The sequence below is a fragment of the Aquimarina discodermiae genome, assembly GCF_040786235.1.
Taxonomy (GTDB): Bacteria; Bacteroidota; Bacteroidia; order Flavobacteriales; family Flavobacteriaceae; genus Aquimarina.
The window spans coordinates 1-115,343 of record NZ_JBFMKP010000012.1 but is presented as its reverse complement, the minus strand read 5'-3'; the positions used below and the strand labels follow the sequence as shown (position 1 = coordinate 115,343).

General features: G+C 34.1%; 99 protein-coding genes and 2 pseudogenes (1 of these 101 running past the window's edge). 50 read left to right on the top strand and 51 right to left on the bottom strand.

What is annotated here, in order from left to right; genetic code table 11:
- From ABW636_RS09545 to ABW636_RS09515, 7 genes are all read right to left on the bottom strand, one after another.
- A protein-coding gene (locus tag ABW636_RS09545; protein WP_367589746.1) for an RHS repeat domain-containing protein crosses the window boundary here: on the bottom strand, positions 1-1,030 show its 5' portion. It extends 2,234 nt beyond the left edge of the window; the window shows 1,030 of its 3,264 coding nt (coding positions 1-1,030); its start codon is at positions 1,028-1,030; its stop codon lies off the left edge, out of view.
- Positions 1,031-1,379: 349 nt separating this feature from the next.
- On the bottom strand, positions 1,380-1,856 hold the full coding sequence (locus ABW636_RS09540) for a hypothetical protein (protein WP_367589745.1): 477 nt from the start codon (positions 1,854-1,856) through the stop codon (positions 1,380-1,382).
- A 109-nt stretch (positions 1,857-1,965) separates the two neighbouring features.
- Complete coding sequence (locus ABW636_RS09535; RefSeq protein WP_367589744.1) at positions 1,966-2,223, bottom strand: hypothetical protein; 258 nt, start codon at positions 2,221-2,223, stop codon at positions 1,966-1,968.
- 19 nt (positions 2,224-2,242) lie between these two features.
- On the bottom strand, positions 2,243-2,521 hold the full coding sequence (locus tag ABW636_RS09530; protein ID WP_367589743.1) for a hypothetical protein: 279 nt from the start codon (positions 2,519-2,521) through the stop codon (positions 2,243-2,245).
- Positions 2,522-2,834: 313 nt separating this feature from the next.
- Positions 2,835-3,314 (bottom strand): hypothetical protein, encoded by a 480-nt coding sequence (locus ABW636_RS09525; protein ID WP_367589742.1) that lies wholly within the window; start codon positions 3,312-3,314, stop codon positions 2,835-2,837.
- Positions 3,315-3,353: 39 nt separating this feature from the next.
- The gene (locus ABW636_RS09520) at positions 3,354-3,599 is read right to left on the bottom strand and encodes a hypothetical protein (RefSeq protein ID WP_367589741.1); all 246 of its coding nucleotides are present in this window, start codon (positions 3,597-3,599) and stop codon (positions 3,354-3,356) included.
- A 1,729-nt stretch (positions 3,600-5,328) separates the two neighbouring features.
- The gene (locus tag ABW636_RS09515; RefSeq protein WP_367589740.1) at positions 5,329-7,131 is read right to left on the bottom strand and encodes a helix-turn-helix domain-containing protein; all 1,803 of its coding nucleotides are present in this window, start codon (positions 7,129-7,131) and stop codon (positions 5,329-5,331) included.
- 1,933 nt (positions 7,132-9,064) lie between these two features.
- On the opposite strand from ABW636_RS09515, the gene ABW636_RS09510 reads away from it, so the two are divergent.
- Entirely contained in the window at positions 9,065-9,394 is a 330-nt protein-coding gene (locus tag ABW636_RS09510) for a GIY-YIG nuclease family protein (RefSeq protein ID WP_367589739.1), read from the top strand.
- A gap of 749 nt (positions 9,395-10,143) precedes the next feature.
- Here ABW636_RS09510 and ABW636_RS09505 read toward each other — a convergent pair.
- From ABW636_RS09505 to ABW636_RS09495, 3 genes are all read right to left on the bottom strand, one after another.
- On the bottom strand, positions 10,144-10,812 hold the full coding sequence (locus tag ABW636_RS09505) for a response regulator transcription factor (protein ID WP_367589738.1): 669 nt from the start codon (positions 10,810-10,812) through the stop codon (positions 10,144-10,146).
- A 16-nt stretch (positions 10,813-10,828) separates the two neighbouring features.
- Entirely contained in the window at positions 10,829-12,784 is a 1,956-nt protein-coding gene (locus tag ABW636_RS09500; protein ID WP_367589737.1) for an ATP-binding protein, read from the bottom strand.
- A gap of 99 nt (positions 12,785-12,883) precedes the next feature.
- Entirely contained in the window at positions 12,884-13,042 is a 159-nt protein-coding gene (locus ABW636_RS09495) for a hypothetical protein (protein ID WP_367589736.1), read from the bottom strand.
- A gap of 352 nt (positions 13,043-13,394) precedes the next feature.
- Between ABW636_RS09495 and ABW636_RS09490 the strand changes: the two genes are divergently transcribed.
- Positions 13,395-13,952, top strand: a complete 558-nt coding sequence (locus tag ABW636_RS09490; RefSeq protein ID WP_367589735.1) for a hypothetical protein — start codon at positions 13,395-13,397, stop codon at positions 13,950-13,952.
- A gap of 572 nt (positions 13,953-14,524) precedes the next feature.
- On the opposite strand, the gene ABW636_RS09485 is transcribed toward ABW636_RS09490, so the two are convergent.
- From ABW636_RS09485 to ABW636_RS09470, 4 genes are all read right to left on the bottom strand, one after another.
- On the bottom strand, positions 14,525-15,217 hold the full coding sequence (locus ABW636_RS09485; RefSeq protein ID WP_367589734.1) for a zinc metallopeptidase: 693 nt from the start codon (positions 15,215-15,217) through the stop codon (positions 14,525-14,527).
- Positions 15,218-16,194: 977 nt separating this feature from the next.
- A complete protein-coding gene (ald, locus tag ABW636_RS09480; RefSeq protein ID WP_367589733.1) occupies positions 16,195-17,322 on the bottom strand; it encodes an alanine dehydrogenase in 1,128 nt (375 codons plus the stop codon).
- A gap of 427 nt (positions 17,323-17,749) precedes the next feature.
- A complete protein-coding gene (leuS, locus tag ABW636_RS09475; protein WP_367589732.1) occupies positions 17,750-20,563 on the bottom strand; it encodes a leucine--tRNA ligase in 2,814 nt (937 codons plus the stop codon).
- A gap of 70 nt (positions 20,564-20,633) precedes the next feature.
- The gene (locus ABW636_RS09470; protein ID WP_367589731.1) at positions 20,634-21,581 is read right to left on the bottom strand and encodes a ketopantoate reductase family protein; all 948 of its coding nucleotides are present in this window, start codon (positions 21,579-21,581) and stop codon (positions 20,634-20,636) included.
- A gap of 116 nt (positions 21,582-21,697) precedes the next feature.
- On the opposite strand from ABW636_RS09470, the gene ABW636_RS09465 reads away from it, so the two are divergent.
- Complete coding sequence (locus tag ABW636_RS09465; RefSeq protein WP_367589730.1) at positions 21,698-22,576, top strand: cell division protein FtsX; 879 nt, start codon at positions 21,698-21,700, stop codon at positions 22,574-22,576.
- A gap of 870 nt (positions 22,577-23,446) precedes the next feature.
- On the opposite strand, the gene ABW636_RS09460 is transcribed toward ABW636_RS09465, so the two are convergent.
- The gene (locus ABW636_RS09460; protein WP_367589729.1) at positions 23,447-24,805 is read right to left on the bottom strand and encodes a CAP domain-containing protein; all 1,359 of its coding nucleotides are present in this window, start codon (positions 24,803-24,805) and stop codon (positions 23,447-23,449) included.
- A gap of 261 nt (positions 24,806-25,066) precedes the next feature.
- Between ABW636_RS09460 and ABW636_RS09455 the strand changes: the two genes are divergently transcribed.
- The 5 genes from ABW636_RS09455 to ABW636_RS09435 all read left to right on the top strand — a co-directional run bounded on the left by ABW636_RS09455 (position 25,067) and on the right by ABW636_RS09435 (position 28,006).
- Positions 25,067-25,393 carry a hypothetical protein gene (locus ABW636_RS09455; protein ID WP_367589728.1) on the top strand — a complete coding sequence of 109 codons (327 nt, stop codon included), beginning with the start codon at positions 25,067-25,069 and terminating at the stop codon, positions 25,391-25,393.
- Positions 25,394-25,431: 38 nt separating this feature from the next.
- Entirely contained in the window at positions 25,432-25,698 is a 267-nt protein-coding gene (locus ABW636_RS09450; protein ID WP_367589727.1) for a DUF3098 domain-containing protein, read from the top strand.
- A gap of 84 nt (positions 25,699-25,782) precedes the next feature.
- Complete coding sequence (locus tag ABW636_RS09445) at positions 25,783-26,577, top strand: undecaprenyl-diphosphate phosphatase (RefSeq protein ID WP_367589726.1); 795 nt, start codon at positions 25,783-25,785, stop codon at positions 26,575-26,577.
- Positions 26,578-26,586: 9 nt separating this feature from the next.
- Positions 26,587-27,294 (top strand): tRNA pseudouridine(55) synthase TruB, encoded by a 708-nt coding sequence (gene truB, locus ABW636_RS09440; protein WP_367589725.1) that lies wholly within the window; start codon positions 26,587-26,589, stop codon positions 27,292-27,294.
- A 34-nt stretch (positions 27,295-27,328) separates the two neighbouring features.
- The gene (locus ABW636_RS09435; protein ID WP_367589724.1) at positions 27,329-28,006 is read left to right on the top strand and encodes an energy transducer TonB family protein; all 678 of its coding nucleotides are present in this window, start codon (positions 27,329-27,331) and stop codon (positions 28,004-28,006) included.
- A 133-nt stretch (positions 28,007-28,139) separates the two neighbouring features.
- Here ABW636_RS09435 and ABW636_RS09430 read toward each other — a convergent pair whose 3' ends face one another.
- Positions 28,140-28,760 carry a thioredoxin family protein gene (locus ABW636_RS09430; protein WP_367589723.1) on the bottom strand — a complete coding sequence of 207 codons (621 nt, stop codon included), beginning with the start codon at positions 28,758-28,760 and terminating at the stop codon, positions 28,140-28,142.
- A gap of 205 nt (positions 28,761-28,965) precedes the next feature.
- On the opposite strand from ABW636_RS09430, the gene ABW636_RS09425 reads away from it, so the two are divergent.
- From ABW636_RS09425 to ABW636_RS09415, 3 genes are all read left to right on the top strand, one after another.
- Positions 28,966-29,529 carry a DNA-3-methyladenine glycosylase I gene (locus tag ABW636_RS09425; RefSeq protein ID WP_367589722.1) on the top strand — a complete coding sequence of 188 codons (564 nt, stop codon included), beginning with the start codon at positions 28,966-28,968 and terminating at the stop codon, positions 29,527-29,529.
- A gap of 37 nt (positions 29,530-29,566) precedes the next feature.
- A complete protein-coding gene (locus tag ABW636_RS09420; protein ID WP_367589721.1) occupies positions 29,567-30,403 on the top strand; it encodes a helix-turn-helix domain-containing protein in 837 nt (278 codons plus the stop codon).
- A gap of 82 nt (positions 30,404-30,485) precedes the next feature.
- Complete coding sequence (locus tag ABW636_RS09415) at positions 30,486-31,025, top strand: YbhB/YbcL family Raf kinase inhibitor-like protein (protein WP_367589720.1); 540 nt, start codon at positions 30,486-30,488, stop codon at positions 31,023-31,025.
- 28 nt (positions 31,026-31,053) lie between these two features.
- On the opposite strand, the gene upp is transcribed toward ABW636_RS09415, so the two are convergent.
- The 4 genes from upp to ABW636_RS09395 all read right to left on the bottom strand — a co-directional run bounded on the left by upp (position 31,054) and on the right by ABW636_RS09395 (position 33,885).
- On the bottom strand, positions 31,054-31,707 hold the full coding sequence (gene upp / locus ABW636_RS09410; protein WP_367589719.1) for a uracil phosphoribosyltransferase: 654 nt from the start codon (positions 31,705-31,707) through the stop codon (positions 31,054-31,056).
- A 23-nt stretch (positions 31,708-31,730) separates the two neighbouring features.
- Complete coding sequence (gene aat, locus ABW636_RS09405; RefSeq protein ID WP_367589718.1) at positions 31,731-32,366, bottom strand: leucyl/phenylalanyl-tRNA--protein transferase; 636 nt, start codon at positions 32,364-32,366, stop codon at positions 31,731-31,733.
- Between the two features lie 256 nt (positions 32,367-32,622).
- A complete protein-coding gene (locus ABW636_RS09400) occupies positions 32,623-33,000 on the bottom strand; it encodes a DUF3127 domain-containing protein (RefSeq protein ID WP_367589717.1) in 378 nt (125 codons plus the stop codon).
- 12 nt (positions 33,001-33,012) lie between these two features.
- Positions 33,013-33,885 carry a flavin reductase family protein gene (locus ABW636_RS09395; RefSeq protein WP_367589716.1) on the bottom strand — a complete coding sequence of 291 codons (873 nt, stop codon included), beginning with the start codon at positions 33,883-33,885 and terminating at the stop codon, positions 33,013-33,015.
- A 135-nt stretch (positions 33,886-34,020) separates the two neighbouring features.
- On the opposite strand from ABW636_RS09395, the gene ABW636_RS09390 reads away from it, so the two are divergent.
- From ABW636_RS09390 to ABW636_RS09375, 4 genes and pseudogenes are all read left to right on the top strand, one after another.
- The gene (locus tag ABW636_RS09390; protein WP_367589715.1) at positions 34,021-35,193 is read left to right on the top strand and encodes a sensor histidine kinase; all 1,173 of its coding nucleotides are present in this window, start codon (positions 34,021-34,023) and stop codon (positions 35,191-35,193) included.
- Positions 35,194-35,345: 152 nt separating this feature from the next.
- Positions 35,346-36,290, top strand: a pseudogene (locus ABW636_RS09385) (sulfatase-like hydrolase/transferase).
- A gap of 141 nt (positions 36,291-36,431) precedes the next feature.
- Complete coding sequence (locus ABW636_RS09380) at positions 36,432-36,881, top strand: sulfatase/phosphatase domain-containing protein (protein ID WP_367589766.1); 450 nt, start codon at positions 36,432-36,434, stop codon at positions 36,879-36,881.
- 138 nt (positions 36,882-37,019) lie between these two features.
- Entirely contained in the window at positions 37,020-37,364 is a 345-nt protein-coding gene (locus tag ABW636_RS09375; RefSeq protein ID WP_367589714.1) for a hypothetical protein, read from the top strand.
- A 4-nt stretch (positions 37,365-37,368) separates the two neighbouring features.
- Here ABW636_RS09375 and ABW636_RS09370 read toward each other — a convergent pair whose 3' ends face one another.
- The 10 genes from ABW636_RS09370 to ABW636_RS09325 form a co-directional block, all read right to left on the bottom strand.
- On the bottom strand, positions 37,369-37,779 hold the full coding sequence (locus ABW636_RS09370; RefSeq protein ID WP_367589713.1) for an acyl-CoA thioesterase: 411 nt from the start codon (positions 37,777-37,779) through the stop codon (positions 37,369-37,371).
- Positions 37,779-38,168, bottom strand: coding sequence for an HIT family protein (locus ABW636_RS09365; RefSeq protein WP_367589712.1), 390 nt, complete (start codon positions 38,166-38,168; stop codon positions 37,779-37,781). Before ABW636_RS09365 ends, ABW636_RS09370 begins: the two co-directional genes overlap by 1 nt.
- A 194-nt stretch (positions 38,169-38,362) precedes the next feature.
- Complete coding sequence (moaA, locus tag ABW636_RS09360; protein WP_367589711.1) at positions 38,363-39,406, bottom strand: GTP 3',8-cyclase MoaA; 1,044 nt, start codon at positions 39,404-39,406, stop codon at positions 38,363-38,365.
- Complete coding sequence (gene moaCB, locus ABW636_RS09355) at positions 39,399-40,310, bottom strand: bifunctional molybdenum cofactor biosynthesis protein MoaC/MoaB (RefSeq protein WP_367589710.1); 912 nt, start codon at positions 40,308-40,310, stop codon at positions 39,399-39,401. Before moaCB ends, moaA begins: the two co-directional genes overlap by 8 nt.
- A gap of 73 nt (positions 40,311-40,383) precedes the next feature.
- Positions 40,384-40,851, bottom strand: a complete 468-nt coding sequence (locus tag ABW636_RS09350; protein WP_367589709.1) for a molybdenum cofactor biosynthesis protein MoaE — start codon at positions 40,849-40,851, stop codon at positions 40,384-40,386.
- Complete coding sequence (moeB, locus tag ABW636_RS09345) at positions 40,829-41,932, bottom strand: molybdopterin-synthase adenylyltransferase MoeB (RefSeq protein WP_367589708.1); 1,104 nt, start codon at positions 41,930-41,932, stop codon at positions 40,829-40,831. The genes ABW636_RS09350 and moeB overlap by 23 nt, the downstream gene beginning before the upstream one ends.
- Before the next feature lie 17 nt (positions 41,933-41,949).
- Positions 41,950-42,186 (bottom strand): MoaD/ThiS family protein, encoded by a 237-nt coding sequence (locus ABW636_RS09340; RefSeq protein WP_367589707.1) that lies wholly within the window; start codon positions 42,184-42,186, stop codon positions 41,950-41,952.
- Positions 42,170-42,754, bottom strand: a complete 585-nt coding sequence (locus ABW636_RS09335; RefSeq protein WP_367589706.1) for a molybdenum cofactor guanylyltransferase — start codon at positions 42,752-42,754, stop codon at positions 42,170-42,172. Before ABW636_RS09335 ends, ABW636_RS09340 begins: the two co-directional genes overlap by 17 nt.
- 12 nt (positions 42,755-42,766) lie before the next feature.
- Positions 42,767-43,102: a winged helix-turn-helix domain-containing protein gene (locus ABW636_RS09330; RefSeq protein ID WP_367589705.1), complete on the bottom strand. Its 336-nt coding sequence runs from the start codon at positions 43,100-43,102 to the stop codon at positions 42,767-42,769.
- 95 nt (positions 43,103-43,197) lie between these two features.
- Complete coding sequence (locus ABW636_RS09325) at positions 43,198-44,376, bottom strand: molybdopterin molybdotransferase MoeA (protein ID WP_367589704.1); 1,179 nt, start codon at positions 44,374-44,376, stop codon at positions 43,198-43,200.
- Positions 44,377-44,573: 197 nt separating this feature from the next.
- Here ABW636_RS09325 and ABW636_RS09320 point away from each other — a divergent pair, with 197 nt between their 5' ends.
- Positions 44,574-47,333: a TonB-dependent receptor gene (locus ABW636_RS09320; protein WP_367589703.1), complete on the top strand. Its 2,760-nt coding sequence runs from the start codon at positions 44,574-44,576 to the stop codon at positions 47,331-47,333.
- A gap of 30 nt (positions 47,334-47,363) precedes the next feature.
- Positions 47,364-48,968 (top strand): SGNH/GDSL hydrolase family protein, encoded by a 1,605-nt coding sequence (locus ABW636_RS09315; protein ID WP_367589702.1) that lies wholly within the window; start codon positions 47,364-47,366, stop codon positions 48,966-48,968.
- A 246-nt stretch (positions 48,969-49,214) separates the two neighbouring features.
- Here the strand turns inward: ABW636_RS09315 and ABW636_RS09310 are convergent, their stop codons facing one another.
- Positions 49,215-49,379: a transposase gene (locus tag ABW636_RS09310; protein WP_367589765.1), complete on the bottom strand. Its 165-nt coding sequence runs from the start codon at positions 49,377-49,379 to the stop codon at positions 49,215-49,217.
- Between the two features lie 470 nt (positions 49,380-49,849).
- Between ABW636_RS09310 and atpD the strand changes: the two genes are divergently transcribed.
- Positions 49,850-51,358 (top strand): F0F1 ATP synthase subunit beta, encoded by a 1,509-nt coding sequence (atpD, locus tag ABW636_RS09305; RefSeq protein ID WP_367589701.1) that lies wholly within the window; start codon positions 49,850-49,852, stop codon positions 51,356-51,358.
- Between the two features lie 58 nt (positions 51,359-51,416).
- Entirely contained in the window at positions 51,417-51,695 is a 279-nt protein-coding gene (locus ABW636_RS09300) for a F0F1 ATP synthase subunit delta/epsilon (RefSeq protein WP_367589700.1), read from the top strand.
- Positions 51,696-51,755: 60 nt separating this feature from the next.
- On the opposite strand, the gene ABW636_RS09295 is transcribed toward ABW636_RS09300, so the two are convergent.
- From ABW636_RS09295 to ABW636_RS09280, 4 genes are all read right to left on the bottom strand, one after another.
- Positions 51,756-52,256 carry a GNAT family N-acetyltransferase gene (locus ABW636_RS09295; protein ID WP_367589699.1) on the bottom strand — a complete coding sequence of 167 codons (501 nt, stop codon included), beginning with the start codon at positions 52,254-52,256 and terminating at the stop codon, positions 51,756-51,758.
- 95 nt (positions 52,257-52,351) lie between these two features.
- The gene (locus tag ABW636_RS09290; RefSeq protein WP_367589698.1) at positions 52,352-53,665 is read right to left on the bottom strand and encodes a metallophosphoesterase; all 1,314 of its coding nucleotides are present in this window, start codon (positions 53,663-53,665) and stop codon (positions 52,352-52,354) included.
- Between the two features lie 135 nt (positions 53,666-53,800).
- A complete protein-coding gene (locus tag ABW636_RS09285) occupies positions 53,801-54,007 on the bottom strand; it encodes a helix-turn-helix domain-containing protein (RefSeq protein WP_367589697.1) in 207 nt (68 codons plus the stop codon).
- Between the two features lie 2 nt (positions 54,008-54,009).
- Positions 54,010-54,528 (bottom strand): DUF2975 domain-containing protein, encoded by a 519-nt coding sequence (locus ABW636_RS09280; RefSeq protein WP_367589696.1) that lies wholly within the window; start codon positions 54,526-54,528, stop codon positions 54,010-54,012.
- A gap of 252 nt (positions 54,529-54,780) precedes the next feature.
- On the opposite strand from ABW636_RS09280, the gene ABW636_RS09275 reads away from it, so the two are divergent.
- The 3 genes from ABW636_RS09275 to bioA all read left to right on the top strand — a co-directional run bounded on the left by ABW636_RS09275 (position 54,781) and on the right by bioA (position 57,952).
- Positions 54,781-55,968, top strand: a complete 1,188-nt coding sequence (locus tag ABW636_RS09275) for an aminotransferase class I/II-fold pyridoxal phosphate-dependent enzyme (RefSeq protein ID WP_367589695.1) — start codon at positions 54,781-54,783, stop codon at positions 55,966-55,968.
- On the top strand, positions 55,965-56,588 hold the full coding sequence (bioD, locus tag ABW636_RS09270) for a dethiobiotin synthase (RefSeq protein ID WP_367589694.1): 624 nt from the start codon (positions 55,965-55,967) through the stop codon (positions 56,586-56,588). Before ABW636_RS09275 ends, bioD begins: the two co-directional genes overlap by 4 nt.
- A gap of 98 nt (positions 56,589-56,686) precedes the next feature.
- The gene (bioA, locus tag ABW636_RS09265) at positions 56,687-57,952 is read left to right on the top strand and encodes an adenosylmethionine--8-amino-7-oxononanoate transaminase (protein ID WP_367589693.1); all 1,266 of its coding nucleotides are present in this window, start codon (positions 56,687-56,689) and stop codon (positions 57,950-57,952) included.
- Between the two features lie 50 nt (positions 57,953-58,002).
- Here the strand turns inward: bioA and ABW636_RS09260 are convergent, their stop codons facing one another.
- The 3 genes from ABW636_RS09260 to ABW636_RS09250 all read right to left on the bottom strand — a co-directional run bounded on the left by ABW636_RS09260 (position 58,003) and on the right by ABW636_RS09250 (position 59,863).
- On the bottom strand, positions 58,003-58,275 hold the full coding sequence (locus tag ABW636_RS09260) for a hypothetical protein (protein WP_367589692.1): 273 nt from the start codon (positions 58,273-58,275) through the stop codon (positions 58,003-58,005).
- A gap of 147 nt (positions 58,276-58,422) precedes the next feature.
- On the bottom strand, positions 58,423-59,433 hold the full coding sequence (locus ABW636_RS09255) for a hypothetical protein (protein WP_367589691.1): 1,011 nt from the start codon (positions 59,431-59,433) through the stop codon (positions 58,423-58,425).
- Positions 59,411-59,863, bottom strand: a complete 453-nt coding sequence (locus tag ABW636_RS09250; protein WP_367589690.1) for a cytochrome c oxidase assembly factor Coa1 family protein — start codon at positions 59,861-59,863, stop codon at positions 59,411-59,413. The genes ABW636_RS09255 and ABW636_RS09250 overlap by 23 nt, the downstream gene beginning before the upstream one ends.
- A gap of 122 nt (positions 59,864-59,985) precedes the next feature.
- On the opposite strand from ABW636_RS09250, the gene ABW636_RS09245 reads away from it, so the two are divergent.
- From ABW636_RS09245 to ABW636_RS09230, 4 genes are all read left to right on the top strand, one after another.
- Positions 59,986-61,149, top strand: coding sequence for a beta-ketoacyl synthase N-terminal-like domain-containing protein (locus ABW636_RS09245; RefSeq protein WP_367589689.1), 1,164 nt, complete (start codon positions 59,986-59,988; stop codon positions 61,147-61,149).
- A 109-nt stretch (positions 61,150-61,258) separates the two neighbouring features.
- Positions 61,259-62,362, top strand: coding sequence for a biotin synthase BioB (gene bioB, locus ABW636_RS09240; RefSeq protein WP_367589688.1), 1,104 nt, complete (start codon positions 61,259-61,261; stop codon positions 62,360-62,362).
- 78 nt (positions 62,363-62,440) lie between these two features.
- On the top strand, positions 62,441-63,310 hold the full coding sequence (locus ABW636_RS09235; protein ID WP_367589687.1) for a cupin-like domain-containing protein: 870 nt from the start codon (positions 62,441-62,443) through the stop codon (positions 63,308-63,310).
- A 278-nt stretch (positions 63,311-63,588) separates the two neighbouring features.
- Positions 63,589-64,914, top strand: coding sequence for a S41 family peptidase (locus tag ABW636_RS09230; protein WP_367589686.1), 1,326 nt, complete (start codon positions 63,589-63,591; stop codon positions 64,912-64,914).
- 61 nt (positions 64,915-64,975) lie between these two features.
- On the opposite strand, the gene ABW636_RS09225 is transcribed toward ABW636_RS09230, so the two are convergent.
- From ABW636_RS09225 to ABW636_RS09200, 6 genes are all read right to left on the bottom strand, one after another.
- The gene (locus ABW636_RS09225) at positions 64,976-65,458 is read right to left on the bottom strand and encodes a regulatory protein RecX (RefSeq protein WP_367589685.1); all 483 of its coding nucleotides are present in this window, start codon (positions 65,456-65,458) and stop codon (positions 64,976-64,978) included.
- A gap of 41 nt (positions 65,459-65,499) precedes the next feature.
- Positions 65,500-68,466, bottom strand: a complete 2,967-nt coding sequence (locus tag ABW636_RS09220; RefSeq protein ID WP_367589684.1) for a DNA polymerase III subunit alpha — start codon at positions 68,464-68,466, stop codon at positions 65,500-65,502.
- Between the two features lie 165 nt (positions 68,467-68,631).
- Entirely contained in the window at positions 68,632-69,846 is a 1,215-nt protein-coding gene (gene dinB, locus ABW636_RS09215) for a DNA polymerase IV (protein WP_367589683.1), read from the bottom strand.
- 277 nt (positions 69,847-70,123) lie between these two features.
- Positions 70,124-70,582, bottom strand: a complete 459-nt coding sequence (locus ABW636_RS09210; RefSeq protein ID WP_367589682.1) for a 3-oxoacyl-ACP synthase — start codon at positions 70,580-70,582, stop codon at positions 70,124-70,126.
- A gap of 222 nt (positions 70,583-70,804) precedes the next feature.
- Positions 70,805-71,482: a monofunctional biosynthetic peptidoglycan transglycosylase gene (mtgA, locus tag ABW636_RS09205; RefSeq protein ID WP_367589681.1), complete on the bottom strand. Its 678-nt coding sequence runs from the start codon at positions 71,480-71,482 to the stop codon at positions 70,805-70,807.
- Between the two features lie 10 nt (positions 71,483-71,492).
- Positions 71,493-72,608 (bottom strand): NAD(P)/FAD-dependent oxidoreductase, encoded by a 1,116-nt coding sequence (locus ABW636_RS09200; protein WP_367589680.1) that lies wholly within the window; start codon positions 72,606-72,608, stop codon positions 71,493-71,495.
- A gap of 342 nt (positions 72,609-72,950) precedes the next feature.
- Here ABW636_RS09200 and ABW636_RS09195 point away from each other — a divergent pair, with 342 nt between their 5' ends.
- The gene (locus tag ABW636_RS09195) at positions 72,951-73,106 is read left to right on the top strand and encodes a hypothetical protein (protein WP_367589679.1); all 156 of its coding nucleotides are present in this window, start codon (positions 72,951-72,953) and stop codon (positions 73,104-73,106) included.
- A gap of 4 nt (positions 73,107-73,110) precedes the next feature.
- Here the strand turns inward: ABW636_RS09195 and ABW636_RS09190 are convergent, their stop codons facing one another.
- On the bottom strand, positions 73,111-73,710 hold the full coding sequence (locus tag ABW636_RS09190; RefSeq protein WP_367589678.1) for a riboflavin synthase: 600 nt from the start codon (positions 73,708-73,710) through the stop codon (positions 73,111-73,113).
- A gap of 88 nt (positions 73,711-73,798) precedes the next feature.
- Between ABW636_RS09190 and pdxA the strand changes: the two genes are divergently transcribed.
- The 6 genes from pdxA (at position 73,799) to accC (ending at position 78,961) form a co-directional block, all read left to right on the top strand.
- Positions 73,799-74,869, top strand: a complete 1,071-nt coding sequence (gene pdxA / locus ABW636_RS09185; protein ID WP_367589677.1) for a 4-hydroxythreonine-4-phosphate dehydrogenase PdxA — start codon at positions 73,799-73,801, stop codon at positions 74,867-74,869.
- 206 nt (positions 74,870-75,075) lie between these two features.
- Positions 75,076-75,615, top strand: a complete 540-nt coding sequence (locus tag ABW636_RS09180) for a YceD family protein (protein ID WP_367589676.1) — start codon at positions 75,076-75,078, stop codon at positions 75,613-75,615.
- Positions 75,616-75,625: 10 nt separating this feature from the next.
- Positions 75,626-75,823 (top strand): 50S ribosomal protein L32, encoded by a 198-nt coding sequence (gene rpmF, locus ABW636_RS09175; protein ID WP_024768393.1) that lies wholly within the window; start codon positions 75,626-75,628, stop codon positions 75,821-75,823.
- 171 nt (positions 75,824-75,994) lie between these two features.
- Positions 75,995-76,990 (top strand): beta-ketoacyl-ACP synthase III, encoded by a 996-nt coding sequence (locus ABW636_RS09170; protein ID WP_367589675.1) that lies wholly within the window; start codon positions 75,995-75,997, stop codon positions 76,988-76,990.
- Between the two features lie 29 nt (positions 76,991-77,019).
- A complete protein-coding gene (accB, locus tag ABW636_RS09165) occupies positions 77,020-77,526 on the top strand; it encodes an acetyl-CoA carboxylase biotin carboxyl carrier protein (RefSeq protein WP_367589674.1) in 507 nt (168 codons plus the stop codon).
- Between the two features lie 94 nt (positions 77,527-77,620).
- A complete protein-coding gene (gene accC, locus ABW636_RS09160; protein ID WP_367589673.1) occupies positions 77,621-78,961 on the top strand; it encodes an acetyl-CoA carboxylase biotin carboxylase subunit in 1,341 nt (446 codons plus the stop codon).
- Between the two features lie 119 nt (positions 78,962-79,080).
- Here the strand turns inward: accC and ABW636_RS09155 are convergent, their stop codons facing one another.
- Entirely contained in the window at positions 79,081-80,619 is a 1,539-nt protein-coding gene (locus ABW636_RS09155; RefSeq protein ID WP_367589672.1) for an Rne/Rng family ribonuclease, read from the bottom strand.
- 276 nt (positions 80,620-80,895) lie between these two features.
- Positions 80,896-81,186 (bottom strand): HU family DNA-binding protein, encoded by a 291-nt coding sequence (locus tag ABW636_RS09150; RefSeq protein ID WP_024768281.1) that lies wholly within the window; start codon positions 81,184-81,186, stop codon positions 80,896-80,898.
- A 131-nt stretch (positions 81,187-81,317) separates the two neighbouring features.
- On the opposite strand from ABW636_RS09150, the gene mutY reads away from it, so the two are divergent.
- The 6 genes from mutY (at position 81,318) to ABW636_RS09120 (ending at position 91,482) form a co-directional block, all read left to right on the top strand.
- Positions 81,318-82,367 (top strand): A/G-specific adenine glycosylase, encoded by a 1,050-nt coding sequence (mutY, locus tag ABW636_RS09145; RefSeq protein ID WP_367589671.1) that lies wholly within the window; start codon positions 81,318-81,320, stop codon positions 82,365-82,367.
- Between the two features lie 257 nt (positions 82,368-82,624).
- Positions 82,625-83,095: a single-stranded DNA-binding protein gene (locus tag ABW636_RS09140; RefSeq protein ID WP_367589670.1), complete on the top strand. Its 471-nt coding sequence runs from the start codon at positions 82,625-82,627 to the stop codon at positions 83,093-83,095.
- Positions 83,096-83,119: 24 nt separating this feature from the next.
- Entirely contained in the window at positions 83,120-84,439 is a 1,320-nt protein-coding gene (locus tag ABW636_RS09135; RefSeq protein ID WP_367589669.1) for a gliding motility-associated protein GldE, read from the top strand.
- Positions 84,439-85,011, top strand: a complete 573-nt coding sequence (gene gldD, locus ABW636_RS09130) for a gliding motility lipoprotein GldD (protein ID WP_367589668.1) — start codon at positions 84,439-84,441, stop codon at positions 85,009-85,011. Before ABW636_RS09135 ends, gldD begins: the two co-directional genes overlap by 1 nt.
- 76 nt (positions 85,012-85,087) lie before the next feature.
- Positions 85,088-85,963: a DMT family transporter gene (locus ABW636_RS09125; RefSeq protein WP_367589667.1), complete on the top strand. Its 876-nt coding sequence runs from the start codon at positions 85,088-85,090 to the stop codon at positions 85,961-85,963.
- Between the two features lie 794 nt (positions 85,964-86,757).
- Positions 86,758-91,482 (top strand): fibronectin type III domain-containing protein, encoded by a 4,725-nt coding sequence (locus ABW636_RS09120; protein WP_367589666.1) that lies wholly within the window; start codon positions 86,758-86,760, stop codon positions 91,480-91,482.
- Positions 91,483-91,560: 78 nt separating this feature from the next.
- Here the strand turns inward: ABW636_RS09120 and ABW636_RS09115 are convergent.
- The 3 genes and pseudogenes from ABW636_RS09115 to ABW636_RS09105 all read right to left on the bottom strand — a co-directional run.
- Positions 91,561-91,722, bottom strand: a pseudogene (locus ABW636_RS09115) (ATP-binding cassette domain-containing protein); the annotation flags it as partial.
- 100 nt (positions 91,723-91,822) lie between these two features.
- On the bottom strand, positions 91,823-93,889 hold the full coding sequence (locus tag ABW636_RS09110) for an insulinase family protein (RefSeq protein WP_367589665.1): 2,067 nt from the start codon (positions 93,887-93,889) through the stop codon (positions 91,823-91,825).
- A 191-nt stretch (positions 93,890-94,080) separates the two neighbouring features.
- Positions 94,081-95,406 carry a M16 family metallopeptidase gene (locus ABW636_RS09105; protein WP_367589664.1) on the bottom strand — a complete coding sequence of 442 codons (1,326 nt, stop codon included), beginning with the start codon at positions 95,404-95,406 and terminating at the stop codon, positions 94,081-94,083.
- A 189-nt stretch (positions 95,407-95,595) separates the two neighbouring features.
- Between ABW636_RS09105 and ABW636_RS09100 the strand changes: the two genes are divergently transcribed.
- The 8 genes from ABW636_RS09100 (at position 95,596) to ABW636_RS09065 (ending at position 105,223) form a co-directional block, all read left to right on the top strand.
- Positions 95,596-96,069 (top strand): DUF4199 domain-containing protein, encoded by a 474-nt coding sequence (locus ABW636_RS09100; protein ID WP_367589663.1) that lies wholly within the window; start codon positions 95,596-95,598, stop codon positions 96,067-96,069.
- Between the two features lie 98 nt (positions 96,070-96,167).
- On the top strand, positions 96,168-96,824 hold the full coding sequence (rplU, locus tag ABW636_RS09095; RefSeq protein WP_367589662.1) for a 50S ribosomal protein L21: 657 nt from the start codon (positions 96,168-96,170) through the stop codon (positions 96,822-96,824).
- A 43-nt stretch (positions 96,825-96,867) separates the two neighbouring features.
- Positions 96,868-97,128 (top strand): 50S ribosomal protein L27, encoded by a 261-nt coding sequence (rpmA, locus tag ABW636_RS09090; protein WP_367589661.1) that lies wholly within the window; start codon positions 96,868-96,870, stop codon positions 97,126-97,128.
- A 220-nt stretch (positions 97,129-97,348) separates the two neighbouring features.
- Positions 97,349-97,930: a DUF3332 domain-containing protein gene (locus ABW636_RS09085; RefSeq protein WP_367589660.1), complete on the top strand. Its 582-nt coding sequence runs from the start codon at positions 97,349-97,351 to the stop codon at positions 97,928-97,930.
- Between the two features lie 159 nt (positions 97,931-98,089).
- The gene (locus ABW636_RS09080; RefSeq protein WP_367589659.1) at positions 98,090-99,673 is read left to right on the top strand and encodes a tetratricopeptide repeat protein; all 1,584 of its coding nucleotides are present in this window, start codon (positions 98,090-98,092) and stop codon (positions 99,671-99,673) included.
- A gap of 182 nt (positions 99,674-99,855) precedes the next feature.
- Entirely contained in the window at positions 99,856-102,726 is a 2,871-nt protein-coding gene (locus tag ABW636_RS09075) for a TonB-dependent receptor (protein WP_367589658.1), read from the top strand.
- A gap of 137 nt (positions 102,727-102,863) precedes the next feature.
- On the top strand, positions 102,864-103,871 hold the full coding sequence (locus ABW636_RS09070) for a phytase (protein ID WP_367589657.1): 1,008 nt from the start codon (positions 102,864-102,866) through the stop codon (positions 103,869-103,871).
- A 635-nt stretch (positions 103,872-104,506) separates the two neighbouring features.
- Complete coding sequence (locus ABW636_RS09065; RefSeq protein WP_367589656.1) at positions 104,507-105,223, top strand: hypothetical protein; 717 nt, start codon at positions 104,507-104,509, stop codon at positions 105,221-105,223.
- 117 nt (positions 105,224-105,340) lie between these two features.
- On the opposite strand, the gene ahcY is transcribed toward ABW636_RS09065, so the two are convergent.
- The gene (gene ahcY / locus ABW636_RS09060; RefSeq protein WP_367589655.1) at positions 105,341-106,657 is read right to left on the bottom strand and encodes an adenosylhomocysteinase; all 1,317 of its coding nucleotides are present in this window, start codon (positions 106,655-106,657) and stop codon (positions 105,341-105,343) included.
- Positions 106,658-106,839: 182 nt separating this feature from the next.
- On the opposite strand from ahcY, the gene ABW636_RS09055 reads away from it, so the two are divergent.
- The 3 genes from ABW636_RS09055 to ABW636_RS09045 all read left to right on the top strand — a co-directional run bounded on the left by ABW636_RS09055 (position 106,840) and on the right by ABW636_RS09045 (position 115,115).
- A complete protein-coding gene (locus tag ABW636_RS09055) occupies positions 106,840-107,445 on the top strand; it encodes a 4'-phosphopantetheinyl transferase family protein (RefSeq protein ID WP_367589654.1) in 606 nt (201 codons plus the stop codon).
- Positions 107,446-108,165: 720 nt separating this feature from the next.
- Positions 108,166-111,087 carry a CUB domain-containing protein gene (locus ABW636_RS09050; RefSeq protein WP_367589653.1) on the top strand — a complete coding sequence of 974 codons (2,922 nt, stop codon included), beginning with the start codon at positions 108,166-108,168 and terminating at the stop codon, positions 111,085-111,087.
- 35 nt (positions 111,088-111,122) lie between these two features.
- Positions 111,123-115,115, top strand: a complete 3,993-nt coding sequence (locus tag ABW636_RS09045; protein WP_367589652.1) for a GEVED domain-containing protein — start codon at positions 111,123-111,125, stop codon at positions 115,113-115,115.
- Positions 115,116-115,343 lie beyond the last annotated feature (228 nt).

Here is a 115,343-nt window from a genome sequence, read left to right as displayed (position 1 = left end):
AGTTAAAGTCATAATGTTCTACAGGAGTGTTTAGGTCGAAAGTAGCGTATACTTTTACTGCATCTAGTTTTTTACCTCCATAAATCATATCTTGTTTAGAAGAGTATGAAAAGTTAACACGGGCATTACTTGCTTTTATAGTGGTTAACAATTGTGTTTGTGATCCTATCAGGTTAGGGCAAGATATTTTGGCAGGTAAAGGAATTTCGTTATCTGAAGCAGAAATAATATTTCTAGTTTCACGGGTTCCCGCATAAAAATCTTGCTGGTTAGCTTCATATTCAAAACTGATACGATCTTTTTGATAAGAAGTCATCGAAGTCAGCATCCAACCCGTGGTAAAAGAACTAGAAGGAGGGGCTGAATCACAAGAAGGTTCTGAATAATTGATTTCTTTTTTGTCGTTTTCACCAAAAGCATATCGGGTTCCATCCTCTGTTATAATTTGCCAATAATCGGGGTTTCCTGCTTTAAAATCTCTGGGAGGGATTATTTTTATATTTCGATAAGGTACGGGTATTGCCTGTCCTTCTTTATTGATATAAAACTTGCCCGATTGACCATTAAAATTGTAAAAGAACAAATCTGATTCGGTATCAATCTCTCTTTTAAAAAGCTGCACATAATCTGCATTGGTAAACTCTTCAAAGGGTTTTACATGTAGGATACCTTTTTTATCAGGTTGGTTATATTCATCGGCAATACCGTTAATCTGCCGGGTAATTACTCCTCCAGCGTTAAGCGACCAATTCATCCCTACATTAGAAGAAATCTCTTCTACTTTAACACCTTCTGATCTATAAGACAAAGAAATAGTAAGTGATAATGCCCCTTCGGTTAGCTGATAGATAGGAACGCTTATGTTTGGGGTTCCATATTGGTATCCTATAGGAATCTCACCATACTTACCCAATGATGCTACATCGGGTGATGGGGGAACAATACTAGGAAGCTCACCTTCTGATTGATTGGGTTGCCCAACTGTAATGGCACACACCATCAACAACATATAAAAAATGTGATTTTTCATAAATAATTAATTACTGAATTTTGATTTTTAAATTTTCCCGACCGCAAATGTAAGTCGCATTTACCTGTAAAATGTACTGACACTATTGCAAAAATAGTTTTTGATCAATGACATTAAACCACCGATAAACAACTCAAAATGTGACACTTTTAATGATATTTTTGTTTTCCTGAGACAAGAGTACAAAAAGACAGTATCAGATTCTGACACTCAGTTATTTTTTTCGAAAAAAATAACTCTGTATATCTTTCTAAACTTGTCTTTTGTATGATTAGCTACTTTGTGAATCCCCTTCTAAACCTTATCAACAAACACATAACGGGTACGTATTCCCAAAACAAGAGGACAATCATTCTGGATCGATCTGATCAAATAGTTCTAAAAGCAGTAATCGTTTTGTCTTTGGGTTTCTTTTTTTGGCAGTATGATGGTTCAAAAAATTACAAACAATAATTTTTATATGCGTGGTATCAAATGCTTTTCGTACTTCTTTATCGGTATAAGGGATCAATCTGTATTGCTCTCTGGTGGTAAAAAACAATCCCGAACCACCTAAGAACGTAGGGAATACAGATTTGATCCGATATACGCTTATAAAATGACAATGGTCTTCTAAATAACAATACCCACCTTTATTAATCGCTACAATGTTATTTTTGGTTTGAGTTATTTCTAATTTTTTTTTGATCGAATTATAGGCTATGGGAGAACCTAGATCTGCCAATACAATTTCTATCTTATGCAAGATATCATAGGCATCAATCTTGTGCATCCCATCAAAACGTTTAAGTACATCTAGTATTATTTTATCTTCGTAGGTGATCATTAGTGTTACTTTTGTTCTTATATACCTCTTATTCTTATATATCAGTTAGTGTTTGTTTCTTGTTTTCTTAGGAAATCGAATCTTTATATTTACTAGCAATTATTATTCTTCATCCCTTAATTTTTAGGTTTTTATACCGCTCTAGATTTGCTTTTCTGATCTGCTCTTTGATACGATCCAACGTTCCTCTACCTATGATAATCCTCTTTTTGTTTTTTTCTATTTCGAGTATCGGGTCGATTTTTTCTAATACAGTAACCACTATTTCGAGATGATCACCCATACTTGTATATTCCCCTATTTTTTGCAACACTCTATGTTTATCTTCTATCGTAAACGTACTGTATCTAGAATCAGGATGTAACATAAAATAAAAGAGTTGTTTTTTATCTTAGAAAAAATGTCGAACTGTTATCGAGTTTATTTTGGGTATCAAAACCAAAATTAAACCGCACATTGCTCTTGGTATATACAAAGCTTTGCAATGCAATATCGTATACAACAGGAGCTTCTAATTTTTTCATTAGTCGTATCATACGGTATAGTTTGGGTTTCGAAATGCCTAATCGACGTGCAAAATCCTCGGGGGCTCCTGTGGCTTGTAATTTGATAAGCCGATCCATACGCTCTATCATCGCTATTTGTTTAAAAATAATTTCCATCATTTGTTTTTTTTGGATTACTATGCAATTATGACACGACCAGGGGTTTATTAGAAATTAGGAGTACTGGTCCAGTGATAAAAGCCCTACAATTGGCCTATCTTACATTGCAACGGGTCATTTTTACCTTCTTATCGGGTGGGGATACACAATTTTTGGCAATCTTTTCTCAATTTTTGAAGTATCGGGTTAAAATTCTTGTTGGTTTTCCTAAAATTTTAACCCGAGACGCCAAAAATTATGTGTCATCGATTCAAAACTTTGCCTCTATGACCAAATGATACGTCTTTGTGATCGATAAGAAGGTATTTGGGTGTTATTCCTGGGGTTCTTCTGTTTTGGGCTCTCTTTTGGTACGTGCAAAAAATTGTTTTAACTCGGCTACTTTTTCTGTATACCCTGGTTTTCCTGCTCCTTTGCTATATTGAGAATAGGCATAATCATTTAACGAATCCTGGTAATTATCATAATCATGCATGATTTTGGTGCTTTCTAAGCGATAGGCAAGACTGGTGATACGTCCCAAAAGGTTTTCTGCAAATACCCGTGCTTTATAATCGTTTTCGAACTCTTGCCAGTCTACATCTGGAGAACTAAGATGGCTGCTATGCCTGCGATAATCCCACACCTTATTTACAAACAGTTTGTTTTTTTCGTTAATTGCCTTATAGTCCTGGCGTTGTTTTTCTGTTAGGGCAGATAGCTTGTCTATAAATATGGTTTCTAATTGGCTAATCAGGTTTTCTGCTTTTGTTTTTTCTTCTTGGGTCAATTGATCTTCTATGATATTTCTCATAAGTATATATATATATTGATTATTATTTTGGGAGTAGCCCTATTTAGAGTAATTGCAAAAAGCGTTAGGGCTAAACAATAGTATATTACGCGCCTTGTAGATAAGCTGTATGGCATCCTCGCTGGTCGTACCTTTTTTATAAAGTTTATTGATCCAGAGAAACAGCATCATTTCGTAGCGACTATGTTGTGCCAATTGCACTACAAAAGTATCTGTGGTAAGATGTAATGCCTGTAGCACTTCTGCTATGAATTTGCTTTTATCGGGATTTGGGCAAGACGTCATAATTTACATTTTTACTGATGCCAAATGTACCGTATACTATGCCTGGTATACAAGCATTATAAGTCGTGATTTATAAAAACAAGGGTGGTAATTTATATATAAAGACTAACAAAAAATCTTCTGAAAGGCTTGATATGATTGGTGTTTGTGATATCAGTAGTGTTATAGCCTATTTTTTTAAGAAAGTGCAAAGTATGGTCGGAAGACCGAGGTCAGAGGACGGAAGTTTTTTTTGTCCACGTGTTAAACATCTCCCTAAATCCCCCCTTCGACAGAGCCTGTCTTGAGCTTGCCGAAAGGCTCCGCATGACATTTGTCTCTACAGTGTCTGTCCTGAGTTTATCGAAGGGTTCGGTAAGACAACGTTTTGTTTTGTCATATAGTATTTTACTGTCACCCTGAGATGTCACACTGAGCCTGTCGAAGTGCGATCGAAGGGTAGGATTATTAGCAAATATACTATCAACCATAACTAATTAGTGTCGGAAGACCGAAGTCTGAGGACAGAGGTTGGAAGTACGATGTATGAAGTCCGAAGTTGGATGTTGCTTTTTGTTTCTATTTTGTATTTATAATTTCTAAGATATGCTTCGACAGGCTCAGCATGACATTTGCTTCGACAGTGCCCGTCTTGAGCTTGTGCGATCGAAGGGTGAGATTACTAGCAAATATACTATCAACCAAAACCTATTGACCATTCTTAACACCTAACTTCTAATCGTTCTCGATACAATCTGCTATCGCAGATCACTCGAACCGACGGGTAGAATTTATACTCGTGGTGTTCCCCTTTGAGGGGTTGTTTTTGAAAGTACAAAGTATTATACCTTATGTAAAAAGTTATTTTTCTATCAACTAACAACCATCAACCATTAACTAATTAGTGTCGGAAGACCGAAGCCTGAGGTCAGGGATTCTCTTGAAAGTATTAAATATTAAACCCGATATTATTTTTCTATCAACCAAAAAACATCAACCATTAACTAATTAGGGTCGGAAGACGGAAGTCTGAGGTCGGGGATTCTCTTGAAAGTATTAAATATTAAACCCGATATTATTTTTCTATCAACCAAAAACCATCAACCATTAACTAATTAGTGTCGGAAGACCGAAGTCTGAGGTCGGGGATTCTCTTGAAAGTATTAAATATTAAACCCGATATTATTTTTCTATCAACCAAAAAACATCAACCATTAACTAATTAGTGTCGGAAGACGGAGGTCTGAGGTCGGGGATTCTCTTGAAAGTATTAAATATTAAACCCGATATTATTTTTCTATCAACCAAAAACCATCAACCATTAACTAATTAGGGTCGGAAGACCGAAGTCTGAGGTCGGGGATTCTCTTGAAAGTATTAAATATTAAACCCGATATTATTTTTCTATCAACCAAAAACCATCAACCATTAACTAATTAGGGTCGGAAGACGGAAGTCTGAGGTCGGGGATTCTCTTGAAAGTATTAAATATTAAACCCGATATTATTCTTCTATCAACCAAAAAACATCAACCATTAACTAATTAGGGTCGGAAGACGGAAGTCTGAGGTCGGGGATTCTCTTGAAAGTATTAAATATTAAACCCGATATTATTTTTCTATCAACTAACAACCATCAACCATTAACTAATTAGGGTCGGAAGACCGAAGCCTAAGGTCGGAAGTGTTTTGTTAAGTACAAAATACGCTGTCAGATGTTTTACCATCAACCAACAACTATCGACCATTAACTACACATCTGCCTCTAGCTTTTTGATAAAATACGACGGATAGATTCCTGTTTTTTTATAGAATTTTTTAGAGAAACTCTCTGCCGATTTAAATCCTGCTTCTTTAGAGATCGCTTTGACCGTATATTTTCTAAAGGTAGGATCTGATTGTAATTTCTCTATAGCGTATGCAATACGTAGGTCATTAATATATTGGCTTATGCTTTTTTGTTTATAGGTATTTACCACCATCGATAAGTAACTGGTATTCGAACCAAAGCTTTTGGCCAGGTCTTTGGCATTGGTAGCAGGGTCGAGAAACCCCAGTTGCTGCTCAAAATTTTCTAATTGCACTAATAACTGATCTGCAATATCTTTATTGATGGTGATGGTTTTTTCTTTGGCAGCTGGTATGGGTACAGGTTTATGGTCTAACAATTGTAAAAAACGTTTTTTATATAACTGCTGGCGGTAATAATAGTATCCTATCCCTAGCAGGCTTAGTACTAACAATAGTGCAATTGCCCGAATCCATTGTATCCCTTTATCTTTTTCTTTTTGTAATACTTTATTTTTATAAGTAAGCTGCTCGTTTTCATACCGGCTGGTGGCATAAATATCTCTATTACGTTGGTTAATACTATCTAATTTTAGATGTGATTCTTTATATTCTCTAGCTTCTTTGTGAATATTCTCTTTTAAATCGATTATAAGTCCAAGTGATTGAAGAATTAAAGTTAAACTTCTATATTTTTTAGAATACGTATATGCTTCATTTGCATGAATTAATGCTAATTTCTTATTTTTAGTAAAATAATACCTAGTTAAGTATATATTATTATGTATTATTCCTTTGATATCATTCACTTCTTTTTGTATTGTTAGTGAATTATATATAAAAGTTATAGATTCCTCATTTTTTTTATTTTCAAGCCATTTTACATACCCTAAATTTCCTAATACTCTTGCATATTCTCTTTGATCCTGTTTTAACTTGGCATTACCTAATAATTCTTTTAATATAGCAATTGCTTTTTTATATTTTTTTTGATTGGCATAGATAAGCGCCTGGGTATTTTTAAATATGAAAATGTTTTTAACGCTTATTTTTTGTTTAGATATACTGTCTTTACCCAAACTTAATGCTTTTGAATTGTATTTTAAAGCTTCTGAATAATTTTCCTGATGTCGATTCACTACTGATATAATATGATACAAACCCGAAAGTATTCTTAAGTCATTTGTTTTTTCTATACTTCGTACTCCATCAATCGCTGTGATTTTACTTCCTGAATAATCTCCTAAAGAAGTTTGAATATTTGCCATTTGCAACAAATTCTTACCTATCCCTAAAGTGTCTTTATTAAATCTCGCCCATTTAAGAGCTTTTACAAAAAAAAGAAAGGCTTTTGAATTTTGATCATTCCATTTATTATACAGGGCAAACTTTCTATAAGCTTTTTGTATATATAGAGTATCCCTATTCTTTTTTGCCAAATCGTATAATTGATGCGTATAGGCAATGGCGCTATCATATTGTTTTATTTGACCTAATAATCGGGTTTTTCTCATCAAACCAATAAAAACCATAGAATCTTGTTTATAGTAAGATGCTTCTTTTAAAAACAATGTAACATTATATAAGCGCTCTTGTACCGTTAATGAATCTGTTTTGCTTAACCTATAATATTGTAAAACCCTAGTTTTCCTTTCTTTTGACCAAACTTGATCTTGTTTTTCCTGCGCAAAACCACTGCTATGGGTATACAAAAGAAATATCCCGAATATGAGTATCAATAGATTATAGGTGGTGTAGTGCTTCATCGGGTTGGTATTTGTTTCTTTTTCTTTTTACTAAACTACTAAAATATGATGAGTCTTGTGTGGTATGTGAGTGTGAAGTAAGTACAAAGTATGAAGTATTAAGTATGGAGTACAAAGTATGAAGTACAAAGTATGAAGTACAAAGTATGAAGTACAAAGTATGAAGTACAAAGTATGAAGTACAAAGTATGAAGTACAAAGTATGGAGTACAAAGTATGGAGTACAAAGTATGGAGTACAAAGTATGAAGTACAAAGTATGAAGTACAAAGTATGAAGTACAAAGTATGAAGTACAAAGTATGAAGTACAAAGTATGAAGTACAAAGTATGAAGTACAAAGTATGAAGTACAAAGTATAAAGTACAAAGTATGAAGTACAAAGTATGAAGTACAAAGTATGAAGTACAAAGTATGAAGTACAAAGTATGAAGTACAAAGTATGAAGTACAAAGTATGAAGTACAAAGTATGAAGTACAAAGTATGGAGTACAAAGTATGGAGTACAATGTCTAAAGTACTACGTCTAGAGTCGTTTTTCTGTTAACTTATTTGAGTCGGAAGACGGAGGTCAGAGGACAGAGGTTGGAAGTACGATGTATGAAGTCCGAAGTTGAATGTTAGCTTTTTGTTTCTATTTTGTATTTATAATTTCTAAGATATGCTTCGACAGGCTCAGCATGACATTTGCTTCGACAGTGCCCGTCTTGAGCTTGTGCGATCGAAGGGTGAGATTACTAGCAAATATACTATCAACCAAAACCTATTGACCATTCTTAACACCTAACTTCTAATCGTTCTCGATACAATCTGCTATCGCAGATCACGAACCGACGGGTAGAATTTATACTCGTGGTGCTCCCCTTTGAGGGGGTTGTTTTTGAAAGTACAAAGTATTATACCTTGTGTACAAAGCTATTTTTCTATCAACTAACAACCATCAACTATTTTTATCAAATCCGGGCTATAGACAAACTCATTTTATAAGGTAAAACTTATGCTATTTCATCCATTTTTACCCTATGTTTATCCCTTATTTTTATAAAGGTATTCGGATACTATATACTTTTAAAGTTTTATTACTACAGCTAGATAGAGCACTTTGTAAGTTTGACCTTACAATCTGGTTTTTAAGTACTTATAAATCAACAAAATACCCATTTACATAAAATTAACGTTAAAAAAGACACTCTTAAAAAAATCAAAAAAAAAGAAAAATAACTTACGGAAAACCGTAACTAATTAAAAGCTTCTTACTATATTGTGCCTGTAGGAATACATAACACCCTCTTAAGATTGATACCAAAAAGACATCATTCACAAATGTAATATTTATGAATGATGTTTCTTAACATACATAATGGTTGGTTAATAATCAATCGTTATTCAGACCCTGCTTTTGTTGGCTCGCCAAAGTTTTACAATTGTGGGGTTGTTTTTTAATAACCTCCATCTTATGTATGTATGACTTTATGGTTAGCCAAGATGCTTTGCATAAAATAATGCCTAAAATTACAAACACTTTCAATTATTTACTTACGGGTTTCCATAAGAAAAAGACTTCATTTTTATTTTTGGATTTATAACTTTCTAAATGAAGAAGTTAAAAAAATATTTGGTTCGTTAAAAAAGTGTCAAAGTTGTTTTTGTGGTGGTGTGAGGTATAGATTCTGGATCAAGTCCAGAATGACATAGGTTTTTTTATCATTCCTGCCCTTTGGTAAAGTGTCATTCCAGTGTAGACTGGAATCTATTATAATTACGGAATGAAAAGATTCTGGATCAAGTCCAGAATGACATGCGTTTCAATTTGTCATTCCAGTGTAGACTGGAATCTATTATAATTACGGAATGAAAAGATTCTGGATCAAGTCCAGAATGACAGTTTTTATAAAAATTGTAATTTTATCGAGTTAGTATCTTTAACAAAACAATATGCTCAAACCCGAACATCAATATGCAGTATACATTCTTACGAATAAAAAGAATGGAACACTATACATTGGGATGACTAATAATCTGGAAAGAAGGATATTTGAACATAAAAATAAATTAGTAGATGGTTTTACTAAAAAATACAACCTGAACAAATTAGTATATTTTGAAGTATATCAATTTGTAGAAGATGCTATTCGTAGAGAGAAAAGACTGAAATCATGGAAAAGACAATGGAAAATTAATCTTATCGAAGAAAATAACCATGACTGGAAAGATTTGGCTTACGATTGGTACAACCAAAATGGATTCCGGCCTACGCCGGAATGACACTCATTTTTAGGTTTTTGTCATTGAAACAGAACTTAGATTCTGGATCAAGTCCAGAATGACATAGGTTTCAATTTGTCATTCCAACCCTTTGGTAAAGTGTCATTCCTGCGTAGGCAGGAATCTATTATAATTACGGAATGAAAAGATTCCGGATCAAGTCCAGAATGACATAGGTTTCAATTTGTCATTCCTGCGTAGGCAGGAATCTATTATAATTACGGAACGAAAAGATTCTGGATCAAGTCCAGAATGACATACGTTTCTTTGTCATTCCTGCGTAGGCAGGAATCCATAACAATTAGAACAGAACTTAGATTCTGGATCAAGTCCGGAATGACATGTATTTTTTGTTTTGTCATTCCAGTGTAGACTGGAATCTATTATAATTGCAGAATGAAAAGATTCTGGATCAAGTCCAGAATGACATGTGTTTCTAAAGTATGCTATAAAAAAAATCAGAAGGAATAATAATAAGGACAGGCTTGTCGAAAAGTCGATACATCTTTTCTTGGTTTCGATAAGAAACATCATTTGATATAGCAGATTTTATGATAAAAAGCCCGTATCAAACTTGCGTTAATATATACAAGCCTATCCTATTTTCACTATGCTAAATCAGTTTATAATGTCATCCCAAACTAGATTTGGGATCTCATACTTCTTGGCTATTTGCACATTAAGTAAGATGCCGAATCAAGTTCTGCATGACAAACAATATAGATTTAGCTCTATTTCGAGGAAACACTTTACAAAAGTCCGAGGTCTTTGGTCATGGCAACCAAATGGATTGCATTTTTGGCTTTGAAGTTGAATTTGAGTTTATTCAGCCTTTTTTCGATAGAACTGGTACTGTTAGGAGAGATCTGATGTTGCTTAAAATAGACTCCTATTTGTTCTTGGGTAAGACCATTTGACAAGTGTTTTAGCAAAAGGATATCATAATCCTTAAGCTCGAAAATATTATTTTTATTCATTGCGCTTTCTAGTTGGGGTGACACATAGGTTTTGTTATTCGATACTTCATTAACAGATTGCACCAATTCATTAAGGCCATGTCTTCCTTTGCATACGTATCCATCGATACCTTGCTCTGCAAAAAAGGTCTTAATCTTACCGGGGCGATCCTCCATAGAGTATACAATCACTTTGATACGGGGATCTATCATTTTGATTGCGTCTATTAATTGTGTACCAGAAACTAATTTTCTTTCGCGATGACTCTCTTTGAACGAAAGGTCTGTAATCAAGAGATCATAAGGCATTTCATCTCGATGCGCTCTTCTAAATTTTAAGTATGCATCGTCACAATATTGTGCCTGTTGTATCTCATGAATACCCGTTCTTTCATGAAGAATCTGTGCGATACCATGGTTAATACTACCAAGATCTTCTGTTACTAAAACTTTACTAAACATAATCGCTTTCTTATTATTAACTAGGAAAATGCATTTTAGCTTTAAATCCTTTTCCTTTATCTGTGTCAAAGATAAATGATCCCCCAATTGTTTTTATACGGTTTTCCGTATTCTTAAGTCCGTTACAATAAATTATATCGTCTTCTGACACCCCTATACCATTATCGGCATAGGTAATTAGTACTTTTTTGGCTTCCTTTTTAAAAGTGATGGCCACCAAGCCTGCTTCACTGTGTTTTTTCATATTTACCATCAACTCTTGCAGGGCGCGATGTACGATAATTTTTTTCTCTGGGGTAATAGCCTGCCAATTGATCTCATCGATATCTTTGATAATAATCTGGGTATCCCAGCTACCAAAACTACTTAGCATCGCACTAAGCTCTTGTGCAAAATTAGGGCCAATATCAAAACTGTTGTTCTCTCTGGATATATCACGAGTTCTGTTATAAATATGTTCTAATTTATCTAGTACCTCCTGGCTATTTTGGTGGTTTTGCACCTGGTTCATGACATGATATACATCATTGGCCAACTCGTCGTGTAATCGTTTAGAAATACGGGCCTCTGCATTATAGACCTCACGTATTTTTTCTCGTTTATGACGTTGTCTTAGCAAATAAAACACCACCCCAGTACCCAATATAACAAACAACGAGGTAAAAAGATAGATAATCTGTTGGCGTTCTTTTTTGGCTTTTTCTGCTTTTAAGACCAGATTTTCTGTAGAGAGCTTATCATTTTCGTATTTTGTTGCCGCATAGATTTCTCTATTACTCTGGTTTACTTCTTGCAGTTTATTATATATCTTCTTAAACTCTTTGGCTTCAATATTTGTGTTCTCTTTTAATTCAATTATAAAACCAAGAGATTCCATCATAGTTTTAAGCCCATTATACTTTTTTGCGTTTTTATATGCACCTTTTGCATGTGTTAAAGCTTTTTGTTTATCAATTCTAAAATAATACTCGGCCAAATGAATATTACTTGCTGACAAACCTTCAACATCTTTTATTTCTTCTCGAACTTTTAAAGCCCTAAGTAACATGGATTCAGAAATAGCGTTTTGCTCGTTTTCTAACCATAATATATATCCTAAATTATTTAATACCCTTGCATATTCACTTGCGTCCTGTTTTACAACAGGGTTAACAGATAACTTCTTTAATATTGGCAACGCTTTTGTGTAATCCGTTTTATCAGCCAATATGTTTGCTTCAGTACACTTAAAAATTAGAATATTTTTCAATCCAATTTTTTTCATTGATATACTATCGTTTCCCAAAGACTGAGCTTTCTTATTAAACAATAAAGCTTCTTTATAGTTTTTCTGATATCGGTTAGCCAATGAAATAATATGATAAAGTCCAGAAAGACTTCTTAAATCAGAGGTTCCCTCGAAATATTTAATCCCATTTACTGCTGTAATCTTACTCCCAGAATAGTCTCCTAAAGAAGCCTGAATATTAGCCATTTGCAACAAACTCTTCCCTGCTCTTAAACTATCCATAGACTTCCTCGCAACTTTAAAGGATTCATTATAATAATGAAATGCCTCTGCAAACTGATCGTTTCTAGCATAATAGATTCCTAGTTTAACCAAAGCACTTTTAATATAAGGCGTATCTTTATTCTTTTTTGCTAGAAGATATAATTTATTGGAAAATGATATAGCACTATTAAAATTTTTAGACTTACCCAACAACCATGTTTTTCTAACCAACCCTATATAGATCAAAGAATCATTTTTAGACCTTGAAGCGGTCTTCATAAAGGAATCAATATAATTTAATCTTGTTTCTAAAGTAAGAGAATCAGCCATGCTCAATTCATAATATTGAAAAGCATCGTCCAGCTCTTTTTGAGGCAACTTAGTTTTAAGTTTTATTTGCCCAAAAGCAGGAATTACTACCCATAAAAATAATCCCCCTATTACAATTAAAAAGGGGAAATTGACACGCCAAAGTTTCATGCCCCTAAAATACTAAATTAAATTCGGTGTAAAGAATAGAAAAAAGCCTACTCTTTACACCGAATTTAAAATAATTATATAGTAAAATTATTTTGGATATTATCCTGCCGTATCTTCTTCTTCGACTTTTCCATCATCTCCAGGTGTACCAGCTTCTTCTTCAAAAGTAGGTTCATTCTCTGCGATACTATCGGAGGTACAAGCGGTAAAACTAACAGTCATAAATAGGGCGATTAATATATAGTATATAGTTCTCATAATTTAAAAATTTTAATATTAAACAATAGGGATGCTTCTCGGCGCTTTGCCGAAGTTTTTGGTCAATTTTAAACCATTTTGTAAGGGAGTACTCCTACTCGTAACTTTTATTGGAAAGTAAAATCCGACATAATGATGTTTAGCCACTCTCCTGTTGAGCTTTAACCATTACGCTTTACGGATTTCCGTAAGAACTGGATCGATACATTTAGTATGTTAGCACTATGAAACCATACCCAGTTTTTTAATTCAGTATAAATTTATAATAAACCTATGCCTATGCTAATAAACAATTCCACGGATTCCAAAGATTCCTAAAAAATCCTAAAGATTCCACATAACCCAAATATCTATGAAAACAAAAACGAGCGTTACCTACAAGAATGAGATTCTTGCTAAGTACAACAGGGAAAAAGGCGGAGAGATGATTAATTACCTTTTAAAGCCTACCCGCAAACAAATTAAAGAGGCATGCCTATGGCTGTTAAACAGAAGAAAAGAAAAATACGATGATAGTATTCTAAATCGTTTTTTTAAATTTAAAGAAGGGGAAAACAAGATGCAGGCTATCGAGAACACCGATGGGGATCGATTTAAGCCCATTATTAATTTTCTAACAGGAGCTACAAAATCGACCAAACCTGCTAACCTAGAGTTGATAAGCTGGTTAATCGATTTTAAACCTCGACCTTTATCTGTTTATCTAAACTCTAATTTTAATTCACCAAAATATGAAACAAAACTACTTGAACGATTTTCTAAGGAAGAAACAACCTTGTCCAGTATGCATCATCAAATAGAAAAGATGCCTATTCCCGAGACCAAGGTGATCGAAAAAACAGATAAGAGTATTACCATTATCTCGCAGATCAATCCTTCTCTTAGAATTACCACGATAGTATCTTTGTAATTTCTTGTGTATAGTACACCCTATCCAATAATTCGAGTCTGACACCCCACACACAGGGCTACAAAAATGAAAAAATACTCGAATCATTAGCTATACTACCAATTCTGATTTGAATGTACCTCAGATGATTTTGAGATGAATTAACTAAATGGCTAGAAAATCACTTGTTTTCGATAGTTCTGCTAAACAATGTCGAAGTGCATTTTTGCTAATGCAAAAACACTCAAACCGACGTAATTTTCTTGTCATTTAAAGCATCCAGAAGAAAACACGTTTTAATCAGCAAATCTAAGTTAATAGTGTAGAAAGGAGGATGACACACCCAAAAGTGCCACAGGCTTGTACCCTGAACGCGTACAAGCCTGTGAATTTTTTATGTAAAATTTTCTGAAGATCTTTTTTATTTCTTTTATGATTATCCGTTTTGTAAACTATGTTATTTTTAATGTCATTCCGAATTTATTTCGGAATCTTATTACACTCATATGCAATAACTCATCATTATCAACCTGAAACAAGTTCAGGCTGACAATGATGAATTCGTATACGTTTCAGACATTCAAAACTTCTTTTTAATCTCTTCTGCTTAAAAAAATCGAAATAAAATATAATAAGGTAGCCAGAGACCCCAAAGCGGCAACTACATAGGTTCTTGCTGCCCATTTTAGAGCATCCTTTGCTCCTGCATGTTCTTGTGATGTAAGCATATTATTACTTTCTAGCCACACCAATGCTCTTTTACTGGCATCGTATTCTACAGGTAATGTAATAAATGCAAACAAGGTGGTAGCAGCAAACAATAAGATACCGATCAAAAATACGGTCGTACCAAATACCATTCCCGAAGCCGATAATGCCAATCCTGCCATGATCGCAAGGTTAGAAAACTTACTTGCAATTCCTACTGCGGGTACAATTTTAGACCTCATCGTTAACCAGCTATATGCTGTTGCATGTTGTACAGCATGCCCACATTCATGTGCTGCCACCGCTGCTGCTGCTGCATTGCGTTGGTTATACACCCCCTCGCTTAGGTTTACAGTTTTGTTTAAAGGATTGTAATGATCTGTTAACATACCTGGTGTAGAAATCACCTTTACATCTGTAATCCCACTATCCTGAAGCATTTTGGTAGCAATCTCTGCCCCACTCATGCCATTTTGTAAACTAACTCTAGAGTACTTTTTAAATTTGCTTTTAAGTTTGTTACTCACAAACGTACTTACCAAAAAAATAACCCCGGCAAGTATATAATATCCCATCATATTATTTGTGTTTTAATAAATTATAACTATTCTATTACAAAATGTAATTAGAACCCCTTTCTCAATTACATAAACTTGTTTTTGAGCTAAAGAGTCTTGTGTTAAATTTAAGATATAATACCATTTCTACCTTAAAACTATCTATTAAAATTTGCTCTTTTTCGTTTATCTACAAAAATAAAGCTTGACTGTAACATCTGTTTTGTATAAATTTTTCGATAGGCAGAAAGAAATAATCTCTAAAATTATTATCTGATATGACTCAGACTCTAATCTTATACTGAATAACTAATAATAAAAATGATGTAGCTCCTCTCCCTTTGGAAGAGGATTAAGGTGAGGATAGCTCTAACAGAAAACCCTTATCCTAGCCTTCTCCCAAAAGGAGAAGCAACTAATTAAGTTCTTAAAAATATAGTTATGGATAAACTTTAAGTCGAACTCACGTTAATGACCATGGTAAGCTTTATAAACAAAGGCGTTAACAACAAATCCCAAAAAACCTGTGTTCTATGAGTCAACTACCTCGGAGCAAGCTCACGAGGCATCCAGCGGATAATAAATTTTAACATTTCGAGGCAAGCCTCGGAGAATTAAACTCCACAATGTGGATTAAATTAATATATAGTGTCATCCCAAACTAGATTTGGGATCTCATATTTCTAGGTTATATACATATTAATAAGATGCTGAATCAAGTTCAGCATGACAAATAATTTATAATTGTACAAGTGCTAAAAAGTAATACTAAAATTAAGCATAAATACAGTTAAAAAATGCATTGTCCCCTGAGCCCTTCGTCAGGCTTAGGACAAGCACTGTCGAAGGGTATGAAACTAGTAAAAAACATGCTTCAAGCTCAGCGTGACATTATATATAAATTTGGCTATACTGTTGAATTCTAAGAGAGAAATAGTATCAAAAGCAAAAACCCCGCTATACTAGCGAGGTTTTTATTTTATAAGTATGCTTCAATATTATTGAGCTAACTCTCCTAAATATTCTTCAACATCTTTTAATGGTAGATCGAATGCTTCTGAAATTGCAGGATATACTACATCTCCACCAATTACATTTAATCCTTTTTTAAGCGGCTCATTTTCTGCACAAGCTCTTTTCCACCCTTTGTTTGCCAATTGTATAGCATATGGTAATGTTACATTGGTTAATGCCAAAGTAGATGTATAAGGCACAGCTCCTGGCATATTAGCCACAGAGTAATGTACAACATCATCAATTATATAGATAGGGTCCTCATGCGTTGTTGGTTTTGTCGTTTCAAAACAACCACCTTGATCTACAGCAACATCTACCAATACGGTTCCTGGTCGCATATCCTTTAGCATATCTCTTGTAATTAGCTTTGGAGCTTTTGCACCTGGTATTAACACCCCACCAATGATTAGATCGGTAGATCCTATATGTTTACGAATATTATATTCGTTAGAAAATTCTGTATTTACATTCGCTGGCATTACATCATCCAGGTAACGTAATCTTTTCATGCTGATATCAAGAATCGTCACATCGGCTCCCATTCCTGCTGCCATTTTTGCTGCCTGAGTTCCTACAACACCTCCACCAAGTACTAATACTTTGGCAGGAGCTACTCCTGGTACACCTCCTAATAAAATACCAATACCTTTTAATGGTTTTTCAAGATATTTAGCTCCTTGTTGTATAGACATACGTCCTGCAACTTCGCTCATAGGAGTTAATAGAGGTAAACTTCTATCTGCTTCTTCTACTGTTTCATAAGAAACACAAACAGAACCACTAGCGATCATAGCGTTAGTTAATGGCTCACTAGATGCAAAATGAAAATAGGTAAATAACAACTGATCTTTTTTGATCAAAGCGTATTCTGGCTCGATAGGCTCTTTTACCTTAATGATCATCTCTGCAGTTTGATACACATCTTCTATAGTAGATAAAATCTTTGCACCCGCTCCGATGTAATCTTCATCACTAAATCCACTATTAATACCAGCTGTATGTTGAACATATACCGTATGTCCATTTTTAACAAGCTCCATAGTCCCAGCAGGAGTTAATCCCACTCGGTTTTCGTTATTTTTTATTTCCTTAGGAACACCTATTATCATATCGTTAATTTTTTTGCCGAAAATATAAGTTTTCGGCAAATTTAGCAATAAAAAGTCCTTAAAAATGCGGTTCTTGCAATTTTATACTATTCTTAATTTTTGCCTTAAAAATGAGTCAAAAATTATATATTTAAAAAAATTACCCCCTCTAAATTAAGATTAATTAAAATTCTGAAAAGATGTACTATATCGTTTTCGTAACTACATTATAAAAAACATCTTTAAAAACATCTAAATACATCACTATCTTATTGATAGAACTGATCTTGAGTAGTTCTTTGGCCTGCAAAATTCGCATTTTGCACCCTAATTTTGTTAATTTTTGTAACCGTTGCTATTACTACGCTAAAAAAAAACTTCATTATAGTACAAAAGCCAAACTTTTCGGCTTAAAACCACTACTCAAGGTGAGTTCATAATCTAATCATTATCCTACCAGATTCACAATTTTACCTGGTACGATAATCACTTTTTTAGGAGTTCTTCCTGCTAGTTGTTGTTGTGTTTTTTCATGTGCCATTACAGCGGCTTCTATTTCATCTTTACTTAGGTCTAATGACAACTCCATAGTAAAGCGCATTTTACCATTAAAAGAAATAGGGTACTGCTTGGTACTTTCTACCAAATGTTTTTCTTCAAATACCGGAAAACCTGCAGTTGCAACAGATTCGTTATTTCCTAACTTTTGCCATAACTCTTCTGCTATGTGTGGTGCATAAGGCGAAATAAGCACTGCCAACGGTTCTAGTATTGCTCTGGCTGTACATTTTTGAGCGGTTAACTCATTTACAGCGATCATAAACGTACTTACCGAGGTATTAAACGAGAAGTTTTCGATATCTTCTTCTACCTTTTTTATGGTTTTATGCAATGTTTTTAAATTCTCTTTTGTAGGCTCGGTATAGGTTACTGCAAACTCCTCATTAGTATGATATAATTTCCATAGTTTTTTAAGGAAAGAATGTACTCCTGTGATTCCTGCAGTATTCCAGGGTTTTGCTTGCTCCAGAGGGCCTAAAAACATTTCATACAAACGTAAGGTATCTGCCCCATAATCATTACAGATATCATCTGGATTGACTACATTATACCAACGTTTAGACATCTTCTCTACTTCTCTACCTACAATGTATTTTCTGTCCTCCAATTCAAAATTGGCATCTTTAAACTGTGGTTGCCATTTTTTAAGTCCTTCTATATCCAACTCATCAGCACTATTGATCAAGCTCACATCTACACGAAGTTCTTCTGTTTCATAGCTATCTTTTAAACCTTTTGAAACATAATTATCGGTTCCGCTAACCCTGTATACAATGGCACTGGTACCTAAGATCATTCCTTGGTTGATCAACTTTTTAAAAGGTTCATCTACCGGAAGGTTTCCTTTATCATGTAAAAATTTGGTCCAGAATCTAGCATACAATAAATGTCCTGTTGCATGCTCGCTTCCTCCTATATACAAGTCTACATTTTGCCAGTACTGCAATGCTTCTTCAGAAGCAAAAGCCTCTTCATTACCAGCATCCATATACCTAAATAAATACCAAGAGCTTCCTGCCCATCCTGGCATGGTATTTAGTTCTAACGGGAAAATGGTTGCATCATCAATCTTATCATTAGGGACCACTTTATTGTTTACAGCATCCCAAGCCCAAACATCGGCACGTCCCAAAGGTGGCTCTCCCGTTTCTGTAGGTAGATACTTTTCTACTTCGGGTAACTCAACTGGCAAATGGGTTGCATCGATCATTTGTGGCATCCCATCTACATAATATACAGGAAATGGTTCTCCCCAATAACGCTGACGGCTAAATACCGCATCACGTAATCTGTAATTGGTTTTTCCTTGTCCCTGACCTAATTTTTCTAGCTCATAAATCGCGGTTTTGGTCGCTTTTTTATAGTTTAAACCATTTAAAAAATCAGAATTAGCAATGACTGTTTTCTCCTTATCGGCAAAAGCTTCTTCTGAAATATCAATCCCTTCAAAAATATTTTTGATAGGAATATCAAAATGTTTTGCAAAGTCATAGTCACGTTGATCCCCGCATGGTACTGCCATTACCGCTCCTGTACCATATCCTGCCAACACATAATCACCAATCCAAATCGGGACTGGCTCTTTGGTAAATGGATGCTCGGCATATGCCCCTGTAAATACCCCACTAATGGTTTTTACATCTGCCATACGCTCACGTTCACTTCGCTTTGCCGTAGCTTCTACATAGGTATCTACCGCTTCTTTTTGCTCTGCAGTAGTGATCTTGGCTACCAAATCATGTTCTGGTGCCAGAGTCATAAAGGTAGCTCCAAAAATGGTATCAGGTCGGGTAGTGAACACTTCAATCTTATCATTATATCCCTTTATATCAAAGGTTACACTGGCCCCTACAGATTTACCGATCCAATTGCGTTGTGATTCTTTTAAAGAATCTGTCCAATCGATGGTTTCTAACCCTTGTAGCAAGCGTTCTGCATAGGCAGAGATTCGCATACTCCACTGGGTCATTTTTTTTCGAATCACAGGATATCCTCCTCGTTCAGAAACTCCGTTTACAATTTCATCGTTGGCTAATACGGTTCCTAATTGTGGACACCAATTAACCTCGGTTTCTGCCAAATAAGTTAATCGATACTTTAACAACTCTTGTTGTTGTTCTTTTGATGAAAATCCATTCCAATCTGCTGCAGAGAATTCTTTTACATCTTCATCGCAAACCGCATTAATAGTAGCGTTTCCTTCTGAAGTAAAAATAGCTTCTAACTCTTTAATACCTCTCGCTTTGTCAGCATCGATATCATACCATGAGTTAAACAACTGGATAAAAATCCACTGTGTCCATTTATAATATCCCGGATCACTTGTACGTACTTCTTTACTCCAATCAAAAGAAAATCCAATTTTATCTAATTGCTCACGATATCGTGCAATATTATCTTTGGTAGTAATAGCAGGGTGTTGCCCTGTCTGGATCGCATATTGCTCGGCAGGTAATCCAAAAGAATCATACCCTTGTGGATGCAATACATTAAATCCTTTATGACGTTTATATCGCGCATAGATATCACTGGCAATATACCCTAATGGGTGCCCAACGTGTAAACCTGCTCCAGAAGGATAGGGAAACATATCCAATACATAATACTTTTCTTTTTTGCTGTTACTATCAGCTTTGAAAGTTTCATTTTTGGCCCAGTAGGCTTGCCATTTTTTCTCTATAGCGTTATAATCGTAGCTCATCGATCTAAATTTAAGACCGCAAATTTACGATTTTATGTCACACGTTCAAGGTTTTTGAACTCTTAAAGTACTAGAGCGAAACTTGAGATGGCAAAAGCCCTCTGGCTTTTTTTTCCATAGGCAATAAACAACTATGGATAAAGGTATTTGTTGGAGTAGGCACCCCTAATTTTTCTCCTTCTTTTACTATAAATCCATTAAAGTTTTCAAGCTCTGAAGGACGCCCTGCGATGATATCTCTTTGTGTAGAAGCTGTAGAAGTATAGGGTTGTTTGCTAATAAAATCCATAATACGATCTACCATAACTTCTGGCAATGCTACTCCTTTGGCAACGCCCACTTTATAAATCTCGATAGCTGTTTGCTCTAAAATAGTTCGGGTAGCAGCACTTTCATAAAGCTCTCCTATCGTAGCTCTTGTCAATGCTCCCAATCCACTTACTGTAGCAATAAACATAAATTTACCCCAGATATCAATAGAGATATCATTAGAAATAGTACCTATAAAACCTGCCTTATCAAACACCTGTTTTATGCTAAGCAATCTTTCTGTTTTACTTTTATCAAGTTCTCCAAAAATAATTTCTGGTGGATGCCCAAAATGTGAAATCACTCCAGGGGATTCTATTTTACTATATATTTTACACAATCCTCCTAAAACATATTTTTTATCAACTACAGAAAGCACTTTTTCTGCATTATCTGCTCCATTTTGTAATGGAATAACCACCGTATCATCTTTTAAAATGGGTATAACTGATTTTGCAGTTTCTGTTACTTGCCAGGATTTTGTGCATATTAAAACGATATCTGCCTTTTCTACCTGAGCAATTGTATCTGTAACCAAATATGGGTGTGTCACAAAATCGCCATCAATACTTTTTACTTGCAATCCTTTTTGCTGTATGTTTTCAAGATGTTTTCCTCTTACAACAAAAGTTACTTTTTGTCCAGAGTTAGAGATTTTTCCTCCAAAAAAACCTCCTACTCCTCCTGCTCCTATGATTACTGTATGCATATTACTATAAAAAAGACTTAAAACCACATGATACTAAAATGTGTTTCTCAAGAATACGTTATTTGTATATCAAAGTTAGTTAACTTTATTATTTTTACAGGCAAATCAATTTATTTATGAGCTCATCTTTTGAAAAATATCAAAAACGACGACTAATTTCTTCTTATTTCTCTGTTGTAATTAGTATTTCTCTTGTATTATTTTTACTAGGGTTACTTGGTTTGCTTGTATTGAATACAAAAAAGGTTGCCGATCATTTTAAGGAAAAGATTGCCCTTACTATCTTTCTTAAAGACACTGCCAAAGAGGTTGAAATAAAACGACTAGAAAAAACATTGGCACTAGCAGAGTATACTAAATCTACTACCTATATCTCTAAAGAAGCTGCAGCAGAAGCTCACAGTAAAGACATTGGAGAGAATTTTATGGATTTTCTGGGGTACAACCCATTACAAAACTCGATCGATGTATATCTCAAAGCTGATTTTGTGGATCAAGCCAAAATAGAATCTATTACTGCTACTATTGTAAAAAAAGATTTTGTCGATGAAGTTATTTATGACCAACCGCTCATCTCTCTTTTAAACGACAATATAAAACGTATTAGTTTTTGGGTATTACTCATTAGCGGAATTTTCACTTTTATTGCAGTATTACTAATCAATAGTTCTATTCGCTTATCGGTTTACTCTAAACGTTTTATTATTAAAACAATGCAAATGGTGGGTGCTACAAAAAAGTTTATTCGACAACCTTTTGTATGGAAAAGTGTTCGATTAGGAATGATCGGAGCTATTGTAGCTTTAATTGGCGTTGGTATTGTTTTATTTTATCTAGACAAAGCTTTTCCCGAGCTGGCCTTACTAGACGATAAAATATTACTCATCATATTATTTGTGGGAGTTTTTGGCATAGGTGTTTTGATTACCTGGATTAGCACATTTTTTGCTACTCAGCGTTTTTTAAACCTAAGAACTGACGAATTATATTATTAGTTTATTCACAGAGGTTATAGCATAAGGGTATTCATTCAGAAATAGTCAAGACTCTATAGAGGCATTTCTTATAAACATTATAGAATCCATTTTGTTGTAGGCATTACATTGCCATACGTATTTATATAATAGAAAAGTTTCCTTACAAAAATCATCATATATCTAATCGTTATTGCCTATTTTGAGCTTGTTGAAGGTCTCATCACAGGTGCTATACTTGATTTTTCTTCTTCACTGAAGCAAAAAAACTCTAATTTTCCTCACCAACCTGAGCACCATTACACCTCTACATATCAATCAACTACACAATCACTATCAGATCGAGCACAGTCGAAATCTAATAACCCGAATTCGATTAATATCAAGTATTCTATAAAAGCGTCAATGGTAGTGATTTTTCATAGTGAAGCGGAGAAAAATTGTATCGGTCTTTCGGTAAGCTCAAGATGACAAAGTTTTCAGAACAAAAAACCTAGTCACCCTGAGCCTATCGAAGGGCAAAACTCTTAACAGAATTTCACTCAAATAGACGCATTTCAGATTAATCGAATTCAGGTTAATAAATTGAAGTCAACTACTTCTGGGCAAGTTCACAAGGTATCTAGCGGAAAAACATTTTTTACATTACGAGGCAAGCCTCGGAGAATTAAATTCCACAATGTGGATTAAAAAAACACCTCTCGACTGCGCGGAGGCAGAAGAAATAGACTCACTTATGACACGCTAAAAAAAATCGTTTAACAGTCTAACTCAGGTTACTAAGAAATACAATTGAATAAGAAAAACATTTCAATTGATCAAAAAATCATCATTTTTCGCATGAATCAAAAAAGTTAAAACGAATTCTTATCATACAATTTAATTATATACTTATTTCACAAATAATCTTTTGACCACGATCTCTGCCTCTTTTACAATGTTAATCAAATATATTCCAGCAGATAATTGAGGTACCGAAACCTTATTATTAATAATTTCTCCTTGCCCCATTAGACGTCCAGAAATATTAAATATTTTATAATTAGCACGCTTACCATATCCCTTTATAAATACATCTCTTTGGTCATTCGATAATACTGTTGGGTATATTGTTATTTTATTTTCTCCTGATTTAGCACTAAAGGGTGCATTAAAAGATCTTCCAAATACCTGAACCCAATAATTTTTGACTCTTGCCATACCAATCTCTGTAAAGTTCGCACTCAATATATTTTTCTTATGTCCGCTACTATTCATCCATCCATTATGCACTTGATTTACAGAACTATAACCGTTGGCTATATTTTCTCCATAACTGTTCCATGAATATCCCTGATCGGTAATTCGTTCTCCTACACTTGATCCATTAGATCCCGTATGTGAGAAAAAATTATTATCATTCATATCATTTGCATGAAACAATGCAGCAGCAACAAGCTTGGCATTCATTTTTAAAGGTTGTTTACCATTATTTGCTCTTGCTATATTTACTAAAGCCAAAAGATCTAACATTTCCTGAGGGAAATCTCCTACGGTATTTTTGAGTGTAGTTACATTTATTTTATTAGAAAATGCAGATGCTTCTCCGTTACTATTTTTGGCTCTTACCGAAAAATTATATGTAGTCTCTGGCTTTAACCTTGTTAACGTGATAGTTTTAGCTCCTTTTACATTATCTATTATTTGATCATCATTATAGATTTCAAACATTGTGGTATTCACCAAGGCTCCATCAATACCCCAACTAAGTACTACAGAATTGCTAGTGATGTTTGACGGCTTTAAATTGATTGGTGTTGGAAGTGGTGATATTCTTCCTATAGTAAACGATTTGGTTTCTTTAGATGTAAATGTAGCTCCAGAAACGAGCGTAGTACCATTCAAATTTAGCTCATATTTCCCTTCTCCGTATTTACAACAAAGGCCATCTCCAAAAGAGTCATCAATAACAAAGTTATAAGCACCATCCTCTAGACATATTTTTTCAGATACATTAGCACTACCATGCTTATAATCTTTCCCCGACAAGATTACTTTCCCTGATTGATTTTCAATTCTCCAGCTAATATCTATTGGCCAATTATCAAAAATAACTATTACTTCTACTTCTGAACAAGCTATTCCTGATAGATTAGCATCATTATTTGTTTTTTCTTGAGTTATAGATGGGTTATCTTTAAAGAGTCTTACTGCACTATGCGCATTAAGAAATGTTGCACACAATAGTAAAAATAGCATGAGTTTTTTCATGATTTTAATGTTAAGTTAGTTTATATTTGTGATCAAAATTAAGGTATAACTCCCTAAAACAGAGTTAATCTTACCATAATAAATATTTAAAAAAAACAAACTTTATTCATCTCGGTTTTTAGAAAAAAATATTCCTTAGAATAAAAAAATTTTATTTTTTTGTTCGTCCTAAAAAGTTAAAATGAATTAGTTATTAAATTGAAGATGGGTAAAATAGGTAAAATCTGGTTTTTTAGTGTTCTAGTAATTTTCATCGCTTTTATGGCAGTAATGATTCAAACATTTCGCCCAGTTAGAAATGTACAACCAGATGATGTAATGAAGATTGATGGATTGGTAACAGATATTAAAGAAGGTCCTGGTTTTGATGTTATTATCAGTCTTAATGAGGATCACCATCATTATTATATAAACCGTGGTTTACAACACAATCTAACTATACAACAATTGCAAGAACAACTACTTAACCAATCCGTTACTTTGTATGTTGTAAAAAGATGGACTATATTTACTCGCGATAAAAATATGGGTCATATATCCAAATTGGTATTTAATAATGATATCCTGTTTAATGAAATAAGTAATTAGAAATCTAAAAACAATAGATTTTAATACGATACACATACATGAAAAAACAATCTACAAACAATACTTCTAATAAATCCAATTTTGTTTTTGGAAAGAAAAACTATATCGTCATGGCTATAGGAATTGCAGTGATAGCCCTTGGTTTTATACTAATGGCAGGAGGAGGAAGTGACGATCCTAATGTTTTTAATCCAGATATTTATAATTTTAGAAGGATTAGATTGGCTCCAACAATTGTTTTGATTGGTTTTGGAATTGAAGTTTATGCGATTTTACTTAACCCTAATAAAAAGAAAAAAGAGTAATTCGCTATTTTCTTTTACTACAAATCCCGACCATAGCAGGTATAATTATATATTTGCATCGAATTAAGAAAATCCTGTGTTTTTATGGAAATTATCGATGCAATCATTTTGGGAGTCATACAAGGGCTTACCGAGTTTTTACCTGTCTCTTCTAGCGGTCATTTAGAACTTGGCAAAGCTATATTAGGTGATCAGAGTGTTCCCGAAGAGTCTTTACTTTTTACAGTAGTATTGCATTTTGCAACAGCACTTAGTACCATTGTAGTTTTTAGAAAAGATATTATAGAAATCATAAAAGGATTGTTCGCTTTTAAAAAAAACGAAGAAACCCTCTTTTCTTTCAAAATACTCCTATCTATGATTCCTGCAGTATTTATAGGATTGTTTTTTGAAGAGCAGCTAGAGAAACTCTTTGGAGGTAATATTCTGTTTGTAGGATATATGCTTCTTATTACAGCCGTTTTGCTTTGGTTTGCAGATAAAGCAAAAAGCACCCGCAAACCTGTTAGTACGTCGAATGCATTTGTTATTGGTATTGCGCAAGCTATTGCAATGTTACCTGGTATTTCGAGAAGTGGAGCCACCATATCTACCTCTGTCTTACTTGGTAATGATAAAACCAAAGCTGCTCGTTTTTCATTTTTGATGGTAATCCCTCTCATCTTTGGTAAAATTGCAAAAGACATTGTAAGTGGAGAGCTTTCTTTTTCGGGAGAAAATAATCTGTCTATAGGACTTGGGTTTGTTGCAGCCTTTATTTCTGGGCTTTTTGCATGTACATGGATGATTTCTCTAGTAAAAAAGAGTAAATTAACTTATTTTGCCGTATATTGTGTAGTTGTTGGCTTATTAGCCATCGGCTTTGGTATTATCAAATAGCCCCTCATAATGATTACCGAACAAGATTATAAAGATGGTCAAATTATTTTGATCGACAAACCCTTACAATGGACTTCTTTTCAGGTTGTAAACAAACTTCGTTGGTTAATTCGAAAGAGTTTTAACATCAAAAAAATAAAAGTAGGCCATGCAGGAACATTAGACCCTCTTGCATCTGGATTACTCGTAATCTGTACTGGTAAATTTACCAAACGCATTCAAGAGTTTCAAGGACAGACCAAAGAATATACCGGGACCATCACCTTGGGAGCTACCACTCCATCTTATGATCTGGAAACAGAAATTGACAAAACTTTTCCTATTGATGATATTTCTGATGAAATGATTCTAAATGCAACCTCACATTTTTTGGGAGAAATAGAACAATATCCCCCTATTTTCTCTGCATTAAAAAAGGATGGAAAACGATTGTATGAATATGCAAGAGAAGGAGAAAAAGTAGCTATCAACTCAAGAAAAATCATCATTAACGAATTCGAGATTACAAGAATAAATTTACCAGAGGTAGATTTTAGAGTCGTTTGCGGAAAAGGAACTTATATTCGTTCATTGGCACACGATTTTGGAAAACATCTAAATAATGGAGGGCACCTAACGGCTTTAAGAAGAACAAAAATTGGTTCGTTTTTGGTAGAAAATGCAACCACTATCGAATCTTTTGAAAGCCAGTTACAATCAAAAATGGAAACCACGTAAAATATTGTTGTATAAATGTAGTTATTAAATACCTATGGAGTTTATAGAAAAACATAAAGCCCTGATTATCACATCCATGCTAATGAGTATTGTTGTTCTTAGCTTATATAATATTACCATGTTTAATAAGCAAAAAGAACAATCTGAAATCCTTATGGAAATCCCCGAAGAATTTCTAGTAGAAGAAGAACCAGAACCAGAAGAAGAGCTTATAGCACAAGAAGACAGGCAACTGGATCCATCCAGCAGAACACATGCTGCTTATAATGAAGATTTTGAAGATCATGATGAGATTGAGCAGCGAATTAAGTCTTTGACAGAAGCAGATCAAACAGAACAAGCCCCAGAAGAAGCCTCAGAAGAAACCGATGAAAGTGAAATCCCCCTAGAGGAAGAAAAAAAACCCGCTCCAGAAGAAGAAGAGACTAATAATAGAAATAGCTCTCTTACATACAATCTTAAAGACAGAAAGTCTGTAGACCTTCCTAATCCTGTTTATACTTGTAACGGAAGTGGTAGAGTAGTCGTAAAAATTGAAGTCAACCAAAATGGTTATGTTACCAACACCAAGGTAGATAAAAAACGATCTTCTACCAGAAACGAATGTTTGTTTGACAATGCGATGGAATATGCTAGAAAAGCTTTATTCTCGTCTTCTGATATCGAAAAACAAGAAGGAAGCATTACTTATTATTTTAACTACAGCAATTAGAGACTATAGCTGAATCAGTATATAATGTTATCCAAACTAGATTTGGTATCTCATATTTCGAGGTTATTTGATATTAACAAGATGCTGAATCAAGTTCAGCATGAAAAATAATATAGACTTACCATAGTATCTTTTATTGTAATAACTTGGCAATATCGTCTGCTATATTTTTACCTTTATCTGCATTGTACCATACTTGCAAATCTTGCTTAAATTTGGCATCTAATTGACCATGCTCCTCTTTGTAATCATTAACCATTTGAGTAGCTATAGAAGGCCTGGGACCCCATGTATCGATTACCTCTTTGGTATTGCGGTCATACATAATTAATTTGGGAATAGATTTCCCTCCATTTGTTAAGAAATTACTCATCAAATCATCATGGTCATCTCGCAAAACTATTTTCAAATCTATACCTTCATTTAATGCTGCTATTTTATTAATTATCGGTAAGGATTGCGCTGCGTCACCACACCACCCTTCTGATAGGACTAACAAACCAACATTTAAGGATTTATTGGCAACAGCCTCTTTTATCTCTTCATCAATTTTGATAGTCTTATCCAATCGCTTCATTCTTCTATCATTAAGCATACTATAATTTGTCAATGCTTCTGTTTGCGTATGTCCAGTAGACTTATCTTCAGATAATAAATCACTCACTAAACTTCTATACTCTTCATAAGTATAAGAATCTGCTATCCCTTCTTCTATCAATCTCATTAGTGTTATATTTTCTGTGGTATATTTCATAATTTATCCTTTACTAATCACTAGACGATTATTATTCATAAAACTTACAGTATAACTTATAGTAATACTCTTTTTTTCGCCGCAAAGTTACTACAATACCTCTTCTATAAATCACAATAAAACTAAAAAATCTTATATTTTTCTTATGACTAATTTAAAATCATTGCTCACATAATATCCTATATTTATCCTTAAAAAAATGGAAATGGAAAAACACAGATGTGGGTGGTGTGTTGGAGACCCCTTATATGAAGCCTATCATGATAATGAATGGGGAGTACCACTTCATGATGAGCAATTATTATTTGAATTTTTGATATTAGAAACTTTTCAGGCAGGACTAAGCTGGATTACCATTTTACGGAAACGCGAAAATTTTAGAGAAGCGTTTGACAATTTTGACTATCATCGTATCGCTACTTATACCGATAAAAAAAAAGAAGCATTATTACAAAACCCTGGAATTATACGAAATAAACTAAAAGTAAAATCTGCTATTACAAATGCTCAAAACTTTATTAAAATTCAGGAAGAGTTTGGAAGTTTTGATTCGTATATCTGGAGTTTTGTTAAAAACAAGCCTATCCAAAATGAGTGGAAACATTATAAAGATTCTCCTGCTACCACTGCTATTTCTGACGCTATAAGCAAAGACCTAAAAAAACGGGGTTTCAAATTTGTAGGATCTACAATTGTATATGCTTTTATGCAGGCTATTGGCATGGTAAACGATCATGAAATAAATTGTTTTAGATACAAAAAAGTATAACTCTTTTCTTCGAACTTTCTCTTCTGTAAAATACTACATGAATACGATTTCCCTTCCATATGATTTAATAAATGACGAATTGCACGACGTCTGCTTTTATAATTATAGTAGTAAAGGCACTAAATTGAATCATAGTGTTAATTTTGGATATCATGTGATTAATTTTCTTATCGAAGGAACCAAAGGAATTGTATCACCAGAAAAAAAAGACATAATAGGTCATAACCATATAATTCTTATACGATCAGGAAATTGCTTAATGACAGAAACCGCATCATCCAATGGAAACTATTTAAGTTATCTTTTGTTTTTTAACGATTTGGCAATTAGTAATTTTAAAAATAGATTTAACCTCTCTTCTACTTCAAAAACCAGAGCAACACCAACTTCTTTTCTTACTATCCAAAAAGATGAGTTTATTGCAAATTTTATCACTTCGTTAAGATTTTTATCCGAATCAAAAGCCATATGGCAAGTCAAATTTGAAGAATTTATGCTTTATCTCATAGAACAACAAGGAATACATCTATTAGATTTTTTTAATCCTAGCACTCAAAACACAACAATAAATACCGTTATTGAGAATAACTTAATGAATGATATTTCGCTACAAGAATTGGCTTTTTTATGTAATATGAGTTTATCATCTTTTAAGAGAAGGTTTTATGAGACCTATAATGACACCCCTTTTAACTGGATACAAAATAGACGGTTGGATCTGGTCAAACAACAACTGCAAATAGATAATATTCGTCCATCAGACATCTATTTAGAATACGGTTTTAGCAATCAATCTAGTTTTACACAAGCTTTCAAAAAACGATTTGGTATTACTCCTAAGCAATATCAAAATACTTCAAAATTGAACTTTTAAGAACATTTTTTGAACTTCTTAGAGCAACTCTTATTATTTTCAAATTCTATTTTTGTTACTATCAATAAAAACAAATTATGACATGAAAAAAATAACCTTTTTACTATTTAGCCTATGTTTCTCTTTCGGTTTTTCTCAAACCTTTACCCTAAAGAGCACCGAACTAAGTGGGCAAGCTACCGTTGATCAATTATTTAATGGCTTTGGTTGTACTGGAAAAAATATATCGCCACAGCTTAGCTGGGAAAATGCTCCTAAAGAAACCAAAAGCTTTGCTATTACTATTCATGATCCTGATGCGCCTACAGGAAGTGGGTGGTGGCATTGGATTGTTTTTAATATCCCAAACACCATTACAGAACTACCATCAGATGCTGGAAATGTATCCAAAAACTTACTTTCAAAAGAAAGTATTCAAAGTAAAACAGACTTTGGTACATATGGATATGGTGGACCTTGTCCTCCAGAAGGACATGGTATACATCAGTATATTATTACTATACATGCGCTCAAAACAGAAAAGCTTGAGCTTGATAAAGATGCCAGTCCTGCCCTGGTTGGTTATTATCTAAATTTTAATACTATCAAAAAATCTTCTTTAATATTTTACCACAACAGATAATCTGAACATAAAATAGATGAGCGGAGATTTATAGTTTTACACCAAAAGCTAGATCTCCGGCATCTCCTAACCCGGGAACAATATAACTCTTATCATTAAGTTTCTCATCTACCGCTGCTATCCATAAATGCGTGTTCTCTGGAAATATACCTTTAATATATTCAATTCCTTGCTCAGAACCAATTACAGAAATAATATGAATCTGTTCTGGTATACCACGCTCTTTTAAAGCTGAAAATGTAGTTTCTAACGTTTTTCCTGTTGCTAACATCGGATCTGCCAAGATCAAAACCTTATTCTCTAAAGAAGGAGAAGCCAAATATTTGACAACGATTTCGAATTCCTCTTCGCTAATCGAATGATCTCTATACGCAGAAATAAATGCATTTTCTGCTGTATCAAAATAATTCAATACTCCTTGATGCAAAGGCAATCCAGCTCTAAGTATCGCACATATCACAAGGTTATTAATAGGCACATGCATTTCTTTTGTTCCTAACGGAGTTGTGATGGTTTTAGAAGTATGCTCAAGAGTTTTACTTAGCTCATATCCTATGATTTCACCTATTCGCTCTATATTTCTTCTAAAACGCATTGTATCCTTTTGAACATGCACATCTCTAAGCTCGGCAATGAACTGATTTAAAACAGATTGGGTTACTCCTAAATTATGAATAGTCATAGGTTATTGTTAAATCGTGAGTATTATAAATAACTTAAAAAATTATCTCTTTCTATTTCTCTAGCTCCTAAACTTGCCAAGTGTTCTGTATACACTTGACAATCGATTAGTTTAACTCCTTTATCTTTAAGCATGTTTACTAGCATGATAAAACCATATTTTGAAGCATTGCTCATTTTAGAAAACATACTTTCACCACAAAATACTTTCTTATCTTCTAACCAAACCCCATAAAGCCCTCCTACCAGTTCTTCTCCTAACCAGACTTCTGTAGAAATAGCATACCCCTGTTCATTTAGTTTTATAAAAACTTTCTGTAAATCTTGTGTAATCCAAGTACCATCCTGATCCACTCGCCGAATTGTAGCACAATTAAAAATTACCTCTTTAAAACTCTTATTAAAAGTAACTTCAAATTTATTTTTTTTAATCAATTGCCGCATGCTTTTACTTACCTTAAGTTCTAAAGGAAATAATACCATTCTTGGGTTTGGGCTATACCATAAAATCGGTTGATCTTCATTATACCAAGGAAAAATACCTTGATGGTATGCTTCTAATAATCTCTCTAAAGAAAGATCACCTCCTAAGGCCAATAATCCATCTTCATTGGCATAAGATACAGGAGGAAACTTTATTATATCGGTTAGAATATACATCTACACAAATGCTTATACAACGTTAAATACTATGTAGTTGTTTGAATTAAGCAAAAAAATCGCAATATTTGTTAAGATCTTTTAAGACATATTTTGTTCATCATTGCTTTTTTGAATTCAGTTAAAAGATCATTTTATAATTATAATGAAAAGTCCGATATTTTTGTATCGGACTTTTTTATTTTCAATAATCATTTTATTGACCTAGTATCATTATAGTATTTCTCTACTTTAAAAAAAGATGATATCATCTTTTTTAGAAAGGCAAATCATCTTGCTCTTCATTAGAGAAATCTGTCGCTGGCTCAAATGCATCTGCTGGTGGCGTTGGAGGAACCGATGGATTCTGTCCTGCTGGCTGTAAGCTCTCAATTCTCCACCCCTGAATAGAGTTAAAATATTTAGTTTCACCTTGAGGGTTTACCCATTCGCGACCTCTTAAATTAATACTGATTTTTACATCCTGTCCTACTTGAAAAGCATTTAACAAGTCACATTTGTCCTGAACAAACTCAACCATAATTTGTTGTGGGTATTGCTCTTCGGTTGTAACTACAATTTCTCTCTTTCTAAAACCGTTGCTCCCAAAGCTTTGGGTCTCACCTATCATTTTAACTTTACCTTGTACTTCCATTCTATTGTATTATTATTTTGCTGCTAAAATATTCCATGCTGTATCTATATCATCTTGATCAAGATACTGCTTTGCAAATTTATGAATTTCTATCTGGTTAACCTCTCGAATTTTATCCTTAATATCACTATGGTTATTAACAAATTCTATCGCGTCACTTTTTTCTGGAATAACACTTACATTACCTAACTTACCCAAATCATTTCCTGTAAAAATCGAACTTTGCTTTATTTCGGCAGGTAACGAATCTACTCCTACTCCAATAGCACTTAAAGGCTTAGGCACCTCGAACATTGCTTGGTTTGCACGAGTATACCAATTTCCTCCCATGCGTGCTACCTGATCTATTTTATGTTGATCAATCCCGCCGCTACTGTCCATAACTTCTTCATTGATATGCATCAATAGGACTTCACAAATAATTAAATTACCTGCACCACCCTCTTTTCCTAAAGCTACAACTTCATTTACCTTACACTCGAACTGAACGGGAGACTCACCAACTCGATATGGACTCACTTTTTCTGATGGCACCATGGTAAGACCCGATTTTATAAATTCATTTACGCCGTTAGGATATTCGGTACTAGATAACGACATCTGTTGTACTATATCATAATTTACAATATTGATCACAACTTCTTTGGTTGCATTTGCATTATCCAAAGTATGTTTGGTCGTATTGTTTCTTACCCTTCTGGCCGGTGAAAAAATTAAAATCGGAGGATTTGCACTAAATACGTTAAAAAAACTAAATGGAGATAGATTGGCTACACCATCTTCATCTATAGTACTGGCAAAAGCAATCGGCCTTGGCCCCACTGCTCCTAGCAACAATCCTTGTAATCTTCCTGTTGCTACTTCTTTAGGATCTATTTTTATCATAATTATACTATCTTAACACAAAGATAATCAAACTTATCTCTTAGAATTACTTATCAACGGTTTTCGTAATCTACCTATAAGCGCAATAAAATTAGTTTAAAACGTTTATATTTAAGGTTTAATTAACCGGTCTATATGAATTTCTCTGACGAGCGTAATTTTTCCAGCTATTTCATCATTATAGCTGTTTTGGTAATCACTGGCCTTGTTTTATGGAACACCTCTTTATTCATGAGACGTCTTAAAGATGATGAGCGTACTAAAGTTCAGATCTGGATACAAGCACAAAAAGCATTTGACAGTGAACAATTTGACGATTATATAGATTTATCACAGCTTATTAGCGCAACTAATAACTCTAACCCTATTGTAATAACAAATGCCAATAAAGATTTTTTTAGAGATTCTGTTGGGGCTATTATGAGACAGGGAAGGATTCAAAATATACCTCAAAATCTAAGTGAGTCTGAATTAATCGATTTTCTAAACAAGTTAAAGTCTGAAAATGAACCTATCGAGTTAGACTTAAAAAACACTGTACAATATATCTATTACGGCAACTCTGATATTTTAAACAAATTAAAATACTACCCAATTGCTATAGTCATTATCATACTCTTACTCATTGGTGTAATCTATTTCTTTTTTACAACTTCAAATGTTAGTAAACAAAATAAATTATGGGCTGGTATGGCCAAAGAAACTGCGCATCAGATAGGAACTCCTTTGTCCTCTCTGGTTGGATGGAATGAAATTCTAAAAGTAGAAAATGTTAACCCAGAATATATCGTAGAAATAGACAAAGACATTCAACGACTAAAAGTTATTACCGAGCGTTTTTCTAAAATTGGTTCTGTACCTAATTTTGAAGAGGTAGATATTGTAGTAGAAACAAAGAATGCCTATCGATATTTACAATCCAGGAGCTCTAAACTCATTAATTTTTCGATTAACCTCCCCGACAAACCTATTTATGTCTCATTAAATCCTCAATTATACAGTTGGACCATAGAGAATTTGGTTAAAAATGCTATTGACGCGATGCGAGGAAAAGGTGATTTAAACATCGATCTTATAGATGATTCTAAACGGGTATACATAAGAGTTATAGATACAGGTAAGGGAATTCCTAAAAGTAAATTTACCAAGATTTTTGAGCCCGGTTATACTTCAAAAAGTAGAGGTTGGGGATTAGGATTATCACTTGTAAAAAGAATCATAGAAGAATATCATTTGGGAAAAATAAAAGTTCTTTCTTCTGAAATTGGTAAAGGAACTACTTTTCAGATCACACTTCGCAAGTCATAACTAATCTGACTTTTGATAGCAAATACGCCGTGTTATATTTTAGAAAATATGGCTAATTTTCAATAACAAAAAGCATACGATGTCTTATATTATATAAAATAAAATCCCTGGCCGGATTAAAAATATTTATTTTCATTATAGGACTTCTATTCTTGTTATGTAAAAGCTCTTGTACTTCTACGAAAAAAGAAAGTAATCTTCCAAACATAATTGTATTTCTGGTAGACGATATGGGGTTAATGGATACCTCTGTTCCTTTTTTGGTGGATATGAATGGTAATTTAATCAACTATCCATTAAATGATTATTACAAAACTCCCAATATGGAAAAACTAGCAGCACAGGGTATTCGGTTTACAAATTTTTATGCCCATTCGGCCTGCTCACCAACGCGTGCCTCAATTCTTAACGGCCAAAACTCTGCACGTCATGGAGTGACTAATTGGATTCGATCAGAAAACAATAACCGAACAGAATTTGACCCATCAAACTGGAATTGGAAAGGGCTATCAAAAAAAACAGTAAAATTACCCTGAGTTTTGAAGAAAAAAGGTTACAAAACTATTCATGTCGGCAAAGCTCATTTTTGCCCATTTAACAGTGAGGGAGAAAACCCATTTAACCTGGGGTTCGATGTAAATATTGCTGGTAGTTCTATAGGAGAGCCTGGGAGTTACTATGGTACAAATGGTTTTGGACATATTAACGGAAATAAATCAAGAGCTGTTTTGAATTTAGACAAATATCACGGGCAGAATATTTTTCTCACAGAAGCATTAACCCTTGAAGCTAATATTGCAATATCAAAAGCCAAAGAAGAAGAAAAACCCTTTTTTCTTTATATGTCTCATTATGCTGTACATGACCCTTTTCATTCTGACCCTCGTTTCGAAAATAACTACAAAACCTCTGGAAAACCAAAACCAGCTCAGGCATACGCTACCCTGGTAGAAGGTATCGATAAATCATTAGGGGATATTATACTACATGTCAAAAAACTGGGAATAGGAGAAAATACATTAATTCTATTTATAGGTGATAATGGATCAGACGCTCCTCTACCTGCTAAAAACAACTATAGTAGCTCTTCTCCTTAAAAAGGCAAAAAGAGTAATCATTGGGAAGGAGGTATGCGAGTACCATTTATTGCATCATGGATTTCACCTAACCCCAAAAAAAATTGTCAAAAAAACACACCTATCATTCACAATGCTGTGTAACAACAACTAGGATCTGTCATAGACATTTTCCCCACTATATGTAAAATAGCAAATATACATTCTCCCAACGAACACATTATAGATGATTTTAATCTGCAACATCAGTTAAATGGCCATAAAAACAAGAACCGTAATGACCTTTTTCTAAATCATTTCACACATGGAAAACAGCGCACAAATTATTTTACAAGCTTAGTAAAATCAGACTGGAAAGTCATCTATCATTATCAAATAGAAGCCCCTCCTGTTTATGAATTATTCAATCTTAAAGATGATCCTTTTGAAACTAATAATCTGGCAGTTAAAAACCCAAAACAACTTAAGGTTATGATGAAAGTATTATCTGATGAAATGAAAAATAAAAAAGCCCTTTTTCCTGAAAAAGAAGGGACCCCATTGAAATTAATTTTACCTAAACCTTTAGAAAGCATGCTTCAGCTACTATTAAACAACTATATCCCAGAATAACATCTATCATAAAACCCTAAATTATTCAACCCAGTTTAAGAAAATTTCATTTTTGTAATTTTCGATATTCTAAAAAAAGTATAACAATATTTTCTTCAGAACGTTATATGATTTTATCATACTCCAAATATCAATACTGTGAAAACCGAATATATTGTCTTAAAAGAAGCTGTTCTGACCAATAATTGCCCCGAATGTTACTCTACAGAAGGAATGGTATTATCCTTTAAACAGCAACGAGTAAAAACCAAACTACTTACAAAAACCAAAGCAAATATTATAGAAAGTATTAACTGTAATAAATGTGAAAGTCAGATTTTTCCAGGACAATGGACTGTCGATATCGAAAGAGTATACAACTATCATAAAAAAACAATTACACGTATTTCGAGTTCGATACGTTTTAGCCCTCTATTCTATGGGATACTGATTTTTTTTACTCTGCTAGTTGTTACCGGAGTTTATATATTTTTAAATAAATAAACCCTTAGAATTTTTTCATTATTTGCCTAAGATCTTCTGTAATAAGAAAAGTTTGGTTCTTGTTAAAATCAAAACAAACAGCTACATCGTGTCCTTCTGCACACAATACTCCATCATCATTATATAATTGATGATACAAACCAAAACTTGAATTTTTGATAAACTCGACTTTGGTTTTTATCAGCACATTACCAGGAAAAAACAATGGGTTTTTAAAATCACATTTTGTAGACACCAGCATGGGGCCTTTTTTGGTCTCTTCATATAATTTTGCCAGGCCAGTAACTTCCCAAAACTGAACTCGGGCACTTTGCATGTATTTCATAAAATTTACATTATTTACATGCTGATAGGTATCCATTTCGCTCCAATCTATCCTAAGCTGAAGTGATAACTTAAAATCTGAGTCTGACATTAGAAATGGGATTGAATTTGCGCTGCAAGAGATTCAAAGTCTGACTTCGACATTGTAACCTTGTGCTGAAATGTCATTTCTTTCATTTCATTTAACGGAATCAGGTGCACATGTACATGGGGTACTTCTAGTCCCACAACAGCAATACCTACTCGTTCGCAGTCCACTGTTTTTTCTATTGCTATAGCAACTTTTCTAGAAAAACGCATAAGCCCCAGGTAAGTTTCTTCATCCAGATCAAAAATTTTATTTTCTTCTTTTTTGGGCACACACAATGTATGTCCTTTTGCATTAGGATTAATATCTAAAAAAGCATAAAAATTCTCATCTTCGGCAATTTTATACGACGGAATTTCTCCGTTAATAATTTTAGTAAATAGGGTAGGCATTAATTAATTTATTAGTTGGTTTACAATTTTGAAATATAGTTTATTTAATAATCACACCCAAGGACGAAATACAAAAAATAACTGTTACCAAAAAGTAAAAAATCAATCAAAACTCTTCTAATTTTGCATTACTCCAATCCTAAAAACAAAAAAACCTGATTTTATGAACGGTATACATCATAAGATTAGATTTTTTATCCTCCAATGGTAATCATACTTCTATTTTTAAGATGTTGATCAGGCTTATTAAATGCTTCAAGAGTATCCATCCCGTTACGTATTTTTCGTTTTGATCGAATTGATTTTTTTATAATATTAGTGATCGATTCACCCGATCTTAACGGAGTTAACAAGTCTGATTCTTCTGATGAAAACAAACAGTTTTTTATACGTCCGTTAGCCGTTAATCGTATTCTATTACACCCGTCACAAAAAGGATTAGTTACAGAGCTTATAATGGCAAAAGTCCCTTTATACCCTTTAATTCTATAGCTTTTGGTGGTATCATTAAAAGCATCTGCTTCCTTTATGACATCAGATTCTTTATAATATTCATTTACTTTTGACAAAACCTCTTCTAAAGAAACCAACTTTTTCATATTCCATTTATTACCATCAAATGGCATAAACTCAATAAAACGAACTTGTATTGGCAACTCTTTACTAAGTTTGATAAAACTGATGATTTCATCATCATTAACTCCTTTCATCAAAACACAGTTAACCTTTACATTAACTCCTTCGTTAACCAATAAAATAATGTTTTGATAGACTTTCTCAAAATAGGATCTTCGCGTAATTACTTTATTTTTTGTAGCATCCAAGGAATCCAAACTTACATTAAGTGTTTTGATGCCGTATTTTTTAAAGTCTTTAATAAATTGATCTGCAATGACACCATTGGTAGTCATTGTTAATTGCACAGGCAACGATGCTAGTTTTTCTAAAATAAGCGAGACATCTTTACGAATCAAAGGCTCACCCCCCGTTAATCTAATTTTGGTAACACCATGTTTCACAAACTCTTTGGCAATACTATAAATCTCTTCATACGTCATAATATGAGATTTGGGAGATAACTGAACCCCATCTGCCGGCATACAATATGTACATCTTAAATTACATCTTTCAGTAAGCGATATACGCAAATAGCTATGTGCTCTACCAAAGGTATCTTTAAGCACATCGCTTATGCCGGGTTTTATAGAATTTACCAAGTTTGTTTTTAGTTTAGTCATGTCGTGCTCCTTTTAGGACTCTAAATACATGTAATACTTCGGGGAAAATAGCATCCATCGACTCTTTAGCTCCATTTGTTGATCCAGGTAATGCCAATACTAATGTATTACTAATGGTTCCTGCAATACTGCGAGATAACATTGCATAAGGCATACGATCTTGCCCATATTTACGTATTGCTTCTTCAATACCTGGTATGGTTCTGTCTAAAAGAGGTGATAATGCATCGGGAGTTACATCTCGTCTGGACAATCCTGTACCTCCTGTATAAATAATAAGGTCTACGCCCTCTTTTTGATAATGTATTGCTTTTTCTTGTATGATTTTAGATTCATCAGGAATAATTATATAGTCCAAAATATCCACTTCACATTTTTCTAATTTAGACACAATTGCTTTACCCGCCCTATCTTCTTTTTTTCCTTGCGAAATAGTATCAGAACAAACAATAACCGCAGCTCTAAGATCATTTCTAAATTTATCTTTATAATCAGACTTACCTCCTTTTTTTTCTAACAGTTTTATTTGATAAATTTCTATTCCTTTATCAATAGGTTTCAGCATATCATACATGTTTAATGCTACTATACTTGCCCCATGCATCGCTTCTACTTCGACTCCTGTTTTATAGATAGTTTTTATGGTTACTTTTACAACGATTTCTAATCCCTGGATTTCATACTCAATACCTGTATATTCTATAGGTAAGGGGTGGCAGTCTGGTAATAATTCTGGTGTTTTTTTTACTCCTAATAATCCGGCCGCTTTACTCATAGCAAACACATCTCCTTTGGGCACTGTACCATTTTCTATAGCCCTTATTGTTTCAGTTTTACTAACTTTTACAATTGCTTGTGCTACTGCTACTCGTAGCGTAGTTGCTTTATGAGTGATATCTACCATACTGCTTAATTAAAAATCAGAAATTTGGGCATACAATTTCCACACTGACTTTATTCAATATTATTTTATTTTTCTAATTATTCTCTTTCCATTGATAAGAATCATCTTCAAACATTTCTTTTCCAAAAACTGGCACATCTGCCTTAATAGCCTCTACAATATACTCTAATGCTTCGAAAACCACTTTTCTTCTGGCAGAAGAAACAAATACAAACAGACACACTTCTCCCGCATATACTTTTCCTATACTGTGATAGATATGCATACAGGTAAGATCAAACTTTTCAAAAGCTTGTTCTCTTATTTCATAGAATTTTTGGTTTGCCATTTCCTGATAAGCGGTATATTCTATTGCAGCAACTCGTTTTCCATCTATATCATCTGTACGAACCTGTCCCAAAAAAATATTATGAGCGCCTATTGTTGTTTTTATTTGATGTTTTGCAATAGATGTCCCAATAAAATCTGGAGAAATAGCACCTTCTACAAAAATATTCTTTAACTTCTTTTTTTCTGTATTATCTTTTATGATCTGTGACATTTGGTTTATTATTATATAAAGCTATTGCTCCACCGTTAATATGCGATACATTCTTAAAATCATGTTGAAGTAACATCTCTAATGCTTTCTTACTTCGAATCCCCGATTGGCAAAAAACAACAAGTTCTTTATCCTTCGGTATTGTATCAATTTTTTCTTCAAGTTCTCCCAGAGGTATATATATTGGATTTAAATTGTCGATTTTAGGTTGTTCATGCTCTTCTCGTACATCAATAAAACATGCATTTTTGATCAAAAACGCATCTTTTGCAGTAATGTCTACTCCTTTTTTGATTCCACAAAAAAGATCATAATCTGTCGTTTCAAAACTTGTTGCCATATCTAGTACTTTAATCACTTGTGACTCTACTCGCGGAACGCCAAAAGCCAAGGATTGATTGGTTAGACAATCATATGTAAATAATTTACCACTTAAAACATCTCCTAGTTCTAAAACAATCTTCAACACCTCATTTGCCTGCATACTACCTATGATACCAGGCAATACTCCCAGAACTCCGATTTCTGCACAAGAAGGAACGCTTCCCGCTGCTGGTGGTTCTGGAAATAAACATCGATAGGTAGGTCCGTTTTTATAATTAAAAACAGCTACTTGTCCTTCATACTTAAAAATAGCTCCATATACTAACGGTTTTTGAGATAGTACGCAGGCATCGTTTACCAAATAGCGCGTAGAAAAGTTATCCGTACCGTCTACTACAATATCATATTCAGAAAAAAGAACTATTGCATTTTTGGTTGTTAATTTTTCTGGATATGCTACAATATCGATATCTGGATTGAGATCTGTAAGCCTATTTTTTGCTGCTATAGCCTTATTAACTCCTACAGAGCTTTTGCCGTATAGAATTTGTCTATGTAAATTAGAGATATCTACGATATCAAAATCAACAATTCCTATTTTACCTATTCCTGCCGCAACCAGATATTGTAATATTGGGCACCCTAACCCTCCTGCTCCTATCACCAACACTTTAGCTGCAGCTATTTTTTCTTGTCCTGCTACTCCTATTTCGGGTAGAATAATTTGTCTGTGATATCTTAAATTAAAAGAATCCATTATTTATTTTTAATATACTACCCCCCTGCAAAAGGAGGTAAAAGTGCAATTTCTGCCTCATTGTTAATCAAATAATCATCTGAAACCAGTTGATGGTTTACAGCTACTTTAAAATCTTTGTATTTTAATTCGGGATATTGATTTTTTAGTTTTTCTACCAATTCTAACACAGAACATGTATTGGTATGCATACGTTCTTCTGTATGCTTTGTTGCTTCAGTCAACATCCCAAAATATTTAATGGTTAATTGCATTTTCAATTATTTTTAACTCTCCCATCGTATTAATATTAGACACGTAAAAAGACTCTTTTTCAGAAATCTTAATCGTCTTTGTTTTTAAGCTAAGAATTAATCTACGCAAACGTCTTTCATTATCAGAAAGCAATGCTGCACACTTTGCTTCGCATCGTTTTTTGTAAAGCGCAATTAGTGGTATCGTTTTTCCCTTAGCTTCAAATTGAACCACATCATAATCCTCATCCTTATATGCTAGCAATTTTTTCAAAACGTCTGTTGTAACCATAGGAACATCACAACTTAGCACTATATTATTTTCTGTTTCAGAATATCGAAGCCCTGTTAAAAGTCCTGCTACGGGCCCTGCATTTGGCACACTATCTTCTATTCGTTTTCTTGTATAGTCATCATAACAGGTATTACTACTTACTATAACAATCTCTTTTACCAAAGGTTTTACAGCATTTATAATATGATTTATAAAAGGTTTCTCTTTTAATAAAACCAATCCTTTTTCACTTCCCATTCTGCTGCTTTTACCTCCTGCCAGCACTATAGCGGTAATATCTTTTTTTATATTCATATACCTGCAGATTTAAAAGGAAGTTTGTTTTAATTCATCATCCAGAAAACTCCAACATTTTTGATTGATAGAATCAAAAGTTGCTATCATTTGTTTTCCGTAAGCTGTTATTTGTGCTCCTCCGCCTCCTTTTCCTCCTATCGAGGTCACCACAATAGGTTGTTGAGCAGTCTTATTCATACTATCCAAAAGTTTCCATGCCTTTTTATAAGACATCTCTATTTCCTCTGCAGCCTTTCGTAATGAATTTGTTTTCTGAATAGCTTTTAACAATTTAACCCTTCCTTCTCCCAAAAAAACTCCGTCATCTGATTCTATCCAGATCCTACTTTTTATACGGTAATTCATTTTATAAATCGTTAGGTTTTCAAAGATACAACGGGTGTTCTAATAAAATCATGACATTTATCATCATTTTAACAGATTTGCCAGCAATATACTGATTAAGAAGGCAGAAGAATTACTTGTACCTCATCTTGAGGTTGCACCTCAATTGTTTCTTCAGAAAGATAGATCAATGCATTTGCCAAAGCAAAAGATCGTAACATCGATGAAGCCTGCCCATCTAATAAAGTTACTTTTCCCCCTTTTACGATAGCTTTTAAAAATTCTGCTCTTTGTCCTTTCTTTTTATAATAAAAATCAGCAATAGCAACTTCTCTTTTCAGATGATATTCTGGGTTTCCAGACATCTTAAATAATGTAGGTAATGCGTATAAATAAAAACAGCTTAAGGACGATGCTGGATTGCCTGGCAATGCAAATATGGTTGCATTAGCTTTTTTAGCAAAAAAAAGTGGCTTTCCAGGTTTTTGCTTTACTTTATAAAAGATTTCATCAACATCTAGTGCCTTAAGTGCTTTTCCTACAAAGTCATAATCTCCAACAGAAATTCCACCAGAAATCAAGACCATATCATAGTGTTCAATTGTATTTTGTAAAAGATCATATGTCAAATCATAATCGTCTTCTACTTTAAAACAGGACACATCGGGATACCCAGATGCTTCAAGAGCAGTCAAAAGCATCACCGAATTACTCTCATAAATTTGCCCATGTTTTAATTTTTGACCCGGAGGCACTAACTCATTTCCTGTGGTTATTAATGCAATTGAAGGTTTTTGGAACACATCGATATGCGTAACTCCTATTGAAGCTAAGTAACCGATTCCTGCTGGTGTAAGTAATGTTTTGGCAGCAAGAGCTATATCTCCTTTTTTTACTTGCTCTCCTACGGGACGTATATTACTATCTACTTTTGCTTGTTCTTCTAAAACAAGCTTACCATCGAGCACCTTTGTTTTTTCTTGCATGATAACTGCCATAGCGGTAGAAGGTACGGGAGCTCCTGTAAAAATTCTTGTTGCAACACCTCGCTCTAGTTTAGGGTTTTTATGATCCCCAGCCTGTATTTCTCCAATAAGTTCAAAAGAATTTTCTTCTATAGACCCCAAAGCATACCCATCCATAGCCGATTGTCGAAAAGGAGGCATATCTATCATAGACATAACATCTTTTGCCAATATACAACCTTGTGCCTTGGATATAGGCAAACTGATTATCTTATCTGTATTTTGTACGTTTTTATCTATTAATCGCAATGCTTCTTCTACAGCTATCATAAATATTTAATTTCATCTATCTAATACCAACAAAACTATTAAATTAGAGTTATATAACATCTTCTTTCAACATTTTCTTATTACAATACTTATAGTAACAACACCAATAAAACCTACTGTAAACAGATCAAACACCGTTTCAAAAACCAATAAAAAAACGTACCTTGTTCTTAATAACTCTTAAAAACATTTGGGGCATGAAAAAAATCACATTACTACTACTATTGATCAGTAGTAGTATTATCGCACAAACAACTATTAAAGGAAAAGTTTTGGACGACAGTAATCAACCAATTCCCGGGGCAAATATCACCCTAAAAGGATTGTCTGGAGGAACGGTCTCTGATTTTGATGGACTATTCACTTTAACAGTTGATGAAACACCACCTCTTACGCTTATTGTAAGTGCTATTGGATTCGAAAGTTCTTCTACCGATATTTCTGATCAAAATACTGATGTCAACATCATTCTAAAAGCGGGAACAGAACTTGATGAAGTTGTTATCTCTGCATCCAGAACTCCTGAACGCATCTTCGAATCCCCTGTAAGTATAGAACGTTATGACAGCAAGGAAATCAAAAATACGGCATCTGCAGATTTTTATGGCGGATTAGAAAACTTAAAAGGAGTAGACATCAACACCAACAGTTTAACCTTTAAATCTATAAACACAAGAGGTTTTGCAGATTTTGCCAATAATCGATTTGTACAACTGGTAGATGGTATGGATAATACCGCACCTGCATTAAACTTTGTATTAGGAAACTTATTAGGAATGACAGAACTTGATGTTAACAGTATAGAACTGTTACCAGGAGCTTCTTCTGCGCTATATGGGGCCAACGCTTTTAACGGTATCCTGTTTATGACCAGTAAAAATCCTTTTGATCATCATGGGATTAGTGCTTATTTCAAAGGAGGGATCACCTCGCAAGAAGCTGCAGGAGACAATGAATTTTATGATTATGGCATACGTGTTGCTCACAAATTTTCAGACAAATTTGCTGCGAAAGCTAACTTTTCTTATCTGCGCGGAACCGATTGGTTCGCTACCAATACAACAAATGTTTTAAACCCTGCAACCGATCGATCAGATCCTAATTATGATGGTGCCAATATTTATGGTGACGAGGTAAGTACTAATATTAGAGGAGTAGGAGAACTATTGGTAGATAAAGGAATCTTACCTGCTGGTGCAGAAAACCTTTTACCGGATCAAAGCGTGAGTAGAACCGGGTATGCAGAACAAGACTTAAACACCTATCAAGCAGAAAGCATTAAGTTTGACACTTCCTTGCATTATAGACCTTTTGCAGATGACCTGGAAATCATTTATAACGGAAAAATTGGCAAAGGAACTACCATTTATCAAGGAGGAAATAGATATGCAATACGCAACTTCTTTTTACAACAACACAAATTAGAAGTTAAGAATGACAATTTTTTTGTTAGAGGATATTTAACCGACGAAGATGCAGGAGACTCTTATGACACACGTTTTACCGCAATCAATATCAATCAAAGCTGGAAAGATAATGAAACCTGGTTTGGAGAATATGCAGGCACATTTGTACAAGAAACACTTGCCGGGGTTCTACCAGAGCAAGCACATGCCACTGCCCGACAAGTAGCCGATACCGGAAGATTACTTCCAGGTACTCCAGAATTTAACCAGGCCTTTGAAAAAGTTACGGCAGATCCTAATTTAGATACAGGATCAAAATTTCAAGATGCCACCCAGCTTAGACATGTAGATGCAAATTATAATTTAACCCATATGATTGGGGATTTTGCAGATATTCAAATAGGAGGGTCTTTTAGAGAATATAAACTAAATTCATCAGGTACTATCTTTACCGATTTTGATGGCCCCATTCGATATTCTGAGTATGGTATCTATTCACAAATTGTAAAGAAATTTGCTGATGAAAGAGCAAAAGTAACGGCTTCTGTTCGTTATGATAAATCAAAACTATTTGATGGCAATTTATCCCCTAGGCTATCTGTGGGGTATACCTTGGGCGTAGAAAGAGATCACAATCTTAGAGCCTCTGTACAAACTGGTTTTAGAAATCCAACTACCCAAAATTTATATATTGGATTAGATATTGGACGTGCTATATTGGTGGGGTCTGCAAAAGACAATTTGGATAGAGATGTTAGAACATTTGATGATTTAAGTAATTCTGGCGAAGGTATCGTAGGTTCTGATGAAGTAACTATTGTAGGTAGGCAAGCCTATGAAAACTCATTTTCATTAGCTTCTGTACAAAGCGGAAATCCAGAAAATTCTAATGCAGAAATCGTAAAACCTGAAAAAATTACTGCTTTTGAAGTTGGTTATCGAGGTAAGGTTCATTCTTTTATTATTGATATCAGCGGGTACTTTAACCAATATAAAGATTTTATCTCTACAGAAAGTGTCATTGTTCCATATTATGGCCAAGTTGGAGATAATACCTTATCACTTGCTGCAATACAAAATGAGGACTTCCAAATTTACCAAACTTATACAAACACAAGTGCAACCATAAAATCCTTGGGAGCTACGGTTGGAGTAAATACAAGGTTACCAGGTAATTTTGATGTTGGCGTTAATTATACCTTTGCAGAACAAGGCTTCAACAAAGACGAAGATCCTGATTTCCTTACTAATTTCAACACTCCAAAACATAAGGTAAAAGCTTCTTTGGGTAATGAAAATTTATTTAAGAATTTTGGCTTCAACACTAGTTACAGATGGAGTGACAGTTATTTCTGGGAAGCTACTTTTGGTAACGGTGATGTACCTTCTTTCTCTGTTATTGACGCACAGATTAGCTACAAAATCCCAAAATTAAAAGCCATTTTGAAAGCAGGAGCCACCAATATAGGAGGTGATGAATACTTTACCGCATTTGGTACTGGTTTTATAGGATCACAATACTATATTGGTCTATCACTAAATAATCTATAACAACTTTTAATCATTGTAAAGAAATTAGATATGAATACTCAATATAAATGGCTACTACTCTTCTTAATTTTTGGATGTATAGCCTGCGAATCTGATGATAATACGACCGATACTTCAGAAGAAATTGCAATTACTTCTGGAAATGCTGATTTCTCTAAATATGTTGCTGTAGGAAACTCTCTAACCGCAGGGTTTACCGATGGTGCGTTATTTATTGCGGGTCAAGAAAACTCTTTACCCAATATTTTAGCAAAACAGTTTGCTTTGGCCGGAGGAGGAGAGTTTACACAACCTTTGATGAGCGATAATACTGGAGGATTTCTTTTTGGAGGAATCCCAATGAATGATGGTAGTTTTGGGCCTAGATTATATTTTTATAGTGATCCTAACCCAGATGATGATTTTGACTCTGGCCCTTATCCGTTGGGTGTTGTTCCCGATAAGTTAGAATTCTCACCAAAATTACCAGGAACTGAAGCTACTACAAATATCGGCTCTAACTTTAATAACATGGGGATTCCAGGAGCCAAAAGCTTTCATTTACTAGCAGAAGGATATGGTAATGCAGCAGGTTTAGCTGTAGAGCCTCCGCTCGCGAATCCTTATTTTGTTCGTATGGCTTCATCACCTACTGCTTCTGTAATTGGTGACGCCACGAATCAAAATCCTACTTTTTTCTCTTTATGGATTGGTAATAATGATGTACTTGGATATGCTACAACGGGGGGAGATGACACAGATCCTATAACCGATGAAGCAACATTCACACTATCTTATAATAGTATTGTTGCTTCTTTAATTTCTGAAGGAGCCAAAGGAGTAGCTTTTAATATTCCTGATGTTACCTCGATACCGCATTTTACTACAGTACCCTATGCGCCTCTGGATCCTACGAACCCAAGTTTTGGCCCACAAATCCCTACATTAAACGAAAATTTTGCAGGATTAAATCTCGTTTTTGCAGCGTTAAATGTTCCTGAGAGATCGATCACATTTGCTACTGATGCCGCAAGTCCTGTCGTTATTAAGGATGAATCACTAACAGACTTATCAGGTGATATAACAACAACACTTATCAACATTGGGGTTGATCCGGGGCAAGCTACTATCACAGGGATTTTATATGGGCAAGCACGACCTGCTAACGAAAATGATTTATTAGTATTACCAAGCTCTTCTATTATTGGAGAGGTTAATCCCGATGCAATTACCATGTTAACAGGGCTTGGACTATCACCAGAAGAAGCAGGCTTATTGTCGGTAAATGGTGTTACTTATCCATTAGAAGACAAATGGGTATTGATTCCTTCTGAACAAGAAGAAATTGCTAATGCCACTACTTCTTTTAACACTATTATAGATGCAGCTGTAAAAGAAGCCGGATTAGCTTTTGTTGATGCCAACGCTATTCTGAAAGAAGCTTCTGAAAATGGCGCTCAATTTGATGAGTTTTTATTACAGGATGACCTTGTTTTTGGAGGTGCATTTTCTTTGGACGGAATCCATCTTACAGCAAGAGGGTATGCTTTTATTGCTAACAAAGCAATCGACGAAATTAATAACACCTATGGTTCTAATATCCCTTTGGTTAAAGCTGCAGACTACTCTGTTTTTTATCCAATTGCATTTCCGTAAAAAAGCTTATTTATTATACTAAATCACCCTGCACTTTAAGTGCAGGGGTTTATTTTACCAGAGACTAAAGTCCCTAAACCTATTCTAATATAAAATTAGAATTATCATTCTTAATCATGACGATTGTGATCCAAATATTGATTCACCATCTCCTATGTAATATTACATATACTCCATAACCTGTTGCTCAAAAATGATTACCCCAGTACCCCCTCTTTTAAAAAAAGACATCCTTGTTGTAACTCACTAGAAAAAAAAACTATTAAATCTATTTACCAATGAACTCAAGCTAACTTTTGGGGGATATTCAATATGAATATGATCTACACTAACTACTCCTTTCAGGACAACTATATTTTCTGACACACAAATCTGAATCAGAAGCTCTCTACAACGATTTTTAAAAATCAATATACAGGCATAAATGTGCCGAAGTTTTATCAAAACATATTGTTTTTCTGGTTCAAAAAATCTGTTTCAATAAAAAACTGCAAGACTATTTCCTTAAATGGGTTCATACAAAACTACAACCTCTTAAGAAGTATTTTAGCACAAAAACAACTTACAACGTAGTAAAGTTACGTTTAAAGTTACACAGAACATGTCATGATTGATCATCATTACTGGCTATATTAAAAAGAATCATTGATCCAATGAATTATTTGTAAACAATTAAAAAGCAGCACAAAACCTCTAAAATACGGGGATTAGACATGTAAAAAAAAGTAGTAAAACGACCTTCAAAAAAAACTAAATAAAATGAGTTATTTTTTTCATTTTAAAAGACTATATTTGCAGCCTGAAAAAAGCTAGTATTCAGGATAATTGAGTACTTCATTTTTTTAAACATAGTTAAATACTAAACATTAAATAGTTATATAATGTCTAAAGTTACGGGTAAAGTATCTCAAATTGTAGGTCCGGTTATCGATGTAGAATTCGCAGCTGGTGCTGAATTACCAAAAATTTATGATTCGTTAGAAATTAACAAAACAGACGGTAGCAAGCTAGTGCTAGAGGTTCAGTCTCACATTGGTGAGGATACTGTACGTACCATTGCCATGGACTCTAGTGATGGATTGAGTAGAGGAATCGAAGTTGTTGCAACTGGAGCTCCAATCCAAATGCCAATAGGAGGTGATGTATATGGGCGTCTATTTAATGTTATTGGAGATGCAATTGATGGATTAGGAGACCTTCCTAAAGCAGGAGAAAAAGGACTTCCAATTCACCGTCAAGCTCCTAAGTTTGAAGATTTATCAACTTCTACAGAAGTATTATTTACAGGTATTAAAGTAATCGATCTTATTGAGCCTTATGCAAAAGGAGGTAAAATTGGATTATTTGGTGGTGCCGGTGTAGGTAAAACAGTACTTATTCAGGAGTTAATTAACAATATTGCAAAAGGACATGGTGGTCTTTCTGTATTTGCCGGTGTAGGAGAGAGAACACGTGAAGGTAATGACCTTTTACGTGAAATGCTTGAATCAGGAATTATTAAATATGGAGATGACTTCATGCACTCTATGGAAGAAGGAGGATGGGATCTTTCTAAAGTAGACAAAAATGTAATGAAAGAATCTAAAGCTACGTTCGTATTTGGACAGATGAATGAGCCACCAGGTGCTCGTGCTCGTGTAGCATTATCAGGTCTTACAATTGCAGAATATTTCCGTGACGGAGCTGGAGATGGACAAGGAAAAGATGTACTTTTCTTCGTAGATAACATCTTCCGTTTTACACAAGCAGGATCTGAGGTATCTGCACTTCTTGGACGTATGCCATCTGCAGTAGGATACCAACCAACACTTGCAACAGAGATGGGTGTGATGCAGGAACGTATTACATCGACTAAAAAAGGATCTATTACTTCTGTACAGGCAGTATATGTACCTGCAGATGATTTAACAGATCCAGCACCAGCAACAACGTTTGCCCACTTGGATGCAACAACAGTATTATCTCGTAAAATTGCAGAGCTTGGTATCTATCCAGCGGTAGACCCATTAGATTCTACTTCTAGAATTCTTACAGCTGATATCTTAGGAGATGAGCACTATAACTGTGCACAACGAGTAAAAGAGTTATTACAGCGTTATAAAGAATTACAAGATATTATTGCTATTCTTGGTATGGAAGAATTATCTGAAGAAGATAAACTAGCGGTAGGACGTGCACGTCGTGTACAACGTTTCTTATCTCAGCCATTCCATGTAGCAGAACAGTTTACAGGTATCCCAGGTTGTTTAGTAGATATCAAAGATACTATCAAAGGATTTAACATGATTATGGATGGTGAATTAGACCACCTACCAGAAGCAGCATTTAACCTTAAAGGTACTATCGAAGAATCTATCGAAGCTGGAGAGAAAATGTTAGCCGAAGCATAGTCATAATTCGGAATACAGAATGCAGAATTCTTAATTCTTAATTCAAAATTGAAAAAACATGTATTTAGAAATAGTAACTCCAGAAGCTGTCTTGTTTAGCGGTGAAGTAACTTCGGTTGCTGTACCAGGTGCAGACGGAGAGTTTCAGATGTTAGACAATCACGCTCCTATTCTTTCTTCTCTTGTAAAAGGAAGTATCAAAGTATATGGCGATATCAACCCAGAAGAAGAAGTTGCTAACAAGTTCTCTAAAGGAGATAATGGTGCTACACTTGTCTCTATCGACTCTGGAGTGATTGAAATGAAAGACAATAAAATAATTATTCTAGCAGACTAGACTTATTATTTTACAAATTTTATACAAAAACACCTTCTATTTTGAAGGTGTTTTTTTCTTTTAAGCCCAATCCCAGCACACAACTTGCCACGTCGCTCCACTTGCTTCATAAGTAGTTAATTTTTCAAACCCCACAGCATAATGCGCCTGTAAAGAACGTAAATTATCAGCATCTACTTCTGTAATCAAAAGATCGTACTTACCTTTTAGTTGTTCTTTCATTTTTTGATATAACCCTCTAAAAACTCCTTGTCGCCTATACTCTTTATCAACACAAATTTGTCCCATGGTTATATACGATGTTGACACATCTATAACATTATCGACTTGTACAAACATTGGCTCTAAAACAGGGATATCGTTTTTAAAATCTTTTGTCATACATAGTGCATATCCTATTACCTTATCTTCATTTTTAGCAATAATATGCTGCTGTACACTATTCATTTTTGCCAAAATAGTAAGATCATGTTTTACAGTAAGAAAACCTTCTTTTTGTTTTTCTGATTCAGAAATTGAAACAGGTAAGTTACTTTGCTGAAGGTGGAGAATTTGCTTCAATTCATTATAAGTTAAAGAGACCGTATATGTAATATTTCTCATTATATAAATATACGGCCATTCTTTACTCTTATTATCATAAGTTCCTTAATTTTTTAATACGGATGAGGTATCGAGGAAAGTTTAATGATATTACCAATTGTTGAAGAAATCATTTTAAGATCGTTTTTTTTGAATAATGAGAAATCTCTTGCCGATAATTTAGTAGACACATCTTTCTTTACAATTCCAACATCAATGATTTTAGTATTCTCGCCCTCTAAGACAAGAGCTTGCGGGCATGTTTCTATGGCATTAATATCATATACTTTACCATCAAATAGAGGTGTTATAGCCCCTACATTGGTATGACCCACTATAATTCTTGAGGCATTGTATGTTTTTAGAACCTGATCAACTTCTTTGTTCGTAGCCTTTTTTATTTCATCGTTTGGCCTAATATATCCCCTATACTGTGTTATACCTGTTTTTCCCAATATAATTTCTTTCAAATCATCTTCAACACTTTTCTCATCCCAATAGTCCCACATGGCTTGATTTATCTGTTGAACAGTATATTTTTTTTCAGCAGTTTGAGGGCTTACCCCTCCATGAGCAATCAATGTATTTCCAATTTTTAAGATAACCGGCCTGGTTCTTAGCCATTTTCCAATATATGTCTGTTTTGAATACGCTTTTTCAAAAGGCATCATTTGCTGAATCGCATAAAGATTTTTAGGATTTACTCTACTGAAATTCCCTTTTAAAATATATTGTTCGTGATTTCCTATAAGATAATGCACCATACCCCCTACTTTTTTTGCCTGTTCCGAGAGTTGCACAATTGCCCAGAGCACCTTATCAACTTCAGTACCTCTATCTACCATATCACCAACAATCACCAAATGGTTATCTTCAAAATCCCAATTACCCATAGAGTCGATTACTTTTAAGTTTTTGAGTACTGTGATCATATATTGATAATCTCCATGAACATCACTGAAAAATCCAATTTTATTAGGTGAAGTTGCAATCTCGGTTAGAGGTATGTCAATTTTGGGCAGGATAAAATCTTGGGTGCTATACTTAGTATTTATAGAAAAGTTTTCAATATCTGAGCCATAGTTTTTCTGATGTGTTATCCCCTCACTAAACCAATCTATAGAGATTGTTTTGTCTTTTTGATACGTAACAATTGGGCCTTCTACGAAATCTTTTTCGAATATTGGCTTATCTGCTATTCCTGCAAGATATACGTTTATATCAACAAATTTATCTTTGACAGGGACTTGTAATCTTTGATAAATCCCATTTTCGGTTAATATAACCGTACTTTGATTTAATTTATACGTTATGAAAATTATAACTATTAAACATAAAGTCAGTAAAGGATAAAGAAGAAATAACTTCCATTTTTTTATTTTTTTCATTTTTAAAATTGATTAAAATTGGACAATAGTATATTAGTACAATGATTTTTTAAGTCATTGTATGCTAAAGGTTTTCTAAAAAAGGACTAGAAGAAGTTCTGCAAGAATAGAAATCTTCTTAGGGGTTGAAAAAATTTATTCTTTGATATATTCTAAGATATCTGATGGTTGACAATTTAAGGCTTCACAAATAGATTCTAATGTAGAAAAACGAATCGCCTTTGCTTTACCTGATTTTAGAATCGAAAGATTGGCCGTAGTAATTCCTATTTTTTCAGCCAAATCCTTGCTTTTCATTTTTCGCTTGGCAAGCATTATATCAAGATTTACAATTATTGGCATGATTAAATAGTTAATTCTGTTTCTTCTTGTAATTGAACCCCTTGTTTAAAAATGGTAATGATAAACATCGAGAAAACTCCTAGGATTATATGCAAAAACGCTATTGAAAGATCATTAAAATCAATCTTATATAAAATAATACTCTGAAGGACACCATAAACAAAAGGGAAAAATAAATTTATGATCGCAAAATATGTCAAATACTTTATGGCCAACTCGGTAAACAACACCTCTTCTCTAAAAGTTCTAAATACCATTGATAAAATATAGAAAAACAATATATAAAAAATAAAGAAAACTATGATCGAGCCAATTGTGCTCGAATCATAGCCCCCTTTAATAGCCGAATCAGTTAACGGAATTCCAATTTGAAATTGACCATTAGAAACACCTATGAAATTGTCACTTACAAAAGCATAGCTAATAAATAACAAAAAGATGCTGTATCCAATTGTGGTCAATCGAGTTATGTAAAACAATAATTGAGACAATGATTTTTTGCCGAAAATTTTTAGTTTCATGATTGTATATTTATTTCCTTTTTAGATTGATTTTTTTGGTTTTTGAAAACACCTTGCTCAAGTAGACCAAAAGAACATAATGGCATATGAGAATTGGCTTTTCTAAAATTATGACTAGCTGCATCTTAAAAAAATCATCGTTAAACGATGACAAATTTATAAAAATTATTGAAAAACAATAATTTATTATCAAAAAAAAATAATCTTATTATTTTAGTTTTTGAAATCTAATGGTCTTTGTACCTTTGGCCCGTGTTACCTAAAAAGCTTATAAAACAACTAAATGATCGTAAAGCCAATAATGCTTTGCGAAAATTTGGCACACAAGAATACCTAATAGATTTTTCGTCTAACGATTACCTAGGGTTTGCCTCTTCAAAAACAATATTTGACAACGCTCATAAATTCATGATACAGAAAAAAATGTATCAGAATGGTGCAACTGGATCTCGTTTGCTATCAGGAAATCATAAATTATATATCGAGACAGAAGAATTATTGAGAAAATTTCATAATGCTGAAGCTGCCTTGATTTTTAATTCCGGATACGATGCTAATATTGGTTTTTTTGCTGCTGTACCTCAACGCGGAGATGTTATTCTTTATGACGAATTAATTCATGCTTCTATTAGAGATGGCATACAAATGAGCAATGCCAAATCCTATAAATTTAAACACAACAGTTTACACGATTTACAAAAAAGATATCAGCAAGTAATTTCTAATATAGAAAACCCAACTCAATCCCCCCATGTATATGTGGTTACAGAATCTGTCTTTTCTATGGATGGCGATACTCCTGATCTACATAGTTTTGTAACTTTTTGTAAAAAACACCAATGTCATTTTATAGTTGATGAAGCCCACGCTGTTGGTATATTTGGAAACCAGGGAGTAGGATTACTACAACAATTGGGTATCGAAAATCAGGTTTTTGCCAGAATCATCACCTTTGGCAAAGCAATGGGATGTCACGGGGCTGTAGTTTTAGGGTCAACCACCCTAAAAACTTATCTAACAAACTATGCAAGAAGTCTTATTTATACCACCGGATTACCACCACATTCATTAGCTACCATTATCACAGCTTATGAAGAACTTAAAGCCACTCCTAATATCATACGTCTACATAATAACATTCGGTTGTTTAATCAAAAACTAAAAGAGCACCATCTTGAGCACTTATTTATAAAAAGTAGTTCTGCTATACATTGCTGCATTGTACCTGGCAATGAAAACATCAAAAGTATAGCGTACAAGATTCAGCAAAAAAACTTTGACATCAAGCCTATATTGCATCCAACAGTCCCCAAAGGACAAGAACGTTTACGTTTTTGCATACATTCTTACAATTCTATAGTAGAAATCTCTGAAGTTATAGAACTACTTGCTACTTTTGTAGACAAACAGAAGGGAGAACACATTACACACTTTCTATGATGACAAAAAAAATATTCGTTACTGGTATTAGTACCGATGTAGGAAAAACAATAGCTTCGGCTATTGTTGTAGAAGCTTTACGCGCAGATTACTTTAAACCCATACAAGCAGGAGACCTGGAGTATTCTGACACACATAAAGTAAAAGAGTTGGTCTCTAACCCTATATCCGAATTTTACCCCAATAGCTTTGCACTACAAACTCCTATGAGTCCACATGCTGCAGCTCAAATAGACGGGGTCTCCATCCATACCGATGCTATTAAGTTTCCTGTTACCGATAATCATTTGGTGGTAGAAGGTGCTGGAGGGCTATTAGTCCCTATTAATAATGAAGATACCATTCTAGATTTAATACAACCTGGATATCACGTTATCGTAGTTTCTAGACATTACTTAGGCAGTATTAATCACACGCTAATGACCCTATGGATTTTACAAGAGCAAGGACATACGGTTTCTGTTATTTTTAACGGAGAGGAGAACAAATCTACCGAAGCTATTATAAAAGAAATGACAGGGGTTAATGTGATTGGACGAATTAACAACGAGCCCTATTTTGACAATAATGTTATTCAGGAATATGCAGCAATGTTTAGAGATAAATTAGAAGCTTTATAGTTTTCAGTACATTTTCTATTCGTTATAAAAACAAAGAAACAACACTTCACTCATAATTTAAACATCTTTTCGCATCTGCGAAAAATACCTTCTTTCGTATGACATTAAAAAATAGAGATAAAAAACATATTTGGCATCCTCTAACTCAACATAAAATTCATCCTGAAGCCTTACCCATTGTAAAAGCAAAAGGCACTTTGCTGTATGACGAAGAGGGTAACACCTATATCGACGGAATAGCCTCATGGTACACTGCAATGTATGGGCATTGCAACGATTTTATCCTAAAAAGAGTGCAACAGCAAATGCAACAACTTGATCAAATTGTATTTGCAGGATTTACACACGAACCTGCCATTAAGTTATCTGAAGAATTAATCAGAATACTACCTGATAATCAGGAAAAAATATTTTTCTCTGACAATGGCTCTACTGCAAATGAAGTTGGAATTAAAATGGCATTACAATATCATTTTAACAAGGGAGAAAAAAGAAATACCATCGTCGCTTTTGAAGACGGATTTCATGGAGATACTTTTGGCGCTATGTCTGCCTCTGGTCTATCTGTGTACAACGGACCTTTTAAAGATTTTTTCATAGATGTACAACGTATTCCTACTCCCAATTCTCAAAATATTGATCGTGTCATAGAACTATTACAAACTATTCTTGACAATCATAAAGTTGCCGCTTTTATATACGAACCTCTCGTACAAGGTGCTAATGCAATGCATATGTTTGAGGCAGAATATCTCAATCAAGTTCTAAAGATTTGTAAAAAAAATCAAGTTATTACCATTGCAGATGAAGTGATGACTGGCTTTGGAAAAACAGGAAAAACTTTTGCTTCTGAATACGTAAAAACAAAGCCCGATATTATCTCGATGTCCAAATCGCTTACAGCAGGCTTTGTACCTATGGCAGTAACCAGTTGTACTCAAGAAATTTATGATGCATTTCTAGATGATTCTGTTGGGAAAGCTTTTTTTCATGCACACACCTATTCTGCTAATCCAATAGCATGTTCGGTTGCATTGGCAGCAATAGAGCTTTTAGAAAGTGAGACTATGCAAAATAATATAAAGCGTATTATAGCATCGCACAAAAACTTTGATCATAAAATCAAAAACCACCCAAAAGTAAGTACTACAAGACAAACCGGAGTAATTTATGCCTTAGACCTAAACATTGACATGAACCGCTACGGAAAAAAACGTTATGCCATTTTTGATCATTTTATGAAGCAAGGGATCTTTTTACGACCTCTAGGAAACACCATTTATATCTTAGCCCCTTTTGTAATTTCAGAACAAGAGCTTAACAAAGTTTATGATGCTATTATAGATTTATTGGAATCGATTTAGAAACGTATAATTAAAATTCTAAATCCATATAAGATCTAAAAATCAACTATTTACAGAGTTTTTAAATATCTTTTTGTGTACGTATTAGATAGTTTTTCTGGGTTTCTGTAAAACTGTAGTAATGTATCATCTTTCATAAAACTACCTGAGATATATTTTAATTCATTTTCGAACATCTCCTTTTGGTATGCATCAAAAGATGATTTGAATTTTTCGAATGCATCTATAGGTTTTTCAAAAAGTACAATTCCGTTACTTTCTAATAATTCAAAAACTTGTTTGAAATCCTCCGAAAGATCTGTGGTTATAATTTTTTGGGGCATGGATACAATGTCTTACTAGTTAACGTAAAATTAATCTTTTTTTAAATCTTAAGAAAACTTTTCTTCACGCAAAAGTTGACTTCAGCAAAGATTTAACATTGGAACTCTAACAAAATTCTTTTTACTATTTACCGAATAAGCAAAATACTAGTCATTAATCTTATCATCCAGCAAAGCTTTGAACCTATGTTTATCATCTATAAACAACACAATTTTTTTGAATGTTTTTTTAACGCCATAGAATCCGTTAAGCGTATTTCCCTCTTTTAAAGAGAGTACTAAATTATAAGATTCCAACTCTCCTAATGGAGATAATCTAATAATTTCATCATCAAATTCGACACCCTTGTCTATAATTTGGATCGTATTTATTGCACTAATATTAATTGTTGTTTCGCTTAAAATACCATAGCGTAAATACAATCGACCATTTTCAACAACAATCGGTCTTTTCATCATTGATTTTACAAATCCAAAAACTTGAATACCCGAATATATACTTGCTATAGTAGCTACCCAAGCCGCTATCATATTCCATTTTAAAAGCAACACATGAAGCACATATGTTTCGACACCTATTATGAGTATAAAACCCATCAATAAGGAGATCGTTCCACTATTTTTGTGATACGTAAATTCATTTTCTTTTATTGTCTTTTTCTTCCAAAAAACAAAACCATAATAGAACACCGCAAGTTCCATAGCAAGAAAAATCGCTACTCGTTTAGGAAGAATTTCACGACATGTTTCTTTAAGAGCAGAAAAAAAATCTGATACCACCATTGCTTTTGCCCTATATCTTTTTATGGTTTGTCGTACTTTATAAACAACAAAAACTATCACCCCCAATTCTAATATAGGAAACAGCCACGTCTTACTCCAATTCAATATGGTTTGGTGTTCTTTTGGAACAATATAAGTTGCTATTAACATTCCAATTACAAAGAGAGGAACCACGGTAGTTTTGGGAATATTACTTTTTTTGATCAATAGAAAATATAATAGAGGTACTGTAAAAAGAAGATCAACAGTGATGCCTACAGATAAAGCCTCTGTATTTTCCTGAAAAACTTTTGATTTGGCTAGCAATACCATTGATAAAATTATCAGTAATGGTATTCCAAAAATTAAGATATTACCATTGATTTTTGTTATCATCTTCATTTTGCTCATATCCCAAAATGTCTATTTGTTCATCTGTATCATCAATAATTACATACATTTCTGTATACACCCATTCTTCATCTTGTTTTGTTCCTACTACATAGAGTCGCGCTTCTCCATTAGGCCCTTTAACAGGTATTGATATATCAGCAGAGCCCACACTATTTTGATACGATATACTACCATTCATAATACCATTAGTTTCTATAGGTTCTCCAAGAATACCTATAACGTATTCATCTTCATTTACTCTGGCTACTGCATCCTGACTAGGAGTAGATTGTGTTATCAATTCGCTTACTCCAAAAAAAAGAGAACCTAAAAAAACAAAAAACAAAACAATAATAGTAAGACAGCCTCCCAAAGGAACCGCCCAACCCCAATTTCTAGAAAACCAGCTCTTCTGTGGTACATGATCACTCATAGTAACTCTTCACTTTATATATATCTATAAATATAAGTCTTAAAAGACATTTTTTGTTACCTAATTGCATATAATTATTGAACAAAACATAACAAACCCCTACATTTGCCAAAATTTAAAAATTGCAAGAATCAATATCCATAACTGGTATTTCTTCGATATCACCTCTGGGAATTTCTCCTAAAGAGATATGGGAAGCATATAAAACCTCGTCTCATCATATTTCTTTTACTGATTTTGATGGAGAACAAACTCCTGTAGCGCGACTTTCTTTAGATTCGAAACGTCGTATTGAAATGCTACGAAAAGAAAATCCTGCATATGAAGCTCTAGATGACTCTGTCCTTTTTGGTCTGTTTGCTGCGCGACAAGCCGTAAAAAATGCAGCATGGGACACAAACAAGAATTTTGGAATTAATATAGGATCATCCAGAGGAGCCACACAACTTTTTGAAAAATACCATCAAGAGTTTCTTTCTACAGGCAAATCCTCTACACTAAGTTCTCCGACAACCACTCTGGGGAACATTTCATCTTGGATTGCTCATGACCTACAAACTCAAGGACCCGAAATAAGCCATTCGATCACATGTTCTACAGCGCTACATGCATTGCTTAATGGGGTTGCATGGCTACAATCAGGATTGGCAAACGAATTTTTGGTAGGTGGCAGCGAGGCACCTCTTACTTCGTTTACTATCGCTCAAATGAAAGCATTAAAAATTTATGCTTCTGCACAAGTATCTAGCTATCCTTGTCAAGCTATGAATTTGAATAAAGGTAGAAATTCTATGTTTTTAGGAGAAGGTGCTGGTATCGTTTGTCTTGAAAAAGGAATCAAAAAAAATGCACAAGCACTTATCAAAGGCATTGGTTATGCAACCGAAGTTTTAAAACATAATATATCGATCTCTACCCATGCAGATTGTTTTCAAAAATCTATTAAAATGGCATTGGGTGACACTCCTGTTAATGAAATTGACGCCATCGTAATGCATGCGCCTGGCACCGTAAAAGGAGATTTAGCAGAATACAATGCTATCAAAGCCGTTTTTAAAAATACCATGCCTGCATTAACGACCAACAAATGGAAAATAGGTCATACTTTTGGTGCTAGTGGAATTTTAAGTCTTGAATTGGCAATCTTAATGTTACAACATCAAGAGTTTATATCAATTCCCTTTGTTAACAATGAAAATACTCCTAAACAACTACAAAAAATCATTGTAAATGCTGTAGGTTTTGGAGGCAATGCAGTGAGTATTTTAATAGAAAAACCTATCTAGCAGAAGATTCACAAAACAATTTCATATTTAAAAACCGCGAATTTGATGGTTCTTCGTTGTGTTTTTTGATTATAAACAATTACTTTTGAGCCTTCACATACCATTATCTATGAACAGTATTAGACACGATTGGACAAAACAAGAAATTCTTGACATATACAACACACCGTTAATGGATCTGCTGTACCAAGCAGCAGCCGTTCATCGTCAATATCATGACCCAAATACCGTTCAGGTATCTACCTTATTATCTATAAAAACAGGAGGATGCCCAGAAGACTGTGGATATTGCCCACAAGCAGCCAGATATCATACCGATATAGAAGGCAATGACCTTATGGGTGTACAGCAAGTAAAAGCTCAGGCGCTTCGTGCAAAAGCTTCAGGAAGTTCTAGAGTTTGTATGGGAGCTGCGTGGCGTAATGTAAAAGATGGACCAGAGTTTGAAAGTGTACTTGAAATGGTACGCACCATCAACAAATTAGACATGGAAGTTTGCTGTACATTGGGGATGATTACAGAAAACCAAGCACAACGACTGGCAGAAGCAGGACTATATGCTTATAACCATAATTTGGATACTTCTGAAGAATATTACAAAGAAGTTATTTCTACCCGAGGATATGAAGATCGTTTAAAAACAATCGACAACGTTAGAAAAACCAATGTTACCGTTTGTAGTGGTGGTATTATCGGGATGGGAGAAGCTGAAGAAGATAGAGCAGGAATGCTAGTAGCTCTGGCCAAACTAAATCCGCAACCAGAATCAGTCCCTATCAACGCACTAGTAGCTGTAGAAGGAACTCCTATGGAAGAAGAAAAACCAGTTGCTATTTGGGATATGATAAGAATGGTTGCAACTACTCGTATTGTAATGCCAATGACACAAGTACGATTATCTGCGGGAAGAACAGAAATGAGTAGAGAAGGACAAGCAATGTGTTTCTTTGCAGGAGCAAATTCTATTTTTGCAGGAGACAAACTACTTACTACTCCTAATCCAGATGTAAATGAAGATATGGAAATGTTTAAGACATTAGGCTTAATTCCTCAAAAACCATTTGTTAAAAAAGCACAACCAGAAACAGTAGAAGCAGAAGATTCGAAATTTGAATCCGCAGGAGAAAAACCTAAATGGTCAAGACCTGATCATAAAATCGAAAGAAACGAAGCTGCTAAACAAAAAGCCAAAGAGATTCCTGCAGATAAATAAAATATTTTACTGGCATTTTGGATTAATAATGAATCTGTTTCTTGTTATTATGCTAACTTAATTTTATGACAAACTCACTTGAAATTAAACTTAGAGCAAATACCACGAGTAAAAACAATCACCAAAGAGCGATTTCTTAAAGAATATGTTTTATTACAAAAACCCGTTGTAATTGAACAATTAACAAGAGATTGGCCCGCATATCAAAAGTGGAATCTGGATTATATAAACTCGGTAGCAGGAGACAAAAACGTTCCTCTTTTTGACGACATTCCTATTACTACCAAATATAAATTTAATGAACCTCATACTCAAATGCGTATGAGTAAGTATATTGATTTGCTTAAAAGCAAACCCACCAACTACCGTATTTTTTTATATAATTTGTTTAAAGAAGTACCCACACTTCAACAAGATTTTTATTACCCTGATATTGGACTAAAATTCATGAAGAAACTACCCATGCTATTCTTTGGAGGACAAGAATCCAAAGTATTTATGCATCATGATATAGATTATGCTAATATTCTTCATTTTCATTTTCACGGAGAAAAACAATGCATACTATTTCCTCCATCAGAAACCAAGTATTTATACAAATTACCACATGCTTTAATAGCACATCAAGATATTGATTTTACAAATCCTGATATAGAAAAATGGCCTGCACTACAACAAGCAAAAGGATATATTACTAATCTCAAACATGGAGATACTATGTATATACCAGAAGGATATTGGCATCATATGACCTATATAACCGCTGGTTTTTCTATGAGTATTCGATCTGTAACAAGAAACAAAATCAACTTTCTTAAAGCAGTCTATAATGTATTTTTTATGCGTTATTTTGATAATTTTATGAGGAAAGTGAGAAAACAAAAATGGATCGCATACAAAAACGCAGCAGCCATTAGAAAAACTCATCAAAATATCAAAGACTGTTAATTCTTCTAGTAACAAAAAAGTTTCAATTTCTTAAATTTTAATAATATCGGACATCGATATTATTAACCCTACCTAGTTTTGACCAGAATTAATTGCATATCGGTCAATTATCATGTAATGTTTTTCTGAGCTTCATTCTGAACGTTTTTGTAATGCAACCGATAAGTTTTTGATTCGTCAATGATAATGTAACTTTTAAAAATGTAGATTAAATGAACTCTCAAAACAGAATTAAAAATTTAAGCCGATATTTTTTATGCTTACCCTTGATTTTATTTATGGCTTGTAAGTCTGATGACGATCGTATACCTCAACCAAAAAAAACTAAGAATGGTTTTTGGTTAGCCGAAGATAAAGGATATATCATAGAGATCACGGATCAAAAAAAGGTGTTGTATGGTGTAAATTCTGTTGGATGCACCGTTATAGAAGAAAACTTTGTACCAGAAGAATCATGGGGTGTACCGCTAGAGCTAATTGAGCCCGACAAACTGATAGGCGTACCAGAGCTTAGTGCATCAAATATTGAGTTTAAAAGATTAGTAGAACAAAATGAATTTTGTCTTCCCGATCAGATTGCAAAGACAAAAGATCCAAAGGTTAATTTTGATCATTTTTGGAATATTTTTAACGATTATTATGCTTTTTTTGAAACAAGAAACGTAGACTGGTCACAGTACAAGAATTTACGAGAACAAGTAACCTCAGAAAATTTTTATGATATCCTTGCAGAGTTAGTTTTTCTCTTGAAAGATGGCCATGTAGCTATTGACGATGAAGCTAATAACGTTGGTATCGATGCTGGTTTACCTAGTCTATATACTCGATTAAATTCGGGTTTAAGCGGAGATTTAATGATCGAATCTGAAGAAGATTATCAAACGCTTTACAGTCAAAAACTACAAACTATAGCACTAAAATATTTAGACAATAAATTTAAAGCCGATGAAAATGGAAAAATAGTATGGGGAATGATTGGTAATGATATTGCATATATTAATATTTTAGGAATGGAAGGCTATAGCACTGATGTAAAAAATGAGATAGAAACATTAAATACTGTGTTAGACAAAATAATGACTGACCTTAAAGATGCTGCGGTTTCTAAGTTAATAATCGATATTCGATTTAATGGTGGAGGATATGATATGGCTTCAGTAAATATTGCCTCACGATTTTTAGACCATGAGCGACTTGCATTTTCTAAAAAAGCAAAACTAAAAGGTGGCTTTACAAAAAGCACATCGGTATCTGTTTCTCCAAAAGGTGATTTTCAGTTTAAAGAAGATATAGTGTTATTAACAAGTCCTTTAACAGCAAGTGCAGCAGAGGTTTTTACACTTTGCATGAAAGATTTATCGTATGTAACTATAGTCGGTGATCATACCAATGGGGTATTCTCTGATATTTTACCACACGCCTTACCAAACGGAGCTTTACTAGGGCTATCTAATGAGGTATATAGCGATGCTAATGGCAAAGTGTTTGAGGCTATTGGAGTTGGCCCAAGCGAAGAGAATAAAGTGTCGTTATTTTCTAATGATGATTTTATGAATGAAAAAGATAGTGCAATAGAAAAAGCTATCGAGATACTAAACAAATAAAATTCCCCGATAAAAGAGCATCGGTATTTATAGCTTGAGTAAATATCGATGCTTTTTTAAATCACTCGATAAGTTCATTTACTTTTTCATAAATCAAATGGGGCTCCCAGCCTCGATATAAGAGATAATTGGTTAGTTTTTTTCGTTTTTTATTCGAATCGGTTTCATTAATACTATCAAATCTCTTTTCTGCCAACTCATGAAAAGTAGTTATATAGTCTTTTTCTGAAATTTCTTTAAGAGCAGTTTTTATATTATATGCTGAAATTTTACGAAACTTAAGCTCTTGTACAATTCTCTTTTTTCCCCATTTTTTTATCTTAAATTTCCCTCTTGCAAAAGCTTTTGCAAAACGTTCTTCATTTAGAAAGTTATGCTCTATAAGATGTACTATTATTTTTTCTTTGGCTTCGGGGATTAACCTCATCGTTTTTAGCTTATCCTCTACATCATTATGACATCTTTCCTGATATGCACAGTAATGCTCCATCTTTGCAATTGCCTCGCTTACCGTTATATATGACACATTGGGGTTTCTATACATAGTTACAAAGGTACAGACTTTTATAATTTCTACTAATTTTGTCAAGAATCTGCATACCTGGGATCTAGTATATAATCTTGTTTCACCATTTTTACAGTTTCAATACTTAAAAAACCAAACTCGTTTACCACTTTTCCGTAAATGCGATAAATTCCTTTCCCTCTAAAAAAGTTGTTTTTTGCTACCAAAGGAAATAAAACAGTATCAAATACTTGTCCATATTGATCTATAAACGTAGCAAAATTCATTCTTTTTCCTGTATGCGTTTTAGTGTTTTTTACAGTAACCAAATACCCATATATATCGATATGCTTTCCTATAAAGCATTTCATATCGACTGCTCCAAATTTTGTTACAGATTTTTTTGCCAAAAGGTTAAATGGTGAATTTATACAAAACCCTAACAACTCTAATTGATCAAATGCTACTTCTAATAAGGTTGTCTTTAATACAGGAATTGTATACTTCTGTTGACTAGAAGTAAATAATCTAGCTTGTATATCATTAATGTTTTTTGTTTTTTCTAGTTTAAAATGTGCTTGCCATAACAACTCGTATTTATCCTTATTTGTAAAACCGAAAGCATTAATTCTAATTAAAATACTTATTTGCTCTACACTAATAGCAACTCTATCAATAAAATCATCTAAGCTTACAAAGTCCCCTTTTTCTTTTCGCTCTTTTACAAGGCGTTCTATCACACGGGACTCTAATTCTTTTAGTAAACCAAACCCAAGATAGATATGCGTTCCTATAATACAATTATGATAATGACTATTATTTATGCAAGGCGCGTATATTGTTGCTCCTAACATTTCTGCTTCATAGATATAAAATTCTGGCCTATAAAAGCCTCCTCCATTATTTAAAGTGGCAACCATATATTCTAGAGGAAAATATGCTTTTAGAAACAAACTTTGGTAGCTTTCTACTGCATACGATGCAGAATGCCCTTTGGCAAATGCATAACCTGCAAAACTAGAAATCTGATTCCAAATCTCATAAATCAGAGTAGTATCATACCCTTTTTCTTTACAGTTTGCAATAAATTTATTTTCTACATTTTTAAATTCTTCTCGAGATCGATATTTACCACTCATACCTCTTCTTAGCACATCAGCTTCAGACAATGTGAGCCCTGCAAAATAGTGTGCTACTTTAATCACGTCCTCTTGGTATACCATAATTCCATAAGTATCTGGCATAATACTTTGCATAATAGGATGTGCTTTTTTTCTACGATTGGGGTCTCTATGACGTAAAATATATTCTCTCATCATTCCGCTTTTGGCTACCCCAGGGCGTATAATAGAACTTGCCGCAACCAAACCAAGATAATTGTCTACTTCTAGTTTTTTTAACAACATGCGCATTGCAGGGGATTCTACATAAAAACACCCCATACACTCTGCTGTTTTAATTAACTCATTAATACGTTTATCTTTCTTAAACTTATCGATATTATGAATATCAAAATCAGCCTCGTTGGGTCGATTATAGGTAATAATCTCTAGCGTTTCTTTAATTTTGGCCAGACCTCTTTGCCCCAAAATATCAAATTTATACAATCCTACATCTTCGGCTACTACCATATCAAATTGTGTGGTAGGAAACCCTTTGGGCGGCAAGTCAGTTGCTGTAAAATAGTGAATAGGATGTTCACTTATTAGAATACCTCCTGCATGTATACTTAAATAATTTGGTATCCCTTGCATTAGACTAGCATATCTTACTACTAGCCTAGAGAATGTATCTAATTGATCAAGAGCATATCTCCCTTCACAGAGCCTATCGATTTCTTCTTTTGGCAAGCCAAATACCTTTCCTAATTCGCGCACAATACCCCGGTATTTAAAAGTAACATAGGTTCCCAGAAGTGCTGTATGTTCAAAACGTTCAAAAATATACCGAGTCATATCTTCTCGGTCTCGCCACGAAAAATCAATATCAAAATCAGGGGGACTGGTACGATAAAGGTTAATAAATCGTTCAAAATATAAATCCAGATCCAAAGGATCTACATCGGTAATCCCCAAAAGATAGGCTACAATACTATTGGCGCCACTCCCTCTACCAACATAAAAATAACCTTGTTTGCGAGCATAAGAAACGATATCCCAGTTAATCAAAAAATAAGAAACAAAATCCATTTTTTCGATTACAGAAAGTTCTTTATCCAGTCTTTCTAAAACAGAATCACCACCATTAGGGTATCTGTACCCTAACCCTTTTATGCAAAGCTCTCTAATTAAACTGAGGTCTTTCTGTTTATCTTCTGTATATGTTTGCTTATTTAGTGTTTTTCTTTCTTCTGAGAAATCAAACAAAATAGCACAACTATTCATCAGCGTTTCTGTATTTGCTATGATATGTTCATACCCTAAAAAAGCATTTACTATTTCAGATTTAGAAAGCATTACCTCATTAGGATCTGCCTCTTCTTCTTTTTGCAGCTTACTTAAAAGCGTATTATTATCTATAGCTCTAAGTAATCGATGTATATTGTGATCTCTTTTGTTTCTAAAGGTTACTGTTTGCAAAACAACTAGCTTATCTTTCATCTCCCGATATATAGAAAACGGCAGTTTTCTCAAATCTTTGATGGACACTCCTATAAACTCATGAGGCTCAAAATCTGTTTTATCTAATAATAGCACCTGCTCAAAAGGATATATGATATATGCATTTTTGAAGCAAGGTGCTATTTCGGGAAAAGAATCGTTTACATGTGTATATTTTGAAAGAAACGTGTTCAATTCATAAAAACCTTGGTTATTCTTAGCGATGCCCACATACAGTTGTCGTACATTATTTCTATAATCAATCCCAATGATTGGTTTGATAGCATAGTCTTTTGATTTTCTAATAAAATTTAGGCAAGCCGATGTATTATTAATATCAGTAAGAACGAGTTGTTTTACTCCCTGTTCTTTTGCCATTTCTAATAATTCAATTTCAGAAAATGTTCCAAATCGTAGACTATACCATGTATGACAGTTAATGTACATAACTTATATCAAATAAATTATAAAATGCGACATAAGATGCGCAGTTGCTTTCTTTTCTTATGAAGCTGTAAAATTCTTGCATAGCAATAGCTACGGAAGTTTTTACAATGAAATAAGAGAAGAAATGAACAAACATATTAGTGGTGTTTTATGGTTTAGTTGATATTACTGTTTACGATGCGCCAATACTACCGGCGGCTGACCACTAAATGGATTATGCATTCTCCCGATAGTTTTAGACCCCATAGCCGACGCCCTAATTACACTACGATCTCCATAACGTTTCCTTATCGTATCCAACGCGCTATATAATTCTAATTGCTCTTCTGTATCTTCAAACAGATTGATTTGATAATTACCGGTAACCAAATGACTAAAACGTATCCCTATAAGTCTAATAAGCAATCGTTTATTATACAATCGATCAAAAAGATCCAGGATCTTGGGAATCAACAAATGATCTGCACTGGTATAAGGAATTTTAAGTTGTTTGGTATAGGTATTAAAATCAGAATAACGAACTTTTACAGCAATGCATGCTGTAAGTTTATCTCCTCTTCGCAATTGATACGCAAGATTTTCTGTCATCGCAACCAGAATGCCTCGTAGTTTAATAACATTGGTAGTATCTCTATCGAATGTTCTCTCTGTCGAAATAGATTTTCGCTCAGAAAAAGGAATTACCGGAGTATTATCAATACCGTTAGCTCGTTTCCAGATTACAATACCATTACGACCCAAAACACTTTGCATCATTTCGACAGGCATTTCCTGTAGTGTTTTAATCCTCTTAAGCCCCAGATTGCGAAGGGTTTGATAGGTTTTATCTCCCACCATCGGAATTTTTTTTATCGATAAAGGTGCTAAAAAAGGTTTTTCGAATCCAAAATCGATTTTAAGTTGGTTATTAGGTTTGGCTTCGTTTGTAGCTATTTTAGAAACTACTTTATTGACCGATAACCCAAATGAAATAGGCAATCCTGTTTCTTTTACAATCGATTGTCGTAATTCGGTCGCATACTTATAGCTTCCAAAAAAACGATCCATCCCTGTTAAGTCTGCATAAAACTCATCGATACTGGATTTTTCAAAAACTGGTACTTTTTCTGTAATAATTGCTGTTACATCATCTGAGTATTTGCTATATGTACCCGCATTTCCTTTTATTACTACTGCTTCTGGACATAATTCTTTGGCCATTTTCATAGGCATACCCGAATGTATCCCATAACTACGAGTTTCATAACTACATGCAGCTACTACTCCTCGATCACTAATACCTCCTACCAATAGCGGGCGATCTTTTAACCGGCTATCGATCAATCTTTCGACAGACACATAAAAAGTATCCAGATCTAAATGTAGGATGGTTTTCTTCATTACTTTTTTGGAATTTTTCCAAAAATATGGAATTTTTCCAAAATAAAATCAGTTTTATTGAAGAAATATCTGACAGAAACAACATAAGTGAAACGTTATCAACCAATTAAACCATATTAGAATTTAACCCTACTTTGTATTTTAGAGCTAAAAAAAAACATCCATCCCAACCTTCCTTCAAAGGAAGGAGTTTCAAATCTCCCTTTGAAACGAGGTTTAGAGGGATGTAAATTGTATTTCCTTTAAAATGTATATTGATTTAAGATACTAAATAGGATTAATGGATTTTTTCAATAGTAATTTCGTTTCCATTAAAACTAAAAATATCTTTTTCAGACTTTCCTAACAGTAATTTTCCGATAGGAGAATTGGCTGCAATTGCAAAATATGAAGTAGTAGTCACCTGCAACTCTCCAACCGAAATACTAATAAAATAATTGGCTTGTGAGGTCTTTATCAAACTACCTAAATGTATATATTCTGAGGTATGTGATAAATTAATTTTACCCAATACCTCTTGTAGTTTTTGCACTTCTGCTAGTTGCTTTCCTGCTTTTTCACGCTCCAATTGCAACATTGCTCTTCCGGTTTCATGTTTATCCCCTGCAGTACTTTTGGTTTCAGAAGTCAACGATTCCTGAATTCCTGAAATAGTATCTTGTATACGTTGTAACCGATGGTTTACATGCTCTTGACATTGTTGTAATAACGCTTCTTTAATTTGCAAATTTGTCATTAGTAAGATCTATTAAATGGATTTGGGTAAAGTAATATTATTAATCTGAGTTTAATCTGAAATGCGTCAGTTTGAGTGATCTGCCTTGGCGGATTGTATCGAAAACAAGCATTTCGGTACTAAAAAGCTATTCTCGATACAATTTTTCTTCATTTTATTACGAAAAACCACTCGAATCGACGCTTTTTATAGAATATTTGATATTAATAGAAACTCAGGTTATTACTCATTCAAAAACACTAAAGTACCATAATTCTTCATTTGCATGATAATCCATTCTTTTCTTTTTTGAATATATTTTGTTGCTGGATTTGCCATAAAGTTCTGGGGATTTGGCAATATTGCTGCAATAGCAGAGGCTTCTGCTCTGGTAAGGTTTTTTGCCGATTTATTAAACCAGAATTTTGATGCAGCTTGTGCTCCATAGATATGGTTTCCCATTTCTATGCTGTTCAAGTACACCTCCAGGATACGTTCTTTACTCCAGAAAAGCTCGATTAAAAAAGTAAAATAGCTTTCTAGCCCTTTTCGAATCCAACTACGTTGCGGCCATAAAAATACATTTTTGGCTGTTTGCTGAGAGATGGTACTGGCTCCGCGTAACTTTTTACCTATTTTATGATCGGCAATTGCCTTTTCTATTGCTTTTCTATCAAAACCATTATGCGTTACAAAATGCTGATCTTCGCTACAAATCACTGCCAATTGAAGGTTTTTAGAAATTTCTGAAATCGGAATCCATTCATGTTTTATCGAAGTATGTTGCTGATTGCTAAGTTGTCGAATAATCATAAGCGGAGTCATAGGAACCGCTACCCATTTATACAGCAATACCCATAATACACTTAACACAACAAAGCCAACGCAGCTTTTAGCCAGAAAACGAATTATCCTCTTCATTTTATCCTTATTACTTTAACAAATCAGCCAATTCTGTACCTACTTGACTCCCAATCGCTACTCCCATTCCGCCAAGTCTCACCCCACAAAATACATTATTGGATATCGGCTTAATAATGGATTTTTTTTGCGACCCAACTCCCATAATCCCACTCCATCGATGGCTAATTTCAAAATGAGTAGTTGGTAAGATAACCTCACGTAACATTTCTTCTAGTTTTTGCTGGATTAACTCGGTTTGACCTAATACTGTTGTTTCTTCTGCCTTAAAATCCAGATTTCTACCTCCACCTAGCAGGATTCTATTGTCTATATTTCTAAAATAATAGTACCCTTTATCCAAATGAAAGGTTCCTTTGATATGCAAATTATCGATAGGGCGAGTAATCAACACCTGGGCACGTGCTGGTGTTACCTGGGTAATTCCTAATTGCGATGCAAAACCGTTGGTTGCAATCAAAACTTTGTTTGCAAAAAACGTACAATGATTGGTTTTTATTTCGACAGAAGAATGATGATCACTAAGGTTTTCTACCATACAATTATATAAAATCTTAATTCCAGACGCCTGTACTTTATCGATCAAAGCTTCCATCATTTTACCCGTATCTATTTGCCCTTCGAATGCGTTATAAATACATTGAGATGTTATATTTTTAAAATCAAAAGGGTTACCCCTGACATGATATACCTGTTCTTTGAAAACAGGCTTGAGTAGTGTATTTATTTTTTCTCTTTTTAAGAGGCATTTTTCTAATAATGAAGTATCCTTCTTAGAAAAAAGTTCATACCCCCCATATTGTAAATAGGAAATAGCCTGATCTCCCAAACGCTTTCTTAATATCTGAAGACCTTCATATCTTTTTTTTATCAACTGTAATACTTCATCTTCATTATGAGTGGTTAAATCTTCCAGAATTTCTGAAACACTACCAAAACAAGCAAAACCCGCATTCTTTGCACTTGCTCCATTTGGCAATATTCCTCGTTCCAGAATAAGAATTTTAGCTTTTGGAAAATTATTTCTTAATTGCAGCGCACAATTAAGTCCTACAATTCCGCTACCAATAATAACAAAATCGACATTGAATAACCATGTTTTATATTCCCAATAACTAAAATTCATTCTAAATTATTTAATGAACTGGTTTAAACCTTTTTCAATAACAAATATAATGGTTCCTAATCCGATTTTATACTTATAAAGTATCTGTTCATCCTATCAGATTGATATTTCAAGCTTATAATCACAGTAAACCAATCCTAACCAAATACGAAATAATCAACTAATTACCAACAACTTAAATACTATAAAGTAAAATTATTGTTAATAAAACCTGATAAGTTTATTTTCAAAAACAAACCTTGTCTATTACATTTACCCTATACATTTGATAATATGTGGTATGTTCTTTGGGGAAAGAACAATCATATTAATAAATCGGGAAACAAATCAAATCGTAAAATTATGCAGTACAAAGTAATTGATACAAAAAGCCAGTATTTTGGAAAAGTATTAGATTTCGAATCCTGCTCTACTTTGAGTGATTTGGGAGGAGTAATCTTAAAAACAGAAAGAAACAGAGTTTCACTCTTTAAATTTAGTGAAGTAGAATTGGTATAACTACCTATTCTACTTCTTCTTTTAGTGCTGTAATTCGCTGCACGTACTTACCAATTACATCAAACTCCAGGTTTACAATTGCTCCTATAGCAAATGTGTTAAAATTTGTATGCTCATATGTATATGGAATAATAGCTACACTAAATTCATTTTTCTTAGAACCTACTACTGTCAAACTCACTCCATTAACAGTTATAGACCCTTTCTCTATAGTAATATTACTTAAGCCAGGATCATATTCGAATGTATAGTACCAGCTACCATCTGCTTCCTTTACCGAGGTACAAACAGCCGTTTGATCTACATGTCCCTGTACAATATGCCCATCTAAACGATCTCCAAGTTTCATTCCTCGTTCTAAATTTACTATACCACCAATAGCAAGTTGATTAAGGTTTGTTTTGTCCAAAGTCTCTTTTATTGCAGTAACTGTATATTGATTTTCTTCTATAGACACTACAGTAAGACAAACCCCATTATGAGATACACTCTGATCGATTTTTAACTCATGAGTAAAATTAGCTCTCATAACAATGTCCAGATTTTCTTTATTAACTTGCAAAGAAACAACCTCTCCTAACTCTTCGATGATTCCTGTAAACATAAATGCGAATTATTTAATTAAATTTGTGACCTCAAACAACGAGGACTTAGTTTCAGACCTCAAAAATACTGATAAAGTACTTTACATAATGAAGAAAGAAGAAAAAATAAGATTAGGAATTTCTATAGGAGACCTAAATGGTATCGGTAGCGAAGTAGTGCTTAAAACTTTTGAAGATGCTCGAATGTTGGATTTTTGCACCCCGGTAATTTTTGCTTCAGTAAAAATTCTTTCTTACTTAAAAAAACAATATAAAAATCAAGCTTCACTACACGGAATTGATAAAACATCTCAAATATTAGATGGTAAAATAAACGTGCTTAATGTCTGGAAAGAAAATGTAGGCATTAGTTTTGGAAAAGAAGATGAAAAAATAGGAAGTTACGCAATTCAATCTCTTAAGGCAGCTACTAATGCATTAAAAGATGATGAGATTGATGTATTGGTAACAGCACCTATTAACAAAAGAAGCATCCAATCAGAAGCTTTTAATTTTCCCGGTCATACCGATTATCTAGATCAGGAATTAGAAGGAAATAGCCTTATGTTTATGATTACCGATGATTTAAAAGTAGGATTGCTTACTGATCATGTAGCTATAAAGGATATTGCAGAAACTATAACTCCAGAATTAATCGAACAAAAAGTGAATACTATTCATCAATCACTTAAACAGGATTTTGGTATATCAAAACCCAAAATTGCGGTATTAGGTATCAATCCGCACAGTGGTGATAATGGAGTAATTGGCAAAGAAGATGAAAATATATTAAAACCTACGATTCACAAAATTAATGAATCCGGTAAATTAGTATATGGCCCTTATGCCGCAGATAGCTTTTTTGGTTCTGATAATTACAAGGCTTTTGATGCTGTGGTTGCATCGTATCACGATCAAGGGCTTATCCCTTTTAAAACATTATCTTTTGGTAAAGGAGTAAACTATACTGCCGGATTAAACAAAGTACGAACATCTCCTGATCATGGGACAGCTTTCGAAATTGCAGGTAAAAATCAGGCCGATAATAGTTCTTTTAAAGAAGCTGTTTTTTCTGCATTAACTATTTTTAAAAATAGAAAAGAATATGCCGAGCTAACGAAGAACTCTTTAAAAAAACAACCTAGAAAACCACAAAACAAACAAAATCAAACCGCTTAAAAGCGTATATAGACAAATAATGAGCAATAAATTTCTTTGATAAAAGAAGTATTGCAAACATAAATTACAAGACTATCAAAAGAGCAAGAAGTTAAATCACTAACAATCTGATATATTTTTGATTACAAAAATACTTTCATAATGTTTTTTTACTATCTTTGCACCCGCCTTTCTCAAATAGATAGGCATCTGAAACTGATGATGAAATGATACAACTAAAAGAGTACACTATTCCTTTTGTTGGGTTAAAGCAAGGATTACACCAGTTTGAGTATAGAATTGACAACACGTTCTTTACACATTTTGAGTATGATGAGTTTAATGCATCTACAGTAAAAGTTGATTTAGAGTTCAACAAAAAAACAACTATGTTAGAACTCCAATTTAAAGCAACTGGAACTATAAATGTAAATTGTGATCTCACCAATGAGCCTTTTGATTTACCAATCGAAAATCAATTTTTTTTGGTAATTAAGTTTGGTAATGAATATAACGATGAAAACGAAGAGCTTTTAATACTTCCTCATGGGGAGTATGAAGTAAATATTCAGCAGTATATTTATGAGCTTATTATATTGGCTATACCTGCCAAAAAAGTTCATCCCGGTGTAGAAAATGGTACATTAAAATCAGACATACTAGAAAAACTGGAAGAATTAAGTCCAAAAGAAAAAACAACAACAAATAACAATGAGGATACAGATCCTCGCTGGGATAAATTAAAAAACTTATTAAACGATAAATAATAGCTAAGCAATGGCACATCCTAAGAGAAAAATATCGAAAACGAGAAGAGATAAAAGAAGAACGCATTACAAAGCTTCTGTACCACAAATAGCTACTGATCCTACTACAGGAGAAGCACATTTGTACCACAGAGCTCACTGGCATGAAGGTAAGTTATATTACCGTGGACAAATCGTTATTGACAATACTGAAGAAGAAGTAGCTTAATAATATTGTTAAAATTTTAAAGAGAGCTCTCACAATTGTGAGGGTTTTTTTGTTTTTAGTTGAATATGTGTCAAAATCCCGTTATTTTGCGCCATATTTGTATATAATTTAGTAATTTCAACGACTTTTTGTGCATTTTTGCGCTCTAGTTCGTGAAACTAAAACTAAGATATGAGTAAAATCACAGCCGCTATCACAGCTGTAGGCGCATATGTGCCAGACTATGTGTTAACTAATGATATACTAGCAACAATGGTTGACACTAACGACGAATGGATAACCTCTCGTACAGGTATTAAAGAACGTCGAATTTTAAAAGACAAAGACAAAGGAAGTTCTTTCTTAGGCATCAAAGCTGCAGAAGACTTGATTGCCAAAAAAAATATTGATCCCAAAGAGATTGATATGGTAATTTTTGCCACGGCAACACCAGATCTTCCAGTAGCTTCTACAGCTGCATACACTGCCTCTCAAATAGGCGCTGTAAATGCTTTTTCGTATGACTTACAGGCTGCCTGCTCTGGATTTTTATACGGAATGTCTACCGCAGCAAGCTACATCGAATCTGGAAGATACAAAAAAGTATTGCTAATCGGTGCAGATAAAATGTCTTCTATAATTGATTATAAAGATCGCACCACATGCATCATTTTTGGTGATGGTGGCGGAGCTGCTCTTTTTGAACCGAACAACGAAGGACTTGGGTTACAAGATGAATATCTTCGATCTGATGGTATCGGAAGAGAATTCTTAAGAATTGAAGCAGGAGGTTCTATACTCCCTACTTCTGAAGAAACCCTAGCCAAAAAACTACATTTTGTTAGACAAGACGGAAAGACTGTATTTAAATACGCAGTTTCTAATATGGCAGATGCCAGCACAAAGATCATGGAACGTAATAACCTAACAGGTGACGACGTAGATTGGCTGATCGCCCATCAAGCTAACAAACGTATCATTGACGCAACTTCTAACAGAATGAACTTAGATCAAAGTAAAGTTCTTATGAATATTGAGCGATATGGTAATACGACTTCTGCCACTTTGCCATTATTGCTTAGTGATTACGAAAAACAATTCAAAAAAGGAGACACTTTAGTATTCGCCTCTTTTGGAGGTGGCTTTACATGGGGCTCTATTTATCTTAAATGGGCTTATAATTCCTAAACAACTAAAACACATAATACCAACACATTATGGATTTAAAAGAAATTCAGAATTTAATTAAATTTGTTGCCAAATCAGGGGCAAGTGAAGTAAAATTAGAGATGGATGATGTTAAAATCACTATCAAAACCGCATCAGACGAAAGCAAAGAAACTACTATAGTACAACAAATACCTGTTGGCAGTGCTGTTCCATCACATCCGGTAGCCCCAGTTGCAGCAGCTACACCGCCTGCAGCTACACCTGCAGCAACGCCGCCTGCAGCAACAGAAGCTGTCGCAGAAGACGATTCTAAATACATTACTATCAAATCTCCTATTATAGGAACATTATACAGAAAACCATCACCAGACAAACCTACATTTGTTGAGGTTGGAGACACTATAAAAGAAGGTGACGTACTTTGTATTATTGAAGCCATGAAACTCTTTAATGAAATCGAAAGTGAAGTTTCTGGTAAAGTAGTAAAAGTATTAGTTGATGACGCTTCTCCTGTAGAATTTGATCAACCACTATTCTTGGTAGACCCATCATAACCCGATTTTAAAATTCCAATAAACAAATCTCAAAAATCTGGATTGTCCAGAAATTTGAAACTTGGAATTTGAGATTTTTAAATTTAAAAAAGTTATGTTTAAAAAAATCCTAATTGCAAATAGAGGTGAGATTGCTTTACGGGTAATAAGAACCTGTAAAGAAATGGGCATAAAGACAGTAGCAGTATACTCTACTGCTGATGCAGAAAGCCTACATGTTCGTTTTGCCGACGAAGCAGTATGCATAGGACCCGCTCCTAGTAATCAGTCTTACTTAAAAATGCCTAATATCATAGCTGCTGCAGAAATCACAAATGCAGATGCTATACACCCTGGATACGGTTTCCTTTCTGAAAATGCAAAATTTTCTAAAATCTGTGAAGAGCACGAAATAAAATTTATTGGTGCCAGCGCAGAAATGATCGAAAAAATGGGAGATAAAGCAACAGCAAAATCTACCATGATTGAAGCCGGAGTACCTTGCGTACCAGGAAGCGAAGGCATAATTCCAGATTTTGAAACCTGCATAAAAGTAGCAAAAGAAACAGGATACCCTGTAATGCTTAAAGCCAGTGCTGGTGGTGGTGGAAAAGGAATGCGTGCCGTTTGGAAAGAAGAAGACCTGCAGGCCGCATGGGAATCTGCCAGACAAGAAAGTAAAGCCGCCTTTGGCAATGACGATATGTACATGGAAAAACTTATTGAAGAGCCAAGACATATCGAAATACAAGTTGTAGGTGATAGCAACGGTAGAGCATGTCATTTATCAGAAAGAGATTGCTCTGTACAACGTAGACATCAGAAACTTACAGAAGAAACACCATCTCCATTTATGACTGATGAACTTCGTAAAAAGATGGGAGAAGCTGCAATAAAAGCTGCAGAATACATCAAATATGAAGGCGCTGGAACTGTAGAATTTTTGGTAGACAAACACCGTAATTTCTACTTTATGGAAATGAACACTCGTATCCAGGTAGAACACCCTATTACAGAACAAGTAGTTGATTATGATCTAATTAGAGAACAAATATTAGTTGCTGCAGGAGTACCTATTTCGGGTAAAAATTATTTCCCTCAATTACACTCCATAGAATGCAGGATTAATGCAGAAGATCCTCATAAAGATTTTAGACCTTCTCCAGGAAAGATTACCAATCTGCATATTCCAGGAGGTCATGGTATTAGAGTAGACACACACGTATACAGCGGTTATATTATTCCGCCAAATTATGACTCTATGATCGCTAAGCTTATAACCACTGCACAAACCAGAGAAGAAGCTATTAACAAAATGAAGAGAGCTTTAGACGAGTTTGTAGTCGAAGGAATAAAAACTACTGTTCCTTTTCACAGACAACTAATGGATGATCCGGATTATGTATCAGGAAATTACACTACAAAATTTATGGAAGATTTTGAAATGGCTAACTAGTAGCAGCATCAATATAACACCAAAAAAGCCTCTAATGATTATCATTAGAGGCTTTTTTTGCTTTTAAGCAACTTTATTGCATAAAAAACCCCGATTTTATAAAAAATCGGGGTTTTAATTTATTTTATCAATTCACCATTTTTGTCGTGAAAATGATATTCTAAATACGTGTAAGCGTCTCTAGGTACAATTTTTACCCATCTCTTATGATTTAAAAACCATTTAGATCGGGTGGATGGAAATCCTTTTGTTAAAAAAGCCGCTATAAAAGGATGTGCACTTAACACTATCTTCTTGTGGTCTTTTTTTATTAATTTTTCTAACTCAACCTTAATTTTCTCTACCAAAACTATTGGTGCCTCAACTTCACCATTTATTCCGCTAGGATCTTCCTCTCGGGTTTTGATATTCATTTCTGGTCGCACACGCTGTCGCGTGATTTGTATTAAGCCAAATTTACTTGGCGGTAATATTTTGTGTTTTGCCCTATCATCTTTCATCTCTTCTCTTAAATGATTGAAGAGTGTTCTGCGGTTATCAGCATTATTCATATCGATAAAATCGACTACGATAATACCTCCCATATCTCTAAGACGTAGTTGGCGTGCTACTTCTGCCGCACTAATTAAATTAACTTCTAATGCGGTATCTTCTTGGTTTTTAGCCTTATTAGACCTATTTCCACTATTTACGTCGATCACGTGCATCGCTTCTGTATGCTCAATCACCAAATAAGCTCCTTTACTCATGGATACCGTTTTGCCAAAACTTGTTTTTATTTGGCGTTCGATACCATATTTTTCAAAAATAGGAACCTTTGGGTTATGCAGTTTTACGATCGACTCTTTTTTTGGAGCAATTTCTTGCAGATACTCTTTGATTCTGTTACAGAGATCTTCATCATCTACTACAATAGAAGTAAAGGAATCATTAAAGACGTCCCTTAAGATAGAAGAAGCTCTATTCATTTCACCTAATACTTTTGATGGATGATGTGCTTTATATAATTTTTTACACATGCCTTCCCATCTTGCGATTAGGTTTTGCAAATCTTTGTCTAGTTCTGCTACTTTTTTGCCTTCTGCTACAGTACGTACAATAATTCCAAAGCCTTTTGGTTTTATACTTTTTACAAGCCTTTTTAACCGCTCTTTTTCTTCTGAAGACTCTATTTTTTGTGAAATAGAAATTCTATTCGAAAAAGGCACCAAAACAATATATCGACCAGCTATTGAAAGCTCTGAACTAATTCTAGGTCCTTTGGTAGATATAGGCTCTTTTACTATTTGTACTAATAGCGATTGATTTGATTTTAGCACATTCGTTATTACTCCGTGCTTATCAATATCGTTCTCTTGAGGAAAATCCTTAAGAGAATAGTTTTTTAATTTACCTGTGCTTACACGTTTTATGAATTTAAGCAAAGAAGAAACTTGAGGACCAAGGTCATGGTAATGTAAAAATCCATCTTTTTCATAGCCAACATTAACAAATGCAGCATTGAGACCTGGGACAGATTTGCGGATTTTGGCTATAAAAATATCACCAACCGCAAAGTTACTATCATCTTCTTCTTTATGTAATTCAATTAGTTTTCCACCCTTTAGTAAGGCAAAATCCGTAGAGGAACCTGACCTAATGATCAATTCGTTGTTCACTCTGATTAGATTTTTATTCCGACAATTATCGGAATGGATTAAACAATTTTTTCACAGGAATTTTTAATTCCATTGAAATAAAACACATACAGGTAGTTAGTATGCCATTTTATTTCGATTTCAAAGAACTTAGCTTTTCAAACAAAAAAAGTAGTTAGAAACTACTTTTTCTTATGACGATTTGCTCTTCTTCTTTTTTTACGCTTATGCGTAGCTACCTTATGTCTTTTACGTTTTTTACCACTTGGCATATGTGTACTTTTTATTTATTATTAATTATTTTACTTCTACGTTGGTCTTTACACCTTCTACAAATACTTTTGCAGGTTTAAACGCTGGTATATTATGTGCAGGAATCTTAATTGTCGTATTTTTAGATATGTTACGTCCTGTTTTTTCTGCTCTCGTTTTTATAATAAAGCTACCAAATCCTCTTAGGTATACATTATCCCCACTCTCTAGTGAGCTTTTTACTTCTTCCATAAAGGTTTCAACCGTTGCTTGAACATCACCTTTTTCTATTCCTAATTTTTCTGAAATTTTTGCTACAATATCTGCTTTAGTCATTATAATACCTATTAAGGGTTTTTTTAAATTTTCAAGGGGGCAAATATAAGAATTTAAAATCCAAAATATCAATACTTAAGATGATATTTTAATCTTTAAACGTTTAATTTTGCAAATCTTATTATTTTTCTATGAAATTTTCTAAAAAACTCATTACGTGGTACTTACAAAACAAAAGAGACATGCCATGGCGAGAAACCAAAAATCCATACCATATTTGGTTGAGCGAAATTATACTTCAGCAAACAAGAGTAGCGCAAGGTTTACCTTATTATATATCCTTTACAAACACGTTTCCAACAGTATTTGATCTAGCCAAAGCAACAGAAGAAGAGGTGCTAAAACTATGGCAAGGACTGGGATATTACTCTCGTGCCAGAAATCTACATACTACAGCAAAATATGTAGCTAATGAGTTAAATGGTGTTTTTCCCAACACCTACAAAGACTTATTGCTTTTAAAAGGTGTCGGAGACTATACGGCTAGTGCAATTGCTTCCATTTGCTACAAAGAACCTGTTCCTGTGGTAGACGGCAACGTATATAGAGTGTTGTCGCGTTTCTTTGACATAGACACTCCTATAAATAGCACTCCAGGAGTAAAAGAATTCAAAAAATTAGCAATAGCATTAATGGATCATGATCAACCTGCAGAATATAATCAAGCAATAATGGAATTTGGAGCCCTGCAATGCAAGCCTCAAAACCCAGATTGTAATAGTTGTATCTTATCCAATAGTTGCGAAGCACTACAGCACAAAAAAGTTGCCGTATTACCTGTAAAAACAAAAAAGCTAAAAATTAAACACCGACATTTTAATTATTTAGTCTTTGATTTAGATAAACAAAAGACAGTTATTAAACAAAGAAGCGGTGACGGCATATGGAAAGGGCTTTATGAGTTTCCTTTAATAGAAAGTGATTCTTTTGACATCACCCAAGTTTCATCACATATCACTTTTAAAGAAATAGTTGGAGATCATATATATGAGATAACACCATATCTAGACAAACCAGTCATACATAAGCTATCACATCAACATTTACACACTCAATTTTATATCATAAAAATGAAAACACCTAAAAAGATCAATTCTACCAATAAGGTAATAGCAATCAAAGATATTGACATCTACCCTGTACCTATTTTGGTAAGCAACTTTATAGATGCTTTTTTTTAAGTTTTCTTCAAAAAACATATACTATAATTGTATCCCCAACTATAAACATACGTTAAGAAACTTTTTACCATATATGCTTTTCTTTTTTTTTATTACATTTACTAATACATATGTAAAGACATATCTGTGTTAATATAGGTATACGGTCTTAAAGCAGATTATATATTTAAATTGATAAAATAATAATACTTTGATAGTATTAAATGAGTTTTATTATTTCTTTGCAACTAATAAACCTTATATAAATTACCCTAATAATGACAGGAACACTAAATAAAGTAATGTTAATAGGACATACCGGAGATGAAATAAAGATGCATTATTTTGAAGGAGGTAACTGTATTGGACGATTTCCGTTAGCTACCAATGACTCTTATGTAAATAAAAGTACAGGAGAGCGTGTAACCACTACAGAATGGCACAATATAGTGGTAAGAAATAAAGCGGCAGAGATTTGTGAGAAATACCTTAACAAAGGAGATAAGATATATATAGAAGGACGTCTAAAAACCCGGAAATGGCAGGACGAACAAGGAAAAGACAGGTATAGTACAGAAATACAATGCACGGACTTTACCTTTCTTACTCCAAAAAATGAAAACCAGTCTACAGGAGCCGTACCTCAAAATTCGCCCCAGACAAATACTCCACCTGCCAGTAACAATCAGCAACAGGCAGTTTCTCCTAACCCAACAGAAAAAGAAGAAGATGATGATCTTCCGTTCTGATTTGTATAACTAAACAAAGATACTTTGGATCCTGATCCTATACAGCTTCTAATCTCGCTATTTGCTTTTGATATTATGCAGACCGTTAATTTGGTTGCACTTATAGCCTTGCTTATATTCTCTGCCCTAATTTCTGGCAGTGAGGTTGCTCTATTCTCTTTAACTCCAACCGATCTCAAAGAAGAAGAAAACCCGTCAAAGAATTTAAGGATTGTATCAAAATTATTGGATAATCCCAAAAAGTTATTGGCCACAATATTGGTTGCTAACAACTTTATTAATATAGCCATCATACTCCTTTTTGATAATTTGGGAGAGATTTATCTAAGTCATCTTGATTATGTCTTTCTTGGATTAATTAATATACGACTTGTTGTCGAGGTTGGAGTGGTTGCTTTTCTTATTTTATTATTTGGAGAAATTTTACCAAAGATATATGCCAGCAGAAACAATGTGAAATTTGCTAAGCTCATGGCTCGACCTCTTCGTTTTTTGGATTGGATCATCTATCCTATTAGTATTCCGATGCGAAGTGTCACTATGGCGATTCATAATAGATTAGGAAAACAAAAATCCAACCTAAGTGTCGATCAATTATCACAGGCTTTAGAGTTAACATCTGATAAAGACACTACTGATGAAGAAAAGAAAATACTAGAAGGTATTGTATCTTTTGGTAATACAGATACCAAACAGGTTATGCGACCCAGAATGGATATCTTTGCCTTAAACAAGGACGCTTCTTACAAAGAAATTTTTTCAGAAATTATAGAAAATGGTTTTTCTCGCATCCCTGTTTATGAAGATAGTATCGACAAAGTGGTGGGGATTTTATACGTAAAAGATCTTCTTCCTTATATCAATCAATCGTCTTTTGATTGGATTTCATTATTAAGAGAGCCTTATTTTGTGCCTGAAAACAAAAAATTAGACGATTTGCTTAACGATTTTAAGAATAAAAAAAATCATCTGGCTATTGTTGTTGATGAATATGGAGGAACTAGTGGATTAATTTCTTTAGAAGATATTATTGAAGAAATTGTAGGCGATATTAGCGACGAATTTGATGACGAAGATCTTGTGTTCTCAAAACTTGACGATCGAAACTACGTTTTTGAAGGAAGAACTGCATTAAAAGATTTTTACAAAGTGCTAAAACTCGAAAACAATACTATTTTTGAAGATATTAAAGGAGATGCAGAAACTATAGCCGGTCTGCTATTAGAAATATCAGGGAGTTTCCCTAAAAGAGGAGAAACTATCTTTATTAGACATTATGCTTTTAAAGTAGAGTCGTTGGACAAAAAAAGGATAAAACAGGTGAAATTAACTATCAATGATTAATGAAGACTAAAATAATAAAACTTTTATCGATCATTTTTTTAGCAGGGCTTTATTCCTGTGGAGGCGAAATAGTTCCAAAACAAAAAGGAATGTTGCGATTAAGTTATCCATCTCCAAAATATGCCAAAGCCTCTCTACCTTGTCCATTTTCTTTTGAGAAAAACGAATTCTCTGAGCTTCAAAAAGCAAGAAGAAACAAAAAATGTTGGTATAACCTAGAATATAAAGCACTAAAAGCAACACTCTATATATCCTATTACCGGGTAGACAATAACCTGACCGCTTTATTAAGGGATGCTCAAAATCTTACACAAGAGCATGTGATCAAAGCAGATGCTATCAAACCCGAAGAGTATATTAATTCTGAAAAGAATGTATATGGGATGATTTACAAAGTATCTGGTGATGCCGCTTCTCCTTCTCAATTTTATGCAACAGATAGTGTTAAAAACTTTGTCATAGGCTCTATTTATTTTAAAACCAAACCTAATTACGACTCGATACTTCCTGCCGCCAATTATTTACGTAATGACATTAGGCATCTTATAGAAACTCTTGAATGGAAAGAATAGTTTTTAGTTAATTTTTATCCAAAATTATCTCGAAACATTCAGAATTTTGTCAGATTTGCACCTTATACAAGGTAAAATGCAAAACACAAAATCAAAATGGCTCTATCTTATAATCCTATCTCTGGTTTGGGGTAGTTCTTTTATTCTTATCAAAAAATCACTTATTGGGCTTACCCCTATTCAATTAGGCTCTTTAAGAACTATTTTTGCAGCATTATTTCTATTCCTAATCGGTTTTAAAAGTATTAAAACCATTGCTGCACCTGACTGGAAATGGGTCATCCTTTCTGGTTTTTTAGGAACCTTTATACCTGCTTTTTTATTTGCATTTGCCGAAACAGAAATCGATAGTGGAATAACTTCTGTACTAAATTCTATGACCCCTCTAGTAACCTTAATTTTGGGGGTATTAGTTTTTTCTATTTCCTTTAACAAAAACCAACTTATAGGAGTAATTGTAGGATTGATTGGCTGCCTTGCATTAATTCTTGAAGGTGCATCTATACATCCAGATCAAAATTATTGGTATGCATTATTGGTACTATGTGCTTCTGTTTGTTATGCTTTTAATGTTAACATTATAAAAAAGCATATGCAACATATTTCGCCTATGGCTATTGCCAACGGAAATTTCCTCGCACTATTTGTCCCCGCTTTACTCACTTTGTTTTTTTCTGGTTTTTTTAAAGAAGAAATTGTAATGTCATCAAAAACACACACAAGTTTACTATACATTTCTATTCTTGCTATTGTGGGTACCGGGATCGCCAAAGTTTTATTTAACAAATTGGTACAAATCAGTACTCCTGTATTTGCAACTTCGGTAACCTATACTATACCTATAGTAGCACTATGTTGGGGATTACTAGACAACGAGAAATTTACTTTTTACCAGGCAATTGCTTCTCTTGTAATAATTTTTGGAGTATATCTGGCCAATAGAAAAAAATAAACAAGAATTTCTAAGCACATAGCAAATTACACCCAACTGATTCATAGTATTTAACAATACACTAGTTATGTAATCGAATCCATATTTGAATATTTTCTTAGCTTTTCTTCTGTGTTTTTTGATGGTAATGGGTTTAAGTAAAAAATACACCTATTTTATAACACCCAAACAAATGCGATCATTACCGGCAGAACCTGTTTTTTCTATACACTCTATATTTTTTAGATGTGCCTTTCCGATATCAAACTTACTTGTTTTCACAACTTCAAAAACATGTTTCTCAAGAAAAAAGTATAGAACGAATTTCTTACAAAAGAAACTAACTGTCAGACTAATACGACATCGAAGTAAGCAATAACTTAGTAGATTCGTTTACTTCTTAGATATACTAAATACAAATTCATGACATAAACGAATATTTCAGGCACTTGTCGAAAAAACAGGTAATATGCCATTTTTTTATTGATATTTGTATCTAACTAACATCTAACTCAAAATACACTAATTCACATGAAAAATCAACTTTATATAACCTAGCTGTAACTACTTCGTATTCTAAACGCATAAGTAAGTATAAAGTAAAGCTTTAACTAAAATTACAAAATTGTAGGGATTATATATTTCTTCTCAAAATTGTATATAAAATTATATCCCTTACAAGAAAACAGATACATGCTTTAAAACTTCCCAGTAAGCTGTTATAAGTAATTCTAAGTATTAAGTACTGCTTAATATTTATATACACGATGACTATCAACTTATCATAAAAATTAACTATACTCAAATTTAACAAAATGAAAAAAATTTGCATTATTCTATTCGTATTGACTTGCTATGTCATGCAAGCGCAAGTAAATGCTCCCTGGATGGAGCAACTAAGAAATTCCAGAAGTAAATCTGCTGAAAGTACTCCTCTTACATACCAAGAAATCAACGATTCCTTTAATAGATATTGGGTAAAACGTGATCATGAGGCTAAAGGAAGTGGATACAAGCCGGGCATGAGATGGGGTGAATATAAGAAAAATTCTGTTCAGCCAGATGGGACACTCCCTACACCTCAATTTATGTGGGATCAATGGGCCAGTAAGAAAAAAATGGCCCCTAAAAACAGAAGTAACGCCAATTTTAATTGGACTCCAATGGGACCTTTTGACCATAATCCAGGAAATTCTTGGTCTCCGGGTCAAGGAAGAGTGAATGTGGTAGCTATAGATCCTAATAATGACAACATCATATATGTTGGTGCTCCTGCCGGAGGTATCTGGAAATCTACCAATAGTGGTTCTACCTGGACACCTCTTATAGATGATTTACCACAAATTGGAGTTTCTGGAATTGCAATAGATCCCAAAAATTCTAATATTATATACATATCAACAGGTGATGATGATGCCAGTGATAGTTACAGTATAGGAGTTCTTAAGTCTACTGACGGAGGTACTACCTGGGCTAAAACCGGCTTAGTTTTCAACAATACATATACTACTAGTAATGATATCTATATAGATCCTAATAATTCTAATACACTATGGATAGCTACCAGTGTTGGTCTATATAAAACAACGAATGCCGGCACTAGTTGGAGAAGAACTTTAAATGGTAATATTAAGGATATTAAATTAAAACCTGGTGATTCTAATACAATTTATGCTGTTACTTCTTCATCTTTTTATAAGTCTACAGATGCTGGTAATAGTTTTTCGCAAGTACGAAGTGGATTACCTTCTAGTTCTGGGAGATTTGTAATTGATGTTACTTCTGCAAACCCTCAATACGTATATGTATTAAGTGCTAACACTCGAAACAATGATTACTCTTTTCAAGGAATATATAAATCTACTAACAGTGGAGCTAGCTTTACTAAAACAAGGGAGACCTCTGATATATTTCAAAGTGGCCAAGCTTGGTATGATCTTGCATTTGCTGTTTCTGATAAGGATCCTAATACTCTATTTGTAGGAGTTCTTGATATTTGGAAATCTACAGACGGTGGTAATGATTTCTCAAGAATTAACAAGTGGGATCGTCCTAGACAAGCTTCATATACCCATGCAGATATTCATTTCTTAAGATATCATAAAGGAAGATTATTATGTGGTAGTGACGGTGGTGTATTCATCTCTAATAATGATGGTAACAGTTTTACAGATTATACCAAAGGGTTGCAAATTGGTCAATTCTATAGAATTTCTGTAGCAGCAAATGCTAGCTCCACAAATCTAGTAGGTGGATTGCAGGATAATGGAGGATATGGTTTAAAAAACTCTACTTGGTATAATTATCATGGAGCTGATGGTATGGATTGTGCTGTAAGTGGTAATAACCCTAATACATATTATGGTTTTATACAAGGCGGCGCATCTTTATATAGAACTACAGATAGAGGTGCTAATCAAAACTATGTAACAAGAGGCCCTGAGGGTGGTAATTGGGTAACTCCATTAGTGTCTGATAGTAATGGGAATTTATACGCTGGATATTCTAGTTTCTACAAATTGGTAAACAACAGATTTGTAAAACAAGGTAATTATAACTTTGGAGGTAGATTAGATTTTATAGAAATAGACCCTTCTAATGAAAATAATATATATGCATCAAGAGCTAAAAATTTATACCGTAGTACGAACAAAGGTATAAATTGGTCTCGGGTTTCTAGCTTTCAAACGAATATAACTTCAATAGAAGTACATAATGATAATAGTAATATTTTATTTGTGACTACGAGTGGTTCTTCTAATGGCGGAGTTTTTAAGTCTAGTAATCAAGGGGCTGATTTCACAAATATTTCTGGTAATCTGCCACGTGAAGGTAAGTTTATTGTAAGACACGAAAAAGGTACTGAATCAATCTATCTAGGTACATACTTAGGAGTATATCACAAAAATGGAGATAATGCTTGGGCAGACTACTCTCCTAGCTTACCCACAGTTGCAGTTCGCGATTTAGAAATTAATTATCAAGATAAAGTAGTAATTGCTGGAACGTATGGTAGAGGTATATGGAAAGCTCCACTTGCTGGATCAAATACTGACGATAATGAAGCTCCAACAGCTCCAACTAGATTAACAGCAGATAACGAAACACAAACTACCATTGATCTTGCTTGGACTGGGTCTACAGATAACGTGGGCGTAACAGGATATGAAGTATATCAAGGAGACACAATGATAGCTACTGTCGAGGGAACAAGATACCAAGCTATGGGACTATTAGCTGGTACAGAATATTCTTTTAAAGTATTAGCAATGGATGCTGCTGGAAATAAGTCAAGGTTTAGCAATACAGCAACCGCATCTACATTACCAGAAGCAGATACAGAAGCTCCAACGGAGCCAACAGGGTTAACTGCTGGCAACGAGACACAAACTACCATTGATGTTGCTTGGACCGGGTCTACTGATAACGTGGGTGTAACAGGATATGAAGTATATCAAGGAGATGTTATGATAGCAACTGTAGAAGGAACAAGATATCAAGTTACAGGTTTAACAGCTGGTACAGAATATTCTTTTAAAGTATTAGCAATGGATGCTGCTGGAAATAAGTCAAGGTTTAGCAATACAGCAACCGCATCTACATTACCAGAAGCAGATACAGAAGCTCCAACGGAGCCAACAGGGTTAACTGCTGGCAACGAGACACAAACTACCATTGATCTTGCTTGGACCGGGTCTACTGATAACGTGGGCGTAACAGGATATGAAGTATATCAAGGAGATGTTATGATAGCAACTGTAGAAGGAACAAGATATCAAGTTACAGGTTTAACAGCCGGTACAGAGTATACTTTTAAAGTATTAGCAATGGATGCTGCTGGAAATAAGTCAAGGTTTAGTAATACAGCAACCGCATCTACATTACCAGAAGCAGATACAGAAGCTCCAACGAATCCAACAGGATTAACTGCTGGCAACGAAACACAAACTACCATTGATCTTGCTTGGACTGGGTCTACAGATAACGTGGGCGTAACAGGATATGAAGTATATCAGGGAGATACAATGATCGCTACTGTCGAGGGAACAAGATACCAAGCTATGGGATTATTAGCTGGCACAGAATATTCTTTTAAAGTATTAGCAATGGATGCTGCTGGAAATAAGTCAAGATTTAGTAATACAGCAACCGCATCTACATTACCAGAAGCAGATACAGAAGCCCCAACGGAGCCAACAGGATTAACTGCCGGCAACGAGACACAAACCACCATTGATCTTGCTTGGACTGAGTCTACAGATAACGTAGGCGTAACAGGATATGAAGTATATCAAGGAGATACAATGATCGCTACTGTCGAGGGAACAAGATACCAAGCTATAGGATTATTAGCTGGCACAGAGTATACTTTTAAAGTATTGGCAATGGATGCTGCTGGAAATAAATCAAGATTTAGCAATACAGCAACCGCATCTACATTAACTGATGATACTGTAGATAACGAAGCTCCAACAGATCCAACAGACTTAACTGCTGGCAACGAGACACAAACTACCATTGATCTTGCTTGGACTGAGTCTACAGATAACGTGGGCGTAACAGGATATGAAGTATATCAGGGAGATACAATGATCGCTACTGTCGAGGGAACAAGATACCAAGCTATGGGATTATTAGCTGGTACAGTGTATTCTTTTAAAGTATTGGCAATGGATGCTGCTGGAAATAAGTCAAGATTTAGTAACATAGCAACCGCATCTACATTACCAGATGATACTATAGATACAGAAGCACCTACTAACCCAACAGAATTAGTAGCTTCTAACATAAAACAAACAAGTCTATCACTTACTTGGACCGCATCTACCGATAATGTAGGTGTAACAGGATACAATGTATATCAAGGTACAGAAATGATTGGTACCACTGGAGGAACCGAAACATCTTTTAACGTTTCTGGATTAACCGCTTCTACTACGTATCAATTTACGGTAAAAGCAATGGATGCTGCTGGAAATATGTCTGAATCTAGTAATGTAGCTTCTGCTACTACCGAAGATGAGGATTCAAATAATATTTGTGAAGGTGTAGCTTCTTGGCAATGGGGAGTACCATATCAAACTGGTGATAGAGTTGTATACAAAGGAAATCTTTTTGAAAAATTAGATCAAGGATGGAAATTTATCGGAAAATGTGGAGCAAGCACTTGTGAAGGGATAGATGATTGGAAAAATGATGCTCAGTATACAGTAGGAGACAAAGTAGTATACCAAGGAAACTTATGGGAGCGTACTAACAGAGGATGGGTATTTGCATCATCTTGTGGAGCAAAATCTACTAGTAAAATAGCACCGCCAGAAGAAATTATAGTAACTCCGGTTCCAGCTACTACTAAATTGAATATTTCTTTTACACCGAATGAAACTACAACCTTTGCTGTCTTTGACATATTAGGTAGAATAGTTATGCAAGGGAAATATCAATCTCAATTAGATGTCTCAGAATTACGAGTAGGGACTTATATTTTAAGAATCTCTACCAGTAAAGATAAATATATTGCTCATTTTGTAAAAAAATAGTATAGGTATATTATTTAATTTTTAGTGAAATAGTTATAAAGGGCTGTCTGCATAGACAGCTCTTTTTTATTGTTCATATTTGAAGTTTCTAATATCAATTATTACGCTTCCTTTATTAACATCATAAAATCTAGCAATCAAATTTGCGATCGTGGATTTTCCACTTCCGGATTACTCAACAAGAGCAACTGTTTTTCCTTTTTCGATCTTTAATAAAAAATCTTTTAGCACATATTCATCTTTAATTATCATCCTAAAAGTATATCTTGCTAATCGTAAAAAAAGTAGAGACCTGTTAGAATTCTAACAGGTCTCTACTTTTTAAAAAACAAACAAAAATCTATTTAAAATCCTCGTCGGTAACCCTTTCATTTATTTTAATTTCTTTTACCGTAAAATCCATATTTTGTGGACCCAGAGATTGAGAAATTGTAAAAGGAAACTTAATACCATTCACCTCCTTATAGTCACTATAAGAAATTGCGATCGTCATTTTTTGTCCTGCCTGCTCTTGTACTGTAACTTCTTTTACCTTAAGACCTGTCTCTATATCATAAAAAGCAGTTTTCTTATCTCCTAATTTAATCTCATAAGCTTTCCCTTTATCATAAGGCTGTATTCCTTCTAACGAAGCCGAGGTATTTACCAATTCTGGAAATGGTAACGCTTCTAATTTAGCATCTTTTATCTGCTCATCGGTATACTCCATCTTTTGACCTTGAGCCATCATATATCCTTTTACACCATCAAAAACTATTTTTTGAACAGTTACTCCTCCAAAATTAACCTCGATAAGTGATTGATTCTTTTTGGTGGTCTTAGCAATTAACCCTAAAGTATTTCCATTAAATGGTGCTTCTGCGGTTACAAATAACGATGATACCGTTTCTAACTTTTCTTTTCCTCCTATGGCTTTAAAATAAGTGTCTAAAATAGATTGAGCTGTCACTCCTGTTGGTACAGCAGCATTATAATCAGGTTTCTCTGTTCTATTACCATATTTATCAAAGTATAAAATAGGTATTTTCTTATCCTCGAAAGTTATTTTCTCTAAATTTTCTAATACATCACTTCCTTTACCAACCAGTATAATTCTAGCTTTATCTAGGTTAAAATAGCTATTAGCAATTCTTTTAACATCTGCTTTTGTTACAGCATTGATTTTTGGGATAAAAGTTTCGTAAAAATCTTCTGGTAAATTTTCGATTTTTATGTCAATACTTCTATTTGCTATAGTTCTATCCTTTTCAGATGCTAAGATAAAATCTCCTAAAAATTTTGCTTTGGCATTTTTAAGTACTTGATCATCTACATCTTCTAATCGAATTCTTTTAATCTCTTTTAATATTTCTACTACTGCACTATCTGTAACTGCATTTCTGACTTTGGTTCTAACCCTAAATGTAGTTCTATAATTTTTATCTTTAGGAAGTATTGAACGTGCCCCATATGTATATCCATGCTCTTCTCTAAGATTCATATTAATATAACTATTAAATGACCCTCCTAAAATATAGTTTGCCACCAATGCTGCATGATAGTTTTGATCAGACATTTTCAAATCTGTCGTATTCATTACGATTACTTCTGTTTGCACGGCATTGGGCATATCTACAAAATTGATTTGTCTATATTGTGCATCAACCACCTTAGGAATCCCAAAAGAAGGCGCTTTTCCTACTACCCATGGAGTAAAATATTTCTCTACTAACCCCTTTGCTTTATCAAAACTTATATCACCACTTACAATCATGTAAGCATTAGAAGGCACAAAATTATCTCTATAAAACCTCTCTACATCTTCAAGCGTAATATTATTTACCGTTTTTTCTGTGATATACTCTCCTACAGGGTGGTTTTTACCGTACCCCAATACTCTTCTTACTCTTCCTGCTACTACCTCCGTACTGTTCTCTCCGGATTTTATTCCTTCTATTAGTTTTTTCTTTTCTAGATCTAATTCTTCCTGAGTAAAATTAGGGTTCAAAAAAGCATCTGCAAAAAGTTCTACAATTCGATCAGAATATTTAGATAGTGATTGCGCATACCCACTAGTTACACCTACATCTAGGTACGCCCCAAGAAAATCTACCTCTTCATTAAATACATCTTTACTGATATTTTTAGTTCCTTTACCCATTATTTGCGATACAATACTCGCAATACCCGCTTTATCTCCTTCTGCATTAGGAGGGTTATCTAATGAAAGACTTACAGAGACTCTAGGTAATTTTTTATTTTCTACTACCAAAACAGTTAGTCCATTACTCATCTTAAAGGTATTGGGCTTCCCTAAATTTATGGTAGGAACTGGTCCTGATTTAGGCATTTTTGATCGATCAATTTGCGCAGTTGCTACTACAGAGATCAATAAAAAAGCAATTATATATGTTATATTATTTTTCATGTGTTTATACTATTATTTTAGACGTCACATGGAACTCACCAAACAATCATTTTGCGATATGTATCAAAAACTTGATTATGGCTTGTTTCATCTTATTTTTAGTTGATTTTTTTAGTCAAACGAATCACCAAATTAAGGAGTTGATTGACATTTCCCGATTGGGTTCTAATTTTTATAATTCGACGATACTTTTATTTACTTGATTCTGGCAAATAATCAAGGTTAAGACGTTGATTTTTATTCAGATATTTCTTAGCAACATTCTGAATATCTTCTCTGGTAATCGATCTATAAATCTCTATTTCTTTATTTATCAATCCAGTATCTCCATAAAGTACATTGTATCTTGCCAATGAATTTGCAATACCTTCTATACTAGAATTAGAGTTTACAAAATTGTTTTCAAATTGATTTTGAAGTTTTTGAAACTCTCTTTCAGAAATCAATTCATTTTGTAACTTAGCAATTTCGGCATCCATCTCTGTCTGAAGCTTATCCATACCTACTTCTCCCAAAGGCAATGCTCCCATAATATAAGTACCATAGTCTTCTTGAGAATCAGAAAATGCAATTACTTGTAATGCCATCTTTTTATCTTCTACCATAGACTTATACATTCTTGAACTATTTCCTCCTGTCAAAATTGTAGAAATATAATCCAACACATAAGCATCTTTATTTGTTTGTTTTGGTGTTCTATATACTAAAACTTTGGCAGGAACCTGGATATTAGCATCGTACTCGGTCACCTTAATCTCTGTAGCTATAGGATCTTCTTTAATTACAGTTCTACTTATTTTTTCTCCATTGTTTTTAATCTCACCAAAATAGCTGGCAATCATTTTTTTTGCCTCTTCTATTTTAATATCTCCTGCCACCACCAAAGTAGCATTATTAGGATTATAAAACTTTTTATTAAAAGCTACAAACTCATCTAATTTTGCTGCATCAAGGTCTTCCATGCTTCCAATCACAGATTGACCATAAGGATGTTTCTTAAAGATGTGTTGATTGATTCCTGTTCGGTAGATAATCTTTCCGTAGGGAGCATTATCGATACGCTGTCTTTTCTCTTCTTTAACAACTTCGTTTTGAGTATCTACTCCTATCTTATTAATTACTGGGTGTAACATACGTTCTGACTCCATCCATAATGCCAGCTCTAAGTTATTAGACGGAAAAGTTTCGTAGTAATATGTCCTGTCCTGAGTAGTATTTGCATTATTTCTTCCTCCGTTAGAAGATACTATATCAAACCATTTCCCTCTTTCGATATTTTTTGTTCCTTCAAACAACAAATGCTCAAAAAAGTGTGCAAAACCCGTTCTACCCTTTTCCTCATCCTTGGCTCCTACATGATACATAACCCCGACAGTAATCATAGGTGCTTTGTTTTCCTGATGCAAAATTACATGCAGACCATTATCAAGATCATACTCTGTAAACTCTACTTCTTGCGCACCTACAGGTATTATTGTCATAAGCCCGCAAACGATTGCATAAAATCTATTTTTCATTCGTAATAATTTTGTTTAACTTTATTTGTCTATATGTGTATAAAGATCGTGGTTTGTTACCGTTTTTATATAGAATTGATACAATTTTTATAATGATTCCTTAAAAATACAGACAGTTTAACATCCTTTTACTACGAAAAACCCTCATAATTTCATATATTTAAAAGAGAATTGTTAAAGAAATGAAATATGAAAAAATCAACTATTCCTGTAAAATATGGTATTCTTATCGCCCTTGGGCTTATTATATATTTCTTACTTCTTTCTTTATTTGGAGTGCAAACCAATCCAATTTATAGCTTAGGTAATGGAATTATTGTAGGTATCGGGCTCTATAAAGCTATGAAGAACTATAAACTAGAAAAGCAACATAATTTTGAGTATCAGAAAGGTTTTATGGCAGGTTTACTAACAGGCTTTAATGCTACGCTTATTTTTACATCATTTTTTGCCATTTATGTCACCAACATCAACACTTCTTTTTTACCAGAGATGCTGGCAAATTGGAGCTCGCACTATCACGTAGGTGTTGGCATTGTAGTGTTTGTTGCTGCAATTATGGGGTTTGCAACTACTTTTGTCCTTACCTTATCTTTTATGCAATTATTAAAAGAAAGCTGGAATCCGAAAAAAAATCAAAATTCATACCCTGTAAAGGCTTAAAATATTTGTCATTTAATTAATTAGCAGTATATTTGCACCCGCCTAATTTTATAGGTGGGTTCTTTTTATATAAAAAATAATTAATTAAACGTTACGCTATGTACGCAATTGTAGAGATAGCAGGGCAGCAATTTAAGGTTGCAAAAGACCAAAAAGTGTTTGTAAATCGTTTAGCAGGAGAAGAAGGAGACAACGTTTCTTTTGACAAAGTTCTTCTTGCAGCAGACGGAGACAATGTTACTTTAGGCGCCCCAGCTATAGATGGAGCTCAAGTAGGAGCAAAAATCACAAGACACCTAAAAGGTGATAAAGTTATTGTTTTCAAAAAGAAAAGACGTAAAGGTTACCGTGTTAAAAATGGTCACCGTCAGTCTCTTACAGAAATCGTTATTGAAAGCATCGTAACTTCTGGAGCTAAAAAAGCAGCACCAAAAAAGGAAACTAAAAAAGCCGAACCAAAAGCAGAAGCTCCAAAGAAAGCTACTCCTAAAAAAACAACTGCAAAAAAAGGGGATGATCTTAAAAAGATAGAAGGTATTGGACCAAAAATCGCTGAAACCTTAGTTGCTAATGATATTGTAACTTTTGCAGATCTTGCAAAAGCTGACCCTAAGCAAATTGCAGAATTCATTAAGGATGTTCGTGGAAATCATGTGCCAGACACTTGGCCAAAGCAAGCACAACTTGCTGCAGACGGTAACTGGGACGAACTTAAAGAATTACAAGATAAATTAGATGGTGGCATCGAGAAGTAATTCTCTATGCACATTAAGTATTAATCCATAAAACCTAAAGAAAATGGCTCATAAAAAAGGAGTTGGTAGTTCGAAAAACGGTAGAGAATCAGAATCGAAACGCTTAGGTGTAAAGATATTTGGTGGTCAAGCTGCCGTTGCTGGTAACATCATTGTTAGACAAAGAGGTACAGCACACAAACCTGGAGAAAATGTATATGCAGGTAAAGACCATACACTACATGCCAAAATAGATGGTGTTGTAAAGTTTACTAAAAAAAGAGATAACAAATCTTATGTTTCTATTGTTCCTTTCGAAGCATAAAAAACAAATTTTATCTTTTTTATATATTATAAACCCTTTTCTACACAGAAAAGGGTTTTATTTTTCTAGGGATATTTTAATTACCTCTTCCTTCTCAATTCTTTAGAAGTCATTATATTTTTTTATACCTTTCTATCAGTAAACCTGATTTTTAAAACACGAATTTCCAACAAGAGTTCGATACCCCTATTTTACAGTATTCACTTTTAAATTTTTTATTATGAAAAAACAAACGATTTGCATAGCACTTGCTACTTCAATTTTATTTTCTAGCTGCTTAGGATCATTTAGTGCTTTTAATGGTCTTAGAGATTGGAATGATGGTGTAACTGATAGTAAATTTTTAGACAATCTAATTTTTTGGGGATTAAATATTGTTCCCGTATATGGTTTATTTTTTATTGGAGATGTTCTAATTTTTAATACCATAGAATTTTGGAGTGGTTCTAATCCGGTAGCTATGAACGAGGGTGATATTGAAACCAAGGTAGTAGAAAAAGACGGAAATACCTATAAAATGATTGCAACCAAAAACAGACTGCAAATTAATATCATTGACGGGAAAAGAAAGGGAGAAAAATTAGATTTAGTATATAGCCCAACTCAAAAATCATGGAGTGCCATTAAACCCAATGGAGAAGTTATTAAATTGTCTTCTTTTGAAAAAGGGTTTTATGTAGTGCACTTACCAGATGGAGAAAAAGTAAGAATTGACCCCAGAGCTTCAAGAAAAGAAGGAGTAGCACTTCTTGACAATAAAATAGCATTATATGAGAATTGCTTACTTGCAGAAGCAAACTAAATATTTTCAACGCTAAAAAAAGGCCTAAATAACCACATGTAGTTATTTAGGCCTTTTTTATTCAGGAAATAATTAAATAACATAACTATAATAGGTAAATAACAATACAGTAGTAAAAGCGTACTAACTTAGTCGGGTTTATAAGTAGTACAATACCGTATGAGATCTGTATACAACCTTTTTTTCCTAATATTCATTACAATTTCTTTCAATTCATTTGCTCAAGATGCAATACAGCAACAAGAAAAAAAACAAGTGGATATTGTTTTTCAATCTTTAAAATTAGCGCTTGAAACTTCGCAAAAAGAAAAAGCCCTTCCTCATATTGTCGTCCAAAAGCACACACAACTTGGTAAATTTTATCAAAAAGTAAGCATGTATAACGAAGCGATTAGACAATACAATAATGCTTTGGCCATCATCGAACAAAAAGATACACTTACTGTACATTTAAAAAATGAAATCGGAAAAATATACTTATCCTTAAAAAATAACGCAAAGGCAAAAGAGTATTTTAACGAGAATATTACGATTGCCGAAACTTCTAAATATACAAAAGGTAAAGCCATTACAAAAGGGTTGTTAGGAACCTACTACGAAAAGGAAGGAAAATACCTTGAAGCTCTTAAACATCAGAAAGAAAGCCTTGAGCTATTTTCAGAATTAAACGACAAAGAAGGCATTGCAACTGTAAACGAGAATATCGGAAGCATCTATGAAGACCTTGAACAATATGATATTGCTTATCAGTATTTTAAAAAATCTGAGGATTTTTTTAAGAAGACTAACAATACAGGCTTGATAAGTGTCTTAAATAACCTGGGAGATATTAATAGAAAAACTGGCAATTATAAAGAAGCTATTGACTATACACATAGGGCATATCAATTGGCACTTAAAACAAAAGATAAATACGAAATGAAAAGTGCCCATAAAGATCTATCAAAAGCTTATGCACTTACCAATGATTACAAAAATGCTTTTGATCATTTGTCTAAAAGTGAACAAATTAATGAGGTGTTGGTATCTACTCAAAATACACAACAACTTTATGCCTTACAAACCGTATACGAAACACAACAAAAAGAAGCACAAATAAGTCTCCTGCTCGAACAAAAAAAAACAAATAGAGCCAATCAGGATTTATTACTGGTTGGTCTTGTAACCTTAGTTTTTATTACCAGCATTTTATTTATGTACTTTAAGCGAAAACGAAAAGAAAAATCCAAAATATTGGCTTATAAACAACGAACACTAAAAGCAGAATTAGAAAAAAAAGAGATCGAAGAGAAAAACCTACAGTACGAAGTACACCTTAAAACTTCTACATTATCAAGATATAGCTTGCACCTATCTCAAAAGAACAAAATCTTATCAGATCTTTCGCTTACCTTAACCAATTTGGCCGCACGAAAAAACATTGATATTCATTCGAACATCAAAAAACTGGCAAAAGAAATTAACTTCAACTTAAAACAAGAACGAGAGTGGGATGAGTTCAACAACTTTTTTAAAGAGATACATCCAGAATTTATCAAAAAACTTTCTTCCTTATCAGAAGAAAATCTATCTCCCGCAGAATTACGCTTAGGAATGTTGCTTCGTCTTAATCTTTCTTCAAAAGAAATTGCCTCCATATTAAGAGTTACCCCAGATAGTGTAAGAGTTGCTCGTTACCGTCTACGCAAAAAGCTTCCTATCGATCAAAAAGAAGAGCTCGTTAATTTTATGATCGCCTTATAAAAGTACTCAATCCTATTTTTTAACGAGTTCTTTTTGTAAGTGTTATTGTAATGTAAATAAATCATAATTGTTGCCTTATTGTTCACACTACCACAGTCGATTGTTTACCCTTTGTTGCTTTACGCTTAACCCTTATTTTCTGATACTTGCATAGTTTTGAATTGATTTTTAAACTCACGTAAATGAAACCATCCAGATTATTAAAATTGATTTTTGTAACGCTTGTAATTGCCATATGTTCTGGTAATTTATATGCACAAAATGGTTCTGTAGCAGGAATCATAACCGATGAAAACGGCATCTACATGCCAGGAGCTTCTATTCTTATAGATTCTCTTAATAAAGCAACAATTTCTAACTTCGACGGAAAATTTACTTTGGTAAATATTCCAGAAGGAAATCATACTTTAAAAATAGCATACCTAGGTTTTACAGATGTACAGCAAGAAGTAACAATCACTGCAAACAAAACTACTTTTATTACCATTGTTTTAACCTCAGAAAGTGAGCAATTAGACGATGTAACTGTAATAGGTTTTACTTCTAATGGACAAGCAAGAGCCTTAAATAAACAAAAAAATAACATCAACATTACTAATGTTGTTTCTACCGATCAAATAGGAAAGTTTCCCGATGCTAATGTGGGTGATGCCGTAAAACGAATCCCCGGTATTACCATGCAGGTAGATCAGGGAGAAGCTCGTAACGTCATTGTTCGTGGACTATCGCCTCAGCTAAACTCTGTAACACTAAATGGAAGTAGAATTCCTTCTGCAGAGGGAGATAACAGAAATGTGCAAATGGATCTGATCCCTTCTGATATGATTCAGACAATCGAAGTTAGCAAAGCCGTAACTCCCGATATGGAAGCCGATGCTTTAGGTGGATCTGTAAATTTAATTACCAGAACTGCCCCACAAGGATTTAGGTTGTCTGCAACCGCAGGATCTGGTATTAACTTCATTACCGACAAAAGAATTCTTAATGGATCTATTTTGGTGGGAGATAGAACCAAAAACAAAAAATTTGGATGGATGCTATCTGCTTCTATCAATGACAATGATTTTGGCTCTGATAATTTTGAGGCACAATGGGATAATGAGTTCGAATACAACACAGGTGTTCAAGACGCAGAGGGAGAAGATGTCCTTGAAGGAGTTCCTGTAAACCCATATACCAAAGAGTTCCAGATTCGTAAGTACCTGGTACAGCGAATCAGACGAAGTTTTGCGGCTAATTTGGATTATCAATTTAACAGCAATCACAATCTCTACTTAAAAACGATGTATAACTGGAGAGATGATCGCGAAAATAGATTTCGTTTGGATTATGAAATTCTGGATGGTGAAGATATAGGTGCAGATGACTTTACAGTAGCTAACGGAAACCTGACTCGTTTTCCTATAGAAGTAAAACGCCAAACTAAAGGAGGGATAAATAATAATCGTAATAAAAATACACGATTAGAAGATCAACGCATGCAAAATTATAATTTAGGAGGAAATCATCTATTCGGAAACATAAAGCTGGATTGGATGACATCTTATTCTAAAGCATCAGAGGAACGATTGAATGAACGCTACGCAGAATTCGAATCAGAATACACCATCAATAATGACAATTCTGATCCAGAATTTCCTATCTATACTCCTGTAGATGCAGCAGAAGCAAACGATCTTTCTAATTTTGAATATGGCGAAATCACCGAAGAAGACAAATATACAGAAGAAGAAGATATTAACTTCTCAATTAATGTAGAGATCCCATCTGATTTTTTTGGGAATGGTGATGGAACCCTAAAATTAGGTACACGAGGTCGTTTAAAAAGCAAACTAAGAGACAATAACTTTTTCGAGTTTGATTTTGAAGATAGCTTCCCTACATTATCAGATGCAACGGTAAGAAAATATACCAATACCGATTTTCTGGCCGGTAGCCAATATCAAATAGGTGACTTTGCTGATCAAAACTGGCTGGGAGACCTCAATCTTACCAATGGAGAATCTGTACCCGACGAGTTTCTTAGAGCTAACTTTAATGTAGAAGAAGACGTTTATGCAGGATATGTGATGGCTAATCAAAAATTATCAGACAAGTTTAGCATTTTGGTAGGTGCAAGAATAGAGCACACTACTATCAAAGCAACTGGTAACAGTATCCTGGATGAAGAAACAAAAACAGGAGAAGTTACCGAAGAAAAATCATATACCAATATTTTACCAGGCGTTCATTTCAAATACAACCTATCTAATCAGACTATTTTTAGGTTTGCATGGACCAATACATTAGCACGCCCAAATTATGTTGATTTGGTACCATCGTTAGATGTTGTATCTGGGGATGAAGAAATTTTTGCAGGAAATCCTGATCTTGATCCAACCACCTCGATGAACTTTGATTTGATGGCAGAACATTATTTTTCTTCTGTAGGGATTATATCCGGAGGACTGTTTTATAAAAACATAAACGACTTCATCTATACTTTTAAAGGAGAAACTTCTGATAATATCTATGGTGCTAACACCAGTGGATTTGACATTTTTCAACCATTAAATGGAGATAATGCTTCTATTTTTGGGGCAGAAATAGCTTTTCAGCGTCAGCTGGATTTTTTACCAGGATTTGCCAAAAACATAAGTCTTTATCTTAATTATACCTACCTAACTTCTAATGCAGACGGTATTCGTAATGAAGATGGAGACGAAAGAGAAGATCTGGATCTGCCTAATACAGCACCGCATATGTTTAATGGTTCATTAGGTTACAACGATGAAAAATTTAGCTTGCGATTATCTGCAAACTTTTCTGATGCCTATATCGACGAAGTGGGCGGAAACAGTTTTGAAGATCGTTACTATGACCAACAATTCTTTTTGGATCTAAACGCTAGTTATGCGGTTACAAAAAATCTAAGTATCTACGCAGATCTCAACAACATTACCAACCAACCGTTACGTTTTTATCAAGGTATTTCTGAGCGCACCATCCAAGCAGAATACTATGAAAGAAGACTAACTTTTGGCTTGAAATACGACTTATTTAAAAATAAATAACAACACACATTCAACATCTTCTTTTAAAAGCGTGAGTTTGACATAAGAAAACAACAAGATGTTTTCATTCAAAATCTTTATTTCGGCTCACGTTTTTAAAAGATTAACTGCACTTCAACATCATATAACTCTAACAAATGAAAAAAAACATATTAGCATTATTTACCCTTATCACATTGATTTCATGCGATAAAAAATTGCCTCCTATTGACCCTGATATTATTTCAGAAAAAGTACCTCATGATACCGATGACCCGGCAATTTGGATTCACCCAACAAACCCATCAAAAAGTATCATTTTTGGCACTGACAAAGACACTAACGGAGCCATTTATGCTTTTGATCTACAAGGAAGAATAATCCCCGAAAAGGTGATTAAAAACATTAAATATCCTAACAATATTGACCTTGAGTACGGCTTTAAACTAGACGATTCTACCACAACCGATATTATTGTTTTTACAGAAAGAGAAAGAAATCGAATTCGTGTTTTTTCTGTTCCTGACATGAAACCTTTAGATAACGGAGGATTTCCTGTGTTTGAAGACGAAACCGATTTGAAATTAAGAAGACCTATGGGAGTAAGCGTGTATAAAAACCCTTCGAATCAAAATGTTTCGGCTATTGTTAGCAGAAAGATAGGCCCTAAAGATCAATACTTATATCAATACACGCTTAGTAGTGATAGTACAGGAGTTACCTCCAAATTAGTGAGACGATTTGGGAAATTTAGTGGAGAAAAAGAAATTGAAGCCATAGCGGTAGACGATGAATTAGGGTTTGTGTACTATGCAGACGAAGGTATAGGAATTAGGAAATATTATGCAGATCCAGCCAAAGGAAATAAAGAACTAGCTTTTTTTGGGGGAGAATACTTCAAGGATGATATCGAAGGAATTGCAATCACCACAAAACCAAACGGTCAGGGAGTTCTTATTGTTTCTGACCAGCAAAAAGGGCAGTTTAATATTTTTTCGAGAAAAGAAAACAACTTTATAAAAGCTGTTAATTTAGGAACTACAGAAACCGATGGATGTGATGTGGTAGCTGTTCCTTTAAATACTAAATTTAAAAATGGTCTTTTTGTTGCGATGAACGAAGAACGCGATTTCTACTTTTATGATCTTGAAAAATTAGAATTGTAAAGTAATTGGATTTGAATGCTCCAAAAAAGCACAAAAAACAAAAGAGGGGTCTAAAAAGTATTTTTCAACAAAGCTCTATTAAATTATCATCAAGAATTATCTAAAAAAATTCGATTTATTTTAATGAATTCTTCTTTTGTAGTCTTTTGCTGAAATATTCGTAACAAAAAAAGGGGGTGTTTGAAAAGTCAAACACCCCCTTTTAACAATCATATACTTAATTTATTTTTTTAGGAACATTTTATACTTTGCATTCACATCAATCCTTATACCTAAACTATATACTCCACTTTTCAAATCCTTTATACACCTTCAACCTACACAAACACATAAAAAATTAAAACTCCTTTCATACAACCAAACTGGTCGTTAATACAACCAAATATACCCTTTGTACAATTAGAAAGATAACGCATTAACCTTTTAATTACATTTATATTCTAAAACCTAATTCTATTAAAGAATTCATCTTGACTTTTTGTTTATAACCGAAAATGAGTTAAAATTTGACTAGATGAGGCACTTTTTGAAAATCATAGCAATGCTACGGGTAAGAAAAGTAACGAATTATGGGTAAATTTTAGCCAATTTTTAGGAAATAGAAAAAGTCAAGATGAGTTAAAAATTAAAAAATTATGAAAACCTATTCAAAAGTAAATCACAATCGATCTAGTAAAATAAAACTTTACATATGCATATTATCCATTTATTCCTTTTGCCTAACTGGATGTCAAAAAGATGATAGTATTTTAGAAGAAAGTGAGTCATATCTTGATAGTGATTCGCAATCTACAACTATTTCTCACAAATCTGCGAATGCTGCACACATATATAATACATCTAGTGAAGCGTGGACTGCGGTGAGACAATTAAAACAAAATTTTGGTAATGGAGTATCTTCTCTTATGGTAATAACCAATATGCTAGACAGACCTTTAACAAGAATTGGTAAACATACTTTTTGGGGAAGATTTTATAACGAGCCCCCTCGTGTAATACCTCCGGGAAAATCAGCGGCTATACTTGGCGTAAAAACATCTGGTTCAGCAACAGGCTTCTCTGGTTATATAACATATAATGTGCCAACGGGTACCCCAGATGGAGGAAATGTATACGAGTATTTCACAATTGGATCAGATGTCCCATTTATTGGATCAAACTATATTTCAGGATCATGGAATCCTAATTTTGGTGGCCCTAATGGCAGTTGGCCAATTGAGGAAGATGACATTAATAGGAAATCTTTTCGTGTTAGAAAAGGATTTGTTAGGGTACATGGAAAAATAATATCAGATGGATCGAGTGCCGAGTCAAAATTTGCAATTGTTGACAGGGTCTTACATAATTTTTAATACTAAAACTAAACATAGATTTTAAAAAAACTTAGAGGATGCCTAACTTTTTAGACATCCTCTTTTTTTGTTGAAAAATTTATACATATAACATTATGCCCCACGACATCGTTTATATTAATACCTATAATATTCAGGCTTAAATGGCCCTTCTACTGTAACACCAATATATTCTGCTTGCTCTGGTCTTAATGTTTCCAATTCTACTCCCAGACGTGCCAAGTGTAGTTTTGCGACTTTTTCGTCCAAATGCTTAGGTAACATATAAACTTCATTCTTATAGTTTTCAGAATTGTTCCAAAGTTCGATTTGAGCTAATGTTTGGTTTGTAAAAGAATTACTCATCACAAAACTTGGATGCCCTGTAGCACAACCTAAGTTTACCAAACGACCTTCTGCAAGGATGATAATATCTTTACCATCAACAGTATATTTATCTACCTGAGGTTTAATTTCGTCTCTTGTATCTCCGTAATTATCGTTTAACCATGCCATATCAATCTCATTATCAAAATGACCAATATTACAAACAATGGCTTTATCTTTAAGTGCTTTAAAGTGCTGTCCTTGTACAATATCTTTATTTCCTGTCGTGGTAATTATTACATCGGCATTTCCCACTACAGTTTCTAATCTCTTCACTTCAAAACCATCCATAGCAGCTTGTAAAGCACAAATTGGATCAATTTCGGTAACAGTTACGATAGAACCTGCTCCTCTAAAAGATGCAGCAGTACCTTTACCAACATCTCCATATCCACAAACTACCACACGTTTACCAGCAAGCATCGTATCTGTAGCACGACGAATGGCATCTACAGCACTTTCTTTACAACCATATTTATTATCAAACTTTGATTTGGTAACAGAATCATTTACGTTAATAGCCGGCATTGGCAAAGTTCCGTTTTTCATTCTCTCGTATAAACGGTGAACTCCTGTAGTAGTTTCTTCAGACAATCCTTTGATATCATCTACCAATTCTGGATATCTATCTAATACCATATTTGTTAGATCTCCTCCATCATCAAGAATCATATTTAATGGTTTTCTTTCTTCTCCAAAAAATAAAGTTTGCTCGATACACCAGTCAAATTCTTCTTCATTCATACCTTTCCAGGCATAAACAGGAATTCCTGCATCTGCTATCGCTGCTGCTGCCTGATCCTGAGTAGAGAAAATATTACAAGAACTCCAAGTAACTTCTGCTCCAAGCGCTAATAAAGTTTCGATAAGTACCGCAGTCTGTATAGTCATATGCAAACACCCAGCGATACGAGCTCCTTTAAGCGGTTGCTCATCTTTATATTCTTCGCGAAGCGACATAAGCCCTGGCATTTCTGCTTCGGCTAGTTCGATTTCTTTTCTTCCCCAAGCAGCTAATGAAATATCTTTCACTTTGTAAGGAACATAAGGTACAGTTTTGGTACTCATAGTGGTCTATATTTTTATGTTTATGAGGTGCTTTTTAGTATTTGGCACCAAATTGTTCTAAATTCGTCCTCCGAAAATTAGAAAGTTATTTTCTGTTTTTCGGTTTGCAAAGGTACATAATAACTTTAACACTATAAATGCCTCTTTACAAAACTATAACAATAGATTCAAATACTAACTTATTGATTTGGAAGATCGAAGAATCTTATGATTTCCTTTGTGAAGGAATTGAGCTAACAGAACATTGTCAAAATAGAGTTGATAATATGAAATCTGATATGCACAAAAGAGGGTTTATGAGCATTCGACATTTATTAGTTGCCGCTAATTATACCGATCATGATTTGTATTATGATGAATTTGGAAAACCTTATTTAAAAGACGGAAAGCACATTTCTATCACCCATTCTTATCAATTTTCCGGAATCATCATTAGCAATAAACCTGTTGGAATTGATATCGAAAAACAACGAGAAAAGATTCACACCATTGCACATAAATTTGTAAATGAGTTCGAAAATGAGTCTTTAGAAAACGAAAATCAACATCAAGACAAAACTCGTGCACTAACCATACTATGGGGAGCCAAAGAATCTCTTTACAAGTTATATGCTACCGCAGGTCTGAGTTTTCTTCAACATATTTACATTTCTCCTTTTGATCTCACCCATCCCTTTATCTATGGCGCAATTAATTATAATGAGGTAATAAGTCATTATGATTTGGCATTTATAGAATTTGAAGGTTTTACATGTGTATATGCCTTACCATATGAAAAAGAGTTTTAAGAAGTACTTCGTTATTTACTGGTAGGCCTACCAGCTTAATAACAAATTATAATGTTTACTTTTGAAAACGCACATAAACACTTGTAAAAAAGTCTTATACCGGTTTGATTTTATATCAAAGACATTAACTATCTATGTACATAAAATCATTAATAATATTTTAACATTAAAATATTCTACAGCGCTATAATATAAACTTACATGTTTCGTTTAAAGCACTACATTAAATTCTAACTCAACTTATAACTATGACATGGAAATTTACGCTCATTTATCAACTCTACTAAACTATTCAACATGTATTAATATTTAATTGCTTTTTAAAAAAATAAGGCTTTAGGCTTTTATATTAAAAAGTTAATCCCAGATTTATTAAGTATACTTTATAAAGTAATCTCTTACACATAATTAACCTGGAAATTCACGTTACCAAGTGTTAGAAAAATGCAATAAGCATATTAAATAAATTTTTGGAAATATATAATACACGAGTTTAGTAGCTTATTACGGCAATCCTGGATAAAAAGATTTACTTCCCAACTTTTTTACTATCTGGCTTACGATAACAAAAGTACATATATACTATACCTAATATGGTATACTTTGGATATACAATATATTTTGGATCTCACACTCCATAATTTAGAAAAAACTATTGCAACAAGAGAATTAAAATTATTTAAAACACATTTACGACACAGTAAACTTAAAACTCAACACATGGAAAAAAAGAACAGATTTATTTTCCTCTTTTTACTACTAGCTTCCTTTGGGGTCCACTCTCAAGAAGAAAAATGGAGTAAAATGATGGAAAATCCAGATGTAAATTTTAAAGACGTCCAGAAAGAATTTAATAACTACTTTCAATTTAAAGATGACAAAAAAGGGACTGGATATAAGCAGTTTATGAGATGGCAATATCATATGTATGAAAGAACATATCCTACCGGAGAACGAATAGATCCTGGAATTGCTTGGCGAGAGGCCTCAAAATTCCAAAAACGATACCGACAACGAAGCAAAGGCCAGAAAAAGTCAGTAATTAGCAATTGGAAAGAGTTAGGACCTAGAACTGCTACAGATATCACAGGACACTGGGCTCCTGGATTAGGAAGGGTAAACTCTTTAGCGTTTCATCCCACCAATAGAAACATTATTTATGCAGGAACTCCTGCTGGAGGGTTATGGAAAACAACTTCTGGAGGTAAAAACGGAGATTGGGAACCGTTAACCGATGATCTACCTGTACTTGGAGTATCTTGGGTAGCTCTGGACAACTCAAACCCTAACGTTTTATATATCGCAACGGGAGATATAGATGGAGGATATACCTATAGTATAGGAGTACTAAAATCTACCGATGCCGGTAAAACTTGGAATACAACAGGACTAACCTCTGATGTGATTAACAAAAAGCAAATTGGTAAAATAATTATTCATCCCAATAACTCTTCTATACTTTATGCATCCTCTAGCGATGGGTTTTACCGATCATCTAACGCAGGTGCCAATTGGGAAAAATTAAACAATCTCTATTTAAGAGATTTTGAGCTTAAGCCCAACGACCCAAATACAATTTATGGGTATGATAATAGAGGTGGTCGTATTCATCGTTCTACCAACGGAGGGCAAACATTTAGTGTTATAAACTCAGTACCCAAAGCACGAAGATCTGTCTTGGCCGTAACGCCAGCAAACCCAAACTATGTATATGTGATTTCTACCACTGCAAATACCAATGCTATGGGGGGTGTATACCGATCTACCAACAGCGGGGCGTCTTTTGTGAAAATAAACAATAGTAGCACTCCAGATATGTTTGGATATTTACCAAATGATGGCAAATCACAAGCGTGGTATGATTTGGCTGTTACTGTCTCTGATAAAGATCCAAATGAAGTACATTTTGGAGGAATTGTTACCTGGAGATCGTTAGACGGTGGTAGAAATTGGGAAATGACATCCAAATGGCAGTTAGGAAATGATATAAATTATATACATCCGGATATTCACGATATGCAATATATAGATGGAAAACTATATATAGCAAATGATGGATTAATAGTTACCTCAACAGACAAAGGAAAAACTTTTGAGAATATTTCTGAAGGTTTGGGTAATCGACAATTTTACAGGCTTGGATTATCTAAATCAGACTCAGAAGTATATGGCGGGGGTACACAAGACAATGGTAGTAGCATTTTTTCTAAAGGAAGATGGCACGAGTGGTTAGGAGCCGATGGTGGTAACGTACTATTTAACTGGAAGGATAAGAATATTGTATATGGGATTACACAACAAGGACTATCCTGGCATAAATCTATAAATGGTGGAGAAAAAAATGGAGATGTTAAAATTACCAACCCAGGGGGCGGAGCTTGGGTAGTTCCTTATGAAATGGATCATAACGATCCTGATGTTATCATAGCAGGACTTGCTGAAGTGGTAAAAACTACAGATGGAATGAAAACTTGGTCTACCATTTCTAATCTTGGAATAGGGGCATTACGAGCTATTGGTTTGGCGCCATCAAACTCTAATTATATCTATGCTTCTAATGATAACAAAATTCATATGACCAAAGACGGAGGAGCCAACTGGATCAATATCTCTAACGGTTTACCGAATATGGTAATTACTTATATCGCTGTACACCCATCTAACCCAGAAAAAGTAGCTGTCTCTTTCTCTGGTTATTCTAGTGGTAATAAAGTATACACTACAGAAAATGGAGGAAAAACATGGAAAAATGTTTCAGGAAGTTTACCTAATATCCCTGCAAACTGTGTTTTATATCATGATATCCCAGAAAATGGTTTATATGTAGGAATGGACGTGGGAGCATATTATATAGATGATACAGAAACCGACTGGGAACCATTTATGACGAACATGCCTAATGTCATTGTAAAGGAATTAGAGATTCATGAAGCATCAAATACGATTACAGCAGCTACTTTTGGTAGAGGTCTTTGGCGCTCTAATGTAGCCGTAAATAAAAAACTAATTGCTGATTTTAACAGTGATGATTTGAAAGTAAAAATGAATGAAGGGAGTCAAATCGTTGATGCTTCTCAATCATTGAATGGTGAACAAATTACCAGCTGGAAATGGTCTTTCCCAGAAGGAATTCCAAGCAGTTATAACGGACAGTTCCCGCCTAAAGTATTTTATGATAAAGTAGGTAAATATGATGTTACCCTTACCATAACAGATGCTAAAGGAAATACCATGACCAAAACCAAATCAGATTATATTACCATAGAAGACAACATTATTGCTGGAAAAATAAAAGTAGTAGAAGCTTGTTCTGGTATTTTTTATGACTCTGGTGTAATAGGAAACTATAAAAATCAAGAAGATCATACCACAACCATTTCTCCAAAATTCGAGAATAGTAAAGTTAAAGTAGATTTTAAGAAGTTTAAAATGGAATATGCTGAAACTTGCGAATATGATTATCTCGAAATTTATGACGGTACAGACACTACGGCCCAATTGATCGGGAAATACTGTAGTTACAACTCTCCGGGGACTATTATTGCAAACAATGCCAGTGGTAGTTTAACCTTCAAATTTGTATCAGATAGTCAATATCCAACCAAAGGTTGGGAGGCAATAGTATCATGTGTTGCAAAATAATCGAATGTAGTCAGGTAATTAAAAATTTAAAAGTAATGAAAAAAATATATTTAGGTATTTTACTACTTGTAGCACATGTTCAGTTAACTCTTGCACAAGTATATACCACAGATCAACTTAATGCTCTGGGAAGCTGGGATAGCTTTAGCTCCTTTTCTACCCAGGCAAATCCATTTAAAGGTATAGATGGAGATAAAGAAAAAGAATACGAGCTTAATGGAATTAGCTGGACGAATGGAGATAAGTTAAAAGCTTTTACCATATTTAGTCCACAAGCAACCAATCCGCCTATGGCAGAGCGATGGCTAAAACCAAGAAGCGGTAATAACCTGCTGTTATTTAGTTGTAATTTTGATACCGATGCAGATAACTGGATTATATCACCCAAGGTTAGATTAGAAAGAGGAAGTCCTAAACTAGAATTCTATATTCAAAACTATCATGAATATTGGCAGCGCTACCAAATTTGGGTATCGACTACGACCAATGATATCAATAGTTTTACCAAAATTTCTGATGGAGAATATATAGAGGCTTCAGGTAAGCACCCTACTACTTCTTCTTTAGGGTGGAAACGAATTTCTTTTGATCTTTCTGCCTATGCCAATCAAGATATATATGTTGCTATTCACCATGTCACTCCAACAGAAGGAATCATGATGGCAATCGACGATCTTAAGATTGTTTATGAGCAAGAAAATGTACTGTTACCCATTGTAGATTTTGTAGCAGATAAAACTGAAATTCCCAGCGATCAATCGATTACATTTACCGATCAATCCAAAAATTCGCCTACCAGCTGGAAATGGTCATTTGCAGGAGGAACTCCGGCCACCAGTACCAGTAAAAACCCTACAGTGGCCTATGAACATCCAGGAGTATATAATGTAAAATTAATAGCAATCAATGCAAATGGAAGTGCTACTAAGGTAAAATCAGGATATATTACTGTGACTAGTAATCTTAAATCGGATTTCTCTGCTAACAAAATTGAAGCTTTTGAAGGCGAGAAAATCATTTTTAGAGATTTTTCATTAGGAGAACCAACTGCGTGGGAGTGGTCATTTACAGGAGCAAATACACCTAATAGTACTCAACAAAATCCAGAAATTTCATATCCCAATGCAGGAACCTATAATGTTACTCTAAAAGTTTCTAAGGGAGCTAATCAAAATACGAAAACAAAGACAGGTTATGTTGTCATAAAACCTGCAGCGACTCCAGTGGTTGATTTCTCTGCTAATAAAACCGTAGTAGAAGAAGGTGATAAAGTAAGGTTTAAAGATGCCACTACCGGTGGTGGTTTGAATTATTCCTGGACTTTTGAAGGTGCCTCCCCTCCTGTAAGTAACGAAATAAATCCAGAAGTTACCTATTATAATGAAGGTTCTTATAAAGTAACCCTAAAGGTTTCTAACGCCAAAGGAGAAGATATTCTTACTAAAGAAAACTATATTACTGTTAGTCAAGTAGAAGTTGACTATTGCGATGCCAATTCTGGAGGATCAGGAGGCACCAGAGGAATTGCAAATGTAAAAATAGGAGCTATCAACAATACTACTGCTGCGGGATCTTATACCTACTACAGTAATTTACAGACTATCGTAGAAAGAAATGAATCCTATCCAATTACTATTACGACATCTAGCGCAGGCTTTGCTGTTGATGAAAATGGAAGAGGAAATAAAGTAGCCATTTGGGTGGACTGGAATCAAAATGGAAGTTTTAGAGATGAAGGTGAAAAAATGGCTGTAATCAATAGTACAGGTGGTGCTACTTTTACTTCAACAATCAAAGTTCCAGCAGATGCTCTGAGAAGAAAATCAAGAATGAGAGTTCGATCCTTCTTTAGTTTTAAGAATGGTGATGAGGATCCTTGTGGAGAATCTCCAGAAGGTGAAGTTGAAGATTACAATCTGTATATTAATTCTCCAGATATCAAACCTGTTGCAGATTTCAAATCAAATACACAATCGGCGCCTGGTGGATCTTTTATTAACTTTAGTGATAACTCACAAAATACAATTACTGGATGGGAGTGGAATTTTGAAGGAGGAACTCCTTCGTTAAGTTATGACAAAAATCCACAGATTAGATATACAACTCCAGGTACGTATAGAGTAACGCTAAAAGTAACCAATAGCGCTGGTTCTGACACCAAAATTAAAGAAAATTATGTTACCATTACTCAAGGAGATGATCCAGGTCCTACCTGTAATGATGGTATCCAGAATGGTGATGAAACAGGTATTGATTGTGGTGGTTCTTGTAAACCTTGTGACCCAGATCCTACTTGTAACGATGGCATACAGAACGGTGACGAAACTGGTGTAGACTGCGGTGGTTCTTGTAAACCTTGTGCAGTTCCTGTAGAAGGAGCTACAGTATCAACCAGTGATGATCAAACAGCAATAACTACCATTACCGGTGATGGTATTGCAGATGTTATTTCATTTAAGAATACCAGTGAATCTATAGCTACTTATGCTTATCTAATTACAGATGAAGCAGGAAAAATTCTGGCAACAGAAACTACATCTCATGATTTTGAAGGTGCTACCGAAGGCATATGTAAAGTATATGGTATCTCTTATAATGGTAATTTGAGTGTCACCGGAAAAAGCATTACCGATAGGGATTTGGCTACAGCAAGTTATGATGTTTCTGATAACTTTATAACAGTAACCAGAAAAGATCCGGATCCAGACCCAACTTGTGATGATGGTATCAAGAATGGAGATGAAACCGGTGTTGACTGTGGAGGTCGTTCTTGCCCTGCTTGTCCTACTCTTATCTATTGTGATGCTAATTCAACAAACGATTCAGACGAATATATTAGTCGTTTTCAATTAGGTAGTATTGATAATGCCTCTACCTCTAATGGAGGTTATAGTGATTTCACAAATATATCTACTGGTCTTTCCAAAAATAATAACCATAAATTTACTATCACTCCAACATGGTCAGGTACCGTATATAGCGAGGCATATGGTATATGGATAGATTATAACCAAGATGGCGATTTTGAAGATTCAGGAGAACAAGTGTTTAGTAAAACAGCTTCTAAAGATACTTCTATTACAGGACAATTTACAGTGCCTTCTGATGCAAAAGATGGAGCTACAAGATTACGAGTAATTATGAGATATAGTACAGCACCATCACCTTGTGGTACTTTTAATTATGGAGAGGCAGAAGATTACACAGTAAATATTGGGGGAGTGGTTAACCCAGATCCTACTTGTACTGATGGTATCCAAAATGGTGATGAAACGGGTATAGATTGTGGAGGAGTAACATGTAGCCCATGTGTACCAACAAATACAGGAGAGGTAGTATATGTAGATATTCAGGATCAAACTGTGAGTGCTACGAATACCTGGACACCATTTCAAATAGAAATCGGAGACAGCAGATACTTTGGACCATGGCTATCAGGTAACATCCTTAGATTAGTTACCTATGATAAAGATGTTGTATGCGAAGCAAACTCTAGTAATATAACCTTACTTCCTGATGGAGTAAAAGTTGATGCTTCTAGTAATTTTGTAACCAACGCTAATAGCTTTGTAGTAAGTTCTTCTGACTACCCTAACTGGAACGGTAAATCTGGTTACATAGGATTTAATTTTAAAGTTAGCACAAGAACACATTATGGATGGTTTTATGCAACGGTTTCCAGCGATGGCACTTCGTATACTATATTAGACTATGCATATAATAAAGAACCAGAGCAAGGTCTGGTTACTACAAGAAACTTTACCAAGTCGGTAGATAAATACAAAAGATCTATTTTCACTCCTAACCCTTTTAAAGATACAGCTACATTGGATGTTAGTGGATTAGGAAAAGAAAACTTTACACTATCCGTGTATGATGTTCTTGGAAAAGAGGTCTACTCAAAAACATATGCTGAAAACCCTGGAAAAATAACTTTGGGAGAAGATCAGATTAGACGTGTAGGAGTATACTACATTAGAATAGTTACAAAGAATATTTCTGAATACCATTCTGTAATCAAGAAATAAAGCTTTTTTTTAAATTTCAGGTTTTTAAAACCCGTAGCAGTATTTAGTCCTGCTACGGGTTTTTATTTTGTTATTTTTTTTGTTTTGATAGTAACAAAATATCTTTTAACCTGAGTTCGATTAATATTTAGAGGATTTTTTGTAGCAAAAAAGATAAGTTTTTAGTAAATTAAAGTACTGAATTTCAATTTATTAATCTAAAAACCTATCTATGATATCTTATGCTAA

Bases quoted from the DNA above. Each gene is read 5' to 3' on its own strand.
- ABW636_RS09445 (WP_367589726.1), top strand. From the start codon at position 25,783: ATGGAAATTATCGATGCAATCATTTTGGGAGTCATACAAGGGCTTACC.
- ABW636_RS09350 (WP_367589709.1), bottom strand. From the start codon at position 40,851: ATGTCACAGATCATAAAAGATAATACAGAAAAAAAGAAGTTAAAGAAT.
- ABW636_RS09105 (WP_367589664.1), bottom strand. From the start codon at position 95,406: ATGAAAAATAGATTTTATGCAATCGTTTGCGGGCTTATGACAATAATA.
- moaA (WP_367589711.1), bottom strand. From the start codon at position 39,406: ATGACTAAACTAAAAACAAACTTGGTAAATTCTATAAAACCCGGCATA.
- ABW636_RS09140 (WP_367589670.1), top strand. From the start codon at position 82,625: ATGACAGGAACACTAAATAAAGTAATGTTAATAGGACATACCGGAGAT.
- ABW636_RS09150 (WP_024768281.1), bottom strand. From the start codon at position 81,186: ATGACTAAAGCAGATATTGTAGCAAAAATTTCAGAAAAATTAGGAATA.
- ABW636_RS09535 (WP_367589744.1), bottom strand. From the start codon at position 2,223: ATGTTACATCCTGATTCTAGATACAGTACGTTTACGATAGAAGATAAA.
- moaCB (WP_367589710.1), bottom strand. From the start codon at position 40,310: ATGGTAGATATCACTCATAAAGCAACTACGCTACGAGTAGCAGTAGCA.
- rpmF (WP_024768393.1), top strand. From the start codon at position 75,626: ATGGCACATCCTAAGAGAAAAATATCGAAAACGAGAAGAGATAAAAGA.
- ABW636_RS09490 (WP_367589735.1), top strand. From the start codon at position 13,395: ATGAAAACAAAAACGAGCGTTACCTACAAGAATGAGATTCTTGCTAAG.
- ABW636_RS09460 (WP_367589729.1), bottom strand. From the start codon at position 24,805: ATGAAAAAACTCATGCTATTTTTACTATTGTGTGCAACATTTCTTAAT.
- ald (WP_367589733.1), bottom strand. From the start codon at position 17,322: ATGATAATAGGTGTTCCTAAGGAAATAAAAAATAACGAAAACCGAGTG.
- ABW636_RS09395 (WP_367589716.1), bottom strand. From the start codon at position 33,885: ATGATAAAAATAGATCCTAAAGAAGTAGCAACAGGAAGATTACAAGGA.
- bioB (WP_367589688.1), top strand. From the start codon at position 61,259: ATGAACAGTATTAGACACGATTGGACAAAACAAGAAATTCTTGACATA.
- ABW636_RS09050 (WP_367589653.1), top strand. From the start codon at position 108,166: ATGGAAAAAAAGAACAGATTTATTTTCCTCTTTTTACTACTAGCTTCC.
- ABW636_RS09470 (WP_367589731.1), bottom strand. From the start codon at position 21,581: ATGCATACAGTAATCATAGGAGCAGGAGGAGTAGGAGGTTTTTTTGGA.
- ABW636_RS09070 (WP_367589657.1), top strand. From the start codon at position 102,864: ATGAAAAAAAACATATTAGCATTATTTACCCTTATCACATTGATTTCA.
- truB (WP_367589725.1), top strand. From the start codon at position 26,587: ATGATTACCGAACAAGATTATAAAGATGGTCAAATTATTTTGATCGAC.
- ABW636_RS09425 (WP_367589722.1), top strand. From the start codon at position 28,966: ATGGAAAAACACAGATGTGGGTGGTGTGTTGGAGACCCCTTATATGAA.
- ABW636_RS09110 (WP_367589665.1), bottom strand. From the start codon at position 93,889: ATGAAAAATAATATAACATATATAATTGCTTTTTTATTGATCTCTGTA.
- ABW636_RS09230 (WP_367589686.1), top strand. From the start codon at position 63,589: ATGGCTTGTAAGTCTGATGACGATCGTATACCTCAACCAAAAAAAACT.
- ABW636_RS09420 (WP_367589721.1), top strand. From the start codon at position 29,567: ATGAATACGATTTCCCTTCCATATGATTTAATAAATGACGAATTGCAC.
- ABW636_RS09225 (WP_367589685.1), bottom strand. From the start codon at position 65,458: ATGTATAGAAACCCCAATGTGTCATATATAACGGTAAGCGAGGCAATT.
- ABW636_RS09505 (WP_367589738.1), bottom strand. From the start codon at position 10,812: ATGTTTAGTAAAGTTTTAGTAACAGAAGATCTTGGTAGTATTAACCAT.
- ABW636_RS09530 (WP_367589743.1), bottom strand. From the start codon at position 2,521: ATGATGGAAATTATTTTTAAACAAATAGCGATGATAGAGCGTATGGAT.
- ABW636_RS09250 (WP_367589690.1), bottom strand. From the start codon at position 59,863: ATGAGTGATCATGTACCACAGAAGAGCTGGTTTTCTAGAAATTGGGGT.
- ABW636_RS09180 (WP_367589676.1), top strand. From the start codon at position 75,076: ATGATACAACTAAAAGAGTACACTATTCCTTTTGTTGGGTTAAAGCAA.
- ABW636_RS09210 (WP_367589682.1), bottom strand. From the start codon at position 70,582: ATGACAAATTTGCAAATTAAAGAAGCGTTATTACAACAATGTCAAGAG.
- accB (WP_367589674.1), top strand. From the start codon at position 77,020: ATGGATTTAAAAGAAATTCAGAATTTAATTAAATTTGTTGCCAAATCA.
- ABW636_RS09280 (WP_367589696.1), bottom strand. From the start codon at position 54,528: ATGAAACTAAAAATTTTCGGCAAAAAATCATTGTCTCAATTATTGTTT.
- leuS (WP_367589732.1), bottom strand. From the start codon at position 20,563: ATGAGCTACGATTATAACGCTATAGAGAAAAAATGGCAAGCCTACTGG.
- mtgA (WP_367589681.1), bottom strand. From the start codon at position 71,482: ATGAAGAGGATAATTCGTTTTCTGGCTAAAAGCTGCGTTGGCTTTGTT.
- ABW636_RS09120 (WP_367589666.1), top strand. From the start codon at position 86,758: ATGAAAAAAATTTGCATTATTCTATTCGTATTGACTTGCTATGTCATG.
- ahcY (WP_367589655.1), bottom strand. From the start codon at position 106,657: ATGAGTACCAAAACTGTACCTTATGTTCCTTACAAAGTGAAAGATATT.
- ABW636_RS09430 (WP_367589723.1), bottom strand. From the start codon at position 28,760: ATGAAATATACCACAGAAAATATAACACTAATGAGATTGATAGAAGAA.
- ABW636_RS09325 (WP_367589704.1), bottom strand. From the start codon at position 44,376: ATGATAGCTGTAGAAGAAGCATTGCGATTAATAGATAAAAACGTACAA.
- ABW636_RS09495 (WP_367589736.1), bottom strand. From the start codon at position 13,042: ATGAGAACTATATACTATATATTAATCGCCCTATTTATGACTGTTAGT.
- ABW636_RS09365 (WP_367589712.1), bottom strand. From the start codon at position 38,168: ATGCCTACCCTATTTACTAAAATTATTAACGGAGAAATTCCGTCGTAT.
- ABW636_RS09285 (WP_367589697.1), bottom strand. From the start codon at position 54,007: ATGCCAATAATTGTAAATCTTGATATAATGCTTGCCAAGCGAAAAATG.
- ABW636_RS09300 (WP_367589700.1), top strand. From the start codon at position 51,417: ATGTATTTAGAAATAGTAACTCCAGAAGCTGTCTTGTTTAGCGGTGAA.
- ABW636_RS09220 (WP_367589684.1), bottom strand. From the start codon at position 68,466: ATGTACATTAACTGTCATACATGGTATAGTCTACGATTTGGAACATTT.
- ABW636_RS09085 (WP_367589660.1), top strand. From the start codon at position 97,349: ATGAAAAAACAAACGATTTGCATAGCACTTGCTACTTCAATTTTATTT.
- moeB (WP_367589708.1), bottom strand. From the start codon at position 41,932: ATGGATTCTTTTAATTTAAGATATCACAGACAAATTATTCTACCCGAA.
- gldD (WP_367589668.1), top strand. From the start codon at position 84,439: ATGAAGACTAAAATAATAAAACTTTTATCGATCATTTTTTTAGCAGGG.
- ABW636_RS09525 (WP_367589742.1), bottom strand. From the start codon at position 3,314: ATGAGAAATATCATAGAAGATCAATTGACCCAAGAAGAAAAAACAAAA.
- ABW636_RS09485 (WP_367589734.1), bottom strand. From the start codon at position 15,217: ATGATGGGATATTATATACTTGCCGGGGTTATTTTTTTGGTAAGTACG.
- bioA (WP_367589693.1), top strand. From the start codon at position 56,687: ATGACATTAAAAAATAGAGATAAAAAACATATTTGGCATCCTCTAACT.
- ABW636_RS09450 (WP_367589727.1), top strand. From the start codon at position 25,432: ATGAAAAAACAATCTACAAACAATACTTCTAATAAATCCAATTTTGTT.
- ABW636_RS09080 (WP_367589659.1), top strand. From the start codon at position 98,090: ATGAGATCTGTATACAACCTTTTTTTCCTAATATTCATTACAATTTCT.
- ABW636_RS09100 (WP_367589663.1), top strand. From the start codon at position 95,596: ATGAAAAAATCAACTATTCCTGTAAAATATGGTATTCTTATCGCCCTT.
- upp (WP_367589719.1), bottom strand. From the start codon at position 31,707: ATGACTATTCATAATTTAGGAGTAACCCAATCTGTTTTAAATCAGTTC.
- ABW636_RS09335 (WP_367589706.1), bottom strand. From the start codon at position 42,754: ATGAATATAAAAAAAGATATTACCGCTATAGTGCTGGCAGGAGGTAAA.
- ABW636_RS09465 (WP_367589730.1), top strand. From the start codon at position 21,698: ATGAGCTCATCTTTTGAAAAATATCAAAAACGACGACTAATTTCTTCT.
- mutY (WP_367589671.1), top strand. From the start codon at position 81,318: ATGAAATTTTCTAAAAAACTCATTACGTGGTACTTACAAAACAAAAGA.
- ABW636_RS09390 (WP_367589715.1), top strand. From the start codon at position 34,021: ATGAATTTCTCTGACGAGCGTAATTTTTCCAGCTATTTCATCATTATA.
- ABW636_RS09455 (WP_367589728.1), top strand. From the start codon at position 25,067: ATGGCAGTAATGATTCAAACATTTCGCCCAGTTAGAAATGTACAACCA.
- ABW636_RS09330 (WP_367589705.1), bottom strand. From the start codon at position 43,102: ATGAATTACCGTATAAAAAGTAGGATCTGGATAGAATCAGATGACGGA.
- ABW636_RS09195 (WP_367589679.1), top strand. From the start codon at position 72,951: ATGCAGTACAAAGTAATTGATACAAAAAGCCAGTATTTTGGAAAAGTA.
- dinB (WP_367589683.1), bottom strand. From the start codon at position 69,846: ATGAAGAAAACCATCCTACATTTAGATCTGGATACTTTTTATGTGTCT.
- ABW636_RS09515 (WP_367589740.1), bottom strand. From the start codon at position 7,131: ATGAAGCACTACACCACCTATAATCTATTGATACTCATATTCGGGATA.
- ABW636_RS09435 (WP_367589724.1), top strand. From the start codon at position 27,329: ATGGAGTTTATAGAAAAACATAAAGCCCTGATTATCACATCCATGCTA.
- ABW636_RS09260 (WP_367589692.1), bottom strand. From the start codon at position 58,275: ATGCCCCAAAAAATTATAACCACAGATCTTTCGGAGGATTTCAAACAA.
- ABW636_RS09370 (WP_367589713.1), bottom strand. From the start codon at position 37,779: ATGTCAGACTCAGATTTTAAGTTATCACTTCAGCTTAGGATAGATTGG.
- ABW636_RS09125 (WP_367589667.1), top strand. From the start codon at position 85,088: ATGCAAAACACAAAATCAAAATGGCTCTATCTTATAATCCTATCTCTG.
- ABW636_RS09320 (WP_367589703.1), top strand. From the start codon at position 44,574: ATGAAAAAAATCACATTACTACTACTATTGATCAGTAGTAGTATTATC.
- ABW636_RS09075 (WP_367589658.1), top strand. From the start codon at position 99,856: ATGAAACCATCCAGATTATTAAAATTGATTTTTGTAACGCTTGTAATT.
- ABW636_RS09510 (WP_367589739.1), top strand. From the start codon at position 9,065: ATGCTCAAACCCGAACATCAATATGCAGTATACATTCTTACGAATAAA.
- bioD (WP_367589694.1), top strand. From the start codon at position 55,965: ATGATGACAAAAAAAATATTCGTTACTGGTATTAGTACCGATGTAGGA.
- pdxA (WP_367589677.1), top strand. From the start codon at position 73,799: ATGAAGAAAGAAGAAAAAATAAGATTAGGAATTTCTATAGGAGACCTA.
- ABW636_RS09045 (WP_367589652.1), top strand. From the start codon at position 111,123: ATGAAAAAAATATATTTAGGTATTTTACTACTTGTAGCACATGTTCAG.
- ABW636_RS09540 (WP_367589745.1), bottom strand. From the start codon at position 1,856: ATGATCACCTACGAAGATAAAATAATACTAGATGTACTTAAACGTTTT.
- rpmA (WP_367589661.1), top strand. From the start codon at position 96,868: ATGGCTCATAAAAAAGGAGTTGGTAGTTCGAAAAACGGTAGAGAATCA.
- ABW636_RS09065 (WP_367589656.1), top strand. From the start codon at position 104,507: ATGAAAACCTATTCAAAAGTAAATCACAATCGATCTAGTAAAATAAAA.
- ABW636_RS09315 (WP_367589702.1), top strand. From the start codon at position 47,364: ATGAATACTCAATATAAATGGCTACTACTCTTCTTAATTTTTGGATGT.
- ABW636_RS09170 (WP_367589675.1), top strand. From the start codon at position 75,995: ATGAGTAAAATCACAGCCGCTATCACAGCTGTAGGCGCATATGTGCCA.
- ABW636_RS09400 (WP_367589717.1), bottom strand. From the start codon at position 33,000: ATGGAAGTACAAGGTAAAGTTAAAATGATAGGTGAGACCCAAAGCTTT.
- ABW636_RS09500 (WP_367589737.1), bottom strand. From the start codon at position 12,784: ATGAAACTTTGGCGTGTCAATTTCCCCTTTTTAATTGTAATAGGGGGA.
- ABW636_RS09290 (WP_367589698.1), bottom strand. From the start codon at position 53,665: ATGAAAAAAATAAAAAAATGGAAGTTATTTCTTCTTTATCCTTTACTG.
- ABW636_RS09520 (WP_367589741.1), bottom strand. From the start codon at position 3,599: ATGACGTCTTGCCCAAATCCCGATAAAAGCAAATTCATAGCAGAAGTG.
- ABW636_RS09190 (WP_367589678.1), bottom strand. From the start codon at position 73,710: ATGTTTACAGGAATCATCGAAGAGTTAGGAGAGGTTGTTTCTTTGCAA.
- aat (WP_367589718.1), bottom strand. From the start codon at position 32,366: ATGTATATTCTAACCGATATAATAAAGTTTCCTCCTGTATCTTATGCC.
- accC (WP_367589673.1), top strand. From the start codon at position 77,621: ATGTTTAAAAAAATCCTAATTGCAAATAGAGGTGAGATTGCTTTACGG.
- ABW636_RS09415 (WP_367589720.1), top strand. From the start codon at position 30,486: ATGAAAAAAATAACCTTTTTACTATTTAGCCTATGTTTCTCTTTCGGT.
- ABW636_RS09200 (WP_367589680.1), bottom strand. From the start codon at position 72,608: ATGAATTTTAGTTATTGGGAATATAAAACATGGTTATTCAATGTCGAT.
- ABW636_RS09255 (WP_367589691.1), bottom strand. From the start codon at position 59,433: ATGATAACAAAAATCAATGGTAATATCTTAATTTTTGGAATACCATTA.
- ABW636_RS09340 (WP_367589707.1), bottom strand. From the start codon at position 42,186: ATGCAATTAACCATTAAATATTTTGGGATGTTGACTGAAGCAACAAAG.
- atpD (WP_367589701.1), top strand. From the start codon at position 49,850: ATGTCTAAAGTTACGGGTAAAGTATCTCAAATTGTAGGTCCGGTTATC.
- rplU (WP_367589662.1), top strand. From the start codon at position 96,168: ATGTACGCAATTGTAGAGATAGCAGGGCAGCAATTTAAGGTTGCAAAA.